Raw genomic sequence first — 115,062 nt, forward strand, 5'->3', positions numbered from 1 at the left:
CTGGCCTTCGGCGGCAACTTCTACGCCTTCACCGACCTCGACGCCCTCGGCCTGCCCTTCGACCGCGACCGCAAGGACGACCTCATCGCCGCCGGCCTGGCGATCATGGACGCGGTCAACGCCTCACCCGACCACCGGCCCGTCCACCCCGCCCAGCCCGAGATCGCCGGACTCAAGCACGTCTACCTCACCGCACCCGGCTCCGACGCCACCCGGTCCCGGCACGCGATGGCGATCCACCCCGGCTGGTTCGACCGCTCACCCTGCGGCACCGGAACCAGCGCCCGCATGGCCCAGCTCCACGCCCGCGGCGAACTCCCCCTCGACACCGACTTCGTCAACGAGTCGTTCATCGGCACCGAGTTCACCGGCCGCCTCGTCGGCGAGACCGAGATCGGCGGCCTGCCCGCCGTCATCCCCACCGTCACCGGCCGCGCCTGGATCACCGGCACCGCCCAGTACTTCCTCGACCCGGACGACCCCTTCCCCGGAGGCTTCCTCCTGTGACCGACACGCTTCCCACCGTGATCTCCCGCAACCCCGCGGACCCGGCCGACGTCCTCGTCTCGCTCCCGGCGCCCGGTGCCTTCACCGCGGTCGACACCGTCGAGCGGGCCCGCGCCGCCCAGCCCGGCTGGCAGTACGCCGGCGCCGCCACCCGCTCGGCCGCGCTCGGCGCCATCGCCTCCGCCATCGAGGCCGCCGCCGGTGAACTGGCCGCGCTCGCCGTCCGCGAGGTCGGCAAGCCGCTCGCCGAGGCCAGGGCCGAGGTCGCCCGTACCGTCGCCATCTGGCGGTACTACGCCCAGGCCCCCTTCGAGCCCGCCGGAGCGGTCCACGAGACGGCCGCGGGCCCCGGGCTGCTCCTCACCCGCCGCCGCCCGCACGGCGTGGCCGGGCTCATCACCCCGTGGAACTTCCCGTTCGCGATCCCGACCTGGAAGGCCGCCCCGGCGCTCGCCACCGGCAACACGGTCGTCCTCAAGCCGGCCCCCGAGGCCACCGCCTGCGCCCTGCGCCTGGCCGAGATCATCCACCAGTACGTGCCGGAGTCGGTCTTCACCGTCCTGCCCGGCGGCGGCACCGAGGGCAACGCGCTCGTCTCCGCCGCCGACGTGGTCTCCTTCACCGGCTCCACGCCCATCGGCCAGGCCGTCGCCCGCGCGGCGACCGCCCGCGGCATCCCGGTCCAGGCCGAGATGGGCGGCCTCAACGCCGCCCTCGTCCTGCCGGACGCGGACATCGAGCAGGCGGCCTCCCACATCGCCGCCGCCATCGCCGGGTACGCGGGCCAGAAGTGCACCGCCACCAGCCGCGTCATCGCGGTCGGCGCCGCCCTCGACCCGCTGCGCGAGGCGCTCTCCGAGGCCCTGCGGGCACTGCCCGTCGGCGACCCGGCCGACCCCGCCACCGTGTGCGGGCCGCTCATCCACGAGTACGCCCGCGACCAGGTCGGCGAGGCCGCCCGCGGACTGTCCGTCCTCGCCGGCGGCACCGTGCCCGACCGCGACGGCTGGTACACCGCCCCGACCCTCGTCGAGAAGGTCTCGCCCGGCCACCGGCTGCTGCGCGAGGAGGTCTTCGGACCCATCGCCTCGCTGCTCGCCGCCGACGACCTCGCCCACGCGATCCGGATCACCAACGCCGTCCCGTACGGCCTGGTCACCTCGGTCCACACGGCGGACCTCAACACCGCCCTCAACGGCCTCGACCTGCTCGACACCGGCATGATCCGGCTCAACGCGCCCTCCACCGGCGTCGACTTCCACCTGCCGTTCGGCGGCTCCAAGGCGTCCAGCCACGGCGCGCGCGAGCAGGGCAAGGCAGCGCTGGACTTCTTCACGTCGAGCCGGACGTACACGCTGGCACCCGCGGGCTCCGCGGCGTGACATCGTACGGTGGTGAGATCAACCGGAACGAAGGGATCACCACCGTCATGGGGCACCTGACCCACCGCGACCTCAACGCCTCCCGGGAGCGGCTGCGCGACCAGGTCGCCCATGCCCTGCGAGCCGCCCTCATCTCGGGCGAGCTCCGCCCCGGGGTGGTGTACTCGGCGCCGACCCTCGCCGAGGACTTCGGGATCTCCGCCACCCCGGTCCGCGAGGCGATGCTCGACCTGGCCCGCGAGGGCCTCGTCGAGCCCGTCCGCAACAAGGGCTTCCGGGTCACCGAGGTCGACGAGCGCGACCTCGACCAGTACAGCGAGATCCGCGCGCTCATCGAGATCCCGACGGTGGGCCGGATCACGAGGATCGCCTCCCGCGAGGAGCTGGAGGCGCTGCGGCCGGTCGCCGAGGACATCGTGCGCGCGGCCCGCGAGCACGACCTCATCGGCTACCTGGAGGCGGACCGGCTCTTCCACCTCACCCTGCTCGGCCTCGCCGGCAACGAACGGCTCGTCGAGACCGTCGGCGACCTGCGCAAACGCTCCCGCCTGTACGGGCTGACCGCGCTCGACGAGAGCGGCAACCTCATCCCGTCGGCGGAAGAGCACCTGGAACTGCTCGACCTCATGCTCGCCGGCGACGCCGAAGGCGCCGAGGCCTGCATGTCCCGTCACCTCGGACACGTCCGCTCGATCTGGGCCAAGGGCGAGCGGACCTCCGGGGAGCGCTGACACCGGCCGACACACGGGCTCACCGGGCTCGGTGGGCGGCCGACGGCCACCCACCCCTGCTCCGTCCACCTGACCGGCCGCGCCCGCGGCCGTGGAGGAACCCATGAACCCGGCGTACGCCACCGTCGACCACACCTTCGTCGTCCCCCTCGACCACGCGGACCCCGAGGGCCCCACCATCGAGGTCTTCGCCCGCGAGGTCGCCGACCCGGCCCGCGCCGGTGAGGAACTGCCCTGGCTGCTCTACCTCCAGGGCGGCCCGGGCGGCAAGAGCCCCCGGCCGTCGGCCGGTTCGCCCGGCTGGCTGGCCCAGGCGCTCAGGACGCATCGCGTCCTCCTGCTCGACCAGCGCGGCACGGGCCGCTCCACCCCCGTCACCGCCAGGTCCGCCGCCCGCTTCGCCTCCCCCGAGGGCCTCGCCGGCTACCTGAGCCACTTCCGCGCCGACGCGATCGTCGCCGACGCCGAACTGATCCGCCGTCAACTCCTCGGCGACGCCCGGTGGGAGACCCTCGGCCAGAGCTACGGCGGCTTCATCACCCTCACCTACCTCTCCCAGGCCCCCGAGGGGCTGCGCGCCTGCTACGTCACCGGCGGCCTGCCCGGCCTCACCGCCACCGCCGACGACGTCTACGCCCACACCTACCCCCGCGTCCGCGACCGCGTCCTCGACTTCTACGCCCGCTACCCCGAGGACGCCCCCCGGCTCCGGAAGATCGCCGACCTCCTCGCCGCCACCGACGTGCGCCTGCCCGACGGCGACCGCCTCACCCCGCACCGCCTGCGCTACCTCGGCCTCGCCCTCGGCATGGGCGACGGCTTCGAGCGGATCCACTGGCTCCTCGACGAAGCCGTCGACGCCGAGGGCGAGTTGAGCGACACCTTCCTCCACCAGGTCATGACGCTCACCGGCTTCTCCGACAACCCGCTCTTCGCGGTCATGCAGGAGACCCTGTACGGGCAGGGCGCCGGACCGACCGCCTGGGCCGCCGCCCGCGCCCTGGACGACCACCCCGAGTTCTCCGGCGACGCCGACCCGCTGCTGTTCACCGGCGAGATGATGTACCCCTGGATGTTCCGCGAGATCGCCGGCCTGCGCCCCTTCGCCGAGGCCGCCGACCTCCTCGCCGCGCGCGTCGACTGGCCGCCGCTGTACGACCTCGACCTGCTCGCCGCCAACGAGGTCCCGCTCGCGGCCGTCGTCTACCACGACGACATGTACGTCGACGCGGGCGTCTCCCTGCGCACGGCCCGCCACATCGGCTCCGCCCGCGCCTGGGTCACCAACGAGTGGGAGCACGACGGCGTCCACGTCTCGGGCGGCCGCGTCCTCGCCCGACTGATGGACATGGCCGCCGGACGCGCCTGACCGGCCCGCCCCACCCCCGACTCCCTCCTTCTCCCTCCCCGCGGGGAGAAGGAGGGTTTTCGCGTTTCCGAACACCGCGGTGGCCGGACCGATGGCCGAATCATGACGGCCGCCCCCTTAAACCCCGAACGAAACAAGATCACTGCTTCGAGGTAATGGCCTCCTCGCAGTGAGGTGACCGCGACTTACCGAGCGTTACTGTTCCCTCGATCCGGAGGACCACCCCCGATCACCCACCCCCCTCACCCTCTTTCGCCGACCGCGCCCGAGTGCCGGCCGGCGGCACCGAAGGAGACCTCGTCCGATGACCGTTGAGACCGGCCCGGAAGCCCAGGTCGAGCCGCCCCGGCAGAGCCTGAGCACCGCCGCCGCCCGCAACCTCGCCTCCACCACCAAGTCCGCCCCGCAGATGCAGGAGATCACCTCCCGCTGGCTGCTCCGGATGCTCCCGTGGGTCGAGACGAAGGGCGGCGCCTACCGGGTCAACCGCCGACTCAGCTACACCGTCGGCGACGGCCGCATCGACTTCGTCCAGGACGGCAGCCGCGTCCGCGTCATCCCCCGCGAACTCGGCGAACTCGCCCTGCTGCGCGGCTACGAGGACGACGACGTGCTGACCGCGCTCGCCGACCGCTGCGTCCAGCGCGACTTCAACGCCGGAGAGGTCCTCGTCGTCCGCGGCAACGCCGCCGAGGAGATCCAGCTCATCGCCCACGGCCGCGTCAACCAGACCTCGGTCGGCCAGTACGGCGACGAGATCGCCGTCTCCGTCCTCGCCGACGGCGACTGCTTCGGCGAGAACGCCCTCCTGGACGCCGACGCCACCTGGGACTACACCGCCACCGCCGAGACCTCCGGCACCCTCCTCACCCTCTCCCGCGCCGACTTCGCCGGCATCCTCGCCAACGCGCCCAGCCTCCAGGCCCACATCGAGCGGTTCAGCTCCCTGCCCCTCAAGGGACAGAACAAGTACGGCGAGGCCGAGATCGCCATGTCGGCCGGCCACAAGGGCGAGGCCGTCCTCCCCGGCGCCTTCGTCGACTACGAGCTCAGGCCGCGCGAGTACGAACTCTCCGTCGCCCAGACCGTCCTGAAGGTCCACACCCGCGTCGCGGACCTCTACAACGGCCCGCACAACCAGACGCAGGAACAGCTCAGGCTCACCATCGAGGCCCTGCGCGAGCGCCAGGAGCACGAGCTCATCAACAACCCGGAGTTCGGCCTCCTCGCCAACGCCGACTTCAAGCAGCGGATCCAGACCCACTCGGGCCCGCCCACCCCGGACGACCTCGACGAGCTCCTCACCCGCCGCCGCGGCACCAAGCTGTTCCTCGCCCACCCCCGCGCCATCGCGGCGATCGGCCGCGAGTGGAACGCCGCCGGGCTCTACCCCGAGACCGTCGAGCTCGACGGCCACCGGGTCCCCGCCTGGCGCGGCGTCCCGATCCTGCCCTGCAACAAGATCCCCATCAGCGAGGAGAACACCAGCTCCATCCTCGCGATGCGCCTCGGCGAGGACAACCAGGGCGTCATCGGACTGCACCAGACCGGGCTGCCCGAAGAAGTCGAACCCGGGCTGTCCGTAAGGTTCATGGGCATCAGCGAGCAGGCGATCATGTCGTACCTCGTCACGACGTACTACTCCGCCGCCATCCTCGTACCCAACGCGCTCGGCGTCCTGGAGAACGTCCAGATCGCCCGCCGCCGCGGATAGACCCCCCCTCGCCGCGCCCGGCCCCCTTGGGCGGGCCGGGCCGGCACGCCCGGGACCCGGGAACGGAACACCCACCCCATCTAGGAGCCACGGATGCCCGACACCCAGACCCCGGGCCCCGGTCTGGAGCAGATCCTGCGCGGACCCACCGGCCTCGGAACGGCCGCCGTCGGCCTCTTCCGGCCCGCCGGGATCCCCGACCTCGCACCGGTCGACGTCACGCCGGCCGACCTCGCCGCCGCCGACGTCGCACCCGCCGAACCGCAGACCCCGGCGGACGCCCTGCACATCCCGGGCCTCTACTACCACCCGGTCCCCGAACCCGACCCCGTCCGCGTCGCCGAGGTCAGTCGCCGCATCAAGGAGTGGGCGCTCGACGAGATCCAGCTCTACCCCGAGGAGTGGGAGGGCCAGTTCGACGGCTTCTCCGTCGGGAAGTACATGGTCGCCTGCCACCCGGACGCCCCGACCGTGGACCACCTCATGGTCGCCACCCGCCTCATGGTCGCCGAGAACGCGGTCGACGACTGCTACTGCGAGGACCACGGCGGTTCCCCGATCGGCCTCGGCGGGCGCCTCCTCCTCGCGCACACCGCGCTCGACCCCCTCCACACGACGGCGGAGTACCAGCCGCGCTGGGCCGAGTCGCTCCGCGCCGACGCCCCGCGGCGCGCGTACCACTCGGCCATGGAGTACTTCAACCAGCTGGCCACCCCCTCGCAGTCCGACCGCTTCCGCCACGACATGGCCCGCCTCCACCTCGGCTACCTCGCCGAGGCCGCCTGGGCGCAGACCGACCACACCCCCGAGGTGTGGGAGTACCTGGTCATGCGGCAGTACAACAACTTCCGGCCGTGCCCCACCATCACGGACACCGTCGGCGGCTACGAACTCCCCGCCGACCTGCACGCCCAGCCCGCCATGCAGCGGGTCCTGGCACTCGCCGGGAACGCGAGCACCATCGTCAACGACCTGTACTCGTACACGAAGGAACTCGCCGCCCCCGGACGCCACATGAACCTGCCCGTGGTGATCGCCGACCGGGAGAACCTCTCGGACCGTGAGGGCTACCTCAAGGCCGTCGAGGTCCACAACGACCTCATGCGCGACTTCGAGGCCGCGAGCGCCGCGCTCGCCGCCGCCTGGCCCATCCCCAGCGTGCTGCGCTTCCTGCGGGGCGTGGCCGTGTGGGTCGACGGCAACCACTACTGGCACCAGACCAACACCTACCGCTACAGCCTGCCCGATTTCTGGTAAGAAATGGACCCATCTGTGACCAGCACCGAGCTCACCACCGTCGACGGCACCTCCGCGTTCGTCCCGGCGCCGGCCTCGCCCTACCAGGGCGACATCGCCCGCTACTGGAACCAGGAGGCCAGGCCCGTCAACCTGCGCCTCGGTGACGTCGACGGGCTCTACCACCACCACTACGGCATCGGCGCGATCGACCACGCCTCCCTCGGCTCGCCCGAGGACAGCGAGTACGAGAAGAAGCTGATCGCCGAGCTCCACCGCCTGGAGTCCGCCCAGGCCGAGGTCCTCCTCGACCACCTCGGCGAGGTGGGCCGCGGGGACACCCTCGTCGACGCGGGCTGCGGCCGCGGCGGTTCGAGCGTCATGGCCCACCAGCGCTTCGGCTGCAAGGTCGAGGGCGTCACGCTCTCCTCCACGCAGGCCGAGTTCGGCAACCGGCGCGCCAGGGAACTGGGCATCGACGACCACGTCCGCGCCCAGGTCTGCAACATGCTCGACACGCCCTTCGAGAAGGGCAGCATCACCGCCTCGTGGAACAACGAGTCGAGCATGTACGTCGACCTCGACGACCTCTTCGCGGAGCACTCCCGCTTCCTCAAGGTCGGCGGCCGGTACGTCACCATCACGGGCTGCTGGAACCCGCGCTACGGCCAGCCCTCCAAGTGGGTCTCGCAGATCAACGCGCACTTCGAGTGCAACATCCACTCCCGCCGCGAGTACCTGAAGGCGATGGCGGACAACCGCCTCGTCCCGCAGGCCGTGATCGACCTGACCCCGGACACCCTGCCCTACTGGGAGCTGCGGGCCACGTCCTCCCTGGTCACCGGCATCGAGGAGGCGTTCATCGAGTCGTACAAGGACGGCTCCTTCCAGTACGTCCTGATCGCCGCCGACCGCGTCTGACACCCGACACACCTCAGAAGAGCCGGACCCGTCACCCGACGGGCCCGGCTCATCGGCGTGCCCCTTCGAGCAGGCTCCGGGCGAGGGCGAGGGCGAGGTGGCGGTGTCCGGATTCGCGTGTGTGCCGCACGTCGTCGGCGGGGTCGATGAGCCCGAGCAGCGCGTCCCACAGGTGGCGGGGGGCGGGCGGGAGGTCCGAGGCGCCCCGCGGATTGGCCCCAGGCGCCCAGGCGTTCTGCCAGGTCGACAGCAACTCGGTTCCTGCCACCACCACTTCGGCGATGTTGAACCGCTCGCCGCTGTCGAGGGCGAGCCGGATCCGCGGGTCGTCGCGGTGGGCCTCCGCCCGCCGCCGTTCGGCCTTCGACCAGTGCCGGTCGAGCCTGATCCGCACCGCCGCGCCGAGCACGTCGCGCTGGACCCGCCAGGCGTCCCGGTCGGAGCCGGTGAGGCGGCTCTCCTCGCGGGCGTCGTAGCGGCGGTACTCCTCCGGTCGGCGGGTCGGGGTCTCGCGCGGCCGGAGCCGGTCCGCGACGAGCGCGTAGAGCGCCGACGCCCACGGCCGCCCCGTACCGGAGCCTGCCCCGCCCCCGTGCGCAGTAACAGTGTCACGCTGCCCCCACCGCGTGGCGTGGAATGCCACTCTCCCCGCCGGGCCGCCGATGTCGAGGAACGCGGCTCGGTTAGGGTCGAGGAAGGGCGGGGCGGGCACGACGGAGGGAACGCGGTGAATCGCCTGACAGGACAAGAGGACCGTGACGGCGCCGAGTTGAGGCGCGCGTGGCTCGCTCCGGTCGCGCTGCTCGCGGCGTGCGCGGTCGGGGTGATGGCGCTCCGGTACGGCGGGACGGGCGAGCCCGGCCGTGTGGACGCGCGGATCCAGGGGCTGGTGGACGGCCTGCCGGGGTCGTGGTGGCCCGTGGCCACCGCCGTCGACGCCCTGGGGGAGCGCGAGGGGGCGGCGGTCCTCGTCCTGTCCGTCGTGGCGCTCTGCCTGGTCCTGCGGCGTCCGCGCGCCGCGGTCCTGATCGTCGCCGCCTGCGGCACGAGCGTGGCGGCGACGATGCTCCTGAAGCCCCTGGTGGGCCGCACGATCCACGGCGGCTCCCTGGCCTACCCCAGTGGGCACACCGCCTTCCTGACCGCGTTCATCCTCGTGCTGGCACTGCTGGTGACCGGGCGGTTCGGCCTCGTCGGGCCGGGTGGCGCGGTCGTCGTCCTGCTGGCCTCGCTGGTCGCGGGCGTGGCCATGGGGTGGGCGCAGGTCGCCACGAACTCGCACTACCCGACCGACACCATCGGCGGCTACTTCACCGCGCTGGCGGTGGTGACGGCCACCGCTTGGCTGGTCGACCGGCGAAATCTCCTGGCCTGTAGGTGATCTGACGCGGGCTCACCTCACGCGCGGCGGCGGAAGACCGGTTTCACCGGCCGTCCGCCCAGCCACGGGGTGGGGTCACCGGCGTCGAGCGCCTTCCGGTAGACCGCGCAGGCCTGCGCCACCACCTCGACGGTCCGGTCGATGTCGGTCTCGTCGAGCGCGCTGCTCACCACGAAGGACGGGGCGAGGACCCCGCCCGCGAGGAGACGGCGCAGGAAGAGGGTCCGGTACTCCTGGGAGGGCCGCCCGTCCCCGTCGAGGGTCGCGAAGACCAGATTGCTCGCCCGGCCCCGTACGACCACGTGATCCGCGACGCCCAGGCCGGACGCGGCCTCCCGGACTCCGGCCGCCAGCCGCTCGCCGAGGGCGTGCAGACGGGCGGTGACGCCCTCCTCGGTGTAGGTGGTCTGCACGGCCATCGCCGCGGCGAGCGAGTGGGTCTCGGCGCCGTGGGTGGTCGACAGCAGGAACACCCGGTCGCGGGAGTGGCGCAGCCCGCCCAGCTCCATCAGCTCGCGGCGCCCGGCGAGCGCGGAGACCGCGAACCCGTTGCCCAGGGCCTTGCCGAAGGTGGAGAGGTCCGGGACGACCCCGTACAGACCCTGGGCGCCCGCCTCCGACCAGCGGAAGCCGGTGATCATCTCGTCGAAGACGAGGACGCAGCCGTGCCGGTCGGCGAGTTCGCGCAGGCCGGCGAGGTAGCCGGGCGGGGGCTCGGCGTGCCCGGCCGGTTCGAGGATCAGGCAGGCGATCTCGCCCTCGTAGCGGCGGAGCAGCTCCTCCGTGGCGGCGAGGTCCCCGTACGGGAACGCGACGGTGAGCTCGGTGGTGGAGGCCGGGATCCCCGCGGAGAGCGGGGTGGTGCCGATGAACCAGTCGTCGACGGAGAAGAACGGGTGGTCGCCGCAGATCGCGATCCGCGCGCGGCCGGTGGCCGCGCGGGCGAGGCGTACGGCGGCCGTGGTCACGTCGGACCCGTTCTTCGCGAACTTCACCATGTCGGCGGTGGGCACGGTGGCGAGGAACCGCTCGGCGGCCTCCGCCTCCAGGAGGGACGGCCGGACGAAGTTGGCCCCCCGGTCCAGCTCCCGGCGGACCGCCTCCAGGACGCGCGGGTGGGCGTGGCCGAGGCTGACCGAGCGCAACCCCGAGCCGTACTCGACGTACTCGTTGCCGTCGACGTCCCACACGTGGGCGCCGTCGCCGTGGCTGATGACCGGGGCCAGGTGCTCGGGGTACTGGTCGTCGCCCTTGGCGTAGGTGTGGGCGCCGCCGGGGATCAGGGCGTGCAGGCGCTCGTTCGCGCGCCGCGACGCGGGGAGGGAGAGGTCGTCGGTGGCGTCCATGGCGGGGTCAGCCCTCCGTCTGCTTGAGGGCGACGGCGAGGCTCGGCGCCTCCCGGTCGCGGGGGGACATCAGGAGGGCGGGCAGCGGCCACGGGACGGCGAGTTCGGGGTCGTCGTGGGCGATGGTGACGTCCTCGGACGGGTCGTGCGGGCGGTCGATGCGGTAGGAGATGTCGGCGGTCTCGGTCAGCGCCTGGAAGCCGTGCGCGCAGCCCGCCGGGATGTAGAGGCTGGTCTGCGCCTCGCCGGACAGGTCGAAGGTGGCCACGTTCCGGTACGTCGGCGAGTCCGGCCGCAGGTCGACGACGACGTCGAAGATCCGCCCGTACGAGCACCGCACGAGCTTCGCCTCCCCGGCGCCCGACCGCAGGTGCAGGCCGCGCAGGACGCCCCGGACGTTGCGGGACAGGCTGTCCTGGACGAAGGAGTCCGGGTCGATGCCGACCGAGCGGACCACGTCGGCGTCGAAGGTGCGGCAGAAGAAGCCGCGTTCGTCGGCGTACGGCGTCGGCTGGAACAGGTAGGCGCCGGTGATCTCGGGGACCGCGGTCGCTTTCATCAAACCTCCTGGCGGATGGGGGAACGCCCGGTCCTCGGGAACACGGCCGTGGTCAGGTCGGCGAACTGGCGGCGGAGCCGGCGGACGGCCGCCGCGTCGCGCTCCGCGAGGGTCCGGCGGAGCTCGGCGGCCTGGCGCTCCAGCGCCCGGAACTGCTGGAGCAGCCGGTCGGGGTCGACCGCGCGGGCCGGATGGCGGAAGGCGCCGAGGCCCATCGCCTCCATGAGCGCGTCGCTCTTCGCCGCGTAACTGAGCGCGACGACCGGCGTCCCGGACCGGAGCGCGCAGATCAGGTTGTGGTAGCGCACCGCGACGGCGCTGTCGGCGGCGGCCATCTCCTTCATGAGGTCGGCGAGGGAGGAGGTCGCGGCGGCGGTGACGAGCGGCGAGTCCACCGCTTCGAGGATCGCGTCGACCACGACGAGGTCGGCCGCGTCGCCGGTGAGCAGCCGGACCGGCCGGCCCTCCTCCACCAGCGCGCGGACGAAGCGGATCGTCCCGTCGAGATAGCGCCGGTGGATCTCCTCCGCCCTGGCGCGGTCGTCGTTGCCGCCGTGGAAGGCCATGACCCCCACGCAGACGGTCCCGGGCGTTCCGGAGGGCTCGCTCCGCGGCGGCGTCGGCAGGGCGAACGCGAGGTCCGGGTAGACCTCGTCGCGGACGGTGTCGACGCCCATCGACCGCAGCGCCTCGCGGGACTGGCTGTCCCGGTACGAGCGGTACGCGGCGAGCCGGGCCGACCAGCGCACCAGCGTCCGGGTCGCGCGCTCGCGGATCGGGGCCGCGCCAACGCTGACGAGCGCGACCGGCGTGCCGAGGAGCCGCCCGGAGGCGCAGAGCAGGAACAGGGCGTACGGGAACCCCCACGGCCGCAGCGGGAGCGTGGCCTCCAGGACGCCCATGCCGGGCACTATCACCACGTCGTGCCGGCGGACCCAGGCGGCCGTGCGGTAGGCGTCGACGAGCTTGCCGACGCCCTTCCCGACGACGGCGCCCGCGCGGGACGCCGTCCGGTACTCGCCGCGGTACCAGTGCAGGCGCGTCGCCGGTATCCCGAACCGGGCCGTCACCGACTCGGGGCCGCCGCACAGCGCGTCCACGACCGCCTCGGGATGCTCGGCGCGCAGATAGCCGAGGATCGCTTCGAGCGAACCGTCGTTGCCGACGTTCCCCGAGCCGAGCAGGCCGAAGACCCCGACCCGTACGGGGGTCACGCCTTCCCCCCGGCGCGTCCCTCGCGACCGGCGACGAGCGCGTCGACGGAGACCGAGAGCAGCGACGGGTCGACGGGGGCGCGGTCCTCGACGCGCTCGCCGGCGCCCGGCCGGGCACGGCTGGTCGCCCAGGCGGCCAGGTGCCGGTAGCAGGCGCGCCGGTCGGCGGCGGAGAGCGGGGCCCGCTGGATCGCGGAGACGAAGCCCCACACGTACTCGGCGAGGAGCCGGGGCGTCGGGTGCAGGATTCCGGCCCGGCGCGGGTCGAGGTTGACGCACCGGGAGCGCTTGGACGGGTTGGCCCGCTCGGCGCGGGTGGGGTGGTCGCGGCGGAAGTACAGCAGCTCGGGCACCTGGTGGAAACGGCCGAACAGGCCGATCTCGGAGACGAACGTCCGGTCCGCGTGGTGGTAGCTGTCCAGCGGGCGCACCCGGCGCAGCACGTCGGCGCGGATCACCCCGTAGAAGTCGTCGCCGCCCGGCTCGAAGAGCATGCTGCGGAAACGGTCGGGCGCGTACGGCGAGCCGGTGGTGAGCGTGTACGTGTACGGCACCTTCACCTGGCCGTCGGCGTCGATGACGGCCTGGTCGGCGTGGGCGAGGATCACGTCGGGGTGCTCGTCCAGCGCGTCCACGCAGCGCCGCAGCAGCTCCCGGGCGTACAGGTCGTCGTGCGAGGCCCATTTGAACAGCTCGCCGCGGGACTCGGTGAAGACCAGGTTGTGGTTCGGGGTGGCGCCGATGTTCCGGGGGAGGCGCTTGTACCGGATGCGGGAGTCCTTCTCCGCGTACCGGCGGCAGATGTCCTGGGTCCCGTCGGTCGAGGCGTTGTCCGAGATGATCAGCTCGAAGTCCTCGTAGGTCTGGCCGAGCAGGGCGTCCAGCGACTCGGCCAGGTACTCCTCGCCGTTGTAGACGGGCAGGCCGATGCTCAGCCGGGGCAGGGAGGTCATGACGTCCTCTCTTCGGAGACGGGATGCGGGATGACGGGCTTCGCGTGGTGCTCGCGCAGGGCGGACCGCAGGTGGAGCCACCAGACGGTCGAGGCGACGAGGGTCGCGGCGGCGGCTCCCCAGGCCGAGCCGACCATGCCGCCCGCGACCGCGCCGCCGAGCCCGCCGGCGACGTACAGGGTGGAGGCGAAGAGCTGGCAGCGCAGGCTGTGCCGGGCCGCGGCGAGCGCGCGGAGGCCGGCCGCCGCGCCGGTGCCGAGACCGGCGCCCGCGACGCCGAGCGTCGCCGGGACGATGAGCTCGGACGCCGAGTGCCAGACGCCGCCGAGCACGAGCACGCCGAGCCGCTCCGGTACGAGGTGCAGCGCGGCGCCCCAGAGCAGCGCGGCGACGGCCTGCCCGGAGCCGAGCAGGAGACAGAACAGCCAGAGCCGGTGCGGGGCCCGCCGCAGCACCCGCGCCGCCTCCGCGACGGTGACCAGCGAGAGCCCCATGAGCAGGGCGAGGAACGGACCGAGCAGCAGCTCGGCGCCGCGGGTGGCGCCCACGGCGCCGACGCCGACGATCGCGCCGAGTCCGTACGCGCGCAGCTGGCCGGCGCCGCTGAGACTGACGTTCTCGACGAGGTAGCGGGTGCCGAGGTCGCGCTGCTCGCGCAGCCACCCGCGGGCCCGGTCCGGGCGGGGCACGATGCCGGACTGGACGCAGCCGTACGCCGCCGCGACCGCCGCGCACGCCCCCCAGGCGAGGAGGAAGGACGCGACGCTGCCCACGTGGTGGGCCACCACCAGGGCGGGGATGAGCGCGAGGCCCATGACGAGGTCGTTGACGAAGGCCTTGCGCCCGTCGCCGGCGGCGAAGAAGCAGAACCGCCAGGCGTCCTGGAGCAGCAGCCCCGGCAGGACGACGCCGAGGCAGGCGAAGGCCGTGCCCACCTCGCCGCCGATGGCGAGCCCGGTCACCAGGGACACCGCGCCGAGCGCGACGCCGACGCCGAGCGCCGTACCGGAGGACCGGGCCACGGCCGCGCGCCAGGACGCGGTCGACACGCCGCTGAACCGCACGACGAACGGGTCGGTCGCGAGGCCGCGGCCGACGTTGAGGACGACCCCGAACGTCACCCAGGCCAGGCTGAACACGCCGAACGCCGCGAGCCCGAGCGAGCGGGCCACGTAGATGCCCACCGCGAAGTTGGTCATGCTGGAGGCCGCCTGGTCGGCGAGACCCCAGGACAGGCGGCCCGCGATGGCCCGCGTCGCGGACCGCCGGTCGCCGGGGGTCGTCTCCCCCTCCTCGGTGGTGGTCTCGGTCATGCCTTGATCAGCCCTGCCTCGCGCAGGGCGTCGGCCGCCGCGGCGACGGTGTCGAACGCCAGCCCCGACCGCTCGGCGACGTCGAGCAGGCCGTGCTCGCCGTCGGCGAGACTGAGCACCCAGAGCATCGCCATCTGCGCCTCCTTCGCGTCGCTCCGGCCGCCCAGCGAGTCGTACAACCCCCTTCGTCCCAGCTGAGGTTCGCCGTACGGGCTGAGGTTGACGTACCGCCGGTCGCGGTCGAGGACCGCGAACGCCTCGCGGCAGACGGCGAGCGTGTCCTCCATCGCCTCGGGGGAGACGAAGTCCGGGTTGTCCGCCGAGGTGTGGTACTCGGGATAGCCCGCGTACGGGGTCCGGCTGAGCGAGCCCACGCCGAGGTCGAAGCCGGGCGAGCAGTACTGCCGCTCGTCGTACCCGTACGGCGTGAACTCCTTGACGGTGTGCGGCCGTCCGGAGGATTCGAGGACGTGCCGCACGGCCCGGTCGATCCCCGCGTCACCCCGTCGGCTCCGCTTGTACGTGAGCGCGCCCCGGTCGCCCGCGCAGGCCAGCACGAGCCCGTGCTTCACGCGGTCGATCCGGTCCGCGTTGCGCGCCAGCCAGGTGATCGCCCCGATCGTGCCGGGCGCGAAGACGAACCGGTACGTGTGGTACGGGTTCTCCTCGGCGAGAGCGCGGGCGAGGAACGTCGCCACCGCGACGCCGGCCAGGTTGTCGTTGGCCAGCGACGGGTGGCAGACGTGGCAGGACACGATCACCTCGTCCGGCACCTGCCCCGGGACAACGTGTTCCGCGTAGGTGAGGTGGCCGTCGGCGAGCGTCGAGTCGATCCGCACCTCGTACTCGCCGTCCGGCATGGCGTCCAGGGTGTCCTGCGCCAGGCAGAACCCCCACGCCGGCTGGTAGTAGCTCGTGCGGTACGGCACCCAGCCCGGCTGTTCCGGAAGGGTGTGCAGGTGCTCGCGCAGCTCGGAGAGCGGCATGGTCGCCGCCACCGGCACGCTGTAGCCGAGGACGTGCAGGCTGGACGCGGCGAAGTCGACGACCCGCCTGCCGGTCGCGTCGGCCACGTACGCGTCCCGGATGTTCCACTCCTGCGGCACCGTCCAGTCCAGGACCTGCGTCCCGGTCGGCACCTCGTGGACCTGGAGCGGGATGTACTCGCCGACGATGTCCAGGGTGGCGCGCACCCCGTCGCCGGTGATGCTCCGGCAGAGCGGGTACAGCCGCTCCACCAGTGTGTGCATGGACTCGCCGAGCAGGGTCACCCGCGCCACCGCAGGGTCTCGTCGACGGTTCCGGCGTCGGTGGCCGAGCGGAGGACGGCGAGGCGGGTGAAGCGCCGCTCGAAGTCCTCCTTCGTGAGGCCGAAGTCACGGTACTTCTCCGCGAGTTCGAGAGCGCCCCGCTTGACCGTCCACTCGCAGTCGAAACCGGGGATCGCCTCGCGGAACCGGGAGAAGTCCACGCGGTACGAGCGCGGGTCGGCGCCGTTCTCGCCGGTGATGTTCACCTTCGCGCCGTCCACCGCCTCGGCGACCTGCTCGGCGATCTCGGCGACCGTCACGTTGTTGGTCTCGCTGCCGATGTTGAACGCCCGGTCGTGCACGGCCTCGCGCGGGGCGGTCAGCGCGGCCGTGAAGGCCCGCGCGATGTCGGCGGCGTGCACCAGCGGGCGCCACGGCGTGCCGTCGGAGAGGACGAGCACCTCGCCGGAGAGCAGCGCGTGGCCCACCAGGTTGTTCAGGACGATGTCGGCGCGCAGCCGGGGGGAGTAGCCGAACGCGGTCGCGTTGCGCATGTACACCGGGGTGAAGTCGCCGTCGGCGAGCGCGTGGAGGTCGTCCTCGACGCGCACCTTGGACTCGGCGTAGGGGGTGACAGGGCGCAGCGGGGCGTCCTCGGCCACCAGCTCGTCGCCGCCGGCCGCGCCGTACACGGAGCAGGTCGACGCGTACAGGAAGCGCCCCACGCCGGCCTCGCGGGCGAGCCGCGCGAGCCGTACGGAGGCGTGGTGGTTGATGTCGTACGTGAGCTCCGGCGCGAGCGAGCCCAGCGGGTCGTTGGAGAGCGCGGCCAGGTGGATCACCGCGTCCACCCCGGCCACGTGCTCGGCGGTGACGTCCCGCAGGTCCACGCGGTGCCCGGCCGGGTCGGCGGGCGGCGGGCCGAGGACGGAGTCGGCGAACAGGCCGGAGTCCAGGCCCACGACCTCGTGCCCGGCGGCCGTCAGGACCGGGGCCATCACCGTACCCAGGTAGCCCTGGTGTCCGGTCAGCAGTACGCGCAAGGTTCATTCCCCCAGATCGAGAGTGAGTTTGGAAACGGCGAACGCCTCGGCATAGCGGGCGTGGCACGCGATGCCCCGGATCCGGGCCAGGCCGAGGAAGGCCTCCCGGTCGTACCAGGGCCGGTGCCGCTGCGAGGGGTAGTGCTCCTGGAGCAGCTCCACCTTCCGCTCGGCGGTCTCGTCCGCCAGCGGCTGGTACGCCGACGGGCGGCCGAGATCGCCGTCCCACTTGACGATCTCGTAGCCGAGGACCATGTGGTCGCGGAACGCCGTCGGGATCAGCCGGGCCAGGCCCCGGTGGTCCTGGTGGGCGTCGTCGGTGCGCGGGGCAAGGATCACGTCGGGATCGGTCGCGGCGCGCAGCTCCTCGACCGCCGCCTTGGCCTCCTCCCAGTGCACCGGCAGCCGGCCGTCCGGCAGCTTCAGCACGGTCAGCCGCAGGTCGGCGCCCGGACAGAAGGCGGCGAGCGCGGCCCGCTCCTCCGCCTCGCGCTCGCCGCCGCCACCGGTGAGCACCAGCGCGTCGACGCGCAGCCCGGGCCGGGCCAGGCACATCGTCAGGAGCGTGCCGCCGGCGCCGATGGCGATGTCGTCGCAGTGCGCCCCCACCGCGACGATCCGGTCCAGCCGACCGGCACCGAGCCGGATCACGCCCCCGCCCCGATGCCGTCGCGCTCCCACACGGCCCACGGCCGGTCCCCGCGGGCGTAGGCGGCGTCGAGCGCGGCCCGCTCCTTCACCGTGTCCGTCGGCTTCCAGAAGCCGCGGTGGCGGTAGGCGAGCAGCCGCCCTTCCTTGGCGAGACCGGCACAGCCGTCGGCGACCAGGTCGCCGTTCTCCGGTATGTGGTCGAAGACGTCCTGGCGGAGCACGAAGTAGCCGCCGTTCTCCCACAGCGGCAGCTCGCTCACCGGCGTGATCCCGCCGACCATGCCGTCCTCGCCCAGCTCCACGCAGTGGAAGGAGGACTGCGGCGGCACCACCATCATCGAGGCGCCCGCGTCGCTCTTCGTGAACCGGTCGATCATCTCCGGCAGCGGGGCGTCGGTCAGCACGTCGGCGTAGTTCGCGAGGAACATCTCGTCGCCGTCGAGGTGGTGGCGCACCCGCCGCAGCCGCTCGCCGATCGGCGACTCGATGCCGGTCTGCGCGAACGTGATCGTCCAGTCCGCTATGTCCGTGGAGAGCAGCTCGGTCCTCCCGCCCCGCAGGACGAAGTCGTTGGACGTCGTCTCCTCGTACGAGAGGAAGAACTCCTTGATGTGGTGCGCCCCGTACCCGAGGCACAGGATGAACTCCTTGTGCCCGAAGGACGCGTAGTACCGCATGACGTGCCAGATCAGCGGGCGCGGACCGACCATCGCCATCGGCTTGGGCATGTCGTCGGAGGACCCGGCGCGCATGCGCAGCCCGTAACCGCCGCAGAACAGGACGACCTTCATCGCTTCACCTCGACGACGCTCAGTTCCGGGATGGGGAAGACGAGCCGGCCGCCCCAGTCGCCCACGTAGGACAGCTGCTCGACGAGCTCGGCCCGCAGGTTCCACGGCAGGACCAGGACGTAGTCCGGCCGGTCCTCGGCGATCCGCTCGGGCGGCAGGATCGGGATCCGGGTGCCGGGCGTGAACCTGCCGTGCTTGTACGGGTTCCGGTCCACCGTGTACGCGAGCAGGTCGGGCCGCACACCGCAGTGGTTCAGCAGCGTGTTGCCCTTGCCCGGGGCCCCGTATCCGACGACCGTCTCGCCGCGCTCCGCGGCGTCGATGAGGAACCGCAGCAGGTCCCGGCGCACCTTGGCGACCCGCGCGGAGAACTCGGCGTACCCCGACAGTTCCTGGAGCCCGGCGGCCTTCTCCCGGTCCAGGACGTCCGCCACCGCTCGCGACGGCTCCCCGGCCGCCTCGGCGGGACGCGCCCACAGCCGGATCGACCCGCCGTGCGTCGGCAGCAGCTCGACGTCCACGAGCGTCAGCCCGCCGCTCGCCAGCGCCCGGGCCGCCGACGCGACCGTGTAGTACTGGAAGTGCTCGTGGTAGATCGTGTCGTACTGGTTCTCCTCGATCAGCGTCAGCAGGTGCTGCACCTCGATCGAGACCCAGCCGTCGTCGGCGACCATCGCCCGCAGCCCCCGGGTGAAGCCCACCACGTCGGGGATGTGCGCGTACACGTTGTTCGCCACGACCAGCTGCGCGGGACCGTGTTCGGCGCGGACCGCCTCCCCGGTCTCCGGCGACAGGAACGCCGTGAGCGTCGGCACCCCCGCCTCCCGCGCCGCCGCGCCCACGTTCACCGACGGCTCGACGCCCAGGCAGCGGATCCCCCGGTCCACCACGTGCCGCAGCAGGTACCCGTCGTTGCTCGCGACCTCGACCACGAACGCCTCGGGACCGAGCCCGAGCCGCCGCACCGCCCCGTCGACGAAGACCCGCGCGTGCTCCACCCAGGAGGTCGAGTACGAGGAGAAGTACGCGTACTCCTCGAACGTCTCCTCCGGCGTGATCAGCGGAGGTATCTGCGCCAGCCAGCAGTCCGTGCACACCCGCAGGTGCAGCGGGTACGCGGGTTCCGGCAGGTCCAGTCGGTCCGCGGCGAGGAAGCTCTCGCACGGCGGAGTCGCCCCGAGGTCGACGACGCTGGCGAGCGCCGCCGAACCGCAGAGTCGGCATCGTGTCATCAACTGCCCCCATCCCCGCCCGCGCGGGCACCCCGCCGCGGGCCGGTCTCGTCGTTCCCTTCCGGCGGCGCGCTGACCCCGCCGCCGGCCCGCGCCGCGATCGCCGCGCGGTACTCCTCCACCAGCCGTTCGAGCCCCACGGCCGGACTGAAGCCCTCGTCGTACCGGCGCCGGGCCGCACGGCCCATCTCCCGGTTGCGGTCCGCCCCCGACGCGATCCGGCGCAGGCACTCCGCCAGCGAGCCGGGATCGCCCGGCCGGTGCAGCAGTCCCGTCACCCCGTCGTCGACGAGCTCGACGAAGGCGCCGTGGGCGGCGGCGACCGCCGGCACCTCCGCCGCCATCGCCTCGGCCACCACCAGGCCGAAGGTCTCCCGGGCCATCGAGGGCGCCACCACGGCCACCGACCGGGCCACGCCCTTCCGGCACTCCTCCGGGTCCCACAGACCGGCGTACCGCACGTCGTCCCGGCCCGCCGCCCACGCCGACACCTCGCGCTCCAGGGGACCTGCCCCCGCGATCACCAGCGGCACCCCCACCCCGCCTCCCGCGGCTACCTCGTCCCAGGCCGCCATGAGGAGCCGTACGCCCTTGGGCTCGGCGAGCCGGCCGAGGAACAGCAGGTGCTCGCCGTCGTCCGACCGGCGGACCCCCGGGTCGGGGACGAAGTTGTGCTTCACCACCAGCCGTTCGGCCGGCATGCCGGAGCGGACCAGGACGTCGCGCTGCGCCGCCGAGATGCAGAGGAACCGGTCCACGCCGGTCCACCACCGCCGCCGGTTGACCGCCAGGTTCACCGCGAGCGGGACGGTCGCCAGCCGCGAGTCCCGGTAGCAGCCGTGCCGGACGGCCGGCAGCGGCAGCGTCCGGCCGACGCACTCGGCGCACCCCTGTCCGTCCCGGTGCAGCGTGCCCGGCGGGCAGACCTGGGTGTAGTTGTGGAGCGTCGCGACGACCGGCACACCGGCGTCGGCGCAGGCGGCGAGGACGGCGGGGGACAGGAGCGGGAAGACGTTGTGGACGTGCACCACGTCGGGCCGCTCCGCGCGCAGCCGGGCGGCGAGCTCCCTCCGCACGCCAGGGTTCCACGGCACGAGCAGCGGCACCGCGACCTTGCCGGGCAGCGACCTGCCCGCGATGTCGTCACTGCGCCGCTCGAACAGGTCGACCCGGTGACCGGCCGCGCGCAGCAGGCCGACCTCCTCGTCGACGACCCTGTTCTCTCCGCTCGGCTGCGCCGACGAGTAGCGGTTGTGCACCACGAGGACGCGCATGCGGGGGGTCACCTCCTGGTCCTTCGGGGGACGGGCACCGCGTCCGCTGCCGCCGCTTCGGTCGTCGCCCCGGTCGTCGTCGCGGCCGGTACGGCGAGCAGGGACGCCGCCAGCGTCAGGTGCAGCAGGTACGCCGAGGCGTCCCCGAGACCGACCTCGGTGTACGACGACAGGCCGCAGTAGCTGATGAGGAAGATCGCGCAGGCCCTCGGCAGCGACGGCGGCCGCAGCAGCGCCACCCCGCCGAGCACGAGGAGGACCGCCGCCACGATGACGACGCCGACCAGGCCCTGTTCGTCGTAGACCGCCAGCCAGCTGTTGTCGATCGGCAGGCCGTCGAAGGACTTGTCGCCCAGGCCCGTGCCGAAGACCTGCTCCTGGAGCGTGCGCGGCGAGGAGAGGAGGGCGTCCCAGACCTTGGCCCGGCCGGTGAGGTTGGTGAAGTTCTCCTGGCTCTGCCCCCGCAGGAACCACTCCCGCAGCGCGGAGCTGAACACCACGGCGGCCACCACCGCGCACAGCACGGCCCAGGCGAAGAGCCGCCGGGCCGCCGCGCTGGTCAGGACCAGCGAACCGATCGCCAGGGCGAGGCCGATGAGCAGCCCGAGCGTCGCCGTCCGGGTGTGGGTCATCGCGAGCAGGACCAGCGAGGGCACGATCACCGTCGCCGCGCTCGCCGCCGTCGTGCGCCGGCCGAGCAGGAGCAGCGCGGTGAGACCGATGACGATCGCCGCGTACTGCCCGATCTGCGGCGGCGTGAGCGGCCACAGCGCACCGACCAGACGCCCTCCGTAGTACTCCGGCATGGCCGTGCCCGGGGAGACGGCGAGCCCCGCCGCCACCAGGACGAGGACGGCGAAGTACATGCGGATGTGGTGGCGCACGAAGGACAGGGAACCGTCCCACCAGCGGCTCAGCAGCCACAGGGTCGCGGTGAAGAGCGCCAGCCGCCCGCAGCGGAACAGCGCCCCGACGCCCACCTCCAGGGCGATGCTGGAGATCAGGCTCGGCACCAGGAGCAGCGTGATCAGGAAGACGAAGGCGCTGCGGCGGACGAGCAGCTCGGGGTTGAGCGCGAGGGCCAGCAGGAACGCCACGACCAGCGCGCCCATGGTGGCCATCTGGATGAGGGAGCGGGGGATCGGGATCACGGTCTCCGCCCCGGTGGACCCGAGCGTGTTGAGGGCGAGGAGCGCCCAGGCGATCCCGGCGGCCTTGGGCGGGCCTTCGCGCCACGACTCCGCGGTCATCTCAACCACCCGCCCCGGCGGCGAAGGTGCTGCCCGCGTCCTGCCAGTACGGCGCGTCCCGCCACGTCCCCGCGTCGAGCGCCCCGCTCCGGTCACCGGCGAGGAAGGTCCACGGGCCCCGGTAGACGTTGTCGTGCCAGCGGTTGTCCTGCTCGTGGGTGACCGCGGCGGCCACCCGCTTCCCCCGGTACGGGGACCAGTCGGGGAACGTGCCGTAGTTGGCGAAGAGCGCCATGCGGGCGCACTCCGCCGCGCACTTGGCCGCGGCGGGGTCGAGGACGAAGCGGTTGTGGTGGACGTCGACCCGCTGGGTCTTCCATCGGCAGTCGCCGTACAGCGGGGCGGAGGCGATGGCCGGCGCCGCGCAGCGGGAGGTGTCCTTCACCAGCGGGGTGCAGTAGTCGGTCGAGGTGTTGGCCGGACTGTTGCAGAAGCGGTCGGCGTTCTCCCACAAGGTGATCGCGTTCCAGTTGTTCTCGAACACGTTGCCGTGGATGTCGATCCGGTCCGTGCGGGCCGGGATCCGCGGCTCGCCGCCGGACTCGGAGACGTACACCGTCGCGTACGGGAAGTCGTCGCCGCCCGCGGCGAGGGGACGTCCCTCGACGAGGTTGTTCCGCCGGATCGTGTTGTTCCGGATCACGGCGTTGTAGCTCGTCTCGTAGATCAGGGCCGCACCGTCGTTCGCCTCGATGAGGTTGTCCTCGAAGAGGAAGTCGTTGTTGTTGGTGTCCGCCCACAACCCGGTGCCCCGGTTGTCGTGCACCCAGTTGCCGCGCACGTCGGCGCCGTTCACCGCCCAGAACTTGATGCCGCCCGTGCAGCCGCAGCCGGGCGTCCGCCGCTCCCAGTCGTCGGTGTTGTTGCCCACGACCTCGTTGCCCTGGACGACCAGCCCGCGCAGCGTGTCCCCGGTCTTGTACGCGTTCATGCCGTACTGGCCGTTCCTGCGCAGGCAGCTGCCGACGAGCCGCTGACGGGCACCGGCCATCAGCCCGGCACCGGAGTTGTCCTGGATCGTGGCGTGCTCGATCACCCAGCCGTCGGCCATGTCGTGGTTGACCACGCCCTCGTTGTTCGGCGCGACGAACCCCTGCACCGTCAGGTGGCGGAGGGTGACGTCGGTGGCCGTGCCGCCGAACGCGTACTGGTTGACCTTCCGGCCGTCGAGCACCGCGCCCGGCGCGCCCAGATAGCGGTTGCCCTTCTTCGGGAGGACCTGGTCGTACGGCCCGTCGCCGAGCCGGTGCGTCCCCGGCCGCAGCCAGAACGTGGTGCCCGGCGGGCTGTCCTCGGTCTTCGTCGCGAGGTCGCCGGCCACCGCCGGATCGACCGTCACGGCGCCGGGCGGCGCCGTCGCGGGCCCGGGCACGGGCTTCGCGCACACCCGGGCCACCGCCGCGGCCGGAGCCCCGGCGGCGGCCGGGGCCTCCGTCGCCGGGTGCGTCCCCGGAGCCGCGGGCGCGGCGGAGCGCGTACCGGACGGGGAGGAGCCGGCGGACCGGTCCCGCGGGGCCTCGGTCGTGCTCGTGCAGGCGGCCACCGCCGCCAGGACCAGCGCCAGGGCCGCGGTGCGCGGCGCCCGGCGCCTCCGTGCGTTCACCACGCGGCCTCCTGGCCGTCGGCCGCTTCCGTCGCGTCGAAGGTGAGCGTGGTGGTGAAGGCGCGCGTGCCCTCGGCCGTCCCGGAGCCGACGAGCGTGGTCGTCGGCACCTTGACGCCGAAGCCGGGGGAGTACCAGCCCAGCGGCGGAGCGGTCTCGCCGCGGTGCGCACGCCAGTTCAGCTCCCCGGGCAGCTCCAGCACGGCCGAGCGGTCCTCGCCGTCCCGGCTCCACGTCAACACGGCCCGGTTCCCGTCCAGTTCGGCCGTGATCGCCGGCCCGAGGTGGAAGGCGACGCGGACCGAACCGCTCTCGCCCCGCACCTCGTCGACCACGCGCAGCCGCCGGTTCGCGGCGGTCAGCTCCACCTCGCGGCGGTGCGCCGTCCGCCCGTAGCCGTCGTGCTCGGCGACCCAGCGGGCCGCCTCCCGCCCGTCCGCGTCCGCGACCAGGACCCGGGTGCGGGCGTGCCGGGTCCACAGGAACGGGCCGCCCGAGACGGACTGGTCGGCGCCGTCCCACTCCAGGGTGTTGTGGCCGAGCGTGGACCGGAAGTAGCTCCGCCACTCCGGCTGCCCGTGGTAGCAGTACGTCCCCGGGTCGGCGAGCACGTCGACCCCGTCGTGCCGCACCTCCAGCGACAGCGCGTCCGCGTGGGCGTGCGCGGCGATGGAGAGGAACCCGTGCGGACCCCCGTCGCAGCGGCACCAGATCTCGCCCGGCCCGCGCAGGATGGTCATGCCCGCGTCGGCGAAGTGCGCGGGCCGCCGCTCCGGACGGCCCGCCGTCGACGCGCGGCCACCGTGCCCGTACGGGCGGATAAGCGCGGCGAGCAGCGGGGTGCGGACATCGGTGCCCGTCACCTCCGGCCACCACGGGAGCCGGCCGAAGACGGCCTCGCCGGTGGCGAGCAGCGAGCCCCAGCGGTCGGTGCCCTCGCCGTCCAGGACCAGGCCGTGGCCGTCGTCCGCGTCGCCCTGGCGCGGCGGACGCAGCCGCCCGTCCACGACGGCCGCGAGCGCGTCCGTCATCCGCAGCAGCACCCGCCGCACCGTCGGCGGGAGCGGCACGCCCGCGGCGTCCGCCTCGGCGACCGCCGCGAGACCCAGCTCCAGGACGAGCCCGTGGTACTCGGTGGCCAGTTCGCGGTTGAGCCCCGACAGAAAGGTGTTGCCCCGCAGGTTCCGTTCGAGGGACTTCAGGGCGTCGGACCGCCACCGCTCCGACGCGTCGAACCACGGGAACGCGCAGGCCGCGGCGAACTGCCCGGCAGTCTCCGCGATCACGTGGTTGTTCGCCGACGAACCCCGGCTGGGGAAGCCCGCCAGCCAGCGCTGGTGGTGCCAGATCTGCCGCAGCGCGACCGGGTTCTCCTCGAACAGGCCGGGCGCGCCCGGCCAGCCGTCGAGGAGCCTGCGGACCCACACCCAGGACAGCAGCCGGATGCCCAGCTCGATGCCGCTGATCCAGTGCACCCCGCGCAGCGGCGCGTTCGCCGCCCACCAGTGCCGCAGGTGCGCGGCGACGCGCTCGGCGTACCGCTCGTCCCCGGTCAGCGCGTAGGCGGCGGCGAGCACCGTGAGGTACTGGTGCCGGGACGGCTCCCAGATCTGCTTGATGTCCCCGACCGCCTCCTCGTCCCGGTACGGGACGTCGAAGGCGTACCCCCGGGGCGCGCGGAGCCCCGTCTTCGGGTCGAGCGTCCAGTCGGGCTCGACCAGGTCGTCGCGGACCACGCCGAAGAACTCCGCGTGCCCGGCCATCAGCCGGTCCGCCTCCTCGACGAGCCGCTTCACGGCGTCCGGCGGCACGGCGGCGAGTGTCCCGGCGGGCAGCACCGCCGTGAACCGGGCGCCCCGGGAGCCCGGGTAACCCGGCGGCGCCGAACGCCAGCGCCGCCTGCGCAGCGTGTCGCCGACCCGGCCGCCGACCTCCCGCGGCCCCATCCGGGACAGCCGCCGCAGGTACCAGGCGGGACTCATGGTCATCGCGCCCTCGCAAGCGTCACCGGCGCGCCGCCGGCGAGACCGGTGCGCACGGCGAGGGTCGCCGCCGTGGTGGCGACGAGCGACTCCAGCGGCACCGGCATCGGACCCCCGGTGCGCACCGCCCGGACGAACGCGGCCAGTTGGGCGTTCTGGCCCTTGTCGCGGGCCTGCGGGAGACGCGAGCTGACCCAGCGCTTGCGGCCGGCTGCACCGCCGTCGGTGAAGACCGAGGCGCGCACGAAGTCGTCGAGCCGCAGCACCTTGCCGTCGGCGATCAGGTCCAGCGTCTCCTTGGGGAACCCGGGGGTGCCCGTGGTGACGTAGCTGATGGTGGCGGTGGACCCGTCCGCGTACCGCAGCACGATCTGGAGGTCCTCGCCGCCGGTCGCGGCGACCGCGTACACGGAGACCGGGTCGGAGCCGAGCAGCCAGCTCGCCGTGTCGACGAAGTGCCCGCCCTCGCCGGTGAAGCGGGAGCCCTCGGTGCCCTGCCGGAGGTACCAGCTGCCCTGCTGGAGGCGGCCCGCGTTGACCAGGTACCGCAGGCTCGCCGGGCCGGTCCGGGCGCCGAACCGCTTCCTCGCCTCCTGGAGCAGCGGCGCGAAGCGGCGGTTGAACCCGACGTGGATCCGGTCGTTGCCGGACTCCTCCACCGCGGCGACGATGTCGGCGAGCTCCTCCTCGGTGAGCGCGAGGGGCTTCTCCACGAAGACGGCCTTCCCGGCGAGCAGCGCCCTGCGGGTCAGCGCGGCGTGCGAGCTGTGCCGGGTGACCACGAACACCGCGTCGATCGACGGGTCTTCGAGCACGGCGTCGAGGTCCGTGGTCGCCTCGGCGAAGCCGAACTTCCGCTGCGCGTTGGCCGCGGACAGCGCCGTCGTCGTCACGACCGCCGACAGGTCGACGCCCTCGCGCCCCACCAGGTGGGGGAGCAGCATCGAGGACGCGTAGTTGCCGGCGCCGACGAACGCGAGGCGCACGGACGCCTTCGCCGGCCGGGACGGGACCGGGGCGACGGTGCCACGGCGGACGGCGGGCACCGCGACCTCCGCGGCACGTGCCTCCCCCTCCTCCGCCGCCGGGCCGTCGGGATAGCGGAACAGGACCGCCACGGCCTTCAGCTCGCCGTCCTTCAGCCGCTCGTACGTCTTCACCGCGTCGTCGAAGTCGGCGACGTGCGAGATCAGCGGCTCCACGTCGACCCGGCCCCGGGCGAGGAGGTCGAGGAAGCACGCCAGGTTGCGGCGCTCGGTCCAGCGCACGTACCCGATCGGGTAGTCCCGCCCGTCGAGCTCGTACTCCGGGTCGTAGCGACCGGGCCCGTACGAGCGGGAGAACCGGACGTCGAGCTCCTTCTCGTAGTACGCGTTCCACGGCAGGTCCAGGCGCGTCTTGCCGATGTCGACGACCCTGCCCCGGTCCCGGCAGAGCCGTGCGGCCAGCTCGACCGGCCCGTTGTCGGCGCCGCCCGCGGCCAGGTACACCTGGTCCACGCCGTGGCCGCCGGTCAGCGACTCGACGGCCGCGTCGACGGCGGGGGAACCGGGCTCGCCGCACACCACGGCGCCGAGCCCGACGGCGAGTTCGCAGCGCGAGGGGTCGGGGTCCACGCCGACGACGCGCGCGCCCGAGGCGGTGAGGAGCTGCGCCACGAGCTGGCCGATCAACCCGAGGCCGATGACGAGCGCCACGTCGCCGAGCTGCGGTTCGCCCTGCCGGACGCCCTGCATGGCGATCGAACCGACGGTCCCGAAGGCCGCGTGCCGCGGCGCGAGCCCCTCCGGCAGCGGCGTGTAGAGGTTCTTCGGGACCCAGTTCACCTCGGCGTGCAGCGCGTGCTCGTTGCCCGCGCAGGCCACCAGGTCGCCGACCCTGACGTCGTCGATCCCGGCGCCGACCTGCTCGACGACCCCGCAGAGCGAGTAGCCGAGCGGCGTGTACGAGTCGAGCTTGCCCATCACCTTGCGGTAGGTCGCGGGCAGGCCGTTGGTGGCGACGCTCTGCATGACCTTGGCGACCTGGTCCGGGCGGGAACGCGCCTTGCCCAGCATCGACATGCCGGCCTCGGAGACCTTCATGAGCTCGGTGCCGGTGGATATCAGGGAGTAGGACGTACGGACCAGCACACCGCCCGGCTTGCACTCCGGCACCGGCACGTCGAGCACCGCCAGCTCACCGCTCTTGTAGTTCTGTACTACCTGTTTCACCGAAGTCCCCTTGTTTCTCTGCGGTGTTGCCGTGCGCTCGTGGTGCCGTTCCGTGCCGTGCCGTGCTGCGCCGCGGTGTGCGGCGGTGGTCGCTACGCCGTCTGCCGAGCGTGCCGGTCGGACCCCTGGGTCGCGCCGCGGTACCAGTACTCGAGGGTCAGCACGTGCCACAGGTGCTTGGAGAAGTCCCGCTGCCCGGCCGCGTCCTCCGCGACCATCCGCGCGAGCGCGTCTCGGCGCAGGATCCCGGACTCGACGAGCACGCCCTCGTTCACCACCTCGCGCACCAGCGGCGCGAGGTCCCGGCTCATCCAGGCCCGCAGCGGCGCGCTGAACAGGCCCTTCGGCCGGTAGACGATCTCGCGGGGCAGGACCGAGGCGGCCGCCTCCTTCAGGACGGCCTTCCCCTGCCGGCCCACGATCTTCCGGTCGCCGGGCACCGCGAACGCCGCCCTGACCACCTCGACGTCCACGTACGGCACGCGCACCTCGGTCGACGCGGCCATGCTCGACCGGTCGGTGTAGGCGAGGTTCAGACCCGGCAGGAACATGCGGGCGTCGCCCAGGCACATCCGGTTCACGAAGTCGTCGAGGTCGTTGTCCCCGTACACGTCCGCGTGCTCGGCCAGCACGTCGTCGACCGTCCCCGCCAGGTCAGGACTGACGAGGCCGAGCAGCTCCTCGCGGTCGTACATCGTGTAGCTGCGCCGGAACGCCGTCTCCTCCGGCAGGTCCGCGAAGGACAGGAACCGCTTCGCGAACCGCACCGACCGGTACCCCCGGCGGGCCGAGGCGACCGGCAGCCGGTCCACGGCGGCGGACAGACCGCGGCGCAACGGCCGGGGGACGCGCTGGTAGCGCAGCGCGACCAGGTTGGCGTAGTGCTTGCGGTAGCCCGCGAACAGCTCGTCCGCGCCCATCCCCGACAGCATCACCTTCACCCCGGCCTCGCGGGCCGCCGAACAGATCAGGAAGGTGTTGATCGCCGCCGGGTCTCCGATCGGTTCGTCCAGGCTGTGCGTCATCCGCGGCAGCAGGTCCAGGACGTCGGGCGCGATCTCGATCTCCCGCAGGTCCACGCCGAACTGCTCGGCCACCCTGCGCGCGTACCGCAGGTCGTCCGGCATCGCCTCGAACCGGGCGTCCTCCGCCCGGAACCCGATCGTGTAGGCCGCGATCCCCGGCACGTCCCGCGCGGCGAGCGCGGTCAGGTAGCTGGAGTCGAGACCGCCGGAGAGGAACGTCGCCACGGGCACGTCGGCGAGCAGGTGCCGCCGCGTCGACTCCTCGACGACGGCCGCCACGTCCGGCAGGTCGCCGGAGCGCGCCCGCTCCCGGCCCTCGGCGGCGACCTCCCGCAGGTTCCAGAACCGGCCCCGCTCCACCCCGCCGTCCGGCCGGCACCGCAGCCAGCTGCCGGGCGGCAGCTTCTCCGCGCCCCGCAGCGCGCAGCGGGAGTCCGGCACCCAGTAGTAGAGCAGCGAGGCGACGAGCGCCCCGTGGTCGACCTCCAGGGTGCCGCCGGTGGCGGCGGCCAGCGCCTTCAGCTCGGAGGCGAAGACGAGCCCCTCGCCGCGCCGCATCAGGAACAGCGGCTTGACGCCGAGCTGGTCGCGGACGAGCACCAGCTCGCCGGTCCGCTCGTCGAAGACCCCGAACGCGAACATCCCGCGCAGCCGGGGCAGCCCCTCCGTACCCCAGCGCCGCCAGGCCTCCAGGACCACCTCGGTGTCGGACGTCCCCCGGAAGCGCGTCCCGGCGGCCTCCAACTCGGCGCGCAGCTCAGGCGCGTTGTACAGCTCGCCGTTGTACGTGAGGACGAGGCCGTCCTTCGCCATCGGCTGCGCCCCGGTCTCCGACAGGTCGACGATCGCCAGCCTGCGGTGCCCGAGGTGCACCTCGCCGTCCCCCACGGGATGGCTGTACCGGCCGGCCCCGTCGGGCCCGCGGTGGGCGAGGATGTCGGTGAGCCGGTCGGTGACGCTCTTCCCGTCCGGCCAGCGGTACGTGCCCGCGATGCCACACATGTGCTACCGCACCTCCTGCTCGTCGTCCGGGCCCCGCGTGGCCCAGAACGGCACCCGCTCGGGCCGCCGCCGCTCCGTCGTGCTCCGCCCGGCCGCCCGCTCGCCGCGGGCCCGGAGCGCGGCCTGCGTCCCGTCCCACAGAGTCCCGTCCGTCCGGTCCCGCGGATCCGGGTCGATCAGCACCACACCGAGCACCGCCACCCGCTGGTCGGCGAGCTGCCGCGCCACGTTGTGCAGCCACGCGGCGCTCTCCACCCCGGCACGCACCACGAGGACCGTGCGCGTACCGAGGTACGGGAGGTCGGTCCACGCCGCACCGGGCGCCACCGAGCCGACCCCGAGCCGGAACTCCCCGTACGCCACCGGCGCCGCGTGCCCGGCGTCGACCACGATCGGGTCCCCGTGCTTCCCCTCCCGCTCGGCGAGCTGCGGGCCGGGCAGACCGTCGACGACGACCACCGGGCCGCGCGCGGTGAGGGCCCGGGCGAGGTCCATGGCGAGCGTGCTCACCTCGGACGCGCAGCCCAGCTCCAGGAGCGACACCGGCTCCTCGGAGGTCCGCACGGTACGGGCCAGGAACGAGACGAGCCGCTCACGGGCCGCCCTGGTCCTGCGGCGCCGCCGCCAGAGGGACGGGTGGCGGGGCAGCTCGGCGACGACCGACGCGCCGAGGTTCGCCGCGATGTCCCGGCGCAGCACGGGCCGGTCCACCACCACCGAGGCGACCGAGGCCGCCGCCAGGCCGAGGGCGAGGCCGAGGGCGATGCCGATCCCGGCGTCGGTGGCGGCCGCCTTGGCCAGCGAGTGCCGCACCGCGCGCGGCGCGTCCACGATCTGCGTCCCGGCGATGAGGTGGGGCGTGCCGATGTTCGCCGCGGCGGCGCGCTGGCCGTAGTCGGCGATCTGGGAGGTGAGCTCGGCACGGCGGGCGAAGAGCGACTCCATGTCCGCCGACGCCCCGCTCGCCGACGAGCGCTCCCCGATGGCCCGGTTGACCTCGGCGAGGTCGCCGCGCAGCCGGTCGCGATGGTCGAGCAGCGCCTTGGCCTCGGAGTCCGCGGCCTCCCGTATGCGCCGCACGTGGTCCTCGATGAAGGTGTCGGCGAGCGCCTGCGCGCGCGCCACCGCCTCCGCGTCGCTGTCGGCGCTCACGCTGATCTCGAGCACGTTGTTGGTGAGGCCGACGCTCCCGTAGTCCTTGAGGAAGTCCTCCGGCCGGTCCGCGGACTTGAGGGACCGCAGCGCCTCGGCGGCGATCTTCGTCGTCTGGAGCAGGGCGACGTCCGTACGGATCAGGGTGCCGGGATCGTTGGGCTGGTCCTCCTGGTGGGCGACGAGCAGCTTGGTCGTCGCGGTCGGCGGGGGCGGCAGGAACACCGCCACCCCCGTGCCGAGGACCAGGCCGAGGAGCGTCGTGGCGGACCACAGGCGCCGCCGCCTGCGGACCGACGCCACGAGCGTCCCCAGGTCGAGGAGCGGAGCGGCGGCCGGAGCCTCCGGAGTCGTCCGCGCGGTCATCGCACCCCTCCCGTCACGCGGTCGTCGATCGCGGCAGTCTGCGGCCCCGCGTGCCGGGGCCCGGCGCCGGACCGCGCCGGTCGCGCGTCGCGCGACCCGACCGGCGAGGCGACCAGGACGCCGACGACGTCGTGCTCGGCGTCGGCGCAGGCCTCGGTGATCCCCGCGAGCTCGCCCGCCGTCCAGCCGCCCGCGCTCAGCACGAACAGGACACCCGACTCGTGCTCGTGGTCGGGCATGAGCGGGCTGTCCACCGAGACGCCGACCAGCTGGAAGGCGGGATTCCCGGCCAGGGCGTCCTGCGCGGCGAGGTCCACGAGCTCCTCGGCCGCACGGCGGGCGGCCTCGTCCCCGTCCGGGACGACGACGAGCACCCGCCGGCCGACGGGCAGCTGTTCCCGCAGCCGCGCGCACACCCGCCGGTACCGGACCCGTCGACCGGCCTCGTCCCCGGCGGTACGCGGGGTGGGCACGTCCCAGCGGACGTCGAGGCCCAGGAGCCGCCGCAGCCAGTTCCACCGGCCGCGGGCCCCGGTCCGGTCCCCGCCCCGCTCGACGGGCACGTCCACCGCTCCCAGCACGGGGGAGCCGACGGCGGCGGTGATCTCCCGCTCGGAGCGCGGCCGTCGGCCGACCCGTGCGGCGGCGAGGTGCGCGACGACCGCGGTCAGGAGGAAGAGCAGCGCGCCACCGGCGATGAGCTGCACCCGCGTCGGAGGCGCCTGTCCCGTCGGCCGCGCCGCGGGCCCCATGACGACCAGGGCGGTCTTGTCGTCCGCCAACTCGGCCTTGTCCAGCGCGTCCACCGCCTCCTGCAGCGAGGTGCGGAGCTTGGACAGCTCGGTACGGGCCTGCACGCTCTCCACGGTCTCCCCGGCACCGGCCGCGTCGGCGAGCTCGTCGATGCGGCGGCTCGTCTTCGTCACCAGCTCACGCAGGGCCCCGGGCCGGTCCTTCGCCTTCGGGTCGGTCGGGGCGCCCGAGATCTCCGCGGCGAACGCGACGAAGTCCTTGGCCACCTGGTCGGAGAGCAGCTGCGCGCGCTCCGGAGTCTCGGCCGTCCCCGAGATCCTGATGATGTTCCCGTCGGCGACCTCGGCGTTGACCTGCTTGCGCAGCTCCTTGGCGCTGACCCCGGCCCAGCCCAGCGTGGTGTTCGCGCGGTCGATCACCACCGAACTCGTGGCGATCTGCGCCTGGGTGAGCAGCTCGCGCTCCTCCCACGCGCCCGGCAGCAGCACCGACGCCGAGGTCGTGTACCGGGGCGGGAGCAGCAGGGCGGTGCCCTGGCCGACGAGCGCGCCGAGGAGCGTGAGCAGGGCGAGGAGCCGTCGTCGCCGACGGATGATCCGCCCGACCGTGACCAGGCGTATGGTGTCGTCGCTCAACGGCGCGGCCTCCCCGACCGCAGCGGTCCGCGCGACGAGACGGGGGCGAGGCCGCGGCAGGCGGCGGCGTAGGCGTCGAGCAGCGCGCGCTGCGAGTGCCGCCAGGAGAGCCGGCCCCCGATCCGCTCCTGCCCGATCTTGCCCATCCGGGCCCGCTCCTCGGGGTCGTCGAGGAGCCGCGCGACGAGCCGGGCGAACTCCGACTCGTCGTCGGCGGGCGCGTAGACGGCGGCGTCACCGGCGGAGACGCGCGCCTCCCTCAGCTCGAAGGAGACGATGGGCCGGCCCATCACCATGTACTCCAGGACCTTGTTCATCGTCGACACGTCGTTGAGCGGGTTGCGGGGGTCGGGGGAGAGGCACACGTCCGCCGTGGACAGGTAGCGCACCAGGTCGGCGTCCGGCACCCGCCCCGTGAACTGGACCTGGTCCTGGAGCCCGAGCCGCCGGGACAGCGCGACCATCGCGTCGAAGGCGTCGCCGCCGCCGACGAACACCGCGTGCCAGTCGGTACGCCCGACCTCGTCGCGCAGTTTCGCGAGCGCCCGCAGGGCGTAGTCCACGCCGTCCTGCGGCCCCATCACGCCGAGGTAGCACAGCAGGTGCGGCTTGCCGCGCTTCAGCTCCGGCTCCGGCGGCACCGGGTGGAACCGCTCGATGTCGGGCGCGCTGCGCACGACGAACACGTCCTCGGGGCGCTTGCCGCCGCGGCGCACCGCGACGTCCCGGTAGCTCTCGTTCGTGGCGATCACGACGTCGGCAGCCCGGTAGGTCGCCCGTTCGAGGGCGCACACGGCCTTGTAGAGCAGGTCCTTGCCCCGGTCGAACCGGGACAGGTACAGCTCGGGCACCAGGTCGTGCTGGTCGAAGACGAACCGCGCTCCCTGCCGCTTGAGCCAGAGCGCCGGAAGGAACAGCAGGTCCGGCGGGTTGCAGGCGTGGACGACGTCGACCGGACCGACCTTCCGGGCCAGCCGTACGGTGTGCCAGAGGGCCGACCCGTACTCGCCGAGGTAGCCGGCCGGGCCCCCGGTGGCGGCGCGCAGCGGGTAGCGGAGGATCCGCACCCCGTCGATCACCGCCTCGGGTTCGGTGTCCCGCTTCTCGCCGCGCGGGCAGATGACGTGCACGTCCCATCCGGCGTCGCGCAGAGTCGTGCACTCCTGCCAGACGCGCCGGTCGAACGGCACGGACAGGTTCTCGACCAGGACCAGCGCGCGCCGGCCGGCCCCGTTGTTGTCCAGTGGTGCGGACGATGTTTCACCAAGCAAGACCCACGTACCCCGGTTCGGCCCGGCGCGCGTCGGCGTCGGGAAGGTGGACGAGATCGACGATCACGGGGCCGTCGCCGTGCGGCAGCGCCGCCAGGACGGCCGGGTCCCTGGTACCGACCAGGCAGACCTCGGCGTGCTGGAGGACCTCGTCGACCGAGTCCGTCATCAGCCTGCCGAGGTGCGGGAGCCGGGTCTCGATGTACTCGCGGTTCGCGCCGAGCAGCCGGGACAGGTTCACGTTGGGGTCGTAGATCCGCAGCTCGTACCCCTTGCCGAAGAGCCGCTCCGCCAGCTCGACGAGCGGGCTCTCGCGCAGGTCGTCGGTGCCGGGTTTGAAGGAGAGGCCGAAGAGGCCGACCCGGCGCTTGCCGGTGCGCTCGACCATGTCCACCGCGCGCTGGAGGTGGTCGGCGTTGGAGGGCAGCACGTGCGACAGGATCGGCACCGAGACGTCGGCCCGCTGCGCCGCGTGGACGAGGCTGCGCAGGTCCTTCGGCAGGCAGGAGCCGCCGAAGGCGAAGCCGGGCCGCAGGTAGGCGGGGCTGATGTTCAGCTTCTGGTCGGCGAGGAACACGTCGATGACCTGGTGCGAGTCCACCCCGAGCGCCCGGCACACCGCGCCCAGCTCGTTGGCGAAGCCGATCTTGAGCCCGTGGAAGGCGTTGTCGGCGTACTTGATGGCCTCGGCCGTCGGGATCGGCACCCGGAACGTCTCGCCGGGCAGCCCCTCGTACAGCGAGGCGACCACGTCGCCGCTCTCCGGGTCGAGCTCGCCGATGACGGTCTTGGGCGGGTCGAAGAAGTCCCGCACGCTCGAACCCTCGCGCAGGAACTCCGGGTTGACCGCCACGCCGAAGTCGACGCCGGCCGTGCCGCCGACGTACTTCTCCAGGATCGGCACGAGCAGGTCGAGGCAGGTGCCCGGGAGCATGGTGCTGCGGAAGACGACCGTCTGCCGCCCGCCCCGCTCGGCGACCGCGGCGCCGATCTCCTCGGTCACCCGCTCCAGATAGGTGGTGCACAGGCTGCCGTTGGGCTCCGACGGCGTACCGACGCAGATCAGCGACACGTCGCTGTGCTCGATCGCCTCGCGGACGTCGGTGGTGGCGCGCAGCGCCCCGCTCCCCACGACCTCGGCGACGAGCTCGCCGATCCGCTCCTCGACGAGCGGTGCCTTGCCGTCGTTGACCAGGTCGACCTTCACCTGGTTGACGTCCACCCCGATGACCTCGTGGCCGAGGCTCGCCAGGCACGCGGCCGACACGCAGCCCACGTACCCGAGCCCGAAGACGCTGACTCTCACGACCCGTTCCTCCCCCCGGGCAGGCCCTCGCGGCCTGCCGCCCGCACCCCGGCCGGACGATGCCACGCGTGCATCAGTAGGCCCCCTGACCGTGCAGCACCGCACGGAGCGTCTTCCACAAGATCACCGCGTCGAGGGCGAGCGACCAGTCCTCCACGTACCGCAGGTCCAGCCGCACCGCCTCCTCCCACGGAAGGTCACTGCGCCCGCTGATCTGCCACAGACCGGTGAGGCCGGGCTTGACCAGGAGCCGCCGCCGGATGTCCTGGTTGTACGCGGCCGTCTCCTCCGGCAGCGGGGGCCGCGGGCCCACCAGGGACATCGAGCCGGTGAGGACGTTGAACAGCTGCGGGAGCTCGTCGAGCGAGTACCGGCGCAGCACCGCCCCCACGCGGGTCACCCGCGGGTCCCTGCGGAGCTTGAAGAGGAGCCCCGCGCCCTCGTTGAGCTCGGCGAGCTCGTCACGGGCCCGGTCGGCCCCGACGACCATCGTGCGGAACTTGAGGATGGTGAACTCGCGGCCGTCCTTGCCGACCCGGCGCTGGCGGTAGACCGCCCCGCCCCGGCTGTCGACGAGGACGAGCAGCGCGACGCAGAGCATCAGCGGGGTGAACAGCATGAGCAGCAGCGCCGCTCCCAGCCGGTCGACGATCCCCTTGACCGCGCGCCGGCCGCCGGTGAACGTCGGCATGCTGACCCGCAGCAGCGGTATGCCGAGCACCGCGTCGATGTGCAGCCGAGGTCCCGCCACCTCCATGAGCACCGGCGCCACGATCATCTCGGCGTCGCTGCCCTCCAGGTTCCAGGCGAGCCGCTGGAGCCGGTCGGGCGACCAGTGCGGATCGGGCGTGATGGCGACGACGCGGTAGCCGTCGCGGCGGACGTGCCCGGCGACGTCCGCCAGGCGGCCGACGACCGGCACCCCGTCGACGTGGTTCCCGTCGAAGTGACCACCGTCCACCTGGCCGTCTCGCCCGGCGGTCTCCGCCGTGCAGACCGCCTCCACGCGCCAGCCCAGGTGCGGGAACCTGCGCGTCCTGGCGATCAGGTCGCGCACGGTCGCGGGGCTCCCGGCGGCCAGCACCGGGCGCAGGCACCGGCCTTCGTTCCGCTGTTTGTGCAGCCAGAGGCGGAGCAGGTACCGCTCCGTCATGGTCACGAGCGCGATGGCGGGCACCGCGACGAATATCCAGAGCTTGATGTTGGTCGAGCTCAGGGCGATCCCGCCGAGCGCGAGCACGACGGCCGCGGTGAACAGTGAGCGGCCGAGCCGGCGGAACTCCTCGGCGCCCTGGCCGAGTACGGCCGGGGCCCACGCCCTGCTCACCGCGAGGGCGCCGAGGACGAGCAGCTCCGTGCCGAACGCGAGGATGCGCCACTTCTCGTGCCAGTTGGCCGCGTCACGGGCCCCGAAGAAGCCGCCTATCGTCGCCACGACGAAGGCCGTGGCCGCGGTGTCGCTGATGATCACCGCACGGCGGTAGCGCTGCTCCCAGGCGATCGGATGACGGGCGACTGCCGCCCTGCCCTCCACCCGCTCGCGTGTCGTAGGAAACGGGCTGATCAATTCCCGCTGCTGCACAGCCCCCCCAGGGCGTCAGAATTCCCGACGTGATCGCTCGACACGGTTCCTCCCCCTCGGGAGACCCCGCCTCCCGCGCCGCTCCTCCCCTCGGGAGGCCCCCGCCTCCCGCGCCGCACTGATCTCCCGCCCCGAAGAGCATCATTTGTCGGCTCGTGTCCGATCATGTGAAGCACGGTCAATCTAGACCATGGGGACCCCTCTTGAGGGCAGATGTACGGAACTTGTGGGCAACCTTTGAAGGCGGAACGGCGTCGCGACGGCTTCCCAACTCGCGCATGATCACCGGAACTTGCCCCGCGACCTGTGATGATTCCCGAATCTGGCCCTCCATGAGGGCGAGTTGGGCTTCAAGATCGTCAACTCGTCTTTTTCCGTGCTCTGTTGAAAAGCCGCCAATCCGACCGAATTCCTCAGGCCTCGCCGTCCCCGCGACCCCGCTCCGCGGGGGCCGGACGGTGCCGCGGCAGGCCGAAGCCGGCCATGCGCTTCTCCTCGTACGAGAGGAAGCCCAGGCTCCGGTAGAAGGCATGGTTCCGCTTGCCCTCGGGGGAGTCCGCGTGATCCGTGGAGAGGAGGAAGAAGCGGCAGTGAGCGTAGCGCCGCATGAGCTCCTCGACGAGCGCGCGGCCCACCCCTTCGCGGTGGCGGGACGGATCGACGACGACGTCCTGGACGTAACAGATGTGCTCGTCGTCCGAGACGGTCCGGGCCAGCCCGAGGAGGGCGCCCGAACCGTCCCGCGCGGTGAGGACGAGGTGGGAGTTCCGCAGCCCGCGCACGAGCCGGTCGGGGTCGGAGGTGTACCCCTCCCACGCGACGGCGGCGTAGAGCCGCAGCATCTCGTCGCGGTCGAAGGACTCTTCACGCGCTATGACGAACACGTCACACCCACACTCCGCGGCGCCGTCGCCGCACTCGCCGTTCGGTTCGTACGAACCTACCGGCCGGTGTGCACCGAACCCACCGGCCGGGTCTGTACCGAACCTACCGGTCGGTCCGCATCATCGGACGAGCCCGTCGAGCAGCTTCGCGAACGGCTCCGGCCGGCTGAAGTAGCCGACGTGCGAGGTCGTGAGCGTGTGCACGTCGAAGGGGTTGTCCGGCGTCAGCGCGTCCGCCGTGCGGATCATGTGGTCCTGGACGGCCGGAGTGTTGCTGCGGTCCTGGGAGAGCCGGACGTACGTGTGCGGGACCCGCCCCCACCCGTCGGCCGTGACGACGGCACCGGACTCCAGGACCATGTGGTTCTCGTCCGGATCCAGGGAGTCGAGCAGCAGCCGGAACTGGTGGTCCGTCGAGTCCGCCATGATCGCCTCCTTCAGCTGCGCGAAGAGCTCCGGGTCCGTGTGGGCGGCCCGCCAGTTCAGCCGGACGACACCCGGCTCGCGTGCGCCCGGCACGGCGATCCGGGCCGCCGCCGCGTCGAGGAGGTTGTCGTCGGCCACGTCCCACGGCTCGGTGAGCATCGCGGGGTCGGCGATGCACAGCGCGGAGAGGTAGACGACGCGGTCGATCAGGTCCGGGACGGCGTTGGCGACGGCGCTGATCGTCAGACCGCCGAGACTGTTGCCGACCAGGACGACGGGCCCGTGCGCGGCGAGGCCGCGCAGCACGCCGACCACGTGGCGCACGTTGTCCCGCAGGGTGACGCCCCGCATCGGCGACGGGGCGGCGGCGAGCGCCGCGGGGTCCTGCGGCTGCCGGTAGTACGGGGCGGGGGAGTCGGCCAGGTCTCCGTGGCCGGGGAGGTCGAAGGCGTAGGAGCGGTGCCCGAGCAGGGCCAGCTCGCTCATCAGCGGGCCCCAGGCCCGTGCGTTGCTGGAACCGCCGTGAACGAACGCGAACGTGGGGCGCGGGAGTGCGCGCATGGGAAGGATCCTCGTCATCCGGAGGGAAAGGGCATGGTGGGCGAGGGACCCCATGCCGGGGACGCCGGCGGCGGTGACGCGCGCCGACGGCCGACACCAGGGTCAGCGAGCCGACCGGATGCGCGCGGCGTGCGGGTTCAGGATGACGGAACTCATGGGAAGGACGTTATCCGGAGGGGTCGGCCGGATGCGAGGGGTTTTCCGGCGGCGCCGGACGCGAGGTCGGACTCCGCCGCTCCGTTTGACAGCCCGCGGCGCCGGGCGTAGTCCGGAAGAGGGGACCCGTCCGAAGGCGATTCGGAGAGGAGTCCCATCATGCTGGGCGAGCTGATCGGCGAGGAACTGGGCGAGACCACGGGCATCAGGGTGCTCTCGGCGGAAGGCGGCCACGCCGTGCTCGAGGCGTCCTTCCGGGCGTCCGGCACCCTGCTGGGCGTCGAGGTCAAGGACATGGGCACGTACGAGTCGGTCATGCGGCCCGACGGCACGCTCTTCGGCGAGGGCCAGGGCGTGACGATGGCGGCGGACGGCGAGACGGTCACCTGGCACGGCTCGGGCGTCGGCCGCTTCGACGACACCGGGGCGGTCGACTGGCGCGGAGCGCTCTACTTCGAGACGACGTCGACGCGGTTCGCCCGCCTCATGGGCGTCGCCGCGGTCTTCGAGTTCCACGTGGAGGAGAGCGGCAAGGCCGAGGCCAAGCTCTGGGAGTGGACGTAGCACCGGCCGCCGCCGCCCCCGCATCGCAATCGCGCCTGACGGGCGATCAGAACTGGTCAGGCGCGACTCGCCACGCCGGGCGCCGCGCGCTCCGGCGGGCTGGTGATCGTGACTCCGTTTGGCAGACCCGCTGCCCTGGCCCTCCCCACCGAAACCACGCGATCGAGTGAACGGTCGATCACGAGAACTCCCTTGTCAACTGACTGATTTGCGGCTTCCTTTCCGTGAGGCGCGCGAGGACGATGTGGTTGATCAAGGGCTTATCGTATGGATTCCGTTTCCGTGATGCGGTGCGCGTGAAAGGTCGGGGCGAGGCCGATGACCGGTGGAGTACGCAGCCAGCGCTGGGCATCCGGAGTTCCGTGGCTCTCGCGGACCCTGAGCCGGGGACCGGCGCTCGCCCTGGCCCTCGCGCTGCCCGTCTCCCTGGTGTCGGCGAGCGAGACGCTCGCCACCGGTGCCGCCCGTGCCGACCGGCTCACACCCGCCGCGGCCGCCGCGCCCGCCCTCGGCCGCTGCGTGCCCGGGACCGCCGCCCGGACCAAAGGCCCGTCCGCGACCCGCGCCTCGACGACGTGGGTCACCCCGGACACGGGGGTCACCCGGCGCGTCGCACGCGACGGCGCCGAGGCGACCCTCGCCCCCGACGCCGTTTCAGAACCCACACAGGTCGGCATCCAGCCCCTCGACGGCACCTCCCTGCCCGGCCTCGGCGCGGGCATGGAGAACGTCACCGAGGGACCGGCCGGCTACCGCTTCACCCCCACCCCGCACACCTTCGAGACCGCCGTCACCGTCTCCCTCCCGTACGACCCCGACGAACTCAAGGCCACCGGCCACACCCCGGCCGACGTCCGGACCTTCTTCTTCGACGAGGCCGGCACCTGCTGGCGCGCCCTCGAACGGATCGCCGTCGACGAGACCAGGCACCGCGTCGTCTCCCGCACCGACCACTTCACCGACATGGTGAACGCGGTCGTCACCACCCCCGAAGGCCCCGACCAGGTCTCCTCCGACCCCAACCGGATCAGGAACATCCAGGCAGCCTCGCCCGTCAGCGGCGTCAACCAGATCGCCGCGCCCAGCGCCGACAACCAGGGCGACGCCCGCCTCTCGTACCCCCTCGAACTGCCCCCGGGCCGCTCCGGTCTGGCGCCGTCGCTCGCGGTGACGTACGCCTCCTCGGCGGCGGAGACCTGGCTCGGCACGGGCTGGGACCTGTCCGTCCCCTCCCTCTCCGTCGACACCCGCTGGGGCGTCCCGCGCTACGACGAGGACCGCGAGACCGAGACGTACCTCCTCGGCGGCGAGGAGCTCGCCCCCGTCGCCCACCGGGGCACACCGGGCCCCCGCGTCACCGGCGACAAGGTCTTCCACCCGCGCGTCGAGGGCGGCTTCGACCGCATCGTGCGGACCGGCGACTCCCCGTCCACGTACGCCTGGACCGTCACCGACAAGACCGGAACGCGCTTCCGGTACGGCGGCGAGGGCGCCACGCTCGCCGACGACGCCGGCAACGTCTTCTCCTGGGGCCTGCGCGAAGTCCGCGACCCGCACGGCAACACCGTGCGCTACGACTACGCCCTCGTCCAGGACGCAGGCGTCGCGGGCGGCACGGTCCCCGGCCGCGCCCTCTACCCCAAGCGGATCGCGTACACCGGACGCGGCGACACCGCCGGGCCCTACACCGTCACCCTCGTCCGCGACCGGGAGCTCGGCGAACCCCGCCGCCCCGACGTGTCGATCGACGCCCGCGGCGGCTTCAAGCGCGTCACCGCCGACCTCCTCCGCCGCATCGAGGTCCGCTTCCGGGACAGGCCGGTCCGCACCTACACGCTCGGGTACACCACCGGCGCGTTCCACAAGACCCTCCTCACCTCGATCGCCCAGTCCGGCGCGGACGGCAAGGAGTTCAACCGGCACGCCTTCGAGTACTTCGACGACATCCGCGACGCCGACGGCGCCTACGAGGCCTTCGCCCGGGTGAACTGGACCTCGCCCGACGACGACGTCCGCAACAACGCCGTCAACACGGTGAACCCCGGCTCGGGCGAGGCCGGCGCCCTCCACGGCAACACGTCGAAGAGCATCGGCGGCCACCTGTACGTCGGCTACGGAGCGAGCCCCTCGAAGAGCGGCTCGGCCGGCATCAAGGCGGGCTTCAGCAGCACCGGCGACGAGGGCATGCTCACCCTCGCCGACGTCGACGGCGACAACCTGCCCGACAAGGTCTTCGAGGACGGCGACGACTTCGTCTTCCGCAAGAACCTCTCCCGCCCCGGCGGCCGGCCCCGCTTCGCCGACACCACCGCACCCCTGCGCGGCCTGCCGGGCATCCTCAGCGAGACCGCCAACTCCCTGACCGTCGGCATCGAGGGCTACCTCGGCGTCGCCGCGGCCCAGCTGGACTACGTCGACACCGTGTCCACCACCCGCCGCTACTTCAGCGACGTCAACGCCGACGGCGTGATCGACCTCGTCGACGGCTCCTCCGTGCGCTTCGGCCGCGTCGACGACGACGGCGGCGTCACCTACGGATCCGCCGCCCAGACCCCCGTGCCGATCGGCTCCGGACAGGTCGACACCGGAAGACTCCTGCCCGACCTCGACGCCGAGCGCGAGCGCCGCATCGACTCCTCCCCGCTGGTGGACACCGTCCGCCGATGGACGGCACCCTACGACGGCACGGTCCGCGTCACCGGCACCGTGACCCTGAGGAAGACGACCGTCCAGGCGGACTTCGCCCACCCCGACGGCGTGCGCGTCGCCGTGCAGCACGAGGACCGCGAGCTGTGGTCCCGGCGCATCGAGGACGGCGACCACACCGCGCACACCCCCGACGGCGTCGACGCCGTCACCGTCCGGCGCGGCGACCGGCTCTACTTCCGCGTCGGCTCCGTCCTCGACGGTGCCGGCGACGAGGTCGCCTGGGACCCGACCGTCGCCTACACCGGATTCGAGGCGACCGACGCGAGCGGGCTGCCGCTCCACTCGTACACCGCGTCCGAGGACTTCACCCTCGCCGGCCGGGCGATCACCGCCGAGGCACCCGTCGCCGGCACCCTGCACCTGACCGGAGACGTACGGAAGACGGCCGCGACCACCGACGACGTCACCGTCCGCATCACCCAGGCCGGCACGACCGTCTTCGAGAAGACCATCCGCGCCGCCGAGACCGGCACCTTCCCGGCCGACGTCACCCTCCGGGCGACCAAGGGACAGAAGCTCCAGTGGCGGATCCTCGTCGACTCGCCCGTCGACGTCACCGCCCTGGCATGGACACCGGTCGCCCGCTACACGACGGCCGAGGGCGTCCGCAGGATCGCCGGCGCCCAGCCGCTCGAGTTCCGTCCCCCGTACGACATCGACACCTACGTGCCCACGGGACCCGGCGGCGTCCAGCGGCCCGTCGCCGCCCCGGGCACCGGCACCTTCGCCGTCACCGCGCACGTGGCGACGAACCTGGGCACCACCGGCCGCCTCGTCCTCACCGTCAAGAAGAAGAACGGCCTCCTCGCCAAGCGGTTCTTCGACATCGGCGACACACCGTCCGTCCAGGTCACCGCCCCCGCCGGCGAAGCGCTCTACGTCGACGTCACCGCCCCCACCCCCGAACTCGCCGCCAGGATCACCAGCGCCAAGGTCTCCGTCGGAGGCGGCGGCCTCGTCCCGGCCACCCTGCACGCCCCCTCCACCGAGGACGTCTACGGCCGCCAGTACCGCGGCTGGTCCTCCATCGGCTACAACGGCAACCGGGACCGCGCCACCCAGCCCATCAAACAGGCCGAGCTCACCGCCGAGAAGATGAAGGAAGGCCTCCCCGAGGACGTCGACGTCGAACGGGACCGCCCGGCCTTCGAGAAGAACCCGAGGATCACCCCGCCCGCCGCCGTCCCCTTCGCCCCCGACCCCGAGCACCACCGCTGGGGCTCGGGCGAGTACACCTGGACCGCGCCGGGCACCGCCTCCAGCTCGCGCTTCGGCGGCCAGACCCTCGGCCTGCCCACCGCCGACTCCCTCGCCTCCGCCCACGCCGTGCCCCGCATGTCCCACTCCTGGCAGCTCTCGCTCACCGGCTCCGTCGGCGGGACCGTCGGCAGCCTCGGGGGCAGCCTCGCCACCGGCACCTCGACCGGCGAGACCGACTACCTCGACATGAACGGCGACGGCTTCCCCGACGTCGTCGGCGCCGGCGGCATCCAGTACACCGACCCGACCGGCGTCCTCGGCGCCACCCGAGGCTCCGTCCCCGACGCCGCCATCCGCTCCACCGAGACCCGCAGCGGCAACGCGAACGGGGGCAGCGCCGCCCGCACCGTCGCCACCGGCCGCGGCCACGCCGCACCGCCCGCCGAGGGCAGCTCCACCACCTCGTCCTCCGGCGACGACATGCCCCCCTTCGGCTTCCAGGGCGAGTACGGCGGCAACACCGCCGACACCTCGTACGACCTGCTCGACATCAACGGCGACAACCTCCCCGACCGCGCCTACGAGGACGGCCGCGTCGCCCTCAACCTCGGCTACCGCTTCGCCGCCACCGAACCCTGGCCCGGCGGCAGGCTCAACGCGGGCAGCGGCACCACCAAGGGCCTCAGCATCGGCTTCAGCACCGACTTCTACGGCTTCGGTGGCGGCGGCTCCTTCCACGAGCAGACGTCCTCCACGAAGGACTCCCTCGCCGACGTCAACGGAGACGGCCGCGTCGACCGCGTCCTCGAGGGCAACCCCGTCAAGGTCGCCCTCAACACGGGCTCCGGCTTCGCCCCGGCCGTGCCCTTCCGGGGAAGCCTCGACGGCATCAACGCCGACGCCAACGCCCAGCTCGGCGGCGGCGTCTACTTCACCGTCCCCATCTGCTTCATCGCCGGCTGCATCATCATCAACCCCGGCGTCAACCTCTCCACCGGCGCCACCCGCGCCGAGCAGATGATCCGCGACATCGACGGCGACGGCCTCGCCGACCACCTCTCCTCCGACGAGGACGACGAACTCGTCGTCGCCGCCAACCGCACCGGCCGCACCAACCTCCTCAAGAACGTCACCCGGCCCCTCGGCGCCCGCATCGAGCTCACGTACCGGCGCGACGGCAACACCTACGACCAGCCCGGCTCCCGCTGGCTCCTCTCCGGCACCCGCGTCCACGACAACCTGCCCGGAGACGGCCCCGACACCCAGGCGCACTCCTTCACGTACGAGAAGGGGAAGTACGACCGGCTGGAGCGCGAGTTCCGCGGCTACGCCACCGTCACCAGCACCGAGCTGACCGACGACGCCAAGCCCTACCGCTCCACCGTCCGCGAGTACAGCACCCACAGCCACGCGACCCGCGGCCTCCTCACTCGCGAGGCCGTCACCGACGCCACCGGCGCCCTCTTCACCGAGACCCTCAACACGTACGCCCTCCGGGACGTCGTCCCCGGCTCCGTCGCCCCGCTGCTGGAGCGCACCGAGGCCCGCTGGTTCGACGGCCGGGGCGGCACGACCCCGGGCAAGACCACGTCCACCGAGATGACCTACGACGACCTCGGCAACCTCACGCGCAAGGTGGACCGCGGCGAACCCGGGGCCGCCGACGACGTCGAGACCACGACCGGCTACACCACCTGCACGGACACCCACATCGTGGGCATCGGCCGGACCGTCGAGGTCCGCGGCGGCGGGCGCCTGATGCGCTCGCGCGTCGCCGACGTCGACTGCTCCAACGGAGAGGTCACCCGCCACACCGCCCACCTCGACGACGACACGACAGCCGTCACCGACCTCACCTACCATCCCGACGGCACCCTCAGGACGATCACCTCACCCGAGAACCACCGCGGCCAGCGCTACCGGCGCACCTACACCTACGACGCCGAGACCGGCACGCACGCCACCTCCGTCGAGGACAGCCACGGCTACCGCTCGACCGCCGCGTACGACGCGCGCTTCGGCCTCCAGACCGAGTCCACGGACATCAACGGCCAGAAGACCAGCTCCACCTACGACGAGATCGGCCGCCTCACCACCGTCACCGGTCCGCACGAACAGGGCGGCGGCCGACCCACGATCGCCTTCGCCTACCACCCCGAAGCCCCCGTGCCGTACGCGACCACCCGCCACCTCGACCGGGACGCCACCGGCCGGGCCAGGGACGACACGATCGACACCATCGGCTTCTCCGACGGCCTCGGCCGCATCGTCCAGACCAAGAAGGACGCCACCGTCGGCGGCCAGGACGTCATGACCGTCACCGGCCGCACCGTCTTCGACGCCCTCGGCCGCCCGGTCGCGCAGTACTACCCCGTCACCGAACCCAAGGGCGAGGCCAACACCGCCTTCAACAAGACCCTCGACACGGTCCGGCCCGCGACCGTCACCCACGACGTCCTCGACCGCCCCCTGCGCACCGACCTCCCCGACGGGACCACGACCTCCGTGACGTACGGCTTCGGCGAGGACCGCGACGGCACCACCCGGTTCGAGACCGTCTCCACCGACGCCAAGGGCAACCCCACCGCCTCCTACAGCGACGTCCGCCAACAGCAGACCGCCGTCCGCGAACCCGGGGCCGCCACCGGCGACGCACCGATCTGGACCAGCTACGCCTACGACCCGCTCGGCTCGGTCACCAAGGTCACCGACGACCGGAACAACGTCACCACCTCGGCCTACGACAACCTCGGCCGCCGCACCGTCGTGGACTCACCCGACGCCGGCCGCACCGTCACCGGCTACGACCCGGCGGGCAACGTCGTCCGGCTGCAGACCGCCAAGCTCGCCGCCAAGGACGAGGCCGTCACCTACACGTACGACTACGACCGCGTCACCGAGATCCGCCACCCCGTCTTCACCCACAACGACGTCCGCTACACCTACGGAGCCCCCGGCGCCAAGTACAACGCCGCGGGCCGCGTCACCCGGATCGAGGACGCCGGCGGCGATCTGACCCGCCGGTACGGACCCCTCGGCGAGGTCACCGAGGAGATCCGCACCCTCCCGGGCCCCGGCCCGCAGGTGCGCACCTTCGGCACGGCGTACCGCTACGACAGCCTCAACCGGATGCTCTCCCTCACCTACCCCGACGGCGAGCTGCTCTCGTACACCTACGACAGCGGCGGCCGCGTCGCCGCGGCGGTGGGCACCAAGAAGAACCACGACTACACGTACCTCCGGTCCCTCACGTACGACAAGTTCGGCGACCGGGACACGCTCGAACTCGGCAACGGCACCCGCACGACGTTCACGTACGGCGCCGAGGACCGCCGCATGGCGACCCTCACGTCCACCCTGCCGACGGGCTCCGTCTTCCAGAACCTGGCGTACACGTACGACGCCAACGGCAACCTCGTCGGCCAGAGGAACGACACCCGGCTCCCGGAGGAGGCACCGAAGCTCGGCGGCCCGACCGAGCACGCCTACACCTACGACAACCTCAACCGGCTCACCTCGGCCAAGGGCTCGTTCCGCTTCCTGGCCAACAAGACCGACCGCTACACGTACGCCACCTCGTACGACACGATCGGCAACATCACGGAGAAGGACCAGGACCACCGCGTCGTGGTGGGAGACGTCCACGAGCAGGTCCAGCACCCCACCACGTACAAGCACGCGTACGCCTACGCGTCGACGCGCCCCCACGCCCCTTCCGCGATCGGCCGCTCGACCCTCACCCACGACGCCAACGGCAACCTGATCGACAGCGTCACCGCCGTGCCGGGCAAGCCGCGCCGCCAGCAGGTCTGGGACGAGGAGAACCGCCTCGCCTGCGTCCACGACACGTCCAGGAACGAGACCCAGCCGCAGGACCCGTCCGCCTGCACCAGGCCCGGCAAGCCGCCGACGGTCCGCTTCCTCTACGACGACAAGGGAACCCGCCTGGTCAAGGACGGCGCCCAGGTCACGTTCTACCCGAACCAGTACTACACGGCCCGCGCGCCCGCCGAGTTCAAGCACGTCTTCGCGGGCGGCGTCCGCATCGCCACCAAGACGTCGAAGCCGGGCGAGGCCTACGAGAAGGACCAGTTCTTCTTCCACGGCGACCACCTGGGGTCCTCGAACTTCGGCTCGGACGCCGACGGCCGCCTCGCCGAGCACCTGGACTACTTCCCGTCGGGCGAGCCCTGGGTCGACGAGCACCCGGGCAGCAAGGACCCCTACGGCTTCACGGGCAAGGAGCTCGACCAGGAGACCGGCTACACGTACCACGGGGCGCGCTACTACGACGCGCGCGGCGGTACGTGGCAGTCCGCCGATCCGGCCCTGGGCGAGTACCTCGACAGCGGCGCGAACGAGGGAGTCCACAAGCCGTCCAACCTCCAGCTGTACGGCTACGCCTTCCAGAACCCCCTGCGCTACACGGACGACGACGGCCGCGAGCCCAACACGCCCTTCAACCTGGGCGAGCACCTGAGGGACGTGTACACGGCCCACCACGACCAGGCGATCACGATGGCGGCCTCGCAACTCGCGGGCCGGGGCGTGGTCACGGCGGACCTCCAGTCGCGCGTCGGCGGCCGCAACCCGAAGAACGTCATCGCGGCGACCGGCGGCCGCGCCGACCTCATCCTGTGGACCGACACGACGGTCTACGTCTGGGACGCCAAGCACAAGGGAGGCCAGGCCGAGGCCGAAGGACCGAAGCACGTGGCGTGGTACGTCGAGGGCCTCAGGGCGCAGCTGAGAGCCAAGGGGGACATGCGCGAGGTGGTGGCGGGCTACGACATCGCTCCCATGGCGGCCCCGTCGAACACCATGGCCGACACCGTCGTCGAGGTCGAGTCGTCGGCCTCGTTCCCGGGCACGGGAACCATCACCTACGAACTGGTCCCGCGCAAACCGAAGGAGGTCCCGGTCCCCGCGGCCGTACCGGACCAGCAGGCGGAACGTCCCATGACGGAGAGCGTGGTCCGACGCGTGGCGGGAGCCGCCCTCATCACCGCCGCGGTCGCCCTGACCGTGGGAACCCTCGTCGAGGACGTCGCCACCGGCTTCGCCGGCACCGTCGACGACCCGGCCTCCTTCGCGGGGTCAGGCTTCATGGCGCGAAGGGGCTGGGCCCTGGTCTTCCAGTGACCCCCGAGCGGTCAGGTCCAGAACCATCGTGTCCGCGGCCCCGGTGCCCGGGCAGCAGGCCGACGGTCACGTCGGGAACGTCCGCGGCGACGAAGCCGTACCCCGGCGCGCTCGCGGGCAGGCACCGGGCGGTGAACCGCGGCTCGCCGTTCCAGTCGTTCGCCTCCAGCAGGACGCGCCGGAGGAAACCGGCGTCGTCGGCGACGGCGAGGCGAAGGGGCATCGAGGTCCTCCGGTCCGGAGAGGTGCGGGCCGGTCGACGCCAGGTCCCGTGGCACGCGCGGGCAAGGCGAATTCCGCTGGCGGTACGACCGGGGGCGAGGCAGCCTTCCGGACATGACGACGACCACCGACGCGCCGCTGAACGGCGACGAAGCGCTCTCCGTACGTCCCGACCTGACGGATGCCGACCTCAACGACCTGTTCACTGCCTCGTGGCCGGGACACCGGCCGAGCGCCTTCGCACCGAAACTGGCCCGCAGCCTCACCTGGATCGCCGCACACCGGGGGGACCGCCTGGTCGGCTTCGTCAACGTCGTCGGCGACGGCGGCGCGCACGCCTTCGTCCTGGACACGACCGTGCACCCGGACGCCCGCCGCCAGGGCCTGGGCATCCGCCTGGTGAACGCGGCCACGACCGAGGCGAAGACCCTCGGCGCCGAGTGGCTGCACGTCGACTACGAACCGCACCTGGAGTCCTTCTACGCCCGGTGCGGCTTCCGCCCGACGCACGCCGGCCTCATACGTCTCTGAAGGAAAAAAGAAGATGAGCGGTCAAACGCCCGCTGCTACGTTGGCGTGATGGCAACGATCAAGGAAGTCCAGATCACCTTCGACTGCGCGGACCCGGAGCGCGTCGCCCGCTTCTGGTGCGAGGTGCTGGGCTACGTCGCTCCGCAGCCGCCGGAGGGCTTCGAGTCCTGGGACGCGTACAACGCGACGCTGGCACCCGAGGAGCGCGGTGCATGGTTCGCGTGCAGTGACCCGACGGGGGCGGGCCCGCGCCTGTACTTCCAGCGCGTCCCCGAAGGCAAGGTCGTCAAGAACCGCGTCCACATCGACGTCCGCGCGGGCAAGGGCCTGGTCGGCGACGAACGCCTGGCCACCCTGGAGGCCGAGTGCGAGCGGCTCGTCGCCCTCGGCGCGACGCACCTGAAGACGCTGTACGCCGACGAGGAGAACGAGTCCTGCATCAACATGCAGGACGTCGAGGGCAACGAGTTCTGCCTCGACTGAGCAAACCCCTCACCCTCCGCCGCCGAGCGGCACTCCCGCGCCCTGCCGGTCGACGATCCGGCGGGGCGCGGCATCACGAGGTGGTCCACGAGTTCCGCTGACGCGGGCCGCAGGGTGGAGTGCGCTCAGAGGAGGGCGCAGAGCGCGTCCCGGGCGCCCGACAGCAGGGCCAGCTGCCCCTGGGTGTCGCTGGAGCCGTGGTGCTCGTTGCCCATGACCACGACCGCCTTGCCGCCGTCCTCGCTGACGAACCATCGGCTGGCGTAGCCGATCACGTTCCCGCCGTGCGACCAGAAGGTCTTCGTCCCGGAGGCGCAGTCGTACGTCCAGTGGTTGGCGCCCATGCCGCCGGGCTGGCCGGCGCCGTCCAGCGGCACGCTGCCGCGCAGGGTGGCCATCTGTGCGGCGGGCAGCAACTGCCCGCTGAACACGGCCTGGAGGAACGTCGCCTGCTCGTCGAGTGTCGACACCATCGCGCCGGCGGGGCCGAAGAGGCTCACGTTCGAGTTGGTCGCGTCCACGATCGGGGGCTGCCAGCCGAGCCACAGCTCGGGCCACTTCCAGCCACGGACGAAGTTGCCGTAGATGTGGTAATCGGTCTCCGGGAACGACGTGTTGGCCAGGCCGAGGGGCGTGATGATGCGCCGGGTGACCTCGGCGGCCGGGGTGTTGCCGGTGACGGCCTGGATGACCATGCCGGCGAGGACGTAGTTGGTGTTGGAGTAGTACGCGACGCCGTTCGCCGGGCGGGGGCCCGCCGCCTGCGCGAGCGCCGCGTCGACCAACTGCTGAGGCGTGTAGACCGTGTTGACGTTCTGCATGGTGTAGTACGGCAGGTTGTACGCGGGCATGTACTCGGGCAGCCGGGAGGTGTGGTTCAACAACTGCCGGACGGTGATCTGGTTGCCGTCCCAGCCGTTGGCCCGCACCGCGTTCGGCAGCCACTTGGCCACGGTGTCGTTCAGCGAGAGCTTGCCCTCCGCCTCCAGCTGGAGCACGGTGACGGCGGCGAAGAGCTTCGTGTTGCTGCCGATCCGGAACTTCGCGGTCGGGTCGATCGGTTGCGTCGATCCGGCCGTACTGGACCCCGCCTTCACGTAGGTGCCGGACTGCCCGTCGCGGATCAGGCCCATGGCGCCGGGGTATCCCCGGCTGACGCCCAGGCCGACGCCGTTCTGCAGCGCGGCGACCGCGTCGGCGGCGCCGGCCGCTCCGGCGGACGTGGCCGTGCCGACCAGAACGGCCAGACCGGTCGCCGCACCGATCAGGGCCGTACGAACTCTTCGCATGAGCGACTCCTCGCCGAATGACGTGTCGACGCCACCCGCGTACCGCGGGTAACGGCCGGACGCTATCCGTGGCGGCGCGGGAGTTCAACGCATCCGTGCGGTCGATTTCCGGACGGAGAGCACCCGGGTGTCCGACGGGCGGCGCGTGCTCGCGCGACGTCACCCCCCGAGCGGGAACGACGCCCGCTCCTGCCACTTCGCACCGTCGTGCACGATCAGTTCCACCGACGACACACGACACGTGAAGGGAAGCCGCCCGGCGAGGTCGGCCTCGATCTCCTCCAGAAGGGAGTCCTCCTGGCCCAGGGCAACGGTCAGGTGCGGGACGACGTCCGCGTGACGGCCACCGTACGGCGGAGCCTCCGGCCAACGGGCGGCGACGGTCTCGGTCAGCCGGCGCAGCGGCCCGGCCGGCTCGGGGGAGAGGTGCAGAACCCCCGGGAAACGTCCGCAGCGCGCGAACCGCACCTCGAAGGCGGGGTGGCTGCCCAGGACCTGCGCGAGGACGGCGCGGACGCCCGCGTCGACGAGGCTCTCGTCCAGGAACGGGAAGAGCACGGTGACGTGCGCGGGAACACCGTCCCGGGCCGAGGGATCGCAGCGTTCCCGCCACCCGCCGACGAGGGACTCCGCCTCCGGGACGCGGACGACCAGAGCCGTCTGGCCTGCCGGAAAGGGGCGGGTGGTGCCGTCATCTGCCATGTCCCGCATGGTGCCATCCCGGCCCGAGTCGTCGCGGCTCCTTTTCCGCACCCACGCGGCCACGTTCGCCTACCTCGACGTACCGGCCCGCCGCGCGACCGCGCACCGCGCACTCGACGGAACGCCCTACGCGGTGGGCGACGGTCACGGCACCGTACTGAACGAGGCCGGGACGACCCGCAACCCAGGTCGGCGGCGAGCGTTCTCGATCTGTCGGACGGATGCGTCCGATCCGAGCGGGGGCGTCCCTCCGGCGCGGCGGGTGAGTCACGAGTCGTGGGGACGGTACATGAGGAAGAGGACGCGGATCGCCCTGGTCGCCGGCGCGGTCGCCCTCGGGGTGACGGGCACCGGTGGGTGGTTCGGCTACCAGGTGTGGTCCGCGCGGATCTACGCCGGATGCGTGCTGCGGGGGTACGACGTGCGCGATCCGGCCGACACCGCGCCCCGCGCCGACGACGTCTTCACCGGCACGGTGACGTCGTTCGAGGGGCGCCGGCGGATCGACGAGTTCGTGGAGGACGTCTACCTGGTCGAGGTCTCGGCGGTGCTCCGGGGAGATCTGCGCGGGACGGTCCGCGTCACGCACGGCCACGACAACGGCCCCGCGCCCCGCCTCGAGGAGGGTGCCACGTACGTGTTCGCCACCGCGGCCTGGGAGGACGTCGAGGAGGACGGGAACGCGCAGTTGTACCAGGGTGAGATGCTGCCGGTGGACGACGCACAGCTCGCGCTGTGGAGGAAGGTCGCGGCTCTGCCGCGGGTGACGGAGTAGCCGTCGCACCACGACCACCGGGAGGCATTCGATGTCGGAATCACGGCCACGACCGCCAGGGCTCACCGCCGAGGCGGGTCTCGCCGACGCGAAGACCCGGCTGAGCCTCCCGCGTATCGTCGTGATCTGCGGCTCCACCCGCTTCATGGCCGAGATGACCGAGGCCGACGTGCGGGAGACCGCGGCCGGAAGGATCGTCGTCAAGCCGGGGTGCGACATGAAATCGCCGCACGCCCTCTGGTCCGACCCCGCCGAGGCCGAGGCGCTGAAGGCGCGACTCGACGAACTGCACCGGGCCAAGATCCGGCTCGCCGACGAGGTGCTCGTCGTCGGCGACTACATCGGCGACAGCACACGGGCCGAGATCGCGTACGCCCGCCTGCTGGGCAGGCCCGTGCGCTTCACGCACCCCGAAGCCGACCCCGGAGCCTGACGGAGGAGCGGCTCAGTCGCGGATCCCGAGGTGCAGGATCGTCGCCCAGCCGTCGGTGACCAGCAGGACATTGCGCCACGCGAGGTCACCGGCGTGAGGGCCGTCCACGTCGGCGGCGATCCGCACGGGCCCCAGATGGGCCTCCACGAGATCGGCGATCCCTTCCGCGAGTTCGCCCGCCGACCGGATCAGGTCGGCCGACGGCGCCTCCGCGGACGCGTACCGACTCGTCGGCTGCATGAAGCCCTCGGCCACCTCCCGGCGCAGGACCTCACGCCAGGCCCCGGGTGACCCGTACGGTCGGACCGCCGTACGGACGAGGTGCGCGCCTGCACCGGCGTCGTACACGGCCTGGGCGACTCCCGTCAGCCATCCGGGGGCGGAGGACGCCGTGCCCGCCACGGGGACGACGGGAAGGAGCTCGACGGACGGTACGTGATTGACGTCGGCGAGCAGGTCCTCCAGCGGTTCGGCGACGACCGACACCGCCTTCGGGGCGTCGAGGGGCTGCGGCATGGGGTCTCGTCTCGTGTGCAGAGCGTCGTTGACGTGCGTGTTCCCGCTCTCCCTCCGGCGATGGCGCCCGCGGTCGCGGTCCCACCGGCCGCGCCGTCGCGGAGCCGAGTGCACCACCGCCGAAGGGGGAGGAAACGGGGCGGTACACCCCGCCGAGGTCAGGACCGGTCGAGCGCCCGTGCGAGGAACCGCTGCGTGGCCTTTTCGCGCGGTGCGGTCAGGACCTGCTCCGCGGTGCCCTGCTCGACGATCACGCCGCCCTCGAGGAAGCAGACCCGGTCCGCGACGCGCCGGGCGAAGTCCATCTCGTGCGTGGCCATGAGGATGGTCAGACCGCGCTGCTTGAGGTCCGCGACGACGTCCAGGACCTCGCCGACGAGCTCCGGGTCGAGGGCCGAGGTGATCTCGTCGAAGAGCAGCAGCTCCGGCTCCGTGGCGAGCGCGCGGGCGATGGCCGCGCGCTGCTGCTGGCCGCCGGAGAGCCGGTCGGGGTGCTCCCGCTCCTTGTCCGCGAGCCCGAGCCGGGCGAGCAGCTCGCGGGCCTTCGCCTCCGCCTGCTTGCGCGGGACGCCGTGGACCTGGCGCGGCGCGAGCGTGATGTTGTCGAGGACGCTGAGGTGCGGGAACAGGTTGTACGCCTGGAAGACGATGCCGATGCGCCGGCGGGCGACATCGGGGTCGAGGCGCGGGTCGGTCAGCTCGCTGTCGCCCAGGTGGACCGTGCCGTCGTCGACGACGTCGAGCAGGTCCACGCACTTCAGCAGCGTCGACTTGCCCGAGCCCGAGCCGCCGATGAGGCAGACGACCTCGTGCTCCGCGACGTCGAGGTCGATCGACCGCAGGACGAGCCGCGACCCGTACTGCTTGCGGAGACCGCGGATGCGGAGGAGCGGCCGCTCCGTCGCCGCGGCCTTCAGCTCGTCCTTCGGCTTGTCCTGTGGCCCGCTCATCGGCCCGCCTCCGCCCAGGTGCGCTGCGCCGCCCGCCGCTGGAGCCGGTCGGCGAAGCGGGTCAGCGGAATGGTCACCGCGATGAACAAGAGTGCCGCTCCGAGATAGGGCGTGTAGTTGAAGTCGTAGTCCGCCTTGATCTGGGCGGCGCGCAGCGCCTCCAGCGGGCCGAGCACGGCGATCAGCGCGGTGTCCTTCTGGAGCGCGATGAAGTCGTTGAGCAGCGGCGGGAGCACGTTGCGCACCGCCTGCGGCAGGACGACGTGGCGCAGGGTCTGCCGCTCGTTCAGCCCCAGGGCCCGGGCGGCGTTGCGCTGCGCGGGGTGGATCGAGTTGAGCCCGGCGCGGAGGACTTCGCCGACGTAGGCACCGTACGAGAGCACGAGGGCGATCACGCCGAGCACCCAGGGCTGCGACGGGGTGCCCTGGAGCTGGAGCGCGGGGAGCCCGAAGCCGACGAGGAAGACGAGGAGCAGGGTCGGTACGCCCCTGAAGACGTCGACGTAGACGGTCGCGGCGAGCCGCAGCGGCTGGAGGCCCGGCGAGCGGGTCACCCGGATGAGGGCGATGAGCAGACCGAGGACGAGGATCAGCACCTCGGCGACGAGGAACATCTGGATGTTGAGCCAGAAGCCCCGCAGCAGCTCGGGGAACGCCTCGCGGAGCTCGGCGCCGTCGAAGAACAGGCTGTCGACGCGCTCCCAGCCCGGCGAGGAGACCGCCGCAGCGCCGATGGCCACCAGGCCGGCCACGGTGCACAGGAAGGAGATCCAGGTGTGGCGGCGACGGCGGGAGCGGCGGTAGCGCCGGCGCTCCCGCTCGTGCTCGCTCGGCCGGTACGTGTCGTCCGCCTCACCCGCGCGGGGCGGCGGCACCACGGTTTTCGTCAGTTCCACAGCCGGCCCGCTACTGCTTCAGCTCGGGGACGTTCGCGGAGGCGGAGAGCCACTTCTGTGTGAGCTGGTCGAGGGTGCCGTCGGCCTTCAGGGACTCCAGGGCCTTGTTCACGCAGCCGGTGTACCCGCTGCCCTTCGGCAGCAGGAGGCCGAACTTCTCCGGGGTGCCGCCCGCGTAGCCGAACTGGCCGATGATCTTGCCGTTGTCGAGCTCGGCGGCCGCGAGGTAGAAGACGGTCGGCAGGTCGGTGACGATCGCGTCGATCTGACCGTTCGTCAGCGCGGTCACCTCGTCCTTGGTGGTGTTGAAGACGCTCGGCTGCTTGCTCGGCTTGAGCTGCTCCAGGACGGCCTGGTAGCTGGTGGTCGCGACCTGCACGCCGATCTTGGCGTTCTTGAGCTCGCCCAGGGACTTGGCCTTGGCGAACTTCGAGCCCTCGAGCGTCAGGACGGCCTGGTTCGCGGTGTAGTAACTGGTGGAGAAATCGACCGCCTTCGCGCGCTGGGGCGTGATGGAGATCTGGTTGATGTCGAAGTCGAAGGACTTCTTGCCGGGGGCGTAGGAATGGGCGAAGGGTTCGGTCACCCATTTCACCTGCTCCTTGCTGAAGCCCAGCTTGCCGGCCACCGCGTAGGCCACGGCGCTTTCGAATCCCTTGCCGTTCGAGGGGGTGTTGCTGTCGAACCACGGTTCGTAGGCGGGGGAGTCGGTGGCGATGGTCAGCTGACCGGACCTGAAGAGGGCCGGGCTGTCGATCGTGCAGGTCGGGGCCCCGGAGCCGGCGGCTCCGGTGTCGGCCTCCGGCTGCGGCGCGCAGGCCGCGGCGGCGAGGACGACGGTGGCTGCGGAGGCCGTGAGGGCTATGCGGGAACGGAGCATCGGAAATCCTTCGAAAGTCCGGTAAAAAATACGGAAAGTGGGCCGGCGGTGTGCGCGCTCAACGACACGGATCGTCCGCGCGGCGCACGTTGTCCACGTGGCGGCGGCGTACCGGCAGGGGGGTTCCGGACATGCTTTTCAGCATTCCGGCTGGTGGAGGCCGGCGTCAATCCGACCGGGTGCCACGGGCGTAACGCGTTGATAACGGGTCAGCCCGCGAGGCTCAGCACCCGGTCGCCCTGGCTGAGGCCGAAGACGGCGGCCGCGGAGCCGCCGCGGACGACCAGCTCGGCGAAGCCGACCCCGGAGCTCCCGACCGTGATGCCGGGCTCGCCGAGCGGGACGTCGGGGAGCCGGTCGTAACAGCGCACCCGGACGTCGCGGCCCTCGTGGCGGTTGTGCACGAGGAGGCTCTTCTCGCCCGCGTAGCCCGGCAGTTCGGCGGCCGGCCGGTCGAGCTTGCAGTTGCCGAAGTTGTCGACGACGGCGACGCGCACGTCGTCCGTCTCGGCCTCGCGCACCGCGTGCGCCTGCGCCGGCACCTCGCGGCCGTCGGCGAGCCAGCGGGCGAGCAGCGGCACGTACCAGAGGCTGCGGAACTGCGTCCGCACCATCTCCTCGACCTCGTCCTCCCTCAGCTCGGCCCATCCGGCGGCGGCGGCCTCCAGGACCTCGCGGACGTCGGTGACGTGCACCTCCGTCAGGCCCAGGTAGGTCGCGAGCGGCGCGAGCACGCGCTGGCTCAGGGTGCTGATGACCAGGTGCTGCCCGTGGCGGAAGTAACAGAAGGGGACGCCGTTGGGCCAGTGGCCGTCGCGGGGGGCGATGTTGACGAGGACGACCACCGGCTGCGTCGGCCCGCCGATGAGGTCCGTGGAGCGCAGCAGGTCGAGCAGGGTGAGAGCGGCGGCACCCTCCGGGTCGGGGCCGGTGAGCGGCAGGACGGTCGGGGTGGCGCCGAAGAGCGTGGCGATGCGGGCGGACTGGCGGGCCAGGGCGTTGGGGTCGGCGCAGTCGGTGAGGGAGACGACCGGTACGGGTGCGGGGGCCATGGTGGGTACTTCGCCTTCTGGTGGGTGGGGAGGGGAGAGGGGGAGCGATGGGGGAGGTGCGAGCCCGGCCGGGGCAACAAAAAACGGACCCCCCGTTTCCGGAGGGTCCGTCGCAGTCTCTGCGCGCACGGCTTCGCTAGCGAAGCGCCTCCGGTGTCCGGGGCATCATTCGCATCATGGCGAGGGTGGCGGTGTGCTGCATGGCCGGGACGGTAGCACCCGTCGGTGGCGAGCACACGCAGGTGTCCAGAGTGTGGACAGTTTGGTAAGACGCTGCCCGGTGGAATCCGGCGGCCGACGGCTTTGACCTGCGGTTACGCGGAGGGCGCTACTGGCGCGGACGCCGCCCCGATGCCCCGGCGGCGGTCAGAGGTGACCGTCGAGGAGGCCGCGGACCTCGGAACCGGTCATCGGGCCCGTCCCCTGGGCCACGGCCTCCCCTCCCTCCAGGAGGACGTAGGACGGAGCGCCGGTGACCTCGTACCGCTTGGTCGCGAGCGGGCAGCGGGTGATGTCGGTCCGGACGACCGTGAGACGCCCGGTGTACTCGTCGGCCACGCCGCCGATGACGAGGTCCATGGCGCGGCAGGGCTCGATCGCCTTGGGCCAGGTCCCGACGAAGTAGGCGAGGACCGGAACCGGGCTCATCCGGAGGATGAAGTCGAACTCCGCGTCCTCGCGGGGCTGATGGACCTGCTTCGCCATGGAGGCTCCTGACCTGTGGTTCCGTCGTTCGGGTCCATCATCCCGCGAGTGCGGCGAGTGCGGCGAGTGCGGCGAGTGCCGCGACGCGTCTGGGGGACGGCCCCGGTCAGCCGTACATCGCCGCGTGGTGGAACGCGGCGAGGGCGTCGTCGATCGGATGCGGCTGCGGCCTGCCCGAGGCGTCGAGCTCGTTCCACCTCTGGAGGTTCACCGCGACCGCCATCTGCCGCCCGCCGTCGGCGCGGATCAGGGCGAGGGTGCCGCCGCCCCAGACCGTACCGCCGTGCCCCCAGTAGGTGGCCCGGCCGGGCTCGCCCATCGTGTGCAGGCCGAGGCCGTAGTCACCGGTCCTCCCGTCCTGCAGGACGACCGGGACGGTCCGTCGCATCTCCTCCAGTGACGCGGGACCGACGATCCTGCCCGCGAGCAGGAGGGCGTAGAACCGGTTGAGGTCCGTGACGGTCGAGACGAGGGACGCGGCGGGGCCCACCCACGACATGTCGAAGACGCTGTAGTCGCGCGGCGGGTCGATCATGGTGAACCATGCCTCGTACAGCCGCGAGTGCGGCCCTTCGACGGCCGGGCCGGTGGGGAATCCGGTGTCCTGGAGCCCGGCGGGTTCGATGACGTTCCGGGTGATGCACTGCTCCGCCGTCATGCCCGTCACCTGCTCCAGGAGCCGCGTCAGGAGCAGGTAGTTGGTGTTGGAGTACAGGCCGGGCGTGTCCCCGGGCGCGCCCGCGGCGGGGGCGGTGACCCCCATCTCGATCAGGTCGTCCGCGTCGAAGCGGGTGAACCGGTTGTCGTCGAGGCTCTCCGGCGAGGTGTCCTGGAGGGCGGGGTACGCCCTGAGGGAGGGATAGGCGTACGGGAAGTACTCGGCGAGGCCGCTGGTGTGGTTGACCAGCATCCGCACGGTGATGCTCTCGGCGCGCTCTCCCAGGTGCGGCACCGTGAGGTACCGGCCGACCGGCGCGTCGAGGTCGAGGCGGCCGGCCTCCGCCAGCCGGAGGACGGCCGAGGCGGTGAAGGTCTTGGTGACGCTGCCGACGCGGTGGCGCATGTCGGCCGTGACGGGGCGGCGGGTGTCGAGGTCGGCGACTCCGGCGGCGCCGCGCCAGACCTGGTCGCCGGCGCGCACCTCGGCGAACAGGCCCGGTATTCCGGCGCGGTGGGCGTTCCGGATGGCGGCGTCGAGCGCCGCGAAGTCCAGGGAGTCCACGGAGTCCGGAGGATCCAGGGAGCCCGGATCGTTCGAGTGGTTCCTCACGACATGCGTCCTTTCGCAGTGCCTCAAGGGTCGGTCCCGCGCCTGCGGCCTGGTTCGGGCGGCAGTGCGGCACGCTCGTGCATCCATTATGCACGCACTGCGTGCAACACCAAGTGCGTGAGAGACTGGAGTCCGACGAGAGGGGCGTAATGGCAGGTCGCAGGCGTTGGACGACGGAGGAAATCCTGGACGCGGCAGCGGAGTTGCTGCGCACGAGCGACGCGGAGTCGTTCAGCGTGCGCAAGCTCGCCGCGAGTCTCGGGACGGATTCCTCCAGCCTCTACCGGCACTTCCGCAGCAAGACGGAACTGCTGCGCGCGGTCGCCGACCGGGTCCTCGTGGCGTCGATGGACGGCTACCGCCCCGAGCCCGACTGGGACTGGAAGCGACGCCTGACCGAACTGGCCCTGCGGGTCAGGGAGTCGTTCGGCGAGCAGCCGCAACTCGCGGCCGCCTGGGGCCGGTACGCCTCAGGAGGGGCCGGGTCCCGCCTGGTCATGGAGGAGGTCCTCCAGGCGCTGCGGGCCTCGGGTCTTCCCGACGAGGAGATCCCGGCGCGCTACCACCGCCTCGCGGTCCTCCTCTCCGCGCTGATCTCCTCCGAGGCCGGCATCGGCATCATCAAGCCGGAGGAGTTCGAGCAGGGCATGGAGCTCTTCCGCGTGGCGGCCCTGGGCGCCGACCCGGAGCGCTTCCCGACCCTGGCCCACTTCGCCCGCGAGGTCCGCCCCCTCGGCGTGGACCGCCGCGAGGCGTTCGAGGACATCGTCGCGGCGCACTTGGCGCAGATCGAGGCGGAGGTTCTCCGCGCGGGCTGACGGGGTCCGGCGCGTGAGCTGACGCCTGCGCCGACGCGCAAGACGGCGTGTCAGCCGACGACGCTATCGCCGACGCCGGGGGCGGGGGCGCGGAACGGCCGGAACGGCCGGAACGGCCGGAGCACGGCCATCCCGTCCTCCAGGCCGAGCCTCATGGCGAAGTCGAAGCTGTCGACCTGGCAGCACAGGTCCACATCGGCGGGACGAGCCCCGCCGCGTACACCCGAGCGCAGGTCGTCGGCGGCGGGCGACGTGCGCGCGCGATGCAGGTAGGGGGCCGGGTCGGGACGGTCCCCTCCGGCCAGGAGCCGGTCCAGATAGTCGGCACAGGCCAGGTCCTCGACCGCGCGCCCGTCCTCGCCGGTGGCCACGAGCGTCACCGCGTCGGCCCCGGCGTCCGCGAGCACGCGGGCCGTCGCGCCGGCGACGGCGAAACTCGCGCAGAGCGCGAGGTCGGCCTTGACGACCGCGAGGGCTCCCACCGTTCCCGCGGTGGTCTTCTGCACGACCGTGCGGCCGGTGAGGTCGGACTCCTGGATCAGAACGGGCGAGTTGACGAGGTCGAACCCGTCGGCCGGAGCCCCGTCCTTGAGCGCCAGCCAGCCCGGGTGCCCCGCCTTGATCTCCAGCGCCTCGTCCGCGTCGGCGGCGAGGACGATCTTCTCCGCACCGAGGTGGAAGGCCCACGCGGCGGTGGTGAACGCCCGCATGACGTCGATGACGACGGCCACCGTCTCGGTGCCGTCGAGATCCGGTATGCCGACTGTTCGCGAACGCATCCGACGATGGTCGCAGCCGGTGGAACCGACGCACAAGACACTTCGGCGATCTTCCGTACGCACGGGACGACACCATCGGAGCGGCACGCCCGGACCCGTACCCACGCACCCAAGCTGGACTGTCCGCGCCGATCGCCGATCGCCGATGGCCGACCGAAGGCGCAGGAGTCCGTAGCCTGCCGTTCGTGCTCGCCGCGGCGGACCGGCGCGTCGTCGGCCGCATCCTGTCCCCCGTCTTCACGGAGCTGTGCGCGCGGGAGCTGGAGGTCTTGGGAGGAAGCGAGGCGCCGGGCTGATCAGCGCTTGACGATCCGGTCCAGCGTCCGGGCGACGGCCGCCTTCACGGCCTCGGGGTGCCGCAGCGGCCGGGCCGGCTGCTCGCTGGTGGGGCGTACTCCGCGGTCGGCCAGGATGTAGAGCAGACGCAGTGTGCGCAGGCAGTTGGTGAGGTGCGCGGGCACCGGGGTCACGATCCGGTCCGCTCCGAAGCGGTCGGACACCGCGTCCAGCCAGCCGACGGAGTCGGCCTCGCTCAGGTCCTGGCGGGTGAGGACGCGCGCGACCGCCCGGGCCAGACGGTCGTCCTCCAGCTGGTCGAAGACGTGGTCGGTGGGCGCGGTCAGCCGGGCGGCGGCCAGGGCGAGCATCCGCGACGGGTCGACGTCGGGGTGGAGCCCGAGTGTGGCGAGGAGGTCCGCCCCGTGGGCGACGGAGTGCAGCCAGCCGACCGTCGCGTCGTGCCCGCGGAGGTCGGACTCCGCGGGGTACCAGACCTCGAAGTCGTCCACCCAACCGGCCTTGAGGTCGCCCGCGCTCACGAGCATGTCCAGGACGAGGGGTGCGAAGGTACGGGCCTCGGTACGCGGGTGCGTGAAGCGGGCGGCCATCTCGTCACCGAGCGCGAGGCGCCGGGCCGTTCCGATCGTCCCGCGGTCGATCCAGGTGGCGAGGACGGCGTACGGCGCGCCGTCCCGGATCTGCGGATCGGGGTCGGCCAGGGCGACGGACAGCTCGCTGACGAGATCGTCCAGCGACCGGGTTCCGGTGGGCACGGCGTAGCCGGCGGCCTCGACGCCGTTCCAGTTGATCATGAACGGAACCCTACGCGGCGCGCGGGGACGTACGCCTCCGGTTTTCTTCCGGCCTCCCCGCCGGGGTGGCGATGTTTATCATCCGACGATGGACCCTTCCGTGACGCTCCAGGTTGCCGCGACCCCCTCCCGTCCCGCTCTCGTCCTGCGCCCCTGGCGCGAGGAGGACATCCCCGCCCTCGTCGAGGCCTACCGGGATCCGGCGCTGCGCCGGGCGTCGTCCCTCGTGGTGGACGGCGAGGACAGCGGGCTGGAGTGGGTGCGCGCCGAGGAGCGGGGCTGGACGAACGGCGACCGGCTCGCCTTCGCGGTTCTCGAAGAAGGGGCCGACGGAGAGTGGGGGAGCGTCGTCGGCAACGTGGTGCTGAAGGGCGTGACGCCCGGCAAGACCTCCGCCGAGGTCGGCTACTGGACGGCGGCGCACGCCCGAGGCCGGGCCGTGGCCCCGCGCGCCCTCGACGCCCTGACCGCCTGGGCCTTCGACGTCTTCGCGGGCGACGGCCTCACCACCCTCGAACTCCTCCACCAGACCGACAACCCGGCGTCCTGCCGCGTCGCCGAGAAGACCGGCTTCGCCCTCGACGGCATCCTGCCGGCGTCCCCTCCCGCCTACCCCAACGACGGCCACGTGCACGTGCGTCGCACGGGTACCTGACAGATACCGCGCGGGCGGGCAGGAGGCCCGTGACCTCCAGTTCTAGGCTTGGAGGCATGACGACGAGACTCGTACAGATCACCATGCAGGCGCAGGACGACGCGGCGCTCGGTCGCTTCTGGGCGGAGGCGCTCGGCTGGGGCGTCGAGAGCGAGGGGCCGGGGATCACCAACCTCGAACCGGTGGGCTTCGACTATCCCGACCCCGCCGCCGTCTGCCTCGACATCGTGGCCCGCCCGGAACCGAAGCAGGTCAAGAACCGGGTGCACGTCGATCTCGCCACCACCTCGACCACCCACCAGACGGAGCTGGTCGAGCGGCTCCGCGGCCTCGGCGCGACGCTCGCCGACGTGGGGCAGGGGGACGTTCCCTGGACGGTGATGGCGGATCCCGAGGGCAACGAGTTCTGCGTCCTGGAGCCCCGCGAGACCTACCGGGACACCGGCCCGGTCGCCGCGATCGTCGTCGACTGCGCCGACCCCCGGGGGATGGCCCGGTTCTGGGGCCAGGCCACGGACTGGACGGTCCACCAGGTCACCGACGATCAGGCGGCGCTGCGCTCCGCCAAGGGCGTCGGGCCCTACCTGGAATTCATCCGCACACCCGACGCCAAGACCGTCTGGAACCGCGTGCACCTCGACGTCCGCCCGTACCCCGGCGACGACCCGGCGACGGAGGAAGCCCGCCTGCGCGCCCTGGGCGCCGGGGACCCGGGCATCGACCAGTCCGCCATCTCCTGGCGGGTGCTCACCGACACCGAGGGCAACGAGTTCTGCCTGCTCTCCCCCCACTGAAAAGGAGCGGGTCCGAGGCGTAGCCTGCCCTCGGACCCTGGCCCGGTCGATCCGGCGATGAGCGGCGCATGCTGAGTCTGGAGCAATGGCCCGAGATTGACTGCGGTTCGCCTCTGCCGGGATGAGGACTCGAACCTCACATCAACCGCGGATGTCACGACAAGGCTCAGCTTCAGCTTTGCAGCTCGTTGACCCGTCGGGCCGGCAGCGCACCGGAGAACTTCACCGTCGTCCAGTACCCGACGGGAACGTCCTCGTGGTACACCTCGACCTGCGCCGGGTGCTTGTCCGTCGCCTCCGCCTTCACGTGGTTGCGCGGCACCTGCACGAGCGTCGACTCGGGCGGCAGCTGCTCGCCCTCCTCGTCCTGCGGCTGGCACGTGCGCGAGATTCCGGCGAGCAACGCGGGCTTGCTGAGGCCATGGTGAGCAGCCGTCAGGTCTTGATGCGCCCCCGACTCGACGCCCTTCTCCACGGCGATGATCTGGTTCAGCAACGTTCGGGAATCGCGTGATTCGCTTCAGGCTGGACCCAGGTTCTGCCCTCCCGTATCGAGCCCATCAGGAGTGAGAGGAGGGGGGACCGCATCGTGGGCCAATGGTGACCTCGTCGACCAGCCAAGTAACGGTTGATTCTAACGATGCCTTGCGAGCCCTTGTTGTAATGGACGATACTTCCATGGGTTCGGAAGGAACCGATCGTCAAGGGCGAAGGGGCCGCTATGCAGCGCGAGGAGCACGACCTGATAGGCGGGAGAGAGGTGGGGGCCGAGGTGTACTGGGGCATCCACACGCTGCGGGCGGTGGAGAACTTCCCGCTCACCGGGATCCCGCTCTCGTCGCACCCCGAACTCGTCGTGGCCCTCGCGGCGGTCAAGGAGGCGGCCGCGCTCGCCCACCTGGAACTGGGGACGCTTCCCGAGGAGGAGGCCAGGGCGATCGTCGGCGCATGCCGGGAGATCCGCGGCGGTCGCCTCCACGACCAGTTCGTCGTGGACGTCTTCCAGGGCGGGGCGGGCACGTCGGCGAACATGAACGCCAACGAGGTCATCGCCAACCGTGCGCTCGAGCTTCTCGGACACGCGCGGGGAAGTTACGCACATCTCCATCCCAACGACGACGTGAACCGGTCCCAGAGCACGAACGACGTGTACCCCACGGCGGCCAAGCTCGCCCTGTACGCCGCCGCCGGGCGGCTGTTGGACGCGATGTCCGTGCTGCGCAACGCCTTCGCCGAACGGGGCGGGGCCTTCGCGAAGACCGTCAAGCTCGGCCGCACCCAGTTGCAGGACGCGGTGCCCATGACGCTGGGCCAGGAGTTCGACGCGTTCGCCCTCACCGTGCGCGACGACGCCGAGCTCGTCCGCCTCGCCTCCGATGCCCTGCTGGAGGTCAACCTGGGGGGAACGGCCATCGGCACGGGTCTCAACGCCGATGCCGGGTTCGCGGCACTGGCCGTGACCCACCTCGCCGCCGTCTCGTCCGCACCAGTCAGGCCCGCCCGTGACCGGGTGGAGAGCACGCAGGGAGTGGGCGGGTTCATCCGGCTCTCCGGTGCCATGCGGCAGTTCGCGCTGCGCCTCTCGAAGATCTGCAACGACCTCAGGCTCCTGGCCTCGGGCCCGCGCGCGGGACTGGGCGAGATCAGGCTGCCGGAGCTCCAGGCCGGGTCGAGCATCATGCCGGGCAAGGTCAACCCCGTGATGCCCGAGGCGGTCAACCAGGTCTGCTTCGACGTCGTCGGGGCGGACGCCGCCGTCTGCGCGGCGGCGCAGGCGGGACAGCTGCAGCTGAACGCCTTCGAGCCCTTGATCGTCCACCACCTGCTCAACTCGGCCAACCGGCTGGAGGCCGCCTGCGTGCTCCTCGCCGAGCGCTGTGTCGCGGGCATCGAGGCCGACGAGGAGCACCTGCTGGTTCTGGTGGAGAACAGTTCGGGTCTCGCCACCGCCCTCAACCCCGTCATCGGCTACCAGCGGGCCACGGCGCTGGCTCGCCGGTGCCAGGCGACCGGCGTTCCCGTCCGGGAGCTCGCGGCTCGCGAGGGGCTGATCCCCGAGGAAGAGCTCGCCTTCCTGCTGGACCCGTGGAGGCTCGCCCGGCCGAGTTGAACCGCCGGGGCCGCGCGCGCGTGGTTCGGGGGTGTCGGGGGCTGGAATAGGGGCGACCGGACCGCGAACGCGGTCCGGTCGCCCGTCGTGCGGGCCGGATCAGCTCTTCGTCACGGTGCAGCTGTAGGACGCGGTTCCGGATCCGCTGTAGGCCTCCATGTCGAGGTAGTAGGTGCCGGTTCCGGAGGCGGTCCTGGTGAAGGACAGGGACTCGTCGGTGCCGGCGCCGTTGTTGACGGAGCGGGTCAGGGTGCTGCCGTTCGTGTCGAGCCAGTAGAGGTCGGCGTCGTAGGCGGACGGGACGGCGCAGTTCACGGAGGCCTTCTGGCCCGAGGAGAGGGTCAGCTTGAAGTAGTCGCGGTCGCCGGTCGACTGCATGCTGCCGGTGAGGGTGCCGGGGGAGGAGAGGGTGGAGGCGTCGTCGGCCGTGTCGCGGGTGTCGTTCGGCTCGCTCTCGGCGAGCGTGCCCCCGCCGCCCTGGGTGCCGCAGTCGGTCACCGGAGTGCCGCTGTAGAGGTTGGGGTCGGTGACGCCGTTGGTGACGCTGCGGAGGTAGTAGCCGCAGGTGGGACGGTTCTTGAAGTCGAAGGTCGAGCCGGGCGTCAGGCGCCAGATCTTGAAGCCCGAGTAGGTCAGCGGCTTGCGGTCGACGGCCTGCTCCGGCTGGTGGTCGGCGAGGACGACGTAGGCGTCCTTGCCGTACTGGGTCGCCGTGCCGTTGCGGTCGAGGTACAGCGAGCCGCCGCCCTCCTCCACCCCGACGCCCCAGGCGGCGCCTCCCGGAGCGAGGCCGTCCTTCACCGCGCGGGCGAGGAAGGACATCGTGCGGCCCATGCGGTCGCGGGTCACGAAGTGCGAGTCGTTGATGACGGAACCGTAGTTCGCCCACTCGAACATGCCCGTGGTGAAGCTGATGTACCGGTCGTAGGGGTTGGCGAGCGCCTCGGCGCTGGTGACGCTGCCGTTGCAGGCGTCGTAGACGATCGGGCTGTTGATGTGGTGCCCCGCGCTGCCGCCGCCGGAGCCGCCGCCCTTGGCCACGACCGACTCGACGGAGGCCTCCAGCGCGGTCCCCTTCCAGGCGGCGTAGCGGCACTGGTCGCCGCCGGCGAAGTAGACGAACTCCGCGTTGCGGACGTCGGTGTTGACCTGACTGTTGTTGCCGTCGCTGGCCGCCGTGAGCGTCCACGTCGTACAGGAGTTGACTCCTGCGAGTCCGCTGATCGTGTCGCACTCGGGGGTCTTGCTCCCCGAGGTCGGCGCCGAGCCCGCCAGGACGACGACGTCGAGGGCTCCGGTTCCGCCGCGGACGTCGTCGATGGCCCGGGTCATCGAGGCGGTGACGATGCCGCCGGCGCCGTTCATGGTGAAGGCCGGGCCGTTCCACGTGCTCCTGCTGACGTCGGCCGTGTTGCCCAGTCTGATCCTGTCGGCCGCCGCGTGGGCGGGCTGATGCGCCATCAGCGCCGAGGCCATCGCGGTGAGTACGACGGCCGCCGAAGTGAACCTGAGTGAACGGGGTGGCATCTGCGCTCCAGGGAAAGGGATTGATCGATTCCGCAGCGACCCACCGAGGGGGCAGCGGCTGGTAGCGGAACATACAAGTAACGAGGCTTCGCAGGAAGATGTAAGAGTGTTTCAGCTTTCATCGATCGTCGAGGCCTGGAAAATATCTGGCCAAAACATCCAAATCGACCGCACCTGAGGTCGGTGGGGGCGTGTTACGTGAACGTAATGAGGCATACATCTAGTCAATGAGTGCGTCCGTATGTAACTTCTCTGCTGTGTCGGCGGCCAGAATCCGTCGGCAGAAAATCACCGAGAGGTTCCACGCGATGAACGCTCGTATCGCACGCCCCGCAGCGGCCGCCGTTGCCGCGGCGATCATGCTCGCCTCCCTGTCCGCCTGCGGAGGCGATGACGCGGCCGCCCCGTCCGGCAAGGCCGTCGTCGCCGGCGTGGAGGTCGTCAAGGACCAGAAGCTGCACGACCTGCTCCCCGAGAAGATCAAGAAGGCCGGCGAGGTGCGCGTCGCGACGGACGTCCCGTACCCGCCCTTCGAGATGTACGTGAAGGAGGGGGAGAGCGCGCTGACCGGGCTGGACTACGACCTCGGCCAGGCGCTCGGTGCCAAGCTGGGCGTGACCTTCGCCTTCGCCCCGCAGAAGTTCGACGGGATCGTCCCGGCCATCCAGGCCGGCAAGTTCGACGTGGCGATGTCCGCCATCACCGACAACAAGGACCGGCAGAAGGTCGTCGACTTCGTCGACTACTCCCAGTCCGGCTCCGGCATCCTCGTCGGTGACGGCAACCCCTCCAGGATCGAGAACCTGGACGACCTGTGCGGCCTCAAGGTTGCCGTCCAGACCGCCACCAACCAGCTCGACCTGCTGAAGTCCCACCAGGACGCCTGCGCCAAGGCGGGCAAGGCGAAGATCGACGTCCAGACCTTCCCCAAGGACTCCGACGCCCAGCTCGCCCTGCGCTCGGGCAAAGTCGTCGCCCAGGTGCTCACCAAGCCCGCCGCCGGCTGGGTCGCCAAGACCGCCGACGCCGGCAAGGCCTTCGACCTGGTCGAGGACCCTGCCGCGCCCGGCGGCTACAACGCCTCGCCCAACGGCATCGCGATCAGCAAGCAACTGCCCGAGCTGACGGACGCCGTGCAGAAGGCCCTGCAGGCCCTCATCGACGACGGCACCCTCATCAAGATCTACAACAAGTACGGCGTTCCGTCGATCGCGGTGAAGGAAGCCACCAAGAACGCGTCGGTGGACTGAGCATGATCGACACCAAGTCTCCCGTCGACACGACCACCGGTACGACGAGCACGCGCGATCTGGAAGTCGTGCCCGTCCGCAACTACGGGCGCTGGATCGCCGCGGTCGCCTCCCTGCTGGCCCTGGTCGGACTGGTCGGATCCCTGGCGAAGAACGACAACCTGCACTGGGACGTCGTCGGCGACTACCTCTTCGCCGACCTCATCTTCGACGGTCTGGCCACCACGCTCTGGCTGACGGCCGCCGCCATGCTCCTCGGCCTGGCGCTCGGCACGCTGATCGCCGTCATGCGGCTCTCCTCCAGCCCCGTGCTGTACGGCCTCGCCAACGCCTTCGTCTGGGTCTTCCGCGGCACCCCCCTGCTCGTCCAGATCATCTTCTGGGGATACGCCGCGGCGCTCTACAAGTACGTGAAGGTGGGCATCCCCTTCACCGACGTCACGTTCTTCCAGGCCGAGACCAACACCCTGCTGACACCGTCGATCGCGGCCCTGCTCGCACTGGGCCTCAACGAGGCGGCCTACGCCTCCGAGATCGTCCGCGCCGGCATCCAGTCCGTCGACCCCGGCCAGGCCGAGGCCGCGCACTCGCTGGGCATGCGGCCCGCGCTCACCATGCGCCGGATCGTGCTGCCCCAGGCAATGCGCGTGATCATCCCGCCGATGGGCAACGAGACCATCAACATGCTCAAGATGACGGCACTGGTCTCGGTCATCTCCGCCCACGACCTGATGTCCAACATCCAGGACGTCTACGCCCAGAACTACCAGGTCATACCCATGCTGGTCGTGGCCAGCATCTGGTACCTGGCCCTCGTCACCCTCCTCAGCGTGCCCCAGGCATGGCTGGAACGACGCTACGGACGCGGCACCACCCGCGCCGGACACGTCTCCCCGCTCCGGCGCCTCCTCGGCGGAACCATGGAACGGCTCGGCAAGAACAGCAAGGAGCAGAACCGATGAGCACCCCCATGGTGCGCGCCGAAGGCGTACGCAAGCACTTCGGGAGACTGGAGGTCCTCAAGGGCATCGACCTCACCGTGGAACGCGGCCAGGTCTGCTGCCTCCTCGGACCCTCCGGCTCGGGCAAGTCCACGTTCCTGCGCTGCATCAACCACCTGGAGAAGATCGACGGAGGCCGGCTTGCCGTCGACGGACAGCTCGTCGGCTACCGTCAGCAGGGCGACAAGCTCCACGAGCTGCGCGAACGCGAGGTCGCCGAACGCCGACGGGACATCGGCATGGTCTTCCAGCGGTTCAACCTGTTCCCGCACATGACCGCCGTCGAGAACGTCATGGAAGCCCCTGTGAAGGTCGGGGCGGTCCCCAGGGCCGAAGCCCGTGAGCAGGCGCAGGAACTGTTGGCGCGGGTCGGACTCGGCGACCGCGCCCACCACTACCCCGCCCAGCTGTCCGGCGGCCAGCAGCAGCGCGTGGCGATCGCCCGCGCGCTCGCCATGCGGCCCAAGCTGATGCTCTTCGACGAGCCCACCTCCGCCCTCGACCCCGAGCTGGTCGGAGACGTCCTTGACGTGATGCGACAGCTCGCGGCCGACGGCATGACCATGGTCGTCGTCACCCACGAGATCGGCTTCGCCCGCGAAGTCGGCGACACCGCCGTCTTCATGGACGAGGGCGTCGTCGTGGAGGCGGGAGCCCCCCGCAGGGTGCTCGTCGACCCGGAGCAGGAGCGCACCCGCGCCTTCCTGTCCAAGGTCCTGTGAGCGCCCCCACCCGCCGGCAGGACCGGCTCGGGCACTTCCTCGACCTGGCTCGGGCCCGCCGCCCCGACTACCTGCGCGACCTGGAACAGCTCGTCTCCATCGACTCCGGCTCCTACAGCCCCGAAGGCGTCGACGAGGTCGCCGACTGGGTCGAGCGTCGACTGGAGCGGATGGGGTTCGACGTCGAACGCGTCCGTTTCCCCGCCACCCCCGACGGACACCGGACCGGCGACGCCCTCATCGGGCGCAGACGCGGGGGCCTTCCCGAGGCGGAAGGAGGCCGCAGGATCCTCCTCGCCGGCCACATGGACACCGTCTTCGAGGACGGCACCGCCGCCGCCCGCCCCTTCCGCGTCGACGGCTCCACGGCGTACGGCCCAGGGGTCAGCGACGACAAGGGCGGTCTGCTCGCGGGCCTCACCGCCCTGGAGATCCTCGGGGAGTCCGGCACGGACGCCTACGCCGAGTTGGTCTTCCTCGCCACCCCTGACGAGGAGATCGGCTCCCCGGCCAGCCGCCCCCTGATCGAGAGCACTGCCAGGGACGTGCACTACGGCCTCGGCCTCGAATGCGCCCGGGAGAACGGCGACCTCGTCATCGCGCGCAAGGGCGTCGCGGACTTCCGCCTCACGGTCACCGGCCGGGCGGCGCACGCCGGCATCGAACCGGAGCGCGGAGCCAACGCCGCCCTCGCCGCCGCCCACCTGACCGTCGCCCTGCAGGCCCTCAACGGGCACTGGGACGACGTGACGGTCAACGTCGGAGTGGTCCGGGCCGGTACCCGCGCCAACATCGTCTGCCCCGACGCCGAGCTCCGCATCGAGGTCCGCGCCGCCACGACGGCCGACATCCAGCGCGTGACCCGGGCCATCCAGAAAGCCGCCGACCACCCGGGCGTCCCGGGCGTCACCGTGGAGGTCGAGCAGCTCGACCTGTGCCCCCCGATGGAGGACACCCCCGCCTCCCGGCGCATGCTCGACCACGCGCGCCGCGCCGCGCACGCGGCCGGGATCGAGCTCGGCGCCGCGGCGACCGGCGGAGTCGGAGACGCCAACCTCATCGCCGGAACCGGAGTTCCGGTCCTGGACGGCCTGGGCCCCGTCGGAGGCGCGGACCACACGCCCCAGGAGTGGCTCGACACCACCAGCGTCCCCCAGCGCGTCGCCATGCTCGCCGACCTGATCGTCTCCCTCGGCGACAGCAGCACCACCTGAACGGCACCGACGTGCCGGCGGAGGGAAGGTCCGCTTCCCTCCGCCGGCGCACTCGGCGACCCCGCCGGCTCGACCCGGGCCCGCACCGCACGCCGGACGCACGGGCTCATCGGCCCCCTCTCCCGCCTTCGGAGGCATCATGCGCGTACCTTCCGCTCCAGCCCGCCGCACCGTCCTCGCCGGCGGTCTCGTCGTGGCCCTCCTCACCGCGGCCGCTCCCGCGAGTGCCGACTCCCGACCAGACCGGCAGCAGACCGGATCCCTCGTGCTGATCGGCGGAGCACTGAAGGAGAACAACACCCAGGTCTACGGCGAGATCATCAAGCGGGCCGGCGGGCCGCAGGCCCGCATCGGCATCATCACCGCCGCCTCCGTGCCCGAAAGCCAGGACCCCCACGCCGGCGATCCCGCCCTGTGCAGCAACTCCGCCTGCAACGGCGCCTACTACGCCGACCTCTTCAAGCGCCACGGCGCCGCGGACGCCCAGTGGATCCCCCTCGACATCGACCACGCGGCCAACGCCGACTCGGACGCCGTCGTCGCGCAGGTCGAGTCCATGACCGGCTTCTTCTTCGGCGGAGGCGACCAGTACCGCTACATCACCACCCTCCTGCGCGGAGAGGAGCACAAGGACTCCAAGGTCCTCGCCGCCATCCGTGCCAAGCTCGCCCACGGGGCCGTGGTGTCCGGATCCTCCGCGGGCGCCCAGATCGCCTCCGGCCCCGACATGGTCAGCGGCGGCGAGTCCTACGAGTCGCTCCGCGACGGCAGCGCCCCCGGCTACTTCGACGACCCGACCCGCCTCGGATACATCCCCCAGGGCGGGTTCGGCTTCCTCCGCTCCGGACTCGTCGACACCCACACCGGTGCCTACGGACGCGAAGGCCGGGCGCTGCGCCTCGCCTCCGACACCGGCCACGACCGCGTCTACGCCCTCGAGGAGAACACCGCCCTGGTCGTCGACCGGCCCGGCGGCAACCGCGAGCACGTGACGGTCCTCGGCCCGAACGGCGTTGCCGTCCTCGACCTGCGCGCCGCCCGCGCCCACGACTCCGCGAACGGCTGGTCGCTGCGCCGGGCCCGGTACAGCTACCTCACCGACGGAGACCAGTACGACGCCCGCACGTGGACAGCGCGCGTCCACCCGGGCAAGCAGCCCCTGGTCCCCGCCGCCACGACCCCCGTGCCGGCCAACACCGACGTCTTCTACTCGGCCGCCAACGCGGACGGCACCCCCTACTCCTTCCGCACCACCGCCCGTGCCCTCGCGTCGACCCGGGCCCAGAACAGCGCCACCGCGACGACCTTCGAGACCGAACCGCGGTTCACCGTGACCTTCACCAAGGCGCGGGGGTTCGCCGCCTTCACCGGAGACGGCACCACCGCCCGCACCCTCATCGCGCTGCAGATCGACATCGCGCCGCAGTGATCGGCTGGGTGGCGGAGCCGGCCCGCTTCGCGGTGCCGGCTCCTCCGCTTTCCGCCCGACCAGCCGTCGGATGCGGGACCGCCCCCTCGCCGAGCGCGCGGCTGTGGGAGGTCCCGCCCCCCCCGGGAACAGTTGCCCGGTCCCTACTTCCGAGAAAGGCCGCCTCGTGCCGGTTCACCCCCGCCCCACGGTCGTCTCCGTCGCCCTCCTGACGCTCCTCGTCTCCGGATGCGGCACCGGCGACGACGCCTCGTCCCCCGCTCGGTCCCGGATGGCCGGCGCAGTGGCCGTCCTGCCCGACCTCACGATCAAGCCGAACCCCGCGTTCTACGCCATGCTCCCCGCAGACATCCGTGCCGAAGGGGTCGTCCGCGTCGCCACCGATGTTCCCTACCCGCCCTTCGAGATGTACACCGAGGAGGGGAGCGACCGGATCACCGGAATCGACTACGACCTCGGTCAGGCCCTGGGGGCCCGCCTCGGGGTCAGGTTCGAGTTCAAGGCGCAGAAGTTCGACGGGATCCTGCCCGCCGTGCAAGCGGGGAAGTTCGACGCCGTCATGTCGGCCATGACGGACAAGAAGGCCAGGCAGAAATCCGTGGACTTCGTCGACTACCTCAACGCCGGCCCCGGCTGGCTCGTCAAGAAGGGCAATCCCGAGAACATCGCGGTCGTGACGGACGTGTGCGGCAAGCCCGTCGGAGTGCAGACCGGAACCAACCACCAGAAGCTCCTTCAGCAGCGCCAGGAACTCTGCAAGGCGAAGCACCTCAAGCCCATCCGGATCCTCGCCTTCTCGAAGGACTCCGAGGCCCAGCTGGCCCTCCGGAGCGGCAAGGTCATCGCCGACTACCTGGACGAGGTCACCGCCGCGTACGTCGCCTCGAACGCGGACGGCGGCAAGTCGTTCTCCACGGTGACGGGGCGTGCGGCGGTCGGAGAGTACAGCGCCTCCCCGATGGGGATCGGGCTGTCGAAGGACCACCCGGGCCTCAAGGAAGCCGTTCAAGCGGCCCTGCAGTCCCTCATGGACGACGGCTCGTACCGCAAGATCCTCACGAAGTACCAGGTCCCCGGGATCGGGATCCCGAGGGCCACCGTCAACGGAGCCCTCGACTGACCCGTCCCGTGGAATCCCCTCCGCACCCTTCCTCCCGGCCGCGGTGCGGAGACCTCGGCGGGTCCGCTCACAGGAGGCCGGTGCGCCGGGCGATCCCTTCCGCCTCCTTCATCCGTTCGTGGCCGTCGCCGCCGACGCGGTCGAGGACCTCGGCGACGAGCGACTCCACGACCGCCAGAGCCGGAGTCAGGCTGTCGTAGGGGGACGGGGAGGACACCTGGGTGATGAGGACGACGTCCGCGTGGGCGGCGGCCGGCGAGAGCCACGGGTCGGTGAACACGATGACCTTGCCGCCGCGCTCCCTGGCCAGTTCGGCGATGAGCGTCTTGTCTGCCTCGTAACGCCGGTAGTCGAAGAGCACGGTGACGTCGCGCCGGGCGAGCTGCGTGAGGAACGACGTCCGCTCCACGTCCTTGTGCGGCAGGAGGCTCACCTGGTCGCGGAACTGCATCAGGTGCAGGCCCAGGTACTCGGCCAGAAGGTGCGTGAACCTTCCTCCCCCCAGGTGCACCCGGCGCCTGGGGTCGCCGAGGAGGGCCACCGCCTCCTCGAACTCGTGCTGGGCCACCTCGTCGAAGGTCTGGGAGACCGCCTGCTGCACAAGGGCCGAGCGCTCGCCGAGAGGGGTGGCCACGGAGCTGGGCCGGGCCATCGTCTCCCGCTCCGAGGCCTCCGCGGCCGCGTAGAGCGTGATCGGCGAGGCGTTGCGCGCGTCGAGTTCAGAGCGGAGCGCCGCCTGCAGATCGGGAAAGCCCTTGTAACCCAGCCGCGACGCGCACCGCAGCACTGTGGGCGCCGAGACGCCGGCCCGCTCCGCAATCGTGGCGACCGTCTCGAAGACCGCGGCGGGGTAGCCGGCCAGCAGGACCCGCGCGACCTTGCGTTCGGCAGGGCTCAGCTCTCCGAGCCGGCTGCGGATCTCGTCGGCCAGCGTGGGGCTCATGGACTTCCCTTCTGCAGCGGGAGGTCGCCGAAGCCTGCACACGGTCCTCACGACCGTGCCGTCTGGCCTCCCGCGTTTCACTTCATGGAGTTTCAGGGTGTAAATGTATCGCCTATTACGAGATCTGGACAGGCCTCCCGGGTGCGACGGCGAGTGCCTCCGGAGTGTTCGCACCGGCCGTCACCCGCGCCGCCGAGCCGAGGTCAGGGGCCTGCGCCGCGCCTGCCGGCGTGCGCGTGGTGGCGGTGACGCGTGCCGGGAGGCGGACGGCGCAGGCCAGGGGCTCGCCTTTCCCGCCGCCTGTCGATGCGCGACCTGTAGGTGCACGATCGACGCGTTTCGCGGTGGCGGTGGCGGGGGGCCAGCGGGCGACTCTCGACATCGCCACATCGGCAGCCGGGATCACCGGCACCCGCGTCGCACCAGTCGGTCACCACAGGGCCACGCCGGGCCGACACGACGTTGCCCGGACGCAGGTCCAGGTGCGCCCTGACGCCGACCCGCAGGGGGTCCGGAGAAGTGAGCGCCATCCCTTCGACGCCGATGAGGACACCGCGAACGGTGTCCTCATCGGCGTCCGACCAGCCGTCAGGTCGACGGACTGCGGTCGGCCTGGGTCGACCGCAGTCCGCAGGAATCCCGCCGACCGGGTTCACGGGTTCTTTGCCCGCGGCGCTAGGCGAAAGCGGCGCCCCATGTGGCCGGTCCGACGACGCCGTCCACGCTCAGGCCCTTGCTGGACTGGAAACTGCGGCAGGCCGTGTCGGAGCCCGGTCCGTACTGGCCGTCCACGGTGAGGGAGTAGCCGTGTTTGCTGTTCATCCGGTACTGCCAGGTCGCCACGCTGGCGTGCACGGTGGCCGGGGGCTGACGGAAGCTGACTCCGGGGAAGGGCAGCGGGCCGCCGCCGGGGTTGACCTCGCCGCTGAGGACCCGGGAGTACAGGTTGCCCGGGCAGCCGGTCGAATGGTGGTCGCGATGGCCGGTGATGGCCTGCGCGGCGCCGCCCGACACCCTCAGGCGGTTGATCCCGTACCGGATGGCGTCGATCAACCCGGCCGTGACGGTGTCGTAGTTGCCGCTGGTTCCACCCGTCAGCGCGCAGACCGCGTACCAGTCGTCGTTGCCCTGGGTGGTGCCCTGGGCGGCGGTGCGGACGTACTCGCCACGCCCCTGGAAGAGGTACCCGTGGACGCAGGCGAGATGGCTGTAGGCGATGTCCGACCAGCCGTTCGAATCCATGTGGTAGTTCTGGATGCCCCTCACCTGTGCGGCGCAGTCGCCGTGGTCGGCCTCGGCCACCTTCACGGCGTCGACGTGGTGGACGGCCACGCCGCCCTGTTCCGGTGTGATGCTGCCGCTGACGTTCGTGGGCGTTCGGGCGCCCCACTGGGCGCGGGTGACGAAGGTGGCCATCAGCGACGACCTCCACGGTCCACGGCGCAGCCGACGGTGGCGTTCAGCGGCTCGGGGCGGGCGCTCCGGGCGGCGTCGGAGCCGTAGACCGCTCCGGGATCGCGAGGGTGCGTCACGATCGACGGCCCCTCGCTCCTCGGCGGAAGAGGGGTGGCGGCGTACGCGGTTCCGGAGCGGACGACGGGGAGGGCGAGCGTGCTGCCGGCTGTCGCCAGCAGCACGACACGGCGGGAGATTCGGGGCAACGGTCCTCCAGGTGGGGCGAGTCGGTCGTGATTCTCGGGGCAGGATCCTCGACAACGGGGGCGCGGCGTCTGCCCGCGGGCGGACACATGGCCGGTCGACGCCCCTCCGGAGCCGGTGTCGCCGTCTGCCGAGCGGTGCGTTCGGCAGCGGGAGGGCACGTCGGCTCCGGAGGGCGGTGACCCGCATTGGGGCTGCCCGGGGGAGGAGCCGGCGGTCAGCAGCCGCCGCAGTTGTAGTAGGTCACGTCCCAGTGGTTGCCCTCGTCGGCGTAGACGTTGCCGCTGGCGGACTGCCACTGCGGAGCGCCGTCCCCGCGCACGCCGATGTAGGTGAAGTTGTCCTTGATGTAGGTGGCGAGGCACTTGGCCTTGCCGAAGTCCAGCTTGTAGCCGTTCCAGTGGGAGTAGGTGCCGCTGGCGTGTCCGGTCTCGGTGCCGCCGGTGATGTTGAGGGCGCAGCCGCTGGCGCTCTTGAGGGTCTGGGCGCCCTGGGCGCTGGCGAGGTTGAGCTGCTCGAAGGACGTACAGGTGGGGTCGTAGCGGTCGGAGCAGTTGCCGGACGAGGACCAGGTGATCCCGGAGGCGGTGAACATGGCGGTCGCGGTGGCGTGGCTGATCTTGGTGACGGCATGGGCCTCGCCGGCGGCGGTGAGGGCGCCGAACCCGGGGGCGAAGAGGGCGCCGGTGACGAGTGCCAGAGCGGTCAGGACGGGGCGGATCCTCATACTGGTTCTCCTGTCTGGACAGATGGAACGGAACGGTCCTCCGGTGCGGGTGCCGCGAAGGGAGGACGGATCAAGTGCCTGCCGCACGCGGCAGGGAGGTGCGGCCTGGTCGCCGCTGCTCCGTTAGGGCCGACGGCACGGAGCGGGCCGTGCCGGTCCGGTTCGGCCGGGGCCGGTGCCGGTACGGCGGTGGTCGAAGTGGGGGATCGTCAGTCCCCGTCGCCCGGGTAGACGCGCGGGACGCGCGCGCCGATGCGGGTCACGATCTCGTACGCGATGGTGTCGGCGGCCACCGCCCAGTCCTCGGCGGTCGGCTCGCCCCCCTCCCCGGACCCGAACAGCACCGCCTCGGCGCCGGGCTCGGGCGTGTCGCCGCCGAGGTCGACCACGAACTGGTCCATGGCCATCCGCCCCGCGACCGTGCGCACCCGGCCCCCGACCAGGACCGGGCCGCGGCCCGAGGCGTGCCGGGGGACCCCGTCCGCGTAGCCCAGCGGGACCAGGCCCAGGGTGGTCTCGCCCTCGGTGACGTAGTGGTGCCCGTAGCTCACGCCGCGCCCGGCGGGCACGTGCTTGACCAGCGCCACGCTCGCCTTGAGCGACATGACCGGCCGCAGGCCGAGCTCGGCGGAGGTGCCGAGCTCCTGGCTGGGCGAGACGCCGTACATCGCGATGCCCGGCCGGACCATGTCGAAGTGGGCCTCGGGAAGCGTCAGGGTGGCCGGCGAGTTGGCGATGTGCCGGACCTCTGGCTTCACGCCCGCCTTCTCGGCGTGGTCCAGCATCGAACGGAAGAGGTCCAGCTGAGCGGCGATGGAGGGGTGGTGCGGCTCGTCGGCGCACGCGAAGTGCGACCACAGACCGGTCACCTTCACCAGCCCCCGCGCCTGGGCCTCGAGCGCCTCGGTGACCAGCTCGGGCCAGTCGGCGGGCCGGCACCCGTTGCGCCCCAGTCCGGTGTCGGCCTTGAGCTGGATCCGCGCCCGCTCGCCGGTCGCCTCCGCGGCGGCGACCACCTCCCGCAGGGCCCACATGCCGCTCACCGACATGTCGAGACCGGCCTCGATGGCCCGGTCCCAGGGGTCGCCCGGCGTCCACAGCCAGCACATGACGGGCACGTCCGTGATCCCCGCCGCGCGCAGCGCGAGCGCCTCGTGCGGGGTGGCCGTGCCCAGCCAGTCCGCACCCGCGTCCAGGGCGGCACGGGCGCAGCGCACCGCGCCGTGTCCGTAGGCGTCGGCCTTGACGACGGCCATGATCCGGACGTGGGGGGCGACGTGGGCGCGCAGCGTGCGGACGTTCGCACGCAACGCGCCGAGGTCGATCTCGGCACGGGCTCTGCGGGGCGGCGGTGTCCCGGTCATGGCCGGCTTTCCCTTCCGTGGGACTGCACAGGGGTTCGAGGCGCGTGCTGGGGAGCGGTCGGCCCGCAGGGGCGCGGCCGGAGCCCGGACGGGACCCGGGGGACCGCTTCCCGGCGGTCGCCGCCGGTCAGTAAGTGCAGCCTGAATCCGGGAGGGTCCACGGAGAGGGCGGAACGAGGCCGTCGTAGAGGGCGATCAGCATCTGCTGGGGACAGACGGACACGCCCTGCCGGAAGATGCCGAAGTGGAGGTGGGGCCCTGTGGAGTTGCCGGTGTTGCCGGTGCGGGCGATCAGCTGGCCCGCCGTCACCCGTGCTCCGTGGCTCACGTCGCGGCTGTCGAGGTGGCAGTACTGGTAGCTGACGCCGTCGTCACCGTCGATCGCCACGCCCAGGCCGCAGGAGTCGTCGAGGCCGCCGTTGAGCCGGGCGGTGCCGCCGGTGATGGCGTAGGCGGGCGTTCCGGTCTCCACGGCGATGTCGCTGGCGGGATAGTCGTGATGGGCCCACAGGAGGCTTTCCCGACCGTCGAAGACGTCCTCGCGCGGGATGACGAAGGCGTACGTGCCCCGGGGGCCGGATCCGGGCGGTGATCCGAGCAGGTGCTGCCAGGTGGTGGCCCCCACGGTCGTTCCTCCCGTGAGCTGGTGCCGCGCCTTGTAGTCCTCCACCGCGGCGGTCGTCGGCGGTCCGAAGACGCCGTCGGTCGCCACGTCACGGTATCCGTGCTCGCGGAGCTGGAACTGCAGGGCCCGGACGGCGTTGGCCTGCGTGGAGCCGGGGGCGACGCTGATCACGAGCTTGCTCCAGGTGGCGGGTCCGACGATCCCGTCGGCCGAGAGTCCCTGGTTCTGCTGGAACGTGATGACGGCGCTGCGCGTCTGGGCGTCGAACTCGGCGTTGGCGGTGACGACGCCGCCGTGCTGGCGGAGGAGGAACTGCAGGCTGGCGACGTCGTTCCCCGTGGCTCCCTTCTGCAGCAGCGGCCAGGCCGGCAGGGCCGCGTGGGCGGGGACCGCGGCGAGCAGTCCGAGGAGCAGTGCCGCGACGAGGGCGGTGACCAGGGTTCGCGCCTCTCCGAGACGCGAACTCGCCGTGGTGGCCGTGGTGGCCGTGGTGGCCGTGGTGGACGCAGGGGGCATGGACGGTCCTCTCTGTTCCTGTGGCTGCCGGCCTCGGTGTCCCCCGGCGGGTCGGTGCGCTCGCGGAAGAGGGACCTCCGGGAGCGGGTGCCAGGAGGCCTGGCCGGCAGGCGTACGGTAGGAACAGGCAGGCCTGTCTCGAAATGGACGTCATGTCGATCCGTCCGGAGACGGCTTGGACTGTTTAGCCCTTCGGGGGAACGGCGTTCCTGTATTTCTGCTGGTGGGCGAGGGGCCCGCCCACCGCCCGAGCCGTCAGCGCCAGCCAGAGGTCGACCCGGTCCTCCGCCCGGTCCTGCTGTCTTCCCGTCAGTCTGGCCACCTTCTCGATGCGGTTCTGGACGGTGTGCCGGTGCAGGCCCAGCAGGGACGAGGTCTCGGCCCAGGAGCCGTTCGTCTCCAGCCAGACCCGGAGGGTCTCGGTGAGTTCCCCGCCCGGGTCGGCGGCATCGAGCGGTGCCAGTACGGTGTCGGCGAAGGCCGCCAGGGTCGCGGGACTGCCCAGGCTCAGCAGGAGCCTGACCGAACCGGCCTCCGAGGCGCTCACGGGACGTCCCAGCTCGGTGCTGGAGGACAGCAGGCCGATCGCCTGCCGGAGCGAGAGCGCCGCGTGCTGCGGAGCGACGGCGGGACCTATGCCCGCCGGAAGGCCCGTGGCGAAGCGGCGGAGCACGGCGGACGTGTCCACGTCTTCCGGAACGACAATCTCGACCGTCTCGCCGGTCACGCGCGCGAGCCCTCCGGGTACCGCCAGGGCGAGATCGGCGGCGAGTTCCACCGGTTCGCCGGCCGCCCGCACGGCCACGGCCCGGACGGACGCCGAGGTGACGTCGGCCGTCCGCAGCAAGGACCTCGCCTGGTCCGCGGTGACGTCCGGATGGAAGAGCCGGGCAAGGAGGGCCGCGCGGCGGCGGCGCTGCGGCTCGTCGGCCAGGTGACGGCGTTCCAGTTCGACGGAGAGCAGGGACACGAGGACGCTGATCAGCAGCCGTGCCTCGGGGGAGTCCGCGTCGAGGAGGACGAGGAATCCGCGCGGGCGCGTCGTGCCGAGGGGCTGCACCACGAGCCTTCCGCAGGGCAGGTCCGCGCCGCCGCTTCCCCGGAGGCCGTGCAGGGCGACGGTCTCGATCACCGAGGTGGCGTTCGCCAGCAGTTCCTGCCCGTCGGCCCCCGCCGATCCGAGGAGCCTTCCCGAGGAATCGCACACGGCTACGCCCGAGTTGACCGCCTGGTGCCAGGACGACAGCAGACCCGTCAAACCGTCCCCGGAGGCGGCCGCGGAGGACAGTCGGCGCTGTGTGCGCAGGGTGCGCTCCAGCAGGCGTCGTTCCTCGGCCGCCCGGGCCAGGAAGACCGCTTTGGTGATGGAGGCGAAGGGGACGCTCGGGGGAGCCGTGAGCAAGGGCAGTCCGGCCCGCTCGGCATGGGTGCTCAGGGCGGCCGGCACCGCCTGCAGGGGCAGTCCCGGGCCCACTCCCACGATGAGGGCGGCGGCCTTGCCACCGCTGAGCTCCTCCACGTAAGCCGCGCAGCCGGGCTCGTCGGCGGAGAGCAGCAGCCCGTTGGTCATGACCACTTCGGCGCCTTCGAGCCAGGCGGCGGGCCGCGTGTTCTCGGTCGCGTGTGCCGCCTCGACCACTCGGCCAAGCCCCGTGCCGCCCGCCAGGAGGCTCAGGCGAAGGGAAGGGATGGCCAATAGATCACGAACGGTGAGAGGCATGGGACGCATGGTCCATGAAGTGGCTTCGCCTGTCGACCGTTTGTCCAGGACCGCGGTCCCCGGTGACCGGTGCGCGGGACGAAGGAGGGCGCGCGGCGACCGCCGCCCGTGCGGGCCGGTCGCCCCGCGCCCCGGGGGTCAGTGCGCGGGGCGGGACAGCCTGCCCTGGCGCTGCACGCGATCGATGGCGGACACCGCGTACCAGCAGCCCCCCGGCGCGCCCGGATCGTCGTAAACGGCCTGCCGGCCGCCGGGAATCACCGCCACGAGGGAGGCGTGCTCCCCCTCCGGACGGTGCCCGGGGTCGCGCGGGAACCGGTACACCGCGTAACGGAACGGCACGTCCCTATTGCCGGGCGCCCCCGCCCTGATGTGCAGGGAGGCCGTGCCGGTGTGGGCGTCTCGCCGGACCTCGACGGTCGGTCGTCGCGGAAGCGGACCCTCGTCGAGCCGGGTCGGCAGGGGGCCGAGGACCGGTCGGTGCCAGTGGGAGGCCCGCATGGCGGCGAAGTCACCCACGCGATCGGCGCGGACGTCCTTGGCGCTGAAGAAGAGGTCGCCGCCTATGTCGGGAAGCGTGGCATTGAGCGTCAGGTGGCGCGTCAGCTCCTTGCCGTCCTGCCACGGAGCGGGCTGCCCCGCGGCCCCCGACTTGTAGACGGCCTGTCCGATCCACAGCTCCGTGTCCGTGCCCCGGACCACCTCGGCCCACCACGGTGCCAGGACGCCGTAGTCGGCCACCGGCAGTCCGATGTGCCAGTACACCTGGGGCGCGACGTAGTCGAGCCACCCCCGCTCGACCCATCCGCGGGTGTCCGCGTGCAGGCCGTCGTACGACTGGAAGGCGGCGGTCCGGGAACCGCGCGGATCCGTGGTGGCGTTGCGCCAGACGCCGAAGGGGCTGATGCCGAAGAGTGCGTCCGGCCGTACGGCACGCACGGCGTCCCGCATCTCACGGACCATGAGGTCCACGTTGTGCCGGCGCCAGGCCGCCTTGTCCGCGTGGCCCGCTCCGTACGTCCGGAACGTCTCCTCGTCGGGGAAGTCGGATCCCGCGACCGGATAGGGGTAGAAGTAGTCGTCGAAGTGCACGCCGTCGATGTCGTACCGCCTGACGGCGTCGAGCATCGCCTCCTGGCAGAAGCGGCGCGCGGCCGGCACGCCGGGGTCGTAGTAGAGCTTCCCGCCGTAGGAGACGCACCATTCCGGATGGACGCGGGCCGGGTGCTCGGGAACCAGTGCGGACGGATCGGGCTGCATGGACACGCGGTACGGGTTGAACCAGGCGTGGAACGCGAGGCCGCGCTCGTGCGCCGTCTCGACCATGAAGCCCAGCGGGTCGTACCCGGGGTCCCTCCCCTGCGCACCGGTGAGCCACTGGGACCAGGGTTCGAGCGGCGAGGGCCAGAACGCGTCGGCCGTCGGCCGGATCTGCACGAACAAGGCGTTGAACCCCCACGCGAGGGCTTCGTCCGCCAGCCGTACGAACTCCGCGCGCTGGGCGGCGGCGTCCAGGCCCGTGCGACTCGGCCAGTCGATGTTGACCACGGAGGCGATCCACAACCCCCGCATCTGCCGCCCGACGGGATCGACGGTGGGCACGGCGGCGTGGACCGGCGACGACGCGAGCGCGACGGTGCAGCCGGCCGCCGCGACGGCGGCGAGGAGCGTGCGGCGGGGGAGGGCTGAGGAGGTCGAGGAACCAGCGGTGCGTTGGGGTGTCATGGCTGTCTCTCCGCGGGCGACGTAACGGGGACGGGGGGGGCACGTCGGGGGTCCGACGGCGGGGCGAGGGCGGGAGTCGCACTCCCGGGGCCGGTGAGCTCGTATCGGTAACGCACGTAACTCTGGATGCATGTCGTCGCGCTATGTATCTTCTGTTTCGAAGGTGAAAGCGGGTCGTGCCGCCGTGACCGTCTCTCCGGCATGCGCGCCCGCCGGACCTCCGCCCGTGCCGGAGCGCCTCCCGCGAGCGAGGAAGGGCGGGCGACGGTCGAGGTGCCACGGCCCATGCTCGTCTTCCCGCGGCCGGCGCGGCAACGACTCGATGTCCATCGATCCCGAAGGGGCCTGGACATTGCGTCGATCGTCTCCCCACCGGCCGGATCCCTACCGTGTCGCCCCTGCCTCACTCCAAGAGCGGTCCGCGCGAACGCCGTTCGACGGCGACCTCCCCGGACCGCCTTCCCGAAATGAGTACAGCGCACCATGATTCCCCTCCGGTCCACCGCCCTCGCGGCAGCCACCGTCCTCACCGTCGTCGCGTCCGCGACCGCCTGCGGTCCGTCCGAGCCGGCGAAGTCCGACAACGCGTCCGGCAAGCCCGGCGGCGCCTACTCGGTCGCGCTCACGGAGCCCGACCACCTCCTGCCGGGCCGCACCACCAGCAGCTACTCCCTCCAGGTCCTGCAGGGGCTGTTCGACCCGCCCGCCGCCCTCGACCCGAAGGGCGGCACCCCGAAGCCGCTGGCCGCCCTCTCCTGGCTCACCGACGACAACGTCGTCTGGACGATCAAGTTCAGGTCCGGAACCACCTTCCACAACGGCGAGAAGGTCACGGCCGCCAGCTTCGCGGACGCGTGGAACGCCGCCGCCTACGGACCCAACGCCTGGGACGCGAACTACTACTTCGCCCAGATCAAGGGGTACGACGCCCTCAACCCGGCGGACGAGGGCGCCAAGCCGACCGCCCGGACCCTGTCGGGGCTCAAGGTCATCGACGAGACGACCCTGCAAGTCACCCTGAAGGCGCCCTTCGGCCAGTTCCCCATGCTGCTGTCCTTCCCCGCCTTCGCCCCCCTCCCCAAGGCGGCCACGGCCAACCCGGACGCCTCCGACGTCGCACCGATCGGCAACGGCCCCTATCAGCTCGACGGCGCCTGGGAGCGCAACCAGAAGATCAAGCTGAAGAAGTTCGCCGGCTACGGCGGGCCTCGCGAGGCCATGGCCGACCGCATCGACTTCAAGATCTACACGAGCCGGGAGACCGCCTTCACCGAACTGCAGGCCGGCAACGTGGACGTCCTCACGACCGTCCCGGCCGCCAACTCGGCGCAGGCGAAGCGCCTCTTCGGCGAGCGCTTCTCCATCCGCCCCAGCGGAACCATGGACTACCTCGGCCTGCCCGTGAAGGACCCCCGCTTCGCGGACCCCCGGATCCGCAAGGCCCTCTCCATGGCCATCGACCGCAAGGGCATCACCCAGGCCATCTACAACGGCGTCTACCAGCCCGCCACCTCCCTCGTCGGCGACGTGATCCCCGGGCACCGTTCCGACGCGTGCGGCAAGACCTGCGCCTACGACCCGGCGGCCGCCAAGAAGCTGTTCGAGGAGGCCGGCGGCTTCGACGGCCCGCTGGAGCTCTACTTCTCCAACTCCGACCCCACCTACGAGCAGTGGATGACCTCGGTCGCCAACCAGCTCAAGGACAACCTCGGCATCCAGGACGTGAAGTTCCGCAAGATGGCCCCCGCCGACCTGTCCTCGCTGCTCAACGACGGCAAGAACAAGGGCCCCTTCCGGCAGAACTGGGTCATCGACTACCCCAGCATCCAGAACTACCTCGACGGCCTCTACTACCCCGGCAACCGATCCGGCTGGAGCAACGGCGAGTTCGACGCCCTCGTCGCCAAGGGCAACGCCGCCAAGGGGAACGAAGCCATCGCGGCCTACCAGAAGGCCGAGGACATCGCCCTGCGCGACCTCCCGTACATCCCGCTGTGGAACTGGCAGGACCAGTCCGCGTGGAGCGACCGGATCGGGAACGTCGTCATCGACTCCTACGCCGCCGGGCTGCACCTGGACCGCGTCACCGTCAACGACTGAGGCCGTCACCGACCCTCTGCCGGCACCCCTTCGGGAGTGCTGCGCAGACCGATTCCCTGGGGGCCGTCCGTCGTGTGGAGATTCGTCGCCCGTCGCCTGCTGCACGCCCTGCCCGTACTCCTCGGCACCACCTTCCTCATCTACACGCTCGTCTTCGTCCTGCCGGGCGACCCCATCCAGGGGCTCGCCGGTGACAAACCCGTACCGCCGGCCGTCCTCGCCGAGCTGCGCGCCCGCTACCACCTGGACGACCCGCTGTGGATCCAGTACGCGCACTACCTCACCGGCCTGCTCACTGGTGATCTCGGCACCACCTTCACCGGCCGCCGCGTGTCGGACCTGCTGGCCGACCGATGGGTCGTCACCCTGCAACTCGGCCTCACCGCCTGGGTTCTCGAAGTGGTCCTCGGCATGGCCCTCGGGGTCTGGGCGGGCCTGCGGAAAGGCAGGTGGGACGACAGCGCGGTGCTCTTCGGAACCACCCTGGTCATCTCCGTACCGGTCTTCGTCGTCGGCTACATGGCCCAGCTGGTCCTCGGCGTACAGCTCGGCTGGCTGCCGGTGGCCGGCACCGAAGAAGGATGGCCCCTCGCCTTCCTGCTGCCCGGCCTCGTCCTGGCCTCGTTCGGCCTCGCCTACGTCGCCAGGCTCACCCGCAGCTCCCTCATCGAGAACCTACGGGCCGACTACGTCCGCACCGCCCACTCCAAAGGACTCAGCCGCCGCCGCGTCGTGGTCAGACACACCCTGCGCAACTCGCTGATCCCCGTCGTCACCTTCCTCGGCCTGGAGCTCGGGGGACTCATGGCCGGCGCGATCGTCACCGAGTACATCTTCAACCTCCCGGGCGTCGGCCAGCAGCTCTTCCAGTCCATCCAGCTCCGCGAAGGCCCCGTCGTCGTGGGCACCACGACTGCCCTCGTCCTCATCTTCCTGCTCGCGAACCTGCTCGTGGACCTCCTCTACGGGCTGCTCGATCCGAGGATCCGCCATGACTGACACCGCCAGGACCCTGGAGGCCGCGGGCGAAGCCGCCGAGCACCCCGCACCGCCCGACACGGCGCCCCCGCCCTCCCAGGAGCGGGCGTCCCTCAGCAAGGACGCGTGGCTCGAACTGCGAGCACGGCCCACGGTGTGGGCCGCCGTCGTCACCCTCCTGCTGATGACGGCGATGGCCCTGGCGCCCGGCGTCCTCACGTCGCTGCTCACCGAAGGAGGAGACCACTGCGACCTGGCCGACTCCAAGCTGGGCCCCTCCGCGGGCCACCCCTTCGGATTCGACCTGCAGGGCTGCGACTACCTGGCCCAGGTCATCCGGGGCACCCGCCCCTCCCTGATCGCCGGCCTCGCCGTGACGGCGGCCTCCCTCCTGATCGCCGTCGTCCTCGGACTGTTGTGCGGCTTCTACGGAGGCTGGCTCGACGCCCTCGTCTCCCGGGTGACCGACGTCTTCTTCGGCCTGCCCTTCGTCCTCGGAGCCACCGTCATCCTGGTCGCCTTCCCCGACCACGGCCTCGGCGCCATGATCCTGGTCCTGACGGTGCTGGGCTGGACGACCATGACGCGCATCATGCGCTCCCAGGTCATCGCCCTGGCCGACGCCGACTACGTGCGTGCCGCCCGCATGCTGGGAGCACGCCCCGCCCGCCTCATGGTGCGCCACATCCTCCCCAACGCGATCACCCCGGTCATCGTGGTCGCCATGCTGAACGTCGGAGCGGTCATCTCGGGCGAAGCGACACTCGACTTCCTGGGAGTCGGACTCCAGTACCCCGAGGTCTCCTGGGGACTCCAGCTGAACGCGGCCCAGGCCTTCGTCCTCGACCACCCCCACCTCCTGTTCTTCCCCGCCCTCTTCCTGTCCGCGACCGTCCTGAGCTTCATCCTCCTCGGCGATGCCGCACGCGACGCCTTCGACCCCCGGCTGAAATGAGCGCCCATGTCCCCCGACGCACATCCCCTCCTGGAGGTCGAGGACCTCTGCGTCGAGTTCCGCACGCGACGCGGCACCATCCGGGCGGTGAACGGACTCTCCTACGCCCTTCACGAAGGCGAGACCCTGGCCCTGCTCGGTGAGTCCGGATCGGGCAAGTCCGTCGCGGCACAGGCCGTCATGGGGCTGCTCGACACACCGCCGGCGCACATCACCCGCGGCGCCGCCCGACTGCGCGGCGACGACCTGCTCGCCATGTCTCCCGAGCGCCACCGGCAGGTGCGGGGAACGCGTCTGTCCATGATCTTCCAGGACGCGCTCACCGCGCTCAACCCCGTGCTGTCGGTGGGCGACCAACTGGCCGAGATGTACCGGGTGCACCAGGGCATGGGACGCAAGGCCGCCTTCGCGCGCGCCGTGGCGCTCATGGACCGCGTCCGTATCCCGGCCGCCGCGCGCCGGGTCCACGACTACCCGCACCAGTTCTCCGGCGGGATGCGCCAGCGCGTCATGATCGCGACGGCGCTCGCGCTCGACCCGGAGGTCGTCATCGCGGACGAACCCACCACCGCCCTCGACGTCACCGTCCAGGCCCAGATCATGCGGCTGCTCAAACAGCTCCAGGGCGAAACCCGCATGGGGCTGCTGCTGATCACCCATGACCTCGGCGTCGTCGCCGAGGCGGCCGACCGGATCACCGTCATGTACGCCGGTCGCACGGTGGAGTCCGCGTCGGCCGAGGACCTCTACGCCCGGCCCGGACACCCCTACACCCGTGGCCTGCTCGACTCGGTGCCCCGCCTGGACCGCCTGGGAAAGCCCCTCGTGCCCATCACCGGCGCCCCGCCCCTGCCGTCCTCCGTCCCCGCGGGATGCGCCTTCCATCCCCGGTGCCCGCGTGCCGAACCGCGCTGCGGCAGCGAAGCACCGCCCTTCCGAACGCTTTCGCCCGCAGGACACCGCAGTGCCTGCCACTTCGCCGAGGAGGTCCACCATGCTCCCGTCGGCTGAGACCGATCCGCCCCTCCTGCGGGCCACGGCGCTCACCCGCCACTTCCCGATCACCACGGGTGTGCTCCGGAAACACCGCGCAGGGGCGGTCAGGGCGGTCGACGGCGTCGACCTGACCGTGCGCCGCGCGGAAACCCTCGGCATCGTGGGCGAGTCCGGGTGCGGCAAGTCCACCCTCGCCTCCCTCCTGATGGCCCTGGACCGGCCCACCGCGGGCACCGTGACGATCGACGGCCAGGACCCCTTCTCCCTCTCCGGACGCGAACTGCGCACGCTTCGCCGTCGTGTCCAGATGGTCCTGCAGGACCCCTACACCTCCCTCAACCCCCGGATGACCGCCGGGCAGATCGTGGGGGAACCCTTCGCCATCCACCCCGAAGCCGTCCCCAAGGCCGACCGAGGGCGACGCGTGGCCGAACTCCTCGAAACGGTCGGTCTGGACCCCTCCCACCGGGACCGCTACCCCCACCAGTTCTCCGGCGGGCAACGTCAGCGCCTGGGAATCGCGCGGGCACTGGCCCTCGGGCCCCGGCTGCTGCTGTGCGACGAGCCGGTGTCAGCCCTCGACGTCTCCGTCCAGGCGCAGGTCCTCAACCTGCTCCAGGACCTCCGCCGCGACCTCCGCCTCGCCTGCGTCTTCATCTCGCACGACCTCGCGGTCGTCCAGCACCTGTGTGACCGGATCGCGGTGATGTACCTCGGGAAGATCGTGGAGACCGGCACGCGCGAGCAGATCTACACGACTCCCCGCCACCCCTACACCCGTGCCCTCCTCGCCGCGGCCCCCGTACCCGACCCCGGACGGGACGCACCCGATGACGCCCACCTCCTGGAAGGCGACCTGCCCTCCCCGGCCTCACCGCCGTCCGGGTGCCGCTTCCGGACCCGCTGCCCCTACGCGCGCGAGCAGTGCCTGACGGAACCCGAACTGCGCACGCGCGACGGAGCCGACCACCCGACCGCCTGTCACTTCCCCATCGACACGACGACACGAAGGACGAACGCGTGACAAGCAGACGCATCCCGCGCAGACGAGCAGCGGGCCCCGTGGCCGTCGTGACGGCCCTGCTCACCGGGGCGCTCGCCATGGCCCCTGCCCAGGCACAGCCACCCTCCGGCCCGGAGGAAGCCGCCTCGGTGAGGGTCCGGCCCCGCGCCGACCTCTTCCGCGCGGCCGGCGAACGGCACCACGTCCCCGAGACGGTGCTGCTCGCGGTGTCGTACCTGCAGAGCCGCTGGGAGGACCACGGCGGCGCCCCGAGCGTGGACGCCGGCTACGGGCCGATGCACCTGACCGACGCCCGGGCGACGCTCGCCGGGGCATCCCACCACGCCGACGGGGACGAGGACCCCCGGGGCGACACCTCCCGCCCCTCACTCGCGCACCGATGCCGGGCGTGCCCAGCTGAGCGCGGGACCGTCCGAGACGGCCCGGGGCTCCTGATCGGGAACTCCGGGCCGCTACCATGTGGGCCCTGTCCCGGCATCGGCGCCAGGCGGGGCCGTACCGGAGCTACAAGAGAGCGGCAGGACGACCGTGACAGGCGAGAACCGTGGGCGAAGCGACGGCCCCCTCGTGCCGAGGGCGGTGCTGCACCGCTGGTCCGAGGCCTGCGACTTCACCCATGCCGTCTTCAGGGGCACCGCCTGGACCGACGGGGCCTTGCGCCTGGAGAGCGCCGAGGCCGACGAGGCCTTCGTGGACCACCACGGTCACGCCACGCTGGAATGGGAGTACGCGACCTGCTCCACCGGCTGGCGGGACCTGCCGTTTCCCGCCGAGGAGCTCATCCCCTCCTGGACGGCCCTCACACCGGCCGGCACCCGGCTGATGGTGCGGCTGCGCGTCCGTGACGCCACGGGAGACACCTCTTCCTGGTACGTGATGGCGCACTGGGCCTCGGACGACGCGGTGGTGCACCGCACCACCGTGCCCGGTCAGACCGGCCCGTTCGGAACGGCGGACGTCGACGTGTTCGTGGCCGCCCCCGGCAGGCCCGTCTCGGCGTACGAACTGGAGGTCCGCCTCGCGCGAGTCCGAGGCGCCGTCGAGGGCCCCGCGGTCCACGCCCTCCACCTCGCCGCCTCGTCCACGCCCCCCGACCACCACCAGGCGGTCAGCGGGCCCGCCGGGGCCTGGGGCAAGGTCCTCGACGTCCCCCGCCGTTCCCAGGAGCTGCACACCGGTCACAGCCCCCAGTGGGACGGGGGAGGCGAGGCCTGGTCGGCCCCGGCCTGCACCGCGATGCTCGTCGAGTACTTCGGCCACGGTCCGCAGGCCGCGGAGACGGCGTGGATCGATCCCGCCGACACCGCGCCGCAGGTCGACTTCACCGCGCGCGCGGTCTACGACTACGCCTACAAGGGGTGCGGCAACTGGGCCTTCAACGCCGCCTATCCGGCCCGTTACGGGCTCGGAGGAATGGTCACCCGGCTGCGCTCGCTGAACGAACTCGAACGCTTCATCTGCGCGGGCATACCGGTCGCCACGGCCCAGAGCTTCCGCATCGGCGAGCTCGCGGGCGCGGGCTACTCACCGGCCGGAAGCATCAAGATCGTCTGCGGTTTCACGCCCGACGGCGACGTGGTGGTCAACGACCCCCTCTCGGCCACCGACGAGGAGGTGCGACGGGTCTACCGGCGCGGCGAGTTCGAGCGGGTGTGGCTGTCGGCCTCGGGCGGCGGGGGAGTGGTCTACCTTGTCCACCCCCGCGAACTGCCCCTGCCGGCCAACGTGGCCGGCCTGGACCCCAACTGGTGAACCAAGCCGGGACGCGGGGTCGTCCCGCCTCTCCGGGCCATGGCGAAACGTCGTGCCCCGCTTCCGTAGGGCCGACCTGCTCCACGGACAACGACGAAACGTCGTGCCCCGCCCTGCGGGACGGGACCTTTTGTTGATCGCTCGCAGTCGTGGTGCCTCACTAGCGTGTGCGTCATGAGAACGGCTCCGCCGCATCCGTGCGGTCCACCGGACGGGGACGCGCACATCCGGCGACCGCGGCCGGCCGGCCCGGCCCCGCGGCCCTGAGGATTTCGCCCCGCCCCGGCCGTCGGCGTCGACCAGACACTCCCCGGACCCACCGCACCGCGGCGCGAAGTGACCGCACATCGCCGGCCCGCAGGCGCGCTCCCTCGCGCGCCGCAGTCGAACCGGCGGTACGGCACCGGGCCCACCTCCCGCTCCCCACCCCGCAGCACGGCCGCACCACGCCTCGCTCGGCCGCGCCCCTCCCCTCCTGACCACACGGACGCCATTCGCATGGCCACAAGGCGGTGACCCCGATGAACCACCCCTCCTCCACCCAGGACACGCACCCCCCGTTCCGGGCTTGGGAATCCGACATCAGCGCCGCAATCGTCGCCCGCCAGGACGGCACGCCGGGCTGGGTCTCGCTCGTCGGCGACGAAGTGTGGTGGGACGAACCCCGCCCGTACGAGTCAGGCCGCCGCTGCGTCGTGCGCGCGAAACCGGACGGCACCGTCGAGGACGTGCTCCCGCCGGGCTTCGACGCCCGAAACAGCCTCCACGAGTACGGCGGCCGGTCCTGGCGCCCCGCCGGTACCGGCCTGGTCTTCACCCACTGGCACGACCGGCGCATCTACCTCCACCACCCGGACACCCAGGACGTGCCCAGGCCCCTCACCCCCGCGCGCGTAGACGTCACCTACGGCGACCTCTACGTGCCGCCGTCGCGCGACGAGGTGTGGGCCGTGCGCGAGACGTGCCTCGGGGGGACGCGCGACATCGAGCGCGCCCTCGTCTCCGTCTCGCTCAGCACCGGCGCCGAGCGGACGATCTCCGCGACGCACCACTTCGTAACCTGCCCCCGGCTGTCTCCGGACGGCCGGCATGTGTCCTGGATCGGATGGGACCATCCGAACATGCCGTGGGACGGCACCGAACTGTGCGTCGCGCCGATGCGGGAGGACGGCACCGCCGGCGTCCACGGCGTGCGGGCGGGCGGCCCCCGGGAATCCGTCGTCCAGGCCGAGTGGAGGGACGGCGACAGCCTCTGGGCGGTCACCGACCCCGACGGCTGGTGGACCCTGCACGTGGTGCCCGCCCACGGAGGCCCCGCCCAGGTCGTCGCCGCGGTCGAGGAAGAGTTCGGGGGAGCCCTGTGGAAGCCCGGATCCACCTGGTTCGCCCCCCTCCCCGACGGCCGGGCCGTGGCCATCCACGGAACGGGTGCCGGGCGACGGATCTCCCTCGTGGACCCCGAGGCCGGTCTCGAACGGCCCGTACTCACCGATCTCGGCCTGCCCTTCACCGATTTCGTCCAGAGCCTCGACGCCGACGGGACCCGCCTGGCCGCCGCCGGGGCCGGCCCGACCCTTCCCTACAGCGTCTTCACCACGGCCCTCCCCGGGCCCGGCGGCACCCACGACCGCGACACCCGGATCCTCTCCTCCCACGCGGCACCGCCGGTTGACCCCGCCTGGCTGCCGCGTCCCACCGCCAGGTCCTTCCACCGCGGTGCCACGGCGCCGACGAACGACGACGCCCCGGGCGTCGGTTTCCCGGTGCACGCCCACCTCTACCCGCCCACTCACCCCCGTCACGCCGCACCGGCCCGACGGCGCCCGCCCTGGGTGGTCTTCGTGCACGGCGGCCCCACCGGCGACTACCCGATGGTGCACGACCTCGAGATCGCCTACTTCACCAGCCGCGGCATCGGCGTCGCGACGGTCGACTACGGAGGGTCGGTCGGATACGGCCGTGCCTACCGGGAACGTCTGAACGGCGCCTGGGGACTCGTCGACGTCCAGGACTGCGTCACCGTCGCGCGGGCCCTGGTGTCCGAAGGGCTCGCCGACCCCGGCCGGCTGGCGATCCGCGGAGGAAGCGCGGGGGGATGGACCGCCCTCGCCGCCCTCACCCACACGGACGCCTTCGCCGGCGCGGTCTCCTTCTACGGCATCACCGACCCGCTCACCTGGGCGGCCACCACCCACGACTTCGAGTCCCGCTACCTGGACGGCCTGATCGGCCCCCTGCCGCGGAGCGCCGCGCTCTACGAACAGCGCTCCCCGGTCCTCGCGGCGGACAGGGCCAGCGGACCCGCCCTGCTCCTCCACGGCCTCGACGACACCATCGTGGACCCCGCCCAGTCCTCCGCCATGGCAGAGGCCCTCCACGCCGCGGGCATCGCCTGCGAACACATCGAGTACCCGGGGGAACGGCACGGCTGGCGGCGGGCCGAGACGATCCGGGCGGCCCTGGACGCCGAGATCCGCTTCTACGAGCGGATCTTCGCCCCTCCCTCCGGTCCCCGGGCGGACACGGCCGGTTCCACGGACGCGGCACCGGCCCCTGCGGAGCGGTCATGACGGGCGACGGCGTTCCGCCCGCCGCGGGGCGCCCCCCGCGTCAGGACCGCGCGTATCCTCCGTTCCTGCGACGGGGCGACACCGTCGCCCTCGTCGCTCCCGCCGGACCGGTGACCGAGCGGGAGACGACCCCGGCCCGGGACCTGCTGGAGGAGTGGGGCCTCCGGGTACGCGCCACTCCGCGGCTCCACGCCACCCACCAGGACTACCTGGCAGGTTCCGACGACGAACGCCTCGACGACTTCACCGAGGCCTGGCTGGATCCCGACGTACGGGCGGTCGTGTGCGCCCGGGGCGGATACGGGAGCCAGCGCATCGCAGACCGCCTCGACCACCGGCGCCTCGCCGCCGCCGGCCCCAAGTTCCTCGTCGGTTCCAGTGACGTCACCTGCCTTCACCAGGCACTGGGGGAGCGCCTCCGCCTGGTGACCCTCCACGGTCCGATGCCCGGCTGCAGGCCCGTCCACGAAGACGACGTCAGTGCCGGAAGCCTCCACGCGGCCCTCTTCGGACCGCCGCCGCGCTCGTTCGCCCTCGACGGCCCCGTCCTTGTTCCCGGACGCGCCGAGGGGATCCTCACCGGCGGGAACCTCACCATGCTGGCGTCCTCGCTGGGAACCGCCACCGCGCCCGACGCCGAAGGCCGCATCCTCCTGCTCGAAGACGTCGGCGAGGACCCCTACCGCCTCGACCGGTCGCTGACCCAGCTCAGACGCGCCGGCGTCCTGCAACGGACGGCCGGCGTCCTCCTCGGCGACTTCACCCACTGCGGCCCCCGGGGCCAGGTGGAGGCCGTGATGCGGGACCGCCTGTCGGACCTCGGAGTCCCGGTGGCGGCCGGCCTGCCCGCCGGCCACGGACCGCGTCAGCTCACCGTCCCCCTGGGAGCACGCGCGGTGCTCCGCACGGACCCGCCCGTCCTCACCCTCCCCCCGCACGAAAGGAACACGACATGACGCGGGTGCTCGTCTCCGCCGACATGGAAGGCGCCACCGGCGTCACGTGCCCCGACGACGTCGAACCGGGAACCGCCTCCTGGGAACGCATGCGCCCGCTCTTCACCGGCGACGTCAACGCCGCCGTCGACGGCCTCCTCGCCGGCGGCGCGACCGAAGTGCTGGTCAACGACGCCCACTACACGCAGCGCAACCTGCTCCTGGAGAGCCTGGACCCCCGCGCGCGCCTGCTCACCGGCCGACACAAGCCGCTGGGCATGATGGCGGGGATCGACCGGGCCGACGCGGTGGTCTTCCTCGGCTACCACACGGGCGCCGGAGAGCAGGGGGTGCTGTCCCACACCTACCTCGGAACCGGACTGACCGCGTTCCGCATCGACGGCGAGCCCGCCGACGAGGGCCGGATGAACGCGCTGATCGCCGAGGAGCACGGCGTCCCCGTCGTCCTGGTGACCGGAGACGACCTCACCTGCGAGGCGGCCCGGCTCTGGGCGCCCGAGGCCCTCGTCGTGGCGGTCAAGGAATGCGCCAGCCGGTACGCCGCCATCTGCCTTCCCCCCGGCCGAAGCGCCGAACTGCTGCGCGCACAGGCGGCCGAGGCCCTGCGCCTCCTCCCCACCCGACGCGACCACGCGGACGCCCCGGAAGGACGCGGCGCCCCCGCCCGGCCGCGCCGCTTCGAGCTCGACTTCCACGCACCCCATCTGGCGGCCGCGGTCCTCGCCGTCCCCACCGTCGAACCCAACGGCCCCCGGGGCGTCGCCTTCACCGCACCGGACGCGACCACCGCCGCCAGGACCTTCAAGGTGTGCACCTCCATCGCCGGCGCGGCGATGGAGGACCACTTCGACTGACCGCCGCCCCCTCACGTCCTCGCCCGACCGACCCCGCGGAGCAGCTTGTGACCGCCACCAGACGACCAGGTCTGCACGACGGCTACGCCACCGACGTCGCCGAACTGTGCTCGGACCTCCTGCGCATCGACACCACCAACCCCGGAGACGGATCGGGGCCCGGCGAGCGGCAAGCCGCGGAGTACGTGGCCGAAGCCCTGGAGGCGGCCGGTGTCCGTGCCACCCTGACCGAACCCCGGCACCGCCGCACCAGCGTCCTGGCCCGGATCGACGGCGAGAACCGCGACCTGCCCCCGCTGCTCGTCCACGGACACCTCGACACCGTGCACGCCGAGCCCCGCGACTGGACGCTGCACCCCCTTTCCGGAGACCTCCACCACGGCTGCCTGTGGGGGCGCGGCGCGGTCGACATGAAGGGAACGCTCGCCATGACCCTCGCCCTGGTGCGCGCCTGGGCGCGCACGGGGCAGAAACCGCGACGCGACCTGGTCCTCGCCTTCCTCGCGGACGAGGAGTCGACCGGCGAGTACGGGTCCCGTCACGTCACGACCGCGCACCGGGACCACTTCGCCGGCGTCGAGGAGGCGATCAGCGAGTCCGGCGGCTTCTCGATCACGACGAGGACCGCCCCCACCGGACCGGACGCCCGCGTGTACCCCATCGCCGTCGGAGAGCGCGGCACCGCGTGGATGCGGCTCACCGCCCACGGCACCGCGGGACACGGCTCGGGCCCCGGACAGGACAACGCGGTGGCGGAGCTGATCCACGCCCTCTCCCGGCTCACCACCCACCGCTGGCCCACCCGCCTCGTCCCTGCCGTCCGCACCCTGCTCGACGCCCTCGACCGGACCCTCGGGATCCGAATCGACCGCGATCGGCTGGAGGAGGAGGCGAACCGCCTCGGCGGACTCGGTGAACTGTTCGACTGCACCATCCGCAACACTCTCAACCCCACCGTGCTGACAGCCGGCCACAAGGTCAACGTCATCCCCTCACGCGCCCACGCCGAGGTCGACGGCAGGTTCCTGCCCGGCGAACAGAACGCCTTCGTGGAGACCGTCGACCGGCTCCTCGGACCGAAGGTGACACGGGAGTTCATCAACTGCGAAGAGGCCGTCGCCGCCGATCACGAAGGGCCGGCCTTCGGCGCGATGGCCGAAGCGATCCGCAGCCAGGACCCCCAGGCCCACCCCGTGCCGTTCATCCAGTCCGGGGGGACCGACGCCAAGGCCTTCGCGAGGATCGGCATCAGCACCTACGGCTTCGCACCCCTCCTGCTCGACCCCCACCTGCACTACTACGCCATGTTCCACGGAGTGGACGAGCGGGTGCCCCTGTCCGGCCTCGAATTCGGCGTCCGTGTCCTCCACCGGTTCCTCACCGCCCACTGAGCGCCATTCCGAAGGGCAGACCCCACCATGCACATCCCTCCGCACCTGTGGCCCGCCACGACCACGAGCGGCATCGACGGCCTGGAGATCGGCGGCGTGCTCCTGAGCGACGTCGCCGAGGAGTTCGGCACCCCGGCCTTCGTCCTCGACGAGGACGACTTCCGCGCCCGCTGCCGGTCCTGGCGCGCGGCCTTCACCGGCCACGACGTCTTCTACGCCGCCAAGGCGTTCCTCTGCCACCAGGTCGCCACCTGGCTGAAGGACGAAGGCCTGGGAATCGACGTCTGCTCCGCGGGCGAGCTGCGCACGGCGCGGCGCGCGGGGATCCCGGGATCCTCGGTGATCTTCCACGGCAACAACAAGTCGGTGGCCGAACTGGCGGAAGCCGTCGACCACGGCGTCTCCCTCGTCGTCGTCGACTCCCACGACGAGATAGCCCGGCTGTCGGACATCGCCACCCACCGGGGCACGCGACAGCAGGTCCTCGTCCGCGTCACACCCGGCGTGGAGGCGCACACCCACGCCCACATCACCACGGGCACCGACGACCAGAAGTTCGGCTTCTCCCTGTCCACCGGAAGCGCCCACCGCGCCATCTCCCACGCCCTGGGCGCGTCCGGCCTGGAGCTCGTGGGCCTGCACAGCCACCTCGGCTCCCAGATCCTGCGTCCCGACGTCTTCGAGACGGCCGCCGACCGGCTCGTCGGCCTGATGGCCGACACCGCACGCACCCACGGCACGCTCCTACGGCGACTCGACCTGGGCGGAGGCCTGGGCATCGCCTACCTGCCCGACGACGAACCCCTCGACGTACGGGACCTCGCCCCCACCGTCATCGACCGGGTGCGGAAAGCCTGTGCCGGGGCGGGCGTGCCGATGCCGAGACTCGCCGTGGAGCCCGGCCGGGCCATCGCGGGACCCACGACCGTGACCCTGTACACGGTGGGCACGATCAAGCGTCAGCCCGGACTGCGGACCTGGGTCTCCGTCGACGGCGGCCTGAGCGACAACATGCGGCCCGCCCTGTACGACGCCTCCTACACGGCCGCTCTGGCGGGCCGGGACACGGCCAGGAGCACGGACGAGCCGGTCACCGTCTGCGGACGGCACTGCGAATCCGGCGACATCGTCGTGGACTCCGCCCGCCTGCCCTCCGACCTCGCCGTCGGCGACCTCCTCGCCGTCCCCGCCTCCGGTGCGTACCACCGCTCCATGGCGAACAACTACAACTCCCAGCCCCGCCCGCCCGTCGTCGCCGTCCGTGGCGGTAGGGCACGCGTCGTCGTCCGACGGGAGACGATCGACGACGTCCTGCGGCTGGACGTCCGGTGACCGGCCACCCCGAGACCGCCGCGCCGCAGCCGCCCCGGCGCCCCGGGCCCGCGCCCTCCGAGCCCTCGGAAGGGCCCGCCGGGCGCACGCCCCCCGGTTCCACCCTCCCGGGCCGGCCGGGAGCCGCACCCCTGAAAGCGAGGAAGGAAGGCATGACGCACCAGGAGAAGATCGCGTCCGTACTGCGGCGGGCGACCGCCGACGGCGTCCTGGGACCAGAGCAAACCGTCGCCGGCTTCATCGACGTCCAGGGGGTCCGCGACAGCGTCACCGCGCTCCATGAGGCCTTCGCCCACGTGCCGGACGCCCTGCACGCCTTCGCGGTCAAGGCATGCCCGCTCGTCCCGGTCCTGCGGCTGCTCGCGGACGCCGGAATGGGCTGTGAGACGGCGAGCCCGGGAGAGACCCGGCTGGCACTCGCCGCCGGGTTCGCACCCGAACGCATCGTCCTGGACTCGCCGGCCAAGACCCGCGCCGAGATCCGGGAGGCGCTCACCCTCGGGATCGCGCTCAACGCGGACAACCTTGCCGAACTCGAGCGCATCGACGCCCTGCGCCCCGCCCGCTCCCGTTCCGTCGTCGGCCTCCGCGTCAACCCCCAGGTCGGCGGCGGCACCATCGAGGCCATGAGCACGGCGACGTCGCACTCGAAGTTCGGAGTGGCCCTCGACGACCCCGGAGCCCGCGCACGGATCCTCGACGCCTTCCTGCAACGCCCCTGGCTGACCCGCCTGCACGCCCACATCGGCTCGCAGGGCTGCTCGCTGCAGCTGATCGCCCGGGGGCTCGCCACGCTGCACCGGCTTGCCGAGGAGATCGACGCGCACGTCGGCAGACGCCAGGTCACCAGCCTGGACCTGGGCGGAGGGCTGCCGGTCAACTTCTCCGACGAAACGGTCACACCGACGTTCGAGGAGTACGTACGCGCGCTCACCGACGCCGAACCGGCCCTGCTCGACGGCCGCTACCAGGTGGTCACGGAGTTCGGCCGGTCACTGCTCGCGAAGAACGGCTTCACCGCGGCGGTGGTCGAGTACGTCAAACACTCGGGCGGCCGGCGGATCGCGCTGACCCACGCCGGGGCCCAGGTGGCCCTCCGCACCGTGTTCATGCCCGACGCGTGGCCGGTCAGGATCACCGCGCACGGGCCGGACGGCCGGCCCAGGAAGACCGCGTCCGTACCGCAGGACATCGCCGGTCCCCTCTGCTTCGCCGGGGACGTGGTGGCGCACGAGCGCCTGCTGCCGGAACTCGCGGAGGGGGACCTGGTGGTGCTGCACGACACGGGCGCCTACTACTTCTCCGCCCCCTGGGCGTACAACAGCATCCCGAGGCCGGGAGTCCACGGGTTCCTGCACCGTGACGGGGAGGTCGAGCTGGCCACGGTGCGGACGCCGCAGACACCGGCGGAAGTGGTGGAGGAGAGCGGCGCGTCCCACGCGACGGCGCTCCTGACGGGGTTCGCCCCCCGGCTCTGAACGCCGAGCACCCCGCCCGCCCGTGCGGGCCTGCCGGTCGCGCCGTCGGATCAGCCCGGCCGGTAGGTTCCCACGCTCCACTCGTGCCCCTCGGGATCGAGGACCTTGCCGCGTCGCGTACCCCACTCGGTGGCCTCCGGCTCGATCACCAGGACTTCCGTTTCGAGCCGGTCGACCTGGCTGTCGCACCCGGAGCCAGGGTGTCCGTGGTGAACGAGGACTCCGCTTCCCACACCGTGACGGCCAGGGCCGCCGAGGCGCGTCTCGCCGAAAGGTACGACGCCGTCAGCGCCACCCCCAGCCAGAGCACCCTTCAGGATCGAAGCCGCCACCGCCGCACTCGCGGCGCTGCCGCTCCTTGTCCGGCGCCACCCCTTGGCCGGCGCCACCCCCTGGCCGACGCCTTCGCCTGGACCGTCGCCGCCGGCGGACTTGCGGCCCTCCTGCTCTACCGCTACGTCGACATCGGCGAACTCGGCCCCCTGCCCAGCATGGACGAACCGGCCTGGTTCACCGACAAGAATCTCGTCGTCATCGCCCAAGTGCTCACACTTGTCTCCACCTCAGTGCTCCTTCTCACCCGTCGCCGCCGGCGGGGCCACGCCTGACGTCCGGCATGCCCGCGTGGCGGGCCCAGAGAATCAGAGGGACCTGGAGGGGAAGCCGCGCATACGCGACGGCTCTTGCGGTCGTCGAGCGGTGCCGCCAGTCGTAGGCCATCTTGACGTTCGCCGGGAACACTCCGGCGAAGAACAGGGCGGTCGCGTGGGCGCTCGCCCTTCGGGTCGCCGGCAGTGCGAGACCGGCTCCCAGAGCCAGTTCGACCACGCCGCCGGCCGTGGTCCAGGCCCGGGGGCCACCCGGCAGAGAGCGCGGCACGATGGCGTCGAACTGCCGGGGCGCCACGAAGTGAGCGAGGCCCGCCGAGGCCATCAGACCGGCGAGCAGAAGCGCGGAACGAGCAGGGGACATGGGGTTCCTTCGGTCAAAAGGGCGCCGGGGCAGGCGTCCGGGAAACGTTCAGTGGCTGCGGCGCAGGCGGATCGGGTGACGTTCACCGGCGGCCGGGATGAACATGGCGGCGTCCAGCGGTCCTGCGCCCCACATTGTCTCCGGGGTGGAGGTGCTGGGCGGGGAATCCAGACCGAGGACGTCGGCTGTGCTGCGGGCGGCGAGGCTGTGCCAGAGGCGTGAGCGGCTGATCATGGTGTGGCGGCCGGCAGGCATGCGGATGGCTCGGACGCGGGCTCCGGCCGCCTCAGCGCGGCGGAGGTGGGCCCACGTGTCGGTGGCCGAGGTGATCCGGTCGGCCGGATCATGGAGGGCGATCACGGTGCGGTGCGCCAGGTGGGTGACCGGCTCGCCGGGAGGGCACCAGGGAGCGAGTGCCACGACGCCGCGGACGTGCGGATCGTCGGCGGCGCGCAGCGCGGCCCGGGCGCCCATGGAGTGCCCGAGCAGCACCACGGGCAGAGGGCCGGCCAGGTCGGCGAGTTCGGCCAGGGCCCGGCGCGTGTCGTGGACGGGGTCGGCGCGCTCGCCGTTCCAGCCGCGCATCCGGTAGCGGACGTAACCGATGAGGACGTCGGCGTGGCGGGGGTCCTGGCCGAGCGCACGGCCGAAAGCCCTCATCCGCAGGTCGGGCAGGTTGAGGGGCCGCGGTGGTGCGAGGGAGTCCGCACGTCCGCCGTGCAGGAGCAGTACCGCACCTGCGGCGGGCAGAAACCGGGGCTCGGGCAGGTGGAGAGCGGGGAAGGCGCTGCTCCGCGCGGATCCGCTCATGTCATGCGCTCCGGCTTCCCCCGCGAACGGCTTTGCGGGGTGGCAGGGGGAGGAAACCGCTGGTGCGGGCTGCGTACTCGGCGTAGCCGGGGCGGTGGGCCATGTGCTTCTCCAGGAGGCGCTTGCCGCTGCCGATGGTCAGCAGCATGGTCATGAAGACGGGGGAGACGAGCACGGCAAGGGCCGGCTGCCATGCGGTGCAGGCGAGCAGGTAGAGGCCCCACCAGACGAGGCCGTCCCCGAAGTAGTTGGGGTGCCGGGTCCAGGCCCACAGACCGCCGTCCATGATCCGGCCCCGGTTGGCGGGGTCCGCCTTGAAGCGGGCGAGCTGGTGGTCGCCGACGGTCTCGAAGGCGAGCCCTGCCGCCCATACCGCGAGAGCGCAGTACGCCAGGGCGTCCAGGGGCGCGGAGCTGTAGGAGGCGGCCTGGACGGGGAGGGAGATCAGCCAGACAAGGGCCGCCTGGCCGAGGTGGACGGTGCGTAGTGCGTAGAGGGTCCGGTTTCCGGGGGCCTTGTCGAGGAGGGCGGTGTAGCGCGGGTCCTCGCCGTGTCCGCGGGAGCGGTGGGCGATGTGGGCGGACAGTCGCAGCCCCCACAGGACGGTCGCGGCGGCGACGACCAGGCGGCGTCCGTCGTCGCCGTGCCCGGCGGACAGCATCCAGGTCACGGCGGCGACGGCGGCGAAGGCGAGCCCCCAGACGATGTCGACGATCCGGTGCAGTCCGCGGCGAACGGCGACGGCGAAGGTGGCGAGGAGCACCGCCCCGGCCGTCGCCGCGGCGGCGGCGAGGTTGACGCCGAGGCCTCCCCAGTCGGTGCTGTTCACGTCCGGCTCCCGGTGGCGTACCAGGCGGCGGGGGTGGCCGGCATGTCCGAGGCGCCTTCGCGGGTGGGCCGTACGGCGAGGATCTGGTCGACGCCCATGCGACGTTCGGAGAAGGCGAGCGACGCGCCGGCGAGGTACAGGCGCCAGATCCGGGCGGTCGTCGTCCCGACGAGGGCCTCGATGTCGCTCCAGCGCTGTTCGAGGGTGGCGCGCCAGGCGTCGATGGTGGTCGCGTAGTGCTCGCGGAGGGCCTCCACGGAACGCGTCTCCATTCCCGCTTCTTCCAGGATGTCCACGGTGCGGCCGACGGGGCGCATGTGCATGTCGGGGGCGATGTACGTCTCGATGAAGGCGCCTCCGCCGGGCGCGTGGGAACCCCGGGACATCTGCTGGACCATGAGCCGGCCCCCGGGACGCAGCACGTCGTGGAGCTTGGCGGCGAAGGCGGGGTACTCGGTGTCGCCGACGTGCTCGCCCATCTCGACGGCGGCGGCCGCGTCGTAGCCGCCGCCGTCGATGTCGCGCCAGTGCCGCAGCTGGACGTCCACGAGATCGGCCACGCCCTCGCGTGCCGCCCGCTCCGTGACGAAGTCGTGCTGGGCGCGGGACAGGGTGACCGCGGTGACACGGGCTTCGTATGCGCGGGCCGCGTGGACGGTGAGGGAGCCCCATCCGCAGCCGACGTCGAGCAGCCGATTTCCCGGACCCAAGCCGAGTTTGCGGCAGATCAGGTCGAGCTTGTCGCGCTGGGCGTCGGCCAGGGTGTAGGCCGCGTCGTCGGGCCGGGTCCAGTAGGCGCAGGAGTACGCCATCGACTCGTCGAGCAGGAGCGCGTAGAAGTCGTTGGAGAGGTCGTAGTGGTGGCTGATTCCCGCGCGGTCCCGCGCAACGCTGTGAAGACCACCGGTCAGGCGGGCCCGCCCGTCGGGGCGCTTCGGGGGCGGTCCGACGGCACCGAGGCGTACGGCGAGGGCGGTGGCCGCGGCCATCCCCGCCGGTCCGGGGCGTGTCGCGGGCCGGTCGCGGACGCTTCGGCCGGCCGTGGAGAGGGCGTCGGCGAGGTCGCCCTCGACGTCCAGGTCGCCGGTGACGTACGCCTCGGCCAGGCCGAGTTCGCCCGGTTGCCACACAAGGCGGCGCAGCGCGTCGGGCGAGCGGAGGATCACCAGGGGCGCGTCGGCGGGGCCCGTCTGGCTGCCGTCCCAGGCCCGGACGCGTACGGGGAGCGGCCCCGGGAGGAAGTGGCCGAGGAGTTGGGCGAGTCGGTCGGCGGCGGGGCTCATCGGGGGGTTCCTTCGGTGAGGAGGAGCTGGCGGACGTCGAGGTAGCGGGAGCGGAATCCGGCTTCCGAGTAGGCGAGGTAGAACTCCCACATGCGCTGGAAGACCGGGTCGAAGCCGAGGCCGGTGACGGCGGGGCGCTGGGTGGTGAACCGTTCCCGCCACAGGCGCAGGGTCTCGGCGTAGTGCTCGCCGAAGCCGTCGTCGGCGGCCGTGCGCAGGCCGGCGGCGGCGGAGTGCTCGGCGATGGCCTCGCGGGAGGGGATCAGGCCGCCGGGGAAGACGTACTTGCTGATGAAGGTGTGGGTGGCGGCGGTGTGGAGCATCTGCCGGTGGCCCATGGTGATGGCCTGCAGGGCGATCCTGCCGCCGGGGGCGAGCGCGCGGCGCAGGGCGGTGAAGTAGGCGGGCCAGTACTCGGCACCGACCGCCTCGATCATCTCGACGCTGACGACGGCGTCGTACCGCCCTTCCGCGTCGCGGTAGTCGCGCAGCTGGACGTCCACCCGGTCGGCGAGACCGGCCGCGGCGATCCGCTCGCGGGCGAGGGCGGCCTGCTCGGCGGAGAGGGTCAGGGTGGTGACCCGGGCGCCGCGGGCGGCTGCCCGCAGGGCGAGCTCGCCCCAGCCGGTGCCGATCTCCAGGAGCCGGGTGCCCTCACCAACGGCGGCGAGGTCCAGGAGCCGGTCGATCTTGCGGTGCTGGGCGGCGGCGAGGGACTCGAAGCGGGCGGGAAAGACGCCGAAGATCGCGGAGGAGTAGGTGAGGGTGGGGTCGAGGAACGCGGCGAACAGGTCGTTGGACAGGTCGTAGTGGCGCTGGATGTTGGCACGGGCCCCCTCACGGGTGTTCCGGTCCCAGGCCGGGCGGGCGGACACCCATCGGCCACGCAGCCGGCGCAGCGAAGCGGGGACCAGCTCGTCGACGTGACCGGCGAGCACGGTGAGGACGCCGGCCAGATCGTTGCTGTCCCATTCGCCTGCCACGTAGGACTCGCCGAAGCCGATCAGCCCGTCACGCCCGATGCGCCGGTAAAAGGCATCGGAGTCGTGGAGCGTCAGCTGCGGGCCCGCCGCCGAAGGACGCGTACCGGCCGGAGGACCGGTCAGGGACAACTTGTCCAGGGCCCGGCTCACCAGATACCTGGCGACGGCGGTCCGGGCGGGGCCGGCCGAGGGGATCCGCACCACGTCCGGCCAGTGGTCGGCGTCGACGTCCGAACGGCTGAGGGGCGCGGCGGTCGCGGGGCCGCCCGGCGGCGTCTGCTCGGGGACGTCGAGGGTGCGGCAGGCGAGCCGGGAGCGGCTCTCGGAGGTGAGGACGGGGCGGGTCACGACAGCATGCCTTTCTGCGGAGCGGAACGGGGACGCGGGTGCACGGGGAGTCCGCGCAGCAGCAGGTGGACGCCGTGGCGGCGGATGCCGGCCGAGACCGCCGCGGTGGACCAGGGTCTGCGCGCGGCCGCGGCCAGCAGCGCGGGCACGGTCGCGGGCCGGCGGCGGCCGCGGACGACCGCGGTGAACGCCCTGCCGTCGTCGTTCTCCAGGTGGACGGTCAGGGCCAGGCGCTCCCCGGGCAGCGGCAGACGCATCCGGTAGCGGCCCTCGACCGCGAAGAACGGCGAGACGTAGAAGGTCTTGTCCGCCATGGCCTCGTCCGCCTCGTCCGTCCGCAGCAGGTAGCAGTGGCGCTGCCCGTAGGTGTTGTGGACCTCCGCGACGACGCACACCAGGACGCCGGCGGGATCGTGGCACCAGTACACGCTCAGCGGGTTGAAGACGTACCCGAACACCCGGGCGTGCGCCAGCATCACCACCCGCCCGCCGCCCAGGTCGATGCCGTGCGCGGCGAGGAAGGCGTCGAGCCCGGCGCGGAGGGAGCCGGCGGTGCCGCCGAAGTGGTCACGGGCGTCGAACCGGGCGAGCGGACGCAGTGGCCGGGGCAGCTCCGGCAGGTGGTCGAGGTCCACGCACCACAGGTAGGTGTCGTGCCGCAGCGTGTGGTGCAGCGGCGTGCGACGGACGTGCGTGATCACGCACTCGTACAGCGCCGGCGCCTCGACCGACGTGAACGCGGCGGTCGTCCCGGTCCTGGTCACCAGCTCACCCCCAAGGAGCGGGCTGCTTCCACGCCGGAGCGGCAGCCGTCCTCGTGGAACCCCCAGCCGTGCCAGGCCCCCGCGTACGCGGTCACCCCGGTGTTGAGACGAGGCAGTTCCTTCTGCGCCGCGACCGACGTGGGCGTGTACACCGGGTGCTCGTAGACCATCCGCTCCACCACCCGGTCCGCGGCGACACCGGTATCACCACCCAGCGTGACGACGTAGCCGGAGCCTGCGGGCAGACGCTGGAGGCGCTCCATGTCGTAGCTGACGTGTACGGGTGCGGTGGAGGGCTCGCAGCCGGTCATGCGGTAGTTCCAGCTGGCCCGTGCCTTCGGAGAGCGGGGCAGGAGGGAGGTGTCGGTGTGCAGCACGGTGGGGTTGCGCGAGTACGTGAAGGCGCCCAGGAGCCGCTTCTCGTCGGGGGTGGGGTCCGCGAGCAGGCGCAGCGCCTGGTCGGGGTGCGTGGCGATGACCACGGCGTCGTACGCGTCGGTGGCGCCGTCGCCGGTGGTGACGAGGGCGCCCCGGCCCGTGCGCCGGACGGCGTCGACCGGGCTGGAGGTGCGGATGCGCTGGACGCGTTTGGCGGCGGCGGTGACGTAGGCGGTCGAGCCACCGGTGACGGTCTTCCACTGCGGGGAACCCGTGATCGACAGCAGACCGTGATGGTGCAGGAAAGCGAACAGGTAGGCGGCCGGGTACGACAGCGCGGTGCGGGCCGGGCAGGACCACACCGAGGCGACGAGCGGCAGGGCGAAGTGACGGACGAAGTAGGGGGAGAACCCGCCCTCACGCAGGAAATCCCCGAAGGTGACACCCCCATGAGCCCGGCGCGCCAGCAGCCGCCGGGCGCCCCGGTGGAAGACCGGTACCTCCGCCAGGAGCCGAAGGTACCGGGCCCGCAGGGCGGCACGGGAGGCGAACAGCCCCGCCGCGCCCCGGGCACCCGCGTACTCCAGTCCGCACCCGTCGCACCGGACCGACATGCTCATCTCGGCGTCCTGCGTGCCGATCTCCAGCTCCCGGAACAACCTCAGGAGGGTGGGGTAGGTGCGCTCGTTGTGCACGATGAACCCCGAGTCCACGGCAAGTGTCTGGCCGCCGGGGCCGGGCAGCGCACGGGTGTGGGCGTGGCCGCCGAGCCGCCCGTCCGCCTCGTACAGGGTGACCTCGTACGAGGACGCCAGGACGTAGGCGGCCGTCAGGCCCGCCACGCCGGAGCCCACGACCGCCGCCTTGCGCTGTTCGACCACCATCGCTCCCACCACTCGACACGCCGCCCGACTGCCGCGTTTCACCCGTACTTCGCAGCAGTCGGGCGATCGGATTGGCGTGACGTGTGACCGCGAGGGGGAAGGTCCGGTCGAGGAGCTGCGCCGGTTCAGCCGGCGAGGCCGGCGAGCCGGTGAGGCCGGTGAGGCCGGCGAGGCGCGTGCTCAGCGTGACGGCGGGCGGGTGGCTGGCGCCCATGGCGGTGACGTGCTTCCGGTGCAGGCGGCCGTGGCGGCTATGACGAAAACCGGCCGGCGCAGGCCGGGGCGGCACCGGCGGACTGGAGTTGGTCCAGGCCGTCGGAGTAGGAGCAGAGCTGTGCGGTGCACACCGGTGTGTCGTCGCCGGGGTGGAAGACGGGAACGAGCGGCTTGCCGCGCCGCTCGCCCAGGGTCTGGTCGCGGCGGTGGAAGGTTTCGCCGTCCCGATGTCCGCCGCGCAGGCAGAAGTCGCCGACGATGTCCGCGATCTCCGGGACGCTTGCCATGAGAGACCTCGATCGCTGATCGCTGCGGAGCACCTGGTCAGGCGGGCAGGACCATCAGCAGCAGCGGGTCGGTGGTGGGCTGGGGGGATCCTCCGTCGGGTTCGAGGGTGAGGCCGACGGCGCCCGCGTCGGCAGGGTTCCCGGCGAGGATCACCGTGCCGTCGTGGTCGATCAGACCGGCCGGGAGCATCGTGCCGTCGTGGTCGAGCCACAGCTGATAGGTCTTCCCGGCGCCGGGCGCCGGCAGGTTGGCGGCGGTGAAGACGGCCTGGTTCCGCTGCTCGGAGGAGACGACGGTGGTCAGGGCCCCGTTCGCGGCCTTGCCATGAACGGTCTGGGCGTCCGGGGCCGCCAGGACGGCACTGACCTCGTCGAGCTGCTGCTGGGCCTGGCGGGCCTGCTGTTCCAGCTCCTGTCCGTTCCGCGTCTGCCACACCGCGACGCCGCCCAGTGCGACGGCGGCCACGCCGGCGGCCAGCGCCAGGGATACGGCACGGCGGCGCAGGACGCCGCCGAGGAAGGGCGCCGTACTGGCGGCGGGAACGCGTGGGGGCAGCTGACGCACGCCGTCGACGGCGGCCATGACCTGCGCTTTGGCTCCGGGAGGCGGCGGCTGGGCGACCGCGGCCGCCAGGCGCGCCGTGGTCGCCTGGAACTCGGCGGCTTCCTGGCGGCATGCCTCGCACGTCCGGAGGTGGGCGTCGAACTCCCTGCGTTCGTCGTCGTCGAGTGCGCCCAGGGCGTAGGCGGCGGCGAGGGTGTGGGCGTCGGTGGTGTGGTGGTTCATGCGGTCACCCCCATGCAGTCGCGGAGCCGGATGAGTCCGTCGCGCATGCGTGTCTTGATGGTGGGCAGAGGCGTGCGCAGGGCTTCGGCGACTTCACGGTAGGTCAGCCCCTGGTAGTAGGCCAGGGTCACGGCCTGCCGTTGCACTTCGGTCAGGCCGCGCAGGCAGCGGCGTACCTGCTCGGACTCCAGGCGGGTCTCGACCTGTTCGCTGACCTCGTCGAAGGCGGTGGCGTGCTCGCGGGCGGCCTGGGCGTGCTCGCGGTCGGCGGCTGCCTGGGCGGAGCGGACCCGGTCCACGGACCGGCGGTGGGCGATGGTCGCCGCCCACGTCTGCACGCTGCCGGCGTCAGGCCGGTAACGGGCGGCCTGCCGCCACAAGTCGATCATGACTTCCTGGGCGACCTCCTCGGACTGCGCCCGGTCGCGCACCACTTTGAGGACGATGCCGAACACCAGGGGTGCCAGGGCGTCGTAGAGGGCGGAGAAGGCCTGCTTGTCACCGCGCGCCACCTTGCCCATGGTTTCGGTCAGGTCGCTGGGGGCGGGGCGGCCCTGGCGGCCGGCGGCGAAGGGAAGCGGCTGGTTCACCTGCGCCGCTCCGGTCGTGGTGAGAAGGCGAAGGGGCGGCCTGGGCCGGCCGTCGGGGGGCGGGGCGTCCATCGCATGCCGGTCCTCGAGTCGTCGCTGGATCGTGCCGGACCGCCCGGCGGCGGCCCGGTCCCGAAACCTGTGGGTGCTTCGTCGGTTCTTCGTAGCGGACCGGCGGGTGGATGGGTGGTGCTTCGTCACACATCCACCGCCGATTAACTCGTTCGAGGGAAGGCGGGCGCAGGCGCCAAGCCGGAGGGCGGACGGCGGCGAAGACGGTGCGTGAGGTGAGCGGAGCGACGCTCTCTCGTTCTCCTCACCGGCCGCGCGGGTTGCTCGGCCGAGGCACCTTCATGGGAGGTAGTTCACATGGTTCGTGTGCGGAATGGTCTGGCGGTGGCGCTTGCGGCCGGTGCGGTGGTCGTCGGTGGCGCGTCGATGGCATCGGCCGATGCCGGTGCACAGGGCGTGGCCGCCCACTCGCCGGGAGTCGGCTCGGGCAACCTCGTGCAGATTCCCGTTCACATCCCGGTCAACGCGTGCGGTAACACCGTCAGCGTGATCGGGCTGCTGAACCCGTCCTTCGGCAACACCTGCGTCAACGCCTGATCGAGCACCGCGAGAAGAGCTCCGGTCCGCCGCCTTCAAGACGGGGTGGCGCGGACCGTTGATCCGCCCGGAGACAGCGTGCTCCGAGCGGATCGGCCGCGGGCGGCTGTCGGCACAGCCGCCCGTGGTACCCAGGCCTCTGCCACCGGGCTACCAGGTGAGAACCGCGATGACCTGCTTGCCCCGGTCGGAGGGGCTGACGAAGAGGTCCGCCCCCAGCGCACGTACGATCCTCAGCCCCCGGCTCCCGTCTCCTTGCGCCGCCCTTCTCGATGACTCCCGGCCAGTTCCGCCGTCCCGTCGCTGACGGCCATGCCCGCCTGGCCCTGCTCCAGGCTCAAGGTGAGCGCGTAAGGTCCGGCGGCGTGGAGCACCGCGTTGCCGACCAACTCCGAGGGGATCAGTACGAGATCGTCGGCGACCTCGCGAGGGCAGGCGTCCGCCTCCTGTTCCAGGAGTCGTGCCGCGGTTTGGCGGGCCTGGCGGGCCGCGCGTTCGTCCGAGGGGCCGGGAACCCAGTGGCTGACGCTGAGGCAGGCCGTTCAGTGCTGCTTTCAGTAACGATTCGTCACGACTGTCGCGATGGATTGCCGGAATCCGGGCAAAGTCCCGAGCTGACGTCCAGGTGATCTCCAGCGCTGACTGCCATTCCTGCCCCGCTGCCGTGCCGAAGCGGATGAGAACAGCAATCAGGTGCAGTGCTCCGCCGCCGCCCGCAGCCCGCCCCCGGCAGCAGTACAGAGGGATGGCTTCGTGCTGAGGCTCCGCCGTGCAAGGCCGTACATCGTGTTGCCGTGGTGGCTGATCCTGGCTGTTGCCGCCGGCCCTTACACCGTCCGTCTCGGTGAGGTCGCGCAGACCGGCGGGGACGTGACGCTGCGGGAGCCGACGGATGATCGCCGCCGAACCCGACGGCGGGTCCGCCCGCTTGGCCGCCGTCACGAAGGCGGCGGCCTCGGTCGGCGGCACGAGCGTGCACCTGGCAGGACCCGCGGCCGCTCAAGCAGACCTGGACGCCGCCTTCTCCCAGACTGACGGCACGCTCCTTGCCGCCCGCGCCCGCGAGGAAATCGCCGAACAGCCCGACTCCCACCGGGCGATGACAGCGGCGTGCCGCGCCACAGCGCCGCCCGTGCCCGCCAGCGCCGCGACCAACGCCAACGCCAACGCCAACGCCAACGCCAACGCCAACGCCAGCGCCATGATGACGCTCGTCCTGAGCGACCTGCCCTCCGAGCGGACCCGGGGCCCGGCGGTGGCGATCGCCATGGCGTGCTGCACCGCCGTGTCGCTGGCCTTCCCGCCGGCCGTACTGGCACTGTGCGGGCGGCGCGTACTGCGGCCACCTCGGCCCCCGCGCCTGGAGGCCCACCCGCCTCCCGGGCGACCGCGGCCCGCCCGCCACGGGCTCCTCTCCGCGCACCCGTGCCCCTGGTCGAGCCACCGCCTCCACGCCCGCCACGTAAGGCAACACCGACAAGGGACTTCACTCTTTCGGGAGTCGGACCAATCCGCCGGGCGGTGGATACCGAATGCAGCAACGTGAGCAGCCTCCGCAGCAAACTCGTCCGCGCCGCACTCGGCGCACTGGCCGGATTCCTGGCCGCGTTCACGGCTCTGGCCGTGGCCGAGCTGGTGGCCGGACTGGTCCGGCCCGCGGCCGGGCCGGTGACCGTGGTGGGCGGAGCGGTGATCGACCGGACGCCTGCCGCGGTGAAGGACTTCGCGATCCGCACGTTCGGAGAGAACGACAAGATCGTTCTCCAGCTGGGCATCCTCGCGATCCTCGCCCTCATCGCCATCGGCCTCGGCGTCCTCTCCCTGTCGCACCGACGCACCGGCGCCGCGGGGGTACTGCTGTTCGGGATCGTCGGTGCTGCCGCGGCTCTCAGCCGTCCCGATTCCACCGGCGCCGGTGACGTGCTGCCTTCGATCGCCGGAGCGGTCGCGGGAGCTGTCGCCCTGTACGTGCTGGCGACCGAAGCCGCCCCCGGTCCCGCCCCGGACGGTCAGGCAGGCAACGCGGGGTGGAACAGGCGCGGGTTCCTCACCGCGGCCGTTGTGACTGCCGTCGCCGCTACCTCGGCCGGCGCACTGGGCCGGTACTTCACCGGCAGGCAAGGCCAAGGCGCCGTCGCCTCCCGGGAGAACCTGGTGCTTCCCAAGCCGGCCTCCCCGGCCCCCGCGGTCCCGGCCGGTGTTCAGCTGAAGGTGCCCGGCATCACCGCCTTCACCACTCCCAACTCCGACTTCTACCGCGTCGACACCGCCCTGACCGTGCCCAAGGTCGACGCCGGAACCTGGCGGCTGCGGATCCACGGCAAGGGGGTCAGCCAGCCCCGCACCTACACCCTCGACCAGCTCATCGCCCGGCCGCTCGTCGAACGTGACATCACCCTGACCTGCGTCTCGAACGAGGTCGGCGGCCCCTACATCGGCAACGCCCGCTGGCTCGGCGTACCCCTCGCCGACCTCCTGGAGGAAGCCGGCGTCCGGCCGCCCTCGAAGGGCGGTCGGGCCGATCAGCTGGTGGCGCGCTCCGTGGACGGCATGACCCTCGGCTCCCCGGTCGAGGACGTGATGGACGGCCGCGACGCGATCCTCGCGGTCGGCATGAACGGCGAGCCGCTCCCGTTCGACCACGGCTTCCCCGTCCGCATGCTCGTCCCCGGCCTGTACGGCTACGTCTCGGCCTGCAAGTGGATCGAGGACATCGAGCTCACCACCTTCGACGCCTACGACCCGTACTGGGTCAAGCGGAAGTGGGCCCGCAAGGCGCCGATCAAGACCCAGTCCCGCATCGACACCCCCAAGCCCTTCGCCCGCCCGACCGCCGGAACGGTCACCGTCGCCGGTGTCGCCTGGGCCCAGCACCGCGGCATCACCCGTGTCCAGATCCGTGTCGACGACGGGCCGTGGCAGGACGCCGACCTCGCCGCACAGGCAGGCGTCGACACCTGGCGCCAGTGGTCCTACCGCTGGAACGCCACGCCCGGCGGACACAACATCACCGTCCGCGCCACCGACGGCACCGGCCAGGTCCAGACCGAACAGCGCACCCGGACCATCCCCGACGGGGCGAGCGGCCGGCACAGCGTCTTCGTCACCGTCACCTAGACCACCCGGACGGCCGCAAGGCACTCACCGGGCAGCACAACCAACCACCTCCATACCCAGAGAAAGTCCCAAGGAGCAACTGGTCATGAACAGCATGAAGATCCGCCGTACCGCGATCGCCGTCGTCGCCGCAGTCGCGCTGCCCTTCTCCCTGGCCGCGTGCTCGGACTCCGGCAGCGAGACCAAGGCCGCCCCGAGCGCGGGCGCCGAGGACGCCGCGAAGACCAGCGAGAGCACCCCCGCTGGCGACGACATGACCGACGACCAGCCCTTCGGCCCGGCCTGCGCCGGGGTGCCGAAGGAAGGCGCGGGCTCCTTCGACGGCATGGCCAAGGACCCGGTCGCCACCGCCGCGTCGAACAACCCGGCCCTGTCCACCCTCGTGACCGCCGTCAAGCAGGCCGGACTCGTCGACACCCTCAACAACGCGGAGAACATCACGGTCTTCGCGCCGACCAACGACGCCTTCGCCAAGATCCCGAAGGCCGACCTCGACAAGGTCCTCGCCGACAAGGCCACCCTCACCAAGATCCTCACCTACCACGTCGTCGGCCAGCAGCTCACCCCCAAGCAGCTGGAGAACGGCTCCTTCGAGACCCTCCAGAAGGGCATGATCACCACCACCGGCTCCGGCGAGTCCTACAAGGTCAACGACACCGCCAACGTGGTCTGCGGCAACGTGAAGACCGCCAACGCCAACGTCTACATCATCGACACCGTCCTCATGCCCAAGTAGGGCTTCGCGCACGGTCCGCACGTCACGGTGGCCCTGCGCCCTTCTTCCTAGGAAGGGCGCAGGGCCACCGGCATGACCACGCCCCGGCAGCCGGACCGCGTGCCTGGGCTCGGCAGGGTGCCGCGCCCAGGCCGGCTGCGGTCGGGGGCTACTCGAACCATTCTCCGGTTCCTCCCGCCGATCCCCCCGACGTGCAGGGATGCCGCCCACAGCGACGGCGTACGCGGAAGGGCACCCCGCCGTGCCCTGATCACCGCGAGCAGGCTGACGGCCGAACGCCCGCAGCCGAGTGTGCCGTCGGGCCGGAGCAGCCCCCGGTAGAAGGCCGAAGCGGTCTCGACGCTCTCGTCGTCGTACGCCTTCCAGAGCATGCGGATCACCTGCCGGACCCCATCAACGGGAACGCCGAGACGAGGTGGATCGACTCGTCCGCCAGGTCGTCGGGGGTGCTGACTGCCGTCTCGCATGCTGACGGGTCGCGTCCACCTCAGGATCCGCCGCCCGTCCCCAGCAGCTCCGCCGACGCCCCGTCTGTGGGGCGCGCAGTACGTCACGCCCGGCGCCGCGGCCCTCCGGCTGGTCCACGGCCTCGTCGTCCTGGCCGGCGTCCTCGCGGCGACCGGAGCGGGCCTCCTGCCCCCTGGGCCCGCCGCACCACGAGTTCACGGTGTTCGCAGTCGTCGTAGCCAGGCGTCGAGGGCGCTGTAGTCGTCGTCGGTCAGGCCTCGGCGCGGGTCGACGCGATGGAGGAGGGCCGGGGCGGGGTGGTGGGCTGTGACCCAGGCGCGGTCGGTGTCCGTGATCTCGTCGTCTACCCAGACGAAGGGGCGTCCCGCTGCCCACTCGACGAGGGGGCGGGTCTTCCAGTGCAGTCCGTTTCGGCGGTCGGACTCTTCCAGCTCGTCGTGGTCGGACGGGTCGGGCCAGGTCACGACGTTCAGCGGAGGCAGACCGATGCGCGGTGCGATGCAGTCGTTGGCGTCCGTCGTCCACGTCGTCGCCCAGACCACGTCGCAGGGAAGCGCCGCCAGACGGGGACCGTGTGCGGGATTGATCCTCGACAGCAGGGGATTTTCGTCGGGCTCGGCGAGTACGTCGCTCGCCGTCGCCTTATAGGTCGGGTAGGGCCGGGCGTCGGCGCCAAAGGGGATGAGCGGTCCGTCGACATCGAGAAAGAGCAGGGGGCGCTGTGGAGAGCCGTTCACGGACGGACGATAGCCGCATCCGTAACGTGCGAGGGCCGTCCGAGTTGGTAGGGCATGCGCTCCTTGATCTTTCCGGCCCTTGCCGCCACGCTCCTCTCCGCCGTCGTCGCCGGCTCCGCGCCCGCTCTCGCCGCTTCCGGGTTCAATCCCTGCGGCTACGACGTCAGTGCCGACACCGTGAACCTCCGTACCGGTGCCGGGACGCGGTTCGCCTCGCTCGGGCACTTGCGGAAGGACGACGACGTGACGGTCGACCGGGCCAGTGGTGACTGGTACCACGTCACCCTGGCCGAGAAGTCCCGCGGCGGGCTGGCCGAGGGGACTGTCGGCTGGGTGCACAAGGACTACGTGAAGCCGTCTGTGTGCATGCGCCTGGACTAGGAGCCGAGTCTGTGTCCGGCGGAACCCTGCGCGAGGTCTGATCCTGGACGACCTCAGCCGAAGGTGCCGTCGGCTCGGGCGATGAAGCGTTCGCAGCCGTCGTGCTCGAAACGCACCCGTCCGTCGAACGGCGAGCTGGCGCGGACGCACGCTCCCCAGTCCAGTCCCAGCTCACCGCTCAGCGCGATCCAGAACCTGCATCCGCCGCACTGCTCGTCGAACCACCCATCCTGGTAGCCAGGGTCCCCGGTGGCACGGTTGAGCAGCCGCAACCAGCGCTCGTGAACTTCGTCGCCGTCTCCACCGTTGCCCTTTGTCCGCCGCCCGCCTCGTTCCAACGCCCCCGCCCTCCGGT

General features: G+C 72.1%; 97 protein-coding genes and 3 pseudogenes. 43 read left to right on the forward strand and 57 right to left on the reverse strand.

What is annotated here, in order from left to right; genetic code table 11:
• From AB0G79_RS13630 to AB0G79_RS13660, 7 genes and pseudogenes are all read left to right on the forward strand, one after another.
• The coding region (locus AB0G79_RS13630) for a proline racemase family protein (protein WP_360805193.1) at positions 1–507 on the forward strand (507 nt) is incomplete at its 5' end.
• Positions 504–1,889: an aldehyde dehydrogenase family protein gene (locus tag AB0G79_RS13635; protein ID WP_360805196.1), complete on the forward strand. Its 1,386-nt coding sequence runs from the start codon at positions 504–506 to the stop codon at positions 1,887–1,889. The genes AB0G79_RS13630 and AB0G79_RS13635, both read left to right, overlap by 4 nt.
• A 47-nt stretch (positions 1,890–1,936) precedes the next feature.
• Positions 1,937–2,620, forward strand: coding sequence for a GntR family transcriptional regulator (locus AB0G79_RS13640; RefSeq protein ID WP_360805199.1), 684 nt, complete (start codon positions 1,937–1,939; stop codon positions 2,618–2,620).
• A 103-nt stretch (positions 2,621–2,723) separates the two neighbouring features.
• Complete coding sequence (locus tag AB0G79_RS13645) at positions 2,724–3,989, forward strand: alpha/beta fold hydrolase (protein ID WP_360805202.1); 1,266 nt, start codon at positions 2,724–2,726, stop codon at positions 3,987–3,989.
• Positions 3,990–4,293: 304 nt separating this feature from the next.
• Positions 4,294–5,703 carry a family 2B encapsulin nanocompartment shell protein gene (locus AB0G79_RS13650; protein WP_360805205.1) on the forward strand — a complete coding sequence of 470 codons (1,410 nt, stop codon included), beginning with the start codon at positions 4,294–4,296 and terminating at the stop codon, positions 5,701–5,703.
• A 123-nt stretch (positions 5,704–5,826) separates the two neighbouring features.
• Positions 5,827–6,960, forward strand: a pseudogene (locus tag AB0G79_RS13655) (family 2 encapsulin nanocompartment cargo protein terpene cyclase); the annotation flags it as partial.
• A gap of 3 nt (positions 6,961–6,963) precedes the next feature.
• Positions 6,964–7,860: a geranyl diphosphate 2-C-methyltransferase gene (locus AB0G79_RS13660; protein ID WP_360805208.1), complete on the forward strand. Its 897-nt coding sequence runs from the start codon at positions 6,964–6,966 to the stop codon at positions 7,858–7,860.
• 49 nt (positions 7,861–7,909) lie between these two features.
• Here AB0G79_RS13660 and AB0G79_RS13665 read toward each other — a convergent pair whose 3' ends face one another.
• On the reverse strand, positions 7,910–8,572 hold the full coding sequence (locus AB0G79_RS13665; protein WP_360805211.1) for a hypothetical protein: 663 nt from the start codon (positions 8,570–8,572) through the stop codon (positions 7,910–7,912).
• Between the two features lie 24 nt (positions 8,573–8,596).
• Between AB0G79_RS13665 and AB0G79_RS13670 the strand changes: the two genes are divergently transcribed.
• Positions 8,597–9,241, forward strand: a complete 645-nt coding sequence (locus AB0G79_RS13670) for a phosphatase PAP2 family protein (protein WP_360805911.1) — start codon at positions 8,597–8,599, stop codon at positions 9,239–9,241.
• Between the two features lie 17 nt (positions 9,242–9,258).
• Here AB0G79_RS13670 and AB0G79_RS13675 read toward each other — a convergent pair whose 3' ends face one another.
• From AB0G79_RS13675 to AB0G79_RS13785, 23 genes are all read right to left on the reverse strand, one after another.
• Positions 9,259–10,587, reverse strand: coding sequence for a glutamate-1-semialdehyde 2,1-aminomutase (locus tag AB0G79_RS13675; RefSeq protein WP_360805214.1), 1,329 nt, complete (start codon positions 10,585–10,587; stop codon positions 9,259–9,261).
• Positions 10,588–10,594: 7 nt separating this feature from the next.
• On the reverse strand, positions 10,595–11,146 hold the full coding sequence (gene rfbC, locus AB0G79_RS13680; protein WP_360805217.1) for a dTDP-4-dehydrorhamnose 3,5-epimerase: 552 nt from the start codon (positions 11,144–11,146) through the stop codon (positions 10,595–10,597).
• Positions 11,146–12,360: a polysaccharide pyruvyl transferase family protein gene (locus AB0G79_RS13685; RefSeq protein ID WP_360805220.1), complete on the reverse strand. Its 1,215-nt coding sequence runs from the start codon at positions 12,358–12,360 to the stop codon at positions 11,146–11,148. Before AB0G79_RS13685 ends, rfbC begins: the two co-directional genes overlap by 1 nt.
• The gene (locus AB0G79_RS13690) at positions 12,357–13,313 is read right to left on the reverse strand and encodes a glycosyltransferase family 2 protein (RefSeq protein ID WP_360805223.1); all 957 of its coding nucleotides are present in this window, start codon (positions 13,311–13,313) and stop codon (positions 12,357–12,359) included. The genes AB0G79_RS13685 and AB0G79_RS13690 overlap by 4 nt, the downstream gene beginning before the upstream one ends.
• Positions 13,310–14,626 carry a hypothetical protein gene (locus AB0G79_RS13695; RefSeq protein WP_360805226.1) on the reverse strand — a complete coding sequence of 439 codons (1,317 nt, stop codon included), beginning with the start codon at positions 14,624–14,626 and terminating at the stop codon, positions 13,310–13,312. Before AB0G79_RS13695 ends, AB0G79_RS13690 begins: the two co-directional genes overlap by 4 nt.
• Positions 14,623–15,906, reverse strand: a complete 1,284-nt coding sequence (locus tag AB0G79_RS13700) for a DUF4910 domain-containing protein (protein ID WP_360805229.1) — start codon at positions 15,904–15,906, stop codon at positions 14,623–14,625. The genes AB0G79_RS13695 and AB0G79_RS13700 overlap by 4 nt, the downstream gene beginning before the upstream one ends.
• Complete coding sequence (locus AB0G79_RS13705; protein WP_360805232.1) at positions 15,894–16,919, reverse strand: SDR family oxidoreductase; 1,026 nt, start codon at positions 16,917–16,919, stop codon at positions 15,894–15,896. The genes AB0G79_RS13700 and AB0G79_RS13705 overlap by 13 nt, the downstream gene beginning before the upstream one ends.
• A gap of 3 nt (positions 16,920–16,922) precedes the next feature.
• Complete coding sequence (locus AB0G79_RS13710) at positions 16,923–17,570, reverse strand: PIG-L family deacetylase (protein ID WP_360805235.1); 648 nt, start codon at positions 17,568–17,570, stop codon at positions 16,923–16,925.
• Complete coding sequence (locus tag AB0G79_RS13715; RefSeq protein ID WP_360805238.1) at positions 17,567–18,361, reverse strand: sugar phosphate nucleotidyltransferase; 795 nt, start codon at positions 18,359–18,361, stop codon at positions 17,567–17,569. Before AB0G79_RS13715 ends, AB0G79_RS13710 begins: the two co-directional genes overlap by 4 nt.
• Positions 18,358–19,593 (reverse strand): class I SAM-dependent methyltransferase, encoded by a 1,236-nt coding sequence (locus tag AB0G79_RS13720; RefSeq protein WP_360805241.1) that lies wholly within the window; start codon positions 19,591–19,593, stop codon positions 18,358–18,360. The genes AB0G79_RS13715 and AB0G79_RS13720 overlap by 4 nt, the downstream gene beginning before the upstream one ends.
• Positions 19,593–20,867 carry a glycosyltransferase gene (locus AB0G79_RS13725; RefSeq protein WP_360805915.1) on the reverse strand — a complete coding sequence of 425 codons (1,275 nt, stop codon included), beginning with the start codon at positions 20,865–20,867 and terminating at the stop codon, positions 19,593–19,595. Before AB0G79_RS13725 ends, AB0G79_RS13720 begins: the two co-directional genes overlap by 1 nt.
• A gap of 8 nt (positions 20,868–20,875) precedes the next feature.
• Positions 20,876–22,117: an O-antigen ligase domain-containing protein gene (locus AB0G79_RS13730; RefSeq protein WP_360805244.1), complete on the reverse strand. Its 1,242-nt coding sequence runs from the start codon at positions 22,115–22,117 to the stop codon at positions 20,876–20,878.
• A gap of 1 nt (position 22,118) precedes the next feature.
• The gene (locus tag AB0G79_RS13735; RefSeq protein WP_360805247.1) at positions 22,119–23,723 is read right to left on the reverse strand and encodes a right-handed parallel beta-helix repeat-containing protein; all 1,605 of its coding nucleotides are present in this window, start codon (positions 23,721–23,723) and stop codon (positions 22,119–22,121) included.
• The gene (locus AB0G79_RS13740) at positions 23,717–25,708 is read right to left on the reverse strand and encodes an alginate lyase family protein (RefSeq protein WP_360805250.1); all 1,992 of its coding nucleotides are present in this window, start codon (positions 25,706–25,708) and stop codon (positions 23,717–23,719) included. The genes AB0G79_RS13735 and AB0G79_RS13740 overlap by 7 nt, the downstream gene beginning before the upstream one ends.
• A complete protein-coding gene (locus tag AB0G79_RS13745) occupies positions 25,705–27,915 on the reverse strand; it encodes a bi-domain-containing oxidoreductase (protein WP_360805253.1) in 2,211 nt (736 codons plus the stop codon). Before AB0G79_RS13745 ends, AB0G79_RS13740 begins: the two co-directional genes overlap by 4 nt.
• A gap of 92 nt (positions 27,916–28,007) precedes the next feature.
• Positions 28,008–29,942 carry an asparagine synthase (glutamine-hydrolyzing) gene (gene asnB / locus AB0G79_RS13750; protein ID WP_360805256.1) on the reverse strand — a complete coding sequence of 645 codons (1,935 nt, stop codon included), beginning with the start codon at positions 29,940–29,942 and terminating at the stop codon, positions 28,008–28,010.
• A 3-nt stretch (positions 29,943–29,945) separates the two neighbouring features.
• A complete protein-coding gene (locus AB0G79_RS13755) occupies positions 29,946–31,460 on the reverse strand; it encodes a Wzz/FepE/Etk N-terminal domain-containing protein (protein ID WP_360805259.1) in 1,515 nt (504 codons plus the stop codon).
• Positions 31,457–32,848, reverse strand: coding sequence for a Wzz/FepE/Etk N-terminal domain-containing protein (locus tag AB0G79_RS13760; RefSeq protein ID WP_360805262.1), 1,392 nt, complete (start codon positions 32,846–32,848; stop codon positions 31,457–31,459). The genes AB0G79_RS13755 and AB0G79_RS13760 overlap by 4 nt, the downstream gene beginning before the upstream one ends.
• A complete protein-coding gene (locus tag AB0G79_RS13765; protein WP_360805265.1) occupies positions 32,845–34,119 on the reverse strand; it encodes a glycosyltransferase family 4 protein in 1,275 nt (424 codons plus the stop codon). The genes AB0G79_RS13760 and AB0G79_RS13765 overlap by 4 nt, the downstream gene beginning before the upstream one ends.
• On the reverse strand, positions 34,109–35,425 hold the full coding sequence (locus tag AB0G79_RS13770; RefSeq protein ID WP_360805268.1) for a nucleotide sugar dehydrogenase: 1,317 nt from the start codon (positions 35,423–35,425) through the stop codon (positions 34,109–34,111). Before AB0G79_RS13770 ends, AB0G79_RS13765 begins: the two co-directional genes overlap by 11 nt.
• 73 nt (positions 35,426–35,498) lie before the next feature.
• The gene (locus AB0G79_RS13775) at positions 35,499–37,007 is read right to left on the reverse strand and encodes a sugar transferase (RefSeq protein WP_360805271.1); all 1,509 of its coding nucleotides are present in this window, start codon (positions 37,005–37,007) and stop codon (positions 35,499–35,501) included.
• A gap of 413 nt (positions 37,008–37,420) precedes the next feature.
• On the reverse strand, positions 37,421–37,891 hold the full coding sequence (locus AB0G79_RS13780; protein ID WP_360805274.1) for a GNAT family N-acetyltransferase: 471 nt from the start codon (positions 37,889–37,891) through the stop codon (positions 37,421–37,423).
• Positions 37,892–38,011: 120 nt separating this feature from the next.
• Complete coding sequence (locus tag AB0G79_RS13785; protein ID WP_360805277.1) at positions 38,012–38,878, reverse strand: alpha/beta fold hydrolase; 867 nt, start codon at positions 38,876–38,878, stop codon at positions 38,012–38,014.
• Between the two features lie 315 nt (positions 38,879–39,193).
• On the opposite strand from AB0G79_RS13785, the gene AB0G79_RS13790 reads away from it, so the two are divergent.
• The 4 genes from AB0G79_RS13790 to AB0G79_RS13805 all read left to right on the forward strand — a co-directional run bounded on the left by AB0G79_RS13790 (position 39,194) and on the right by AB0G79_RS13805 (position 49,885).
• Positions 39,194–39,598 carry a hypothetical protein gene (locus AB0G79_RS13790; protein ID WP_360805280.1) on the forward strand — a complete coding sequence of 135 codons (405 nt, stop codon included), beginning with the start codon at positions 39,194–39,196 and terminating at the stop codon, positions 39,596–39,598.
• Positions 39,599–39,916: 318 nt separating this feature from the next.
• Entirely contained in the window at positions 39,917–48,649 is an 8,733-nt protein-coding gene (locus tag AB0G79_RS13795) for a SpvB/TcaC N-terminal domain-containing protein (RefSeq protein ID WP_360805283.1), read from the forward strand.
• Between the two features lie 336 nt (positions 48,650–48,985).
• The gene (locus tag AB0G79_RS13800; protein ID WP_360805286.1) at positions 48,986–49,402 is read left to right on the forward strand and encodes a GNAT family N-acetyltransferase; all 417 of its coding nucleotides are present in this window, start codon (positions 48,986–48,988) and stop codon (positions 49,400–49,402) included.
• A 48-nt stretch (positions 49,403–49,450) separates the two neighbouring features.
• A complete protein-coding gene (locus AB0G79_RS13805) occupies positions 49,451–49,885 on the forward strand; it encodes a VOC family protein (protein WP_360805291.1) in 435 nt (144 codons plus the stop codon).
• A 125-nt stretch (positions 49,886–50,010) separates the two neighbouring features.
• On the opposite strand, the gene AB0G79_RS13810 is transcribed toward AB0G79_RS13805, so the two are convergent.
• Both AB0G79_RS13810 and AB0G79_RS13815 read right to left on the reverse strand, forming a co-directional pair.
• Complete coding sequence (locus AB0G79_RS13810; protein WP_360805294.1) at positions 50,011–51,174, reverse strand: serine hydrolase domain-containing protein; 1,164 nt, start codon at positions 51,172–51,174, stop codon at positions 50,011–50,013.
• Positions 51,175–51,333: 159 nt separating this feature from the next.
• On the reverse strand, positions 51,334–51,876 hold the full coding sequence (locus tag AB0G79_RS13815) for a 2'-5' RNA ligase family protein (protein WP_360805297.1): 543 nt from the start codon (positions 51,874–51,876) through the stop codon (positions 51,334–51,336).
• 289 nt (positions 51,877–52,165) lie between these two features.
• On the opposite strand from AB0G79_RS13815, the gene AB0G79_RS13820 reads away from it, so the two are divergent.
• On the forward strand, positions 52,166–52,651 hold the full coding sequence (locus tag AB0G79_RS13820; RefSeq protein ID WP_360805300.1) for a hypothetical protein: 486 nt from the start codon (positions 52,166–52,168) through the stop codon (positions 52,649–52,651).
• 31 nt (positions 52,652–52,682) lie between these two features.
• On the forward strand, positions 52,683–53,084 hold the full coding sequence (locus AB0G79_RS13825) for a hypothetical protein (RefSeq protein WP_360805303.1): 402 nt from the start codon (positions 52,683–52,685) through the stop codon (positions 53,082–53,084).
• A gap of 12 nt (positions 53,085–53,096) precedes the next feature.
• On the opposite strand, the gene AB0G79_RS13830 is transcribed toward AB0G79_RS13825, so the two are convergent.
• The 7 genes from AB0G79_RS13830 to AB0G79_RS13860 all read right to left on the reverse strand — a co-directional run bounded on the left by AB0G79_RS13830 (position 53,097) and on the right by AB0G79_RS13860 (position 59,353).
• Entirely contained in the window at positions 53,097–53,600 is a 504-nt protein-coding gene (locus tag AB0G79_RS13830) for a hypothetical protein (RefSeq protein ID WP_360805306.1), read from the reverse strand.
• 158 nt (positions 53,601–53,758) lie between these two features.
• The gene (locus tag AB0G79_RS13835) at positions 53,759–54,550 is read right to left on the reverse strand and encodes an amino acid ABC transporter ATP-binding protein (RefSeq protein WP_360805309.1); all 792 of its coding nucleotides are present in this window, start codon (positions 54,548–54,550) and stop codon (positions 53,759–53,761) included.
• Complete coding sequence (locus AB0G79_RS13840) at positions 54,547–55,446, reverse strand: amino acid ABC transporter permease (protein WP_360805312.1); 900 nt, start codon at positions 55,444–55,446, stop codon at positions 54,547–54,549. The genes AB0G79_RS13835 and AB0G79_RS13840 overlap by 4 nt, the downstream gene beginning before the upstream one ends.
• Before the next feature lie 10 nt (positions 55,447–55,456).
• A complete protein-coding gene (locus AB0G79_RS13845; protein WP_360805315.1) occupies positions 55,457–56,326 on the reverse strand; it encodes an ABC transporter substrate-binding protein in 870 nt (289 codons plus the stop codon).
• Between the two features lie 209 nt (positions 56,327–56,535).
• Positions 56,536–57,378: an SAM hydroxide adenosyltransferase gene (locus AB0G79_RS13850; RefSeq protein ID WP_360805318.1), complete on the reverse strand. Its 843-nt coding sequence runs from the start codon at positions 57,376–57,378 to the stop codon at positions 56,536–56,538.
• A gap of 366 nt (positions 57,379–57,744) precedes the next feature.
• Positions 57,745–58,083 carry a thioredoxin domain-containing protein gene (locus AB0G79_RS13855; protein WP_360805321.1) on the reverse strand — a complete coding sequence of 113 codons (339 nt, stop codon included), beginning with the start codon at positions 58,081–58,083 and terminating at the stop codon, positions 57,745–57,747.
• A 106-nt stretch (positions 58,084–58,189) separates the two neighbouring features.
• A complete protein-coding gene (locus AB0G79_RS13860; protein ID WP_360805323.1) occupies positions 58,190–59,353 on the reverse strand; it encodes a serine hydrolase domain-containing protein in 1,164 nt (387 codons plus the stop codon).
• A gap of 149 nt (positions 59,354–59,502) precedes the next feature.
• Here AB0G79_RS13860 and AB0G79_RS13865 point away from each other — a divergent pair, with 149 nt between their 5' ends.
• The gene (locus AB0G79_RS13865) at positions 59,503–60,171 is read left to right on the forward strand and encodes a helix-turn-helix domain-containing protein (protein ID WP_360805326.1); all 669 of its coding nucleotides are present in this window, start codon (positions 59,503–59,505) and stop codon (positions 60,169–60,171) included.
• A gap of 50 nt (positions 60,172–60,221) precedes the next feature.
• Here the strand turns inward: AB0G79_RS13865 and AB0G79_RS13870 are convergent, their stop codons facing one another.
• A complete protein-coding gene (locus AB0G79_RS13870; protein ID WP_360805329.1) occupies positions 60,222–60,950 on the reverse strand; it encodes a 2-phosphosulfolactate phosphatase in 729 nt (242 codons plus the stop codon).
• 296 nt (positions 60,951–61,246) lie between these two features.
• Positions 61,247–62,041, reverse strand: a complete 795-nt coding sequence (locus AB0G79_RS13875) for a DUF2785 domain-containing protein (protein ID WP_360805332.1) — start codon at positions 62,039–62,041, stop codon at positions 61,247–61,249.
• Positions 62,042–62,129: 88 nt separating this feature from the next.
• Between AB0G79_RS13875 and AB0G79_RS13880 the strand changes: the two genes are divergently transcribed.
• Positions 62,130–62,696 (forward strand): GNAT family N-acetyltransferase, encoded by a 567-nt coding sequence (locus tag AB0G79_RS13880; RefSeq protein WP_360805335.1) that lies wholly within the window; start codon positions 62,130–62,132, stop codon positions 62,694–62,696.
• Between the two features lie 56 nt (positions 62,697–62,752).
• Complete coding sequence (locus AB0G79_RS13885) at positions 62,753–63,490, forward strand: VOC family protein (protein ID WP_360805338.1); 738 nt, start codon at positions 62,753–62,755, stop codon at positions 63,488–63,490.
• Between the two features lie 181 nt (positions 63,491–63,671).
• On the opposite strand, the pseudogene AB0G79_RS13890 reads toward AB0G79_RS13885, so the two are convergent.
• Positions 63,672–63,986, reverse strand: a pseudogene (locus AB0G79_RS13890) (hypothetical protein); the annotation flags it as partial.
• 225 nt (positions 63,987–64,211) lie between these two features.
• Between AB0G79_RS13890 and AB0G79_RS13895 the strand changes: the two are divergent.
• Positions 64,212–65,600 (forward strand): aspartate ammonia-lyase, encoded by a 1,389-nt coding sequence (locus AB0G79_RS13895; protein ID WP_360805341.1) that lies wholly within the window; start codon positions 64,212–64,214, stop codon positions 65,598–65,600.
• 99 nt (positions 65,601–65,699) lie between these two features.
• On the opposite strand, the gene AB0G79_RS13900 is transcribed toward AB0G79_RS13895, so the two are convergent.
• Entirely contained in the window at positions 65,700–67,127 is a 1,428-nt protein-coding gene (locus AB0G79_RS13900) for a hypothetical protein (protein WP_360805344.1), read from the reverse strand.
• A gap of 308 nt (positions 67,128–67,435) precedes the next feature.
• Here AB0G79_RS13900 and AB0G79_RS13905 point away from each other — a divergent pair, with 308 nt between their 5' ends.
• From AB0G79_RS13905 to AB0G79_RS13930, 6 genes are all read left to right on the forward strand, one after another.
• Positions 67,436–68,377, forward strand: coding sequence for an ABC transporter substrate-binding protein (locus AB0G79_RS13905; RefSeq protein ID WP_360805346.1), 942 nt, complete (start codon positions 67,436–67,438; stop codon positions 68,375–68,377).
• A 2-nt stretch (positions 68,378–68,379) separates the two neighbouring features.
• The gene (locus AB0G79_RS13910; RefSeq protein ID WP_360805349.1) at positions 68,380–69,339 is read left to right on the forward strand and encodes an amino acid ABC transporter permease; all 960 of its coding nucleotides are present in this window, start codon (positions 68,380–68,382) and stop codon (positions 69,337–69,339) included.
• 8 nt (positions 69,340–69,347) lie between these two features.
• Positions 69,348–70,100 carry an amino acid ABC transporter ATP-binding protein gene (locus AB0G79_RS13915; RefSeq protein ID WP_360805917.1) on the forward strand — a complete coding sequence of 251 codons (753 nt, stop codon included), beginning with the start codon at positions 69,348–69,350 and terminating at the stop codon, positions 70,098–70,100.
• Positions 70,097–71,314, forward strand: a complete 1,218-nt coding sequence (locus AB0G79_RS13920; protein WP_360805352.1) for a M20 family metallopeptidase — start codon at positions 70,097–70,099, stop codon at positions 71,312–71,314. The genes AB0G79_RS13915 and AB0G79_RS13920 overlap by 4 nt, the downstream gene beginning before the upstream one ends.
• 139 nt (positions 71,315–71,453) lie before the next feature.
• Positions 71,454–72,743, forward strand: a complete 1,290-nt coding sequence (locus tag AB0G79_RS13925; protein ID WP_360805355.1) for a cyanophycinase — start codon at positions 71,454–71,456, stop codon at positions 72,741–72,743.
• Between the two features lie 166 nt (positions 72,744–72,909).
• A complete protein-coding gene (locus AB0G79_RS13930; protein ID WP_360805358.1) occupies positions 72,910–73,863 on the forward strand; it encodes an ABC transporter substrate-binding protein in 954 nt (317 codons plus the stop codon).
• Between the two features lie 67 nt (positions 73,864–73,930).
• Here the strand turns inward: AB0G79_RS13930 and AB0G79_RS13935 are convergent, their stop codons facing one another.
• The 8 genes from AB0G79_RS13935 to AB0G79_RS13970 all read right to left on the reverse strand — a co-directional run bounded on the left by AB0G79_RS13935 (position 73,931) and on the right by AB0G79_RS13970 (position 83,142).
• Positions 73,931–74,806, reverse strand: a complete 876-nt coding sequence (locus AB0G79_RS13935; protein ID WP_360805361.1) for a MurR/RpiR family transcriptional regulator — start codon at positions 74,804–74,806, stop codon at positions 73,931–73,933.
• A gap of 675 nt (positions 74,807–75,481) precedes the next feature.
• On the reverse strand, positions 75,482–76,222 hold the full coding sequence (locus AB0G79_RS13940; protein ID WP_360805364.1) for a peptidoglycan-binding domain-containing protein: 741 nt from the start codon (positions 76,220–76,222) through the stop codon (positions 75,482–75,484).
• On the reverse strand, positions 76,222–76,467 hold the full coding sequence (locus AB0G79_RS13945) for a hypothetical protein (protein WP_360805367.1): 246 nt from the start codon (positions 76,465–76,467) through the stop codon (positions 76,222–76,224). Before AB0G79_RS13945 ends, AB0G79_RS13940 begins: the two co-directional genes overlap by 1 nt.
• A gap of 215 nt (positions 76,468–76,682) precedes the next feature.
• Positions 76,683–77,192 (reverse strand): hypothetical protein, encoded by a 510-nt coding sequence (locus tag AB0G79_RS13950; RefSeq protein ID WP_360805370.1) that lies wholly within the window; start codon positions 77,190–77,192, stop codon positions 76,683–76,685.
• Positions 77,193–77,401: 209 nt separating this feature from the next.
• Complete coding sequence (alr, locus tag AB0G79_RS13955) at positions 77,402–78,556, reverse strand: alanine racemase (protein WP_360805373.1); 1,155 nt, start codon at positions 78,554–78,556, stop codon at positions 77,402–77,404.
• Positions 78,557–78,683: 127 nt separating this feature from the next.
• A complete protein-coding gene (locus AB0G79_RS13960; RefSeq protein WP_360805376.1) occupies positions 78,684–79,697 on the reverse strand; it encodes a peptidoglycan-binding protein in 1,014 nt (337 codons plus the stop codon).
• Positions 79,698–79,881: 184 nt separating this feature from the next.
• Positions 79,882–81,426: a PucR family transcriptional regulator gene (locus tag AB0G79_RS13965; protein WP_360805379.1), complete on the reverse strand. Its 1,545-nt coding sequence runs from the start codon at positions 81,424–81,426 to the stop codon at positions 79,882–79,884.
• Positions 81,427–81,555: 129 nt separating this feature from the next.
• Positions 81,556–83,142, reverse strand: a complete 1,587-nt coding sequence (locus AB0G79_RS13970) for a family 10 glycosylhydrolase (RefSeq protein WP_360805382.1) — start codon at positions 83,140–83,142, stop codon at positions 81,556–81,558.
• Between the two features lie 483 nt (positions 83,143–83,625).
• Here AB0G79_RS13970 and AB0G79_RS13975 point away from each other — a divergent pair, with 483 nt between their 5' ends.
• From AB0G79_RS13975 to AB0G79_RS14040, 14 genes and pseudogenes are all read left to right on the forward strand, one after another.
• A complete protein-coding gene (locus tag AB0G79_RS13975) occupies positions 83,626–85,242 on the forward strand; it encodes an ABC transporter substrate-binding protein (RefSeq protein WP_360805384.1) in 1,617 nt (538 codons plus the stop codon).
• A gap of 72 nt (positions 85,243–85,314) precedes the next feature.
• The gene (locus AB0G79_RS13980; protein WP_360805387.1) at positions 85,315–86,241 is read left to right on the forward strand and encodes an ABC transporter permease; all 927 of its coding nucleotides are present in this window, start codon (positions 85,315–85,317) and stop codon (positions 86,239–86,241) included.
• Positions 86,234–87,175, forward strand: coding sequence for an ABC transporter permease (locus tag AB0G79_RS13985; RefSeq protein WP_360805390.1), 942 nt, complete (start codon positions 86,234–86,236; stop codon positions 87,173–87,175). The genes AB0G79_RS13980 and AB0G79_RS13985 overlap by 8 nt, the downstream gene beginning before the upstream one ends.
• A gap of 6 nt (positions 87,176–87,181) precedes the next feature.
• Positions 87,182–88,186: an ABC transporter ATP-binding protein gene (locus tag AB0G79_RS13990; protein WP_360805392.1), complete on the forward strand. Its 1,005-nt coding sequence runs from the start codon at positions 87,182–87,184 to the stop codon at positions 88,184–88,186.
• Positions 88,170–89,195, forward strand: coding sequence for an oligopeptide/dipeptide ABC transporter ATP-binding protein (locus AB0G79_RS13995; protein WP_360805395.1), 1,026 nt, complete (start codon positions 88,170–88,172; stop codon positions 89,193–89,195). Before AB0G79_RS13990 ends, AB0G79_RS13995 begins: the two co-directional genes overlap by 17 nt.
• 77 nt (positions 89,196–89,272) lie before the next feature.
• Positions 89,273–89,566: pseudogene (locus AB0G79_RS14000) on the forward strand (N-acetylmuramoyl-L-alanine amidase); the annotation flags it as partial.
• Between the two features lie 157 nt (positions 89,567–89,723).
• A complete protein-coding gene (locus AB0G79_RS14005) occupies positions 89,724–90,947 on the forward strand; it encodes a C39 family peptidase (protein ID WP_360805398.1) in 1,224 nt (407 codons plus the stop codon).
• A gap of 521 nt (positions 90,948–91,468) precedes the next feature.
• Positions 91,469–93,517 carry a prolyl oligopeptidase family serine peptidase gene (locus AB0G79_RS14010; RefSeq protein WP_360805401.1) on the forward strand — a complete coding sequence of 683 codons (2,049 nt, stop codon included), beginning with the start codon at positions 91,469–91,471 and terminating at the stop codon, positions 93,515–93,517.
• Positions 93,514–94,473 carry an LD-carboxypeptidase gene (locus AB0G79_RS14015; protein WP_360805404.1) on the forward strand — a complete coding sequence of 320 codons (960 nt, stop codon included), beginning with the start codon at positions 93,514–93,516 and terminating at the stop codon, positions 94,471–94,473. Before AB0G79_RS14010 ends, AB0G79_RS14015 begins: the two co-directional genes overlap by 4 nt.
• Entirely contained in the window at positions 94,470–95,327 is an 858-nt protein-coding gene (locus AB0G79_RS14020; protein ID WP_360805407.1) for a M55 family metallopeptidase, read from the forward strand. The genes AB0G79_RS14015 and AB0G79_RS14020 overlap by 4 nt, the downstream gene beginning before the upstream one ends.
• Before the next feature lie 47 nt (positions 95,328–95,374).
• The gene (locus tag AB0G79_RS14025) at positions 95,375–96,718 is read left to right on the forward strand and encodes a M20/M25/M40 family metallo-hydrolase (protein ID WP_360805410.1); all 1,344 of its coding nucleotides are present in this window, start codon (positions 95,375–95,377) and stop codon (positions 96,716–96,718) included.
• Positions 96,719–96,745: 27 nt separating this feature from the next.
• A complete protein-coding gene (lysA, locus tag AB0G79_RS14030; protein ID WP_360805413.1) occupies positions 96,746–98,050 on the forward strand; it encodes a diaminopimelate decarboxylase in 1,305 nt (434 codons plus the stop codon).
• Positions 98,051–98,202: 152 nt separating this feature from the next.
• The gene (locus tag AB0G79_RS14035) at positions 98,203–99,528 is read left to right on the forward strand and encodes a diaminopimelate decarboxylase (protein ID WP_360805416.1); all 1,326 of its coding nucleotides are present in this window, start codon (positions 98,203–98,205) and stop codon (positions 99,526–99,528) included.
• Positions 99,529–99,611: 83 nt separating this feature from the next.
• On the forward strand, positions 99,612–100,136 hold the full coding sequence (locus AB0G79_RS14040) for a hypothetical protein (protein WP_360805419.1): 525 nt from the start codon (positions 99,612–99,614) through the stop codon (positions 100,134–100,136).
• Here the strand turns inward: AB0G79_RS14040 and AB0G79_RS14045 are convergent.
• The 10 genes from AB0G79_RS14045 to sigK form a co-directional block, all read right to left on the reverse strand.
• Positions 100,105–100,500 (reverse strand): hypothetical protein, encoded by a 396-nt coding sequence (locus AB0G79_RS14045; RefSeq protein ID WP_360805422.1) that lies wholly within the window; start codon positions 100,498–100,500, stop codon positions 100,105–100,107. The genes AB0G79_RS14040 and AB0G79_RS14045 overlap by 32 nt on opposite strands.
• A gap of 48 nt (positions 100,501–100,548) precedes the next feature.
• On the reverse strand, positions 100,549–101,310 hold the full coding sequence (locus tag AB0G79_RS14050) for an alpha/beta fold hydrolase (protein WP_360805425.1): 762 nt from the start codon (positions 101,308–101,310) through the stop codon (positions 100,549–100,551).
• A 1-nt stretch (position 101,311) separates the two neighbouring features.
• A complete protein-coding gene (locus AB0G79_RS14055) occupies positions 101,312–102,139 on the reverse strand; it encodes a DUF1295 domain-containing protein (RefSeq protein WP_360805428.1) in 828 nt (275 codons plus the stop codon).
• Entirely contained in the window at positions 102,136–103,422 is a 1,287-nt protein-coding gene (locus AB0G79_RS14060) for a cyclopropane-fatty-acyl-phospholipid synthase family protein (RefSeq protein ID WP_360805431.1), read from the reverse strand. The genes AB0G79_RS14055 and AB0G79_RS14060 overlap by 4 nt, the downstream gene beginning before the upstream one ends.
• Entirely contained in the window at positions 103,419–104,753 is a 1,335-nt protein-coding gene (locus AB0G79_RS14065) for a cyclopropane-fatty-acyl-phospholipid synthase family protein (RefSeq protein WP_360805434.1), read from the reverse strand. Before AB0G79_RS14065 ends, AB0G79_RS14060 begins: the two co-directional genes overlap by 4 nt.
• Positions 104,750–105,517: a DUF1365 domain-containing protein gene (locus AB0G79_RS14070; protein ID WP_360805437.1), complete on the reverse strand. Its 768-nt coding sequence runs from the start codon at positions 105,515–105,517 to the stop codon at positions 104,750–104,752. Before AB0G79_RS14070 ends, AB0G79_RS14065 begins: the two co-directional genes overlap by 4 nt.
• Complete coding sequence (locus AB0G79_RS14075) at positions 105,514–106,779, reverse strand: FAD-dependent oxidoreductase (RefSeq protein WP_360805440.1); 1,266 nt, start codon at positions 106,777–106,779, stop codon at positions 105,514–105,516. The genes AB0G79_RS14070 and AB0G79_RS14075 overlap by 4 nt, the downstream gene beginning before the upstream one ends.
• A gap of 251 nt (positions 106,780–107,030) precedes the next feature.
• The gene (locus AB0G79_RS14080; protein WP_360805442.1) at positions 107,031–107,282 is read right to left on the reverse strand and encodes a redoxin domain-containing protein; all 252 of its coding nucleotides are present in this window, start codon (positions 107,280–107,282) and stop codon (positions 107,031–107,033) included.
• A gap of 37 nt (positions 107,283–107,319) precedes the next feature.
• On the reverse strand, positions 107,320–108,069 hold the full coding sequence (locus AB0G79_RS14085; protein WP_360805445.1) for an anti-sigma factor: 750 nt from the start codon (positions 108,067–108,069) through the stop codon (positions 107,320–107,322).
• Complete coding sequence (sigK, locus tag AB0G79_RS14090; protein ID WP_360805920.1) at positions 108,066–108,590, reverse strand: ECF RNA polymerase sigma factor SigK; 525 nt, start codon at positions 108,588–108,590, stop codon at positions 108,066–108,068. Before sigK ends, AB0G79_RS14085 begins: the two co-directional genes overlap by 4 nt.
• A gap of 438 nt (positions 108,591–109,028) precedes the next feature.
• Here sigK and AB0G79_RS14095 point away from each other — a divergent pair, with 438 nt between their 5' ends.
• The 4 genes from AB0G79_RS14095 to AB0G79_RS14110 all read left to right on the forward strand — a co-directional run bounded on the left by AB0G79_RS14095 (position 109,029) and on the right by AB0G79_RS14110 (position 113,121).
• The gene (locus AB0G79_RS14095; protein ID WP_360805448.1) at positions 109,029–109,268 is read left to right on the forward strand and encodes a chaplin; all 240 of its coding nucleotides are present in this window, start codon (positions 109,029–109,031) and stop codon (positions 109,266–109,268) included.
• A 1,099-nt stretch (positions 109,269–110,367) separates the two neighbouring features.
• Positions 110,368–110,814, forward strand: a complete 447-nt coding sequence (locus AB0G79_RS14100) for an MMPL family transporter (RefSeq protein ID WP_360805923.1) — start codon at positions 110,368–110,370, stop codon at positions 110,812–110,814.
• Entirely contained in the window at positions 110,811–112,385 is a 1,575-nt protein-coding gene (locus AB0G79_RS14105) for a molybdopterin-dependent oxidoreductase (protein ID WP_360805451.1), read from the forward strand. Before AB0G79_RS14100 ends, AB0G79_RS14105 begins: the two co-directional genes overlap by 4 nt.
• An 85-nt stretch (positions 112,386–112,470) precedes the next feature.
• Positions 112,471–113,121 (forward strand): fasciclin domain-containing protein, encoded by a 651-nt coding sequence (locus AB0G79_RS14110; RefSeq protein WP_360805454.1) that lies wholly within the window; start codon positions 112,471–112,473, stop codon positions 113,119–113,121.
• 662 nt (positions 113,122–113,783) lie between these two features.
• Here the strand turns inward: AB0G79_RS14110 and AB0G79_RS14115 are convergent.
• Positions 113,784–114,326: an HAD domain-containing protein gene (locus AB0G79_RS14115; RefSeq protein ID WP_360805457.1), complete on the reverse strand. Its 543-nt coding sequence runs from the start codon at positions 114,324–114,326 to the stop codon at positions 113,784–113,786.
• 54 nt (positions 114,327–114,380) lie between these two features.
• Here AB0G79_RS14115 and AB0G79_RS14120 point away from each other — a divergent pair, with 54 nt between their 5' ends.
• On the forward strand, positions 114,381–114,707 hold the full coding sequence (locus tag AB0G79_RS14120; RefSeq protein ID WP_360805460.1) for an SH3 domain-containing protein: 327 nt from the start codon (positions 114,381–114,383) through the stop codon (positions 114,705–114,707).
• 53 nt (positions 114,708–114,760) lie between these two features.
• Here the strand turns inward: AB0G79_RS14120 and AB0G79_RS14125 are convergent, their stop codons facing one another.
• Positions 114,761–114,979, reverse strand: coding sequence for a DUF3027 domain-containing protein (locus AB0G79_RS14125; RefSeq protein WP_360805463.1), 219 nt, complete (start codon positions 114,977–114,979; stop codon positions 114,761–114,763).
• Between the last annotated feature and the right edge of the window lie 83 nt (positions 114,980–115,062).

Source organism: Streptomyces sp. NPDC020807 (assembly GCF_040641575.1).
In the GTDB taxonomy this organism is placed as follows: domain Bacteria; phylum Actinomycetota; class Actinomycetes; order Streptomycetales; family Streptomycetaceae; genus Streptomyces.

Bases quoted from the DNA above. Each gene is read 5' to 3' on its own strand.
- lysA (WP_360805413.1), top strand. From the start codon at position 96,746: ATGCACATCCCTCCGCACCTGTGGCCCGCCACGACCACGAGCGGCATC.
- AB0G79_RS13995 (WP_360805395.1), top strand. From the start codon at position 88,170: ATGCTCCCGTCGGCTGAGACCGATCCGCCCCTCCTGCGGGCCACGGCG.
- AB0G79_RS13965 (WP_360805379.1), bottom strand. From the start codon at position 81,426: ATGCGTCCCATGCCTCTCACCGTTCGTGATCTATTGGCCATCCCTTCC.
- AB0G79_RS13805 (WP_360805291.1), top strand. From the start codon at position 49,451: ATGGCAACGATCAAGGAAGTCCAGATCACCTTCGACTGCGCGGACCCG.
- AB0G79_RS14020 (WP_360805407.1), top strand. From the start codon at position 94,470: ATGACGCGGGTGCTCGTCTCCGCCGACATGGAAGGCGCCACCGGCGTC.
- AB0G79_RS13660 (WP_360805208.1), top strand. From the start codon at position 6,964: ATGGACCCATCTGTGACCAGCACCGAGCTCACCACCGTCGACGGCACC.
- AB0G79_RS13810 (WP_360805294.1), bottom strand. From the start codon at position 51,174: ATGCGAAGAGTTCGTACGGCCCTGATCGGTGCGGCGACCGGTCTGGCC.
- AB0G79_RS13675 (WP_360805214.1), bottom strand. From the start codon at position 10,587: ATGGACGCCACCGACGACCTCTCCCTCCCCGCGTCGCGGCGCGCGAAC.
- AB0G79_RS14060 (WP_360805431.1), bottom strand. From the start codon at position 103,422: ATGAGCCCCGCCGCCGACCGACTCGCCCAACTCCTCGGCCACTTCCTC.
- AB0G79_RS13895 (WP_360805341.1), top strand. From the start codon at position 64,212: ATGCAGCGCGAGGAGCACGACCTGATAGGCGGGAGAGAGGTGGGGGCC.
- AB0G79_RS13975 (WP_360805384.1), top strand. From the start codon at position 83,626: ATGATTCCCCTCCGGTCCACCGCCCTCGCGGCAGCCACCGTCCTCACC.
- AB0G79_RS13855 (WP_360805321.1), bottom strand. From the start codon at position 58,083: ATGGCGAAGCAGGTCCATCAGCCCCGCGAGGACGCGGAGTTCGACTTC.
- AB0G79_RS13755 (WP_360805259.1), bottom strand. From the start codon at position 31,460: ATGACCGCGCGGACGACTCCGGAGGCTCCGGCCGCCGCTCCGCTCCTC.
- AB0G79_RS14080 (WP_360805442.1), bottom strand. From the start codon at position 107,282: ATGGCAAGCGTCCCGGAGATCGCGGACATCGTCGGCGACTTCTGCCTG.
- AB0G79_RS14035 (WP_360805416.1), top strand. From the start codon at position 98,203: ATGACGCACCAGGAGAAGATCGCGTCCGTACTGCGGCGGGCGACCGCC.
- sigK (WP_360805920.1), bottom strand. From the start codon at position 108,590: ATGGGCAAGGTGGCGCGCGGTGACAAGCAGGCCTTCTCCGCCCTCTAC.
- AB0G79_RS13900 (WP_360805344.1), bottom strand. From the start codon at position 67,127: ATGCCACCCCGTTCACTCAGGTTCACTTCGGCGGCCGTCGTACTCACC.
- AB0G79_RS13645 (WP_360805202.1), top strand. From the start codon at position 2,724: ATGAACCCGGCGTACGCCACCGTCGACCACACCTTCGTCGTCCCCCTC.
- AB0G79_RS13990 (WP_360805392.1), top strand. From the start codon at position 87,182: ATGTCCCCCGACGCACATCCCCTCCTGGAGGTCGAGGACCTCTGCGTC.
- AB0G79_RS13785 (WP_360805277.1), bottom strand. From the start codon at position 38,878: ATGCGCGCACTCCCGCGCCCCACGTTCGCGTTCGTTCACGGCGGTTCC.
- AB0G79_RS13940 (WP_360805364.1), bottom strand. From the start codon at position 76,222: ATGGCCACCTTCGTCACCCGCGCCCAGTGGGGCGCCCGAACGCCCACG.
- AB0G79_RS13730 (WP_360805244.1), bottom strand. From the start codon at position 22,117: ATGACCGCGGAGTCGTGGCGCGAAGGCCCGCCCAAGGCCGCCGGGATC.
- AB0G79_RS14110 (WP_360805454.1), top strand. From the start codon at position 112,471: ATGAACAGCATGAAGATCCGCCGTACCGCGATCGCCGTCGTCGCCGCA.
- AB0G79_RS14075 (WP_360805440.1), bottom strand. From the start codon at position 106,779: ATGGTGGTCGAACAGCGCAAGGCGGCGGTCGTGGGCTCCGGCGTGGCG.
- AB0G79_RS14095 (WP_360805448.1), top strand. From the start codon at position 109,029: ATGGTTCGTGTGCGGAATGGTCTGGCGGTGGCGCTTGCGGCCGGTGCG.
- AB0G79_RS13870 (WP_360805329.1), bottom strand. From the start codon at position 60,950: ATGCGTTCGCGAACAGTCGGCATACCGGATCTCGACGGCACCGAGACG.
- AB0G79_RS13820 (WP_360805300.1), top strand. From the start codon at position 52,166: ATGAGGAAGAGGACGCGGATCGCCCTGGTCGCCGGCGCGGTCGCCCTC.
- AB0G79_RS13905 (WP_360805346.1), top strand. From the start codon at position 67,436: ATGAACGCTCGTATCGCACGCCCCGCAGCGGCCGCCGTTGCCGCGGCG.
- AB0G79_RS13935 (WP_360805361.1), bottom strand. From the start codon at position 74,806: ATGAGCCCCACGCTGGCCGACGAGATCCGCAGCCGGCTCGGAGAGCTG.
- AB0G79_RS14015 (WP_360805404.1), top strand. From the start codon at position 93,514: ATGACGGGCGACGGCGTTCCGCCCGCCGCGGGGCGCCCCCCGCGTCAG.
- AB0G79_RS13830 (WP_360805306.1), bottom strand. From the start codon at position 53,600: ATGCCGCAGCCCCTCGACGCCCCGAAGGCGGTGTCGGTCGTCGCCGAA.
- AB0G79_RS14085 (WP_360805445.1), bottom strand. From the start codon at position 108,069: ATGAACCACCACACCACCGACGCCCACACCCTCGCCGCCGCCTACGCC.
- AB0G79_RS13875 (WP_360805332.1), bottom strand. From the start codon at position 62,041: ATGATCAACTGGAACGGCGTCGAGGCCGCCGGCTACGCCGTGCCCACC.
- AB0G79_RS13845 (WP_360805315.1), bottom strand. From the start codon at position 56,326: ATGCTCCGTTCCCGCATAGCCCTCACGGCCTCCGCAGCCACCGTCGTC.
- AB0G79_RS13835 (WP_360805309.1), bottom strand. From the start codon at position 54,550: ATGAGCGGGCCACAGGACAAGCCGAAGGACGAGCTGAAGGCCGCGGCG.
- alr (WP_360805373.1), bottom strand. From the start codon at position 78,556: ATGACCGGGACACCGCCGCCCCGCAGAGCCCGTGCCGAGATCGACCTC.
- AB0G79_RS13795 (WP_360805283.1), top strand. From the start codon at position 39,917: ATGACCGGTGGAGTACGCAGCCAGCGCTGGGCATCCGGAGTTCCGTGG.
- AB0G79_RS13925 (WP_360805355.1), top strand. From the start codon at position 71,454: ATGCGCGTACCTTCCGCTCCAGCCCGCCGCACCGTCCTCGCCGGCGGT.
- AB0G79_RS13960 (WP_360805376.1), bottom strand. From the start codon at position 79,697: ATGCCCCCTGCGTCCACCACGGCCACCACGGCCACCACGGCCACCACG.
- AB0G79_RS13815 (WP_360805297.1), bottom strand. From the start codon at position 51,876: ATGGCAGATGACGGCACCACCCGCCCCTTTCCGGCAGGCCAGACGGCT.
- AB0G79_RS13640 (WP_360805199.1), top strand. From the start codon at position 1,937: ATGGGGCACCTGACCCACCGCGACCTCAACGCCTCCCGGGAGCGGCTG.
- AB0G79_RS13825 (WP_360805303.1), top strand. From the start codon at position 52,683: ATGTCGGAATCACGGCCACGACCGCCAGGGCTCACCGCCGAGGCGGGT.
- AB0G79_RS13985 (WP_360805390.1), top strand. From the start codon at position 86,234: ATGACTGACACCGCCAGGACCCTGGAGGCCGCGGGCGAAGCCGCCGAG.
- AB0G79_RS13695 (WP_360805226.1), bottom strand. From the start codon at position 14,626: ATGACCGAGACCACCACCGAGGAGGGGGAGACGACCCCCGGCGACCGG.
- AB0G79_RS13850 (WP_360805318.1), bottom strand. From the start codon at position 57,378: ATGGCCCCCGCACCCGTACCGGTCGTCTCCCTCACCGACTGCGCCGAC.
- AB0G79_RS13715 (WP_360805238.1), bottom strand. From the start codon at position 18,361: ATGAAGGTCGTCCTGTTCTGCGGCGGTTACGGGCTGCGCATGCGCGCC.
- AB0G79_RS14010 (WP_360805401.1), top strand. From the start codon at position 91,469: ATGAACCACCCCTCCTCCACCCAGGACACGCACCCCCCGTTCCGGGCT.
- AB0G79_RS13650 (WP_360805205.1), top strand. From the start codon at position 4,294: ATGACCGTTGAGACCGGCCCGGAAGCCCAGGTCGAGCCGCCCCGGCAG.
- AB0G79_RS13800 (WP_360805286.1), top strand. From the start codon at position 48,986: ATGACGACGACCACCGACGCGCCGCTGAACGGCGACGAAGCGCTCTCC.
- AB0G79_RS13740 (WP_360805250.1), bottom strand. From the start codon at position 25,708: ATGACCATGAGTCCCGCCTGGTACCTGCGGCGGCTGTCCCGGATGGGG.
- AB0G79_RS13915 (WP_360805917.1), top strand. From the start codon at position 69,348: ATGGTGCGCGCCGAAGGCGTACGCAAGCACTTCGGGAGACTGGAGGTC.
- AB0G79_RS13725 (WP_360805915.1), bottom strand. From the start codon at position 20,867: ATGCGCGTCCTCGTGGTGCACAACCGCTACTCGTCGGCGCAGCCGAGC.
- AB0G79_RS13880 (WP_360805335.1), top strand. From the start codon at position 62,130: ATGGACCCTTCCGTGACGCTCCAGGTTGCCGCGACCCCCTCCCGTCCC.
- AB0G79_RS13790 (WP_360805280.1), top strand. From the start codon at position 39,194: ATGCTGGGCGAGCTGATCGGCGAGGAACTGGGCGAGACCACGGGCATC.
- AB0G79_RS14100 (WP_360805923.1), top strand. From the start codon at position 110,368: ATGACAGCGGCGTGCCGCGCCACAGCGCCGCCCGTGCCCGCCAGCGCC.
- AB0G79_RS13910 (WP_360805349.1), top strand. From the start codon at position 68,380: ATGATCGACACCAAGTCTCCCGTCGACACGACCACCGGTACGACGAGC.
- AB0G79_RS13720 (WP_360805241.1), bottom strand. From the start codon at position 19,593: ATGACACGATGCCGACTCTGCGGTTCGGCGGCGCTCGCCAGCGTCGTC.
- AB0G79_RS14120 (WP_360805460.1), top strand. From the start codon at position 114,381: ATGCGCTCCTTGATCTTTCCGGCCCTTGCCGCCACGCTCCTCTCCGCC.
- AB0G79_RS13970 (WP_360805382.1), bottom strand. From the start codon at position 83,142: ATGACACCCCAACGCACCGCTGGTTCCTCGACCTCCTCAGCCCTCCCC.
- asnB (WP_360805256.1), bottom strand. From the start codon at position 29,942: ATGTGTGGCATCGCGGGCACGTACCGCTGGCCGGACGGGAAGAGCGTC.
- AB0G79_RS14050 (WP_360805425.1), bottom strand. From the start codon at position 101,310: ATGAGCGGATCCGCGCGGAGCAGCGCCTTCCCCGCTCTCCACCTGCCC.
- AB0G79_RS13885 (WP_360805338.1), top strand. From the start codon at position 62,753: ATGACGACGAGACTCGTACAGATCACCATGCAGGCGCAGGACGACGCG.
- AB0G79_RS13865 (WP_360805326.1), top strand. From the start codon at position 59,503: ATGGCAGGTCGCAGGCGTTGGACGACGGAGGAAATCCTGGACGCGGCA.
- AB0G79_RS13690 (WP_360805223.1), bottom strand. From the start codon at position 13,313: ATGACCTCCCTGCCCCGGCTGAGCATCGGCCTGCCCGTCTACAACGGC.
- AB0G79_RS14045 (WP_360805422.1), bottom strand. From the start codon at position 100,500: ATGTCCCCTGCTCGTTCCGCGCTTCTGCTCGCCGGTCTGATGGCCTCG.
- rfbC (WP_360805217.1), bottom strand. From the start codon at position 11,146: ATGAAAGCGACCGCGGTCCCCGAGATCACCGGCGCCTACCTGTTCCAG.
- AB0G79_RS13950 (WP_360805370.1), bottom strand. From the start codon at position 77,192: ATGAGGATCCGCCCCGTCCTGACCGCTCTGGCACTCGTCACCGGCGCC.